The organism is Spiroplasma endosymbiont of Polydrusus pterygomalis, assembly GCF_964030825.1.
In the GTDB taxonomy this organism is placed as follows: domain Bacteria; phylum Bacillota_I; class Bacilli_A; order Mycoplasmatales; family VBWQ01; genus Spiroplasma_E.
Genome location: NZ_OZ034964.1, coordinates 749728 through 865070, shown reverse-complemented (window position 1 = coordinate 865070; position 115343 = coordinate 749728). Strand labels below are relative to the sequence as shown.

At 23.2% G+C, this 115343-nt stretch carries 116 protein-coding genes, 4 tRNA genes and 2 pseudogenes (2 of these 122 only partly in view); 65 read left to right on the top strand and 57 right to left on the bottom strand.

Going from position 1 to position 115343, the window contains the following annotated elements; translation table 4 throughout:
• On the bottom strand, window positions 1-1328 hold the 5' portion of the coding sequence (locus ACQH25_RS04335) for a hypothetical protein (protein WP_425380857.1). Its footprint begins 388 nt before the window's first position; the window shows 1328 of its 1716 coding nt (coding positions 1-1328); its start codon is at window positions 1326-1328; the stop codon falls past the left edge of the window.
• A 272-nt stretch (window positions 1329-1600) separates the two neighbouring features.
• On the opposite strand from ACQH25_RS04335, the gene ACQH25_RS04330 reads away from it, so the two are divergent.
• Window positions 1601-1825, top strand: coding sequence for a hypothetical protein (locus tag ACQH25_RS04330; protein WP_425380856.1), 225 nt, complete (start codon window positions 1601-1603; stop codon window positions 1823-1825).
• Window positions 1826-2332: 507 nt separating this feature from the next.
• A complete protein-coding gene (locus ACQH25_RS04325) occupies window positions 2333-3388 on the top strand; it encodes a restriction endonuclease subunit S (RefSeq protein WP_425380855.1) in 1056 nt (351 codons plus the stop codon).
• 625 nt (window positions 3389-4013) lie between these two features.
• On the opposite strand, the gene ACQH25_RS04320 is transcribed toward ACQH25_RS04325, so the two are convergent.
• A complete protein-coding gene (locus ACQH25_RS04320) occupies window positions 4014-4835 on the bottom strand; it encodes a Pr6Pr family membrane protein (protein WP_425380854.1) in 822 nt (273 codons plus the stop codon).
• 753 nt (window positions 4836-5588) lie between these two features.
• Between ACQH25_RS04320 and ACQH25_RS04315 the strand changes: the two genes are divergently transcribed.
• The gene (locus ACQH25_RS04315; RefSeq protein ID WP_425380853.1) at window positions 5589-6470 is read left to right on the top strand and encodes a hypothetical protein; all 882 of its coding nucleotides are present in this window, start codon (window positions 5589-5591) and stop codon (window positions 6468-6470) included.
• A 271-nt stretch (window positions 6471-6741) separates the two neighbouring features.
• The gene (locus tag ACQH25_RS04310) at window positions 6742-7710 is read left to right on the top strand and encodes a hypothetical protein (protein ID WP_425380852.1); all 969 of its coding nucleotides are present in this window, start codon (window positions 6742-6744) and stop codon (window positions 7708-7710) included.
• 201 nt (window positions 7711-7911) lie between these two features.
• Here ACQH25_RS04310 and ACQH25_RS04305 read toward each other — a convergent pair whose 3' ends face one another.
• Window positions 7912-8343, bottom strand: coding sequence for a hypothetical protein (locus tag ACQH25_RS04305; protein ID WP_425380851.1), 432 nt, complete (start codon window positions 8341-8343; stop codon window positions 7912-7914).
• Between the two features lie 400 nt (window positions 8344-8743).
• Here ACQH25_RS04305 and ACQH25_RS04300 point away from each other — a divergent pair, with 400 nt between their 5' ends.
• Window positions 8744-10561: a hypothetical protein gene (locus ACQH25_RS04300; RefSeq protein ID WP_425380850.1), complete on the top strand. Its 1818-nt coding sequence runs from the start codon at window positions 8744-8746 to the stop codon at window positions 10559-10561.
• A 14-nt stretch (window positions 10562-10575) separates the two neighbouring features.
• Complete coding sequence (locus ACQH25_RS04295; RefSeq protein WP_425380849.1) at window positions 10576-11694, top strand: hypothetical protein; 1119 nt, start codon at window positions 10576-10578, stop codon at window positions 11692-11694.
• A 27-nt stretch (window positions 11695-11721) separates the two neighbouring features.
• Here ACQH25_RS04295 and ACQH25_RS04290 read toward each other — a convergent pair.
• Window positions 11722-11973 (bottom strand): annotated as a pseudogene (locus tag ACQH25_RS04290) (transposase); the annotation flags it as partial.
• 117 nt (window positions 11974-12090) lie between these two features.
• Here ACQH25_RS04290 and ACQH25_RS04285 point away from each other — a divergent pair.
• From ACQH25_RS04285 to ACQH25_RS04235, 11 genes are all read left to right on the top strand, one after another.
• Complete coding sequence (locus tag ACQH25_RS04285) at window positions 12091-12234, top strand: hypothetical protein (protein ID WP_425380848.1); 144 nt, start codon at window positions 12091-12093, stop codon at window positions 12232-12234.
• A 266-nt stretch (window positions 12235-12500) separates the two neighbouring features.
• The gene (locus tag ACQH25_RS04280) at window positions 12501-13727 is read left to right on the top strand and encodes a hypothetical protein (protein WP_425380847.1); all 1227 of its coding nucleotides are present in this window, start codon (window positions 12501-12503) and stop codon (window positions 13725-13727) included.
• A 118-nt stretch (window positions 13728-13845) separates the two neighbouring features.
• Entirely contained in the window at window positions 13846-14022 is a 177-nt protein-coding gene (locus tag ACQH25_RS04275; protein WP_425380846.1) for a hypothetical protein, read from the top strand.
• A gap of 226 nt (window positions 14023-14248) precedes the next feature.
• Window positions 14249-14494: a MarR family transcriptional regulator gene (locus ACQH25_RS04270; RefSeq protein ID WP_425380845.1), complete on the top strand. Its 246-nt coding sequence runs from the start codon at window positions 14249-14251 to the stop codon at window positions 14492-14494.
• A gap of 230 nt (window positions 14495-14724) precedes the next feature.
• The gene (locus tag ACQH25_RS04265; protein ID WP_425380844.1) at window positions 14725-15444 is read left to right on the top strand and encodes a hypothetical protein; all 720 of its coding nucleotides are present in this window, start codon (window positions 14725-14727) and stop codon (window positions 15442-15444) included.
• A gap of 62 nt (window positions 15445-15506) precedes the next feature.
• Window positions 15507-15776, top strand: coding sequence for a hypothetical protein (locus ACQH25_RS04260; RefSeq protein WP_425380843.1), 270 nt, complete (start codon window positions 15507-15509; stop codon window positions 15774-15776).
• A gap of 307 nt (window positions 15777-16083) precedes the next feature.
• Entirely contained in the window at window positions 16084-19245 is a 3162-nt protein-coding gene (locus ACQH25_RS04255) for a hypothetical protein (protein ID WP_425380842.1), read from the top strand.
• Between the two features lie 134 nt (window positions 19246-19379).
• Window positions 19380-19535 (top strand): hypothetical protein, encoded by a 156-nt coding sequence (locus tag ACQH25_RS04250; protein ID WP_425380841.1) that lies wholly within the window; start codon window positions 19380-19382, stop codon window positions 19533-19535.
• Between the two features lie 21 nt (window positions 19536-19556).
• Entirely contained in the window at window positions 19557-19709 is a 153-nt protein-coding gene (locus ACQH25_RS04245) for a hypothetical protein (protein WP_425380840.1), read from the top strand.
• Between the two features lie 1115 nt (window positions 19710-20824).
• A complete protein-coding gene (locus tag ACQH25_RS04240) occupies window positions 20825-21763 on the top strand; it encodes a hypothetical protein (protein WP_425380839.1) in 939 nt (312 codons plus the stop codon).
• A gap of 89 nt (window positions 21764-21852) precedes the next feature.
• Entirely contained in the window at window positions 21853-22125 is a 273-nt protein-coding gene (locus ACQH25_RS04235; protein ID WP_425380838.1) for a hypothetical protein, read from the top strand.
• A gap of 29 nt (window positions 22126-22154) precedes the next feature.
• Here the strand turns inward: ACQH25_RS04235 and ACQH25_RS04230 are convergent, their stop codons facing one another.
• Window positions 22155-22475, bottom strand: coding sequence for a hypothetical protein (locus ACQH25_RS04230; protein WP_425380837.1), 321 nt, complete (start codon window positions 22473-22475; stop codon window positions 22155-22157).
• A 46-nt stretch (window positions 22476-22521) separates the two neighbouring features.
• Here ACQH25_RS04230 and ACQH25_RS04225 point away from each other — a divergent pair, with 46 nt between their 5' ends.
• Window positions 22522-22698, top strand: coding sequence for a hypothetical protein (locus tag ACQH25_RS04225; RefSeq protein WP_425380836.1), 177 nt, complete (start codon window positions 22522-22524; stop codon window positions 22696-22698).
• Between the two features lie 132 nt (window positions 22699-22830).
• On the opposite strand, the gene ACQH25_RS04220 is transcribed toward ACQH25_RS04225, so the two are convergent.
• From ACQH25_RS04220 to ptsP, 3 genes are all read right to left on the bottom strand, one after another.
• Window positions 22831-23793: an alpha/beta hydrolase gene (locus ACQH25_RS04220; protein ID WP_425380835.1), complete on the bottom strand. Its 963-nt coding sequence runs from the start codon at window positions 23791-23793 to the stop codon at window positions 22831-22833.
• Window positions 23794-23894: 101 nt separating this feature from the next.
• Window positions 23895-24410 carry a PTS sugar transporter subunit IIA gene (locus ACQH25_RS04215; protein ID WP_425380834.1) on the bottom strand — a complete coding sequence of 172 codons (516 nt, stop codon included), beginning with the start codon at window positions 24408-24410 and terminating at the stop codon, window positions 23895-23897.
• A gap of 82 nt (window positions 24411-24492) precedes the next feature.
• Window positions 24493-26214 (bottom strand): phosphoenolpyruvate--protein phosphotransferase, encoded by a 1722-nt coding sequence (gene ptsP, locus ACQH25_RS04210; protein WP_425380833.1) that lies wholly within the window; start codon window positions 26212-26214, stop codon window positions 24493-24495.
• A gap of 780 nt (window positions 26215-26994) precedes the next feature.
• Here ptsP and ACQH25_RS04205 point away from each other — a divergent pair.
• The 3 genes from ACQH25_RS04205 to ACQH25_RS04195 are packed head-to-tail and all read left to right on the top strand — an operon-like array spanning window position 26995 to window position 27846.
• Window positions 26995-27363: a hypothetical protein gene (locus ACQH25_RS04205; protein WP_425380832.1), complete on the top strand. Its 369-nt coding sequence runs from the start codon at window positions 26995-26997 to the stop codon at window positions 27361-27363.
• Window positions 27364-27388: 25 nt separating this feature from the next.
• Window positions 27389-27577, top strand: a complete 189-nt coding sequence (locus ACQH25_RS04200; RefSeq protein WP_425380831.1) for a hypothetical protein — start codon at window positions 27389-27391, stop codon at window positions 27575-27577.
• Window positions 27578-27603: 26 nt separating this feature from the next.
• Window positions 27604-27846 carry a hypothetical protein gene (locus ACQH25_RS04195; protein ID WP_425380830.1) on the top strand — a complete coding sequence of 81 codons (243 nt, stop codon included), beginning with the start codon at window positions 27604-27606 and terminating at the stop codon, window positions 27844-27846.
• 109 nt (window positions 27847-27955) lie between these two features.
• On the opposite strand, the gene ACQH25_RS04190 is transcribed toward ACQH25_RS04195, so the two are convergent.
• Window positions 27956-29668, bottom strand: a complete 1713-nt coding sequence (locus ACQH25_RS04190; RefSeq protein WP_425380829.1) for a hypothetical protein — start codon at window positions 29666-29668, stop codon at window positions 27956-27958.
• A gap of 537 nt (window positions 29669-30205) precedes the next feature.
• Between ACQH25_RS04190 and ACQH25_RS04185 the strand changes: the two genes are divergently transcribed.
• The 4 genes from ACQH25_RS04185 to ACQH25_RS04170 all read left to right on the top strand — a co-directional run bounded on the left by ACQH25_RS04185 (window position 30206) and on the right by ACQH25_RS04170 (window position 31263).
• Complete coding sequence (locus ACQH25_RS04185) at window positions 30206-30400, top strand: hypothetical protein (RefSeq protein ID WP_425380828.1); 195 nt, start codon at window positions 30206-30208, stop codon at window positions 30398-30400.
• A gap of 111 nt (window positions 30401-30511) precedes the next feature.
• On the top strand, window positions 30512-30664 hold the full coding sequence (locus ACQH25_RS04180) for a hypothetical protein (RefSeq protein ID WP_425380827.1): 153 nt from the start codon (window positions 30512-30514) through the stop codon (window positions 30662-30664).
• Window positions 30665-30712: 48 nt separating this feature from the next.
• Window positions 30713-31030 (top strand): integrase catalytic domain-containing protein, encoded by a 318-nt coding sequence (locus tag ACQH25_RS04175; protein WP_425380826.1) that lies wholly within the window; start codon window positions 30713-30715, stop codon window positions 31028-31030.
• Complete coding sequence (locus tag ACQH25_RS04170; protein ID WP_425381849.1) at window positions 31027-31263, top strand: integrase core domain-containing protein; 237 nt, start codon at window positions 31027-31029, stop codon at window positions 31261-31263. The genes ACQH25_RS04175 and ACQH25_RS04170 overlap by 4 nt, the downstream gene beginning before the upstream one ends.
• Before the next feature lie 84 nt (window positions 31264-31347).
• Here the strand turns inward: ACQH25_RS04170 and ACQH25_RS04165 are convergent, their stop codons facing one another.
• Entirely contained in the window at window positions 31348-32724 is a 1377-nt protein-coding gene (locus ACQH25_RS04165; RefSeq protein ID WP_425380825.1) for an MFS transporter, read from the bottom strand.
• A 496-nt stretch (window positions 32725-33220) separates the two neighbouring features.
• On the opposite strand from ACQH25_RS04165, the gene trxA reads away from it, so the two are divergent.
• The gene (trxA, locus tag ACQH25_RS04160; protein ID WP_425380824.1) at window positions 33221-33568 is read left to right on the top strand and encodes a thioredoxin; all 348 of its coding nucleotides are present in this window, start codon (window positions 33221-33223) and stop codon (window positions 33566-33568) included.
• A 10-nt stretch (window positions 33569-33578) separates the two neighbouring features.
• Window positions 33579-34403: an HAD family hydrolase gene (locus tag ACQH25_RS04155; RefSeq protein ID WP_425380823.1), complete on the top strand. Its 825-nt coding sequence runs from the start codon at window positions 33579-33581 to the stop codon at window positions 34401-34403.
• 612 nt (window positions 34404-35015) lie between these two features.
• On the opposite strand, the gene ACQH25_RS04150 is transcribed toward ACQH25_RS04155, so the two are convergent.
• Window positions 35016-35165 (bottom strand): hypothetical protein, encoded by a 150-nt coding sequence (locus ACQH25_RS04150; protein WP_425380822.1) that lies wholly within the window; start codon window positions 35163-35165, stop codon window positions 35016-35018.
• Between the two features lie 133 nt (window positions 35166-35298).
• On the opposite strand from ACQH25_RS04150, the gene ACQH25_RS04145 reads away from it, so the two are divergent.
• Genes ACQH25_RS04145 through glpK form a run of 4 tightly spaced genes read left to right on the top strand, consistent with a single transcriptional unit; the run spans window position 35299 to window position 38796 of the window.
• On the top strand, window positions 35299-35895 hold the full coding sequence (locus ACQH25_RS04145) for an FAD-dependent oxidoreductase (RefSeq protein WP_425380821.1): 597 nt from the start codon (window positions 35299-35301) through the stop codon (window positions 35893-35895).
• A gap of 17 nt (window positions 35896-35912) precedes the next feature.
• On the top strand, window positions 35913-36410 hold the full coding sequence (locus ACQH25_RS04140; RefSeq protein WP_425381848.1) for an FAD-dependent oxidoreductase: 498 nt from the start codon (window positions 35913-35915) through the stop codon (window positions 36408-36410).
• Between the two features lie 21 nt (window positions 36411-36431).
• Window positions 36432-37205: an MIP/aquaporin family protein gene (locus ACQH25_RS04135; RefSeq protein ID WP_425380820.1), complete on the top strand. Its 774-nt coding sequence runs from the start codon at window positions 36432-36434 to the stop codon at window positions 37203-37205.
• Window positions 37206-37227: 22 nt separating this feature from the next.
• Window positions 37228-38796, top strand: a complete 1569-nt coding sequence (glpK, locus tag ACQH25_RS04130; RefSeq protein ID WP_425380819.1) for a glycerol kinase GlpK — start codon at window positions 37228-37230, stop codon at window positions 38794-38796.
• Between the two features lie 86 nt (window positions 38797-38882).
• On the opposite strand, the gene ACQH25_RS04125 is transcribed toward glpK, so the two are convergent.
• The 6 genes from ACQH25_RS04125 to ACQH25_RS04100 all read right to left on the bottom strand — a co-directional run bounded on the left by ACQH25_RS04125 (window position 38883) and on the right by ACQH25_RS04100 (window position 44822).
• Window positions 38883-39287: a hypothetical protein gene (locus ACQH25_RS04125; protein WP_425380818.1), complete on the bottom strand. Its 405-nt coding sequence runs from the start codon at window positions 39285-39287 to the stop codon at window positions 38883-38885.
• A 276-nt stretch (window positions 39288-39563) separates the two neighbouring features.
• Entirely contained in the window at window positions 39564-40421 is an 858-nt protein-coding gene (locus ACQH25_RS04120; protein ID WP_425380817.1) for a hypothetical protein, read from the bottom strand.
• A gap of 21 nt (window positions 40422-40442) precedes the next feature.
• Window positions 40443-41519 (bottom strand): hypothetical protein, encoded by a 1077-nt coding sequence (locus tag ACQH25_RS04115; RefSeq protein WP_425380816.1) that lies wholly within the window; start codon window positions 41517-41519, stop codon window positions 40443-40445.
• 46 nt (window positions 41520-41565) lie between these two features.
• Window positions 41566-42606, bottom strand: coding sequence for a DUF3137 domain-containing protein (locus ACQH25_RS04110; protein WP_425380815.1), 1041 nt, complete (start codon window positions 42604-42606; stop codon window positions 41566-41568).
• A gap of 150 nt (window positions 42607-42756) precedes the next feature.
• Entirely contained in the window at window positions 42757-43911 is a 1155-nt protein-coding gene (locus ACQH25_RS04105) for a YitT family protein (RefSeq protein WP_425380814.1), read from the bottom strand.
• 14 nt (window positions 43912-43925) lie between these two features.
• A complete protein-coding gene (locus ACQH25_RS04100) occupies window positions 43926-44822 on the bottom strand; it encodes a hypothetical protein (protein ID WP_425380813.1) in 897 nt (298 codons plus the stop codon).
• A gap of 127 nt (window positions 44823-44949) precedes the next feature.
• On the opposite strand from ACQH25_RS04100, the gene ACQH25_RS04095 reads away from it, so the two are divergent.
• Together ACQH25_RS04095 and ACQH25_RS04090 are read left to right on the top strand one after the other, a co-directional pair.
• Entirely contained in the window at window positions 44950-45825 is an 876-nt protein-coding gene (locus tag ACQH25_RS04095) for a hypothetical protein (RefSeq protein ID WP_425380812.1), read from the top strand.
• A gap of 101 nt (window positions 45826-45926) precedes the next feature.
• A complete protein-coding gene (locus tag ACQH25_RS04090) occupies window positions 45927-47012 on the top strand; it encodes a hypothetical protein (RefSeq protein WP_425380811.1) in 1086 nt (361 codons plus the stop codon).
• A gap of 19 nt (window positions 47013-47031) precedes the next feature.
• Here ACQH25_RS04090 and ACQH25_RS04085 read toward each other — a convergent pair whose 3' ends face one another.
• Both ACQH25_RS04085 and ACQH25_RS04080 read right to left on the bottom strand, forming a co-directional pair.
• On the bottom strand, window positions 47032-47412 hold the full coding sequence (locus ACQH25_RS04085) for a hypothetical protein (protein ID WP_425380810.1): 381 nt from the start codon (window positions 47410-47412) through the stop codon (window positions 47032-47034).
• Window positions 47413-47676: 264 nt separating this feature from the next.
• Entirely contained in the window at window positions 47677-48825 is a 1149-nt protein-coding gene (locus ACQH25_RS04080) for an Mbov_0401 family ICE element transposase-like protein (RefSeq protein WP_425380809.1), read from the bottom strand.
• Between the two features lie 66 nt (window positions 48826-48891).
• Here ACQH25_RS04080 and ACQH25_RS04075 point away from each other — a divergent pair, with 66 nt between their 5' ends.
• Window positions 48892-50598, top strand: coding sequence for a hypothetical protein (locus ACQH25_RS04075; RefSeq protein WP_425380808.1), 1707 nt, complete (start codon window positions 48892-48894; stop codon window positions 50596-50598).
• 216 nt (window positions 50599-50814) lie between these two features.
• On the top strand, window positions 50815-51294 hold the full coding sequence (locus tag ACQH25_RS04070; protein WP_425380807.1) for a hypothetical protein: 480 nt from the start codon (window positions 50815-50817) through the stop codon (window positions 51292-51294).
• Window position 51295: 1 nt separating this feature from the next.
• Here ACQH25_RS04070 and ACQH25_RS04065 read toward each other — a convergent pair whose 3' ends face one another.
• From ACQH25_RS04065 to ACQH25_RS03965, 21 genes are all read right to left on the bottom strand, one after another.
• Complete coding sequence (locus ACQH25_RS04065; RefSeq protein WP_425380806.1) at window positions 51296-53326, bottom strand: hypothetical protein; 2031 nt, start codon at window positions 53324-53326, stop codon at window positions 51296-51298.
• Entirely contained in the window at window positions 53271-54518 is a 1248-nt protein-coding gene (locus tag ACQH25_RS04060; RefSeq protein WP_425380805.1) for a hypothetical protein, read from the bottom strand. Before ACQH25_RS04060 ends, ACQH25_RS04065 begins: the two co-directional genes overlap by 56 nt.
• Window positions 54519-54534: 16 nt before the next feature.
• Window positions 54535-54657: a hypothetical protein gene (locus ACQH25_RS04055; protein WP_425380804.1), complete on the bottom strand. Its 123-nt coding sequence runs from the start codon at window positions 54655-54657 to the stop codon at window positions 54535-54537.
• A gap of 4 nt (window positions 54658-54661) precedes the next feature.
• The gene (locus ACQH25_RS04050) at window positions 54662-57142 is read right to left on the bottom strand and encodes a hypothetical protein (protein ID WP_425380803.1); all 2481 of its coding nucleotides are present in this window, start codon (window positions 57140-57142) and stop codon (window positions 54662-54664) included.
• A 3-nt stretch (window positions 57143-57145) separates the two neighbouring features.
• Window positions 57146-58843, bottom strand: coding sequence for a hypothetical protein (locus ACQH25_RS04045; protein WP_425380802.1), 1698 nt, complete (start codon window positions 58841-58843; stop codon window positions 57146-57148).
• Between the two features lie 14 nt (window positions 58844-58857).
• Complete coding sequence (locus tag ACQH25_RS04040; protein ID WP_425380801.1) at window positions 58858-60039, bottom strand: hypothetical protein; 1182 nt, start codon at window positions 60037-60039, stop codon at window positions 58858-58860.
• Between the two features lie 18 nt (window positions 60040-60057).
• Window positions 60058-60435 carry a hypothetical protein gene (locus ACQH25_RS04035; protein ID WP_425380725.1) on the bottom strand — a complete coding sequence of 126 codons (378 nt, stop codon included), beginning with the start codon at window positions 60433-60435 and terminating at the stop codon, window positions 60058-60060.
• Window positions 60436-60448: 13 nt separating this feature from the next.
• Window positions 60449-60643, bottom strand: a complete 195-nt coding sequence (locus ACQH25_RS04030; protein WP_425380726.1) for a hypothetical protein — start codon at window positions 60641-60643, stop codon at window positions 60449-60451.
• A gap of 17 nt (window positions 60644-60660) precedes the next feature.
• On the bottom strand, window positions 60661-61476 hold the full coding sequence (locus ACQH25_RS04025; protein WP_425380800.1) for a hypothetical protein: 816 nt from the start codon (window positions 61474-61476) through the stop codon (window positions 60661-60663).
• 11 nt (window positions 61477-61487) lie between these two features.
• A complete protein-coding gene (locus ACQH25_RS04020) occupies window positions 61488-61724 on the bottom strand; it encodes a hypothetical protein (protein WP_425380728.1) in 237 nt (78 codons plus the stop codon).
• Window positions 61724-61978: a hypothetical protein gene (locus ACQH25_RS04015; RefSeq protein ID WP_425380729.1), complete on the bottom strand. Its 255-nt coding sequence runs from the start codon at window positions 61976-61978 to the stop codon at window positions 61724-61726. The genes ACQH25_RS04020 and ACQH25_RS04015 overlap by 1 nt, the downstream gene beginning before the upstream one ends.
• A gap of 229 nt (window positions 61979-62207) precedes the next feature.
• Entirely contained in the window at window positions 62208-62501 is a 294-nt protein-coding gene (locus ACQH25_RS04010; RefSeq protein ID WP_425380730.1) for a hypothetical protein, read from the bottom strand.
• Entirely contained in the window at window positions 62491-62928 is a 438-nt protein-coding gene (locus ACQH25_RS04005) for a hypothetical protein (protein WP_425380731.1), read from the bottom strand. Before ACQH25_RS04005 ends, ACQH25_RS04010 begins: the two co-directional genes overlap by 11 nt.
• 193 nt (window positions 62929-63121) lie before the next feature.
• On the bottom strand, window positions 63122-63283 hold the full coding sequence (locus ACQH25_RS04000) for a hypothetical protein (protein ID WP_425380799.1): 162 nt from the start codon (window positions 63281-63283) through the stop codon (window positions 63122-63124).
• A gap of 734 nt (window positions 63284-64017) precedes the next feature.
• On the bottom strand, window positions 64018-64707 hold the full coding sequence (locus ACQH25_RS03995) for a hypothetical protein (protein WP_425380798.1): 690 nt from the start codon (window positions 64705-64707) through the stop codon (window positions 64018-64020).
• Complete coding sequence (locus ACQH25_RS03990) at window positions 64664-65179, bottom strand: anthrax toxin-like adenylyl cyclase domain-containing protein (RefSeq protein ID WP_425380797.1); 516 nt, start codon at window positions 65177-65179, stop codon at window positions 64664-64666. The genes ACQH25_RS03995 and ACQH25_RS03990 overlap by 44 nt, the downstream gene beginning before the upstream one ends.
• A 344-nt stretch (window positions 65180-65523) precedes the next feature.
• On the bottom strand, window positions 65524-66027 hold the full coding sequence (locus tag ACQH25_RS03985) for a Pycsar system effector family protein (protein ID WP_425380796.1): 504 nt from the start codon (window positions 66025-66027) through the stop codon (window positions 65524-65526).
• A gap of 960 nt (window positions 66028-66987) precedes the next feature.
• On the bottom strand, window positions 66988-67725 hold the full coding sequence (locus tag ACQH25_RS03980; RefSeq protein WP_425380795.1) for an Abi family protein: 738 nt from the start codon (window positions 67723-67725) through the stop codon (window positions 66988-66990).
• A 17-nt stretch (window positions 67726-67742) separates the two neighbouring features.
• A complete protein-coding gene (locus ACQH25_RS03975) occupies window positions 67743-69656 on the bottom strand; it encodes a hypothetical protein (RefSeq protein ID WP_425380794.1) in 1914 nt (637 codons plus the stop codon).
• 150 nt (window positions 69657-69806) lie between these two features.
• A complete protein-coding gene (locus ACQH25_RS03970) occupies window positions 69807-70736 on the bottom strand; it encodes a pseudouridine synthase (RefSeq protein WP_425380793.1) in 930 nt (309 codons plus the stop codon).
• Window positions 70737-70747: 11 nt separating this feature from the next.
• A complete protein-coding gene (locus ACQH25_RS03965) occupies window positions 70748-71845 on the bottom strand; it encodes a CPBP family intramembrane glutamic endopeptidase (protein WP_425380792.1) in 1098 nt (365 codons plus the stop codon).
• A 169-nt stretch (window positions 71846-72014) separates the two neighbouring features.
• Here ACQH25_RS03965 and ACQH25_RS03960 point away from each other — a divergent pair, with 169 nt between their 5' ends.
• Window positions 72015-72710, top strand: a complete 696-nt coding sequence (locus ACQH25_RS03960; protein ID WP_425380791.1) for a superoxide dismutase — start codon at window positions 72015-72017, stop codon at window positions 72708-72710.
• Between the two features lie 59 nt (window positions 72711-72769).
• On the opposite strand, the gene ACQH25_RS03955 is transcribed toward ACQH25_RS03960, so the two are convergent.
• On the bottom strand, window positions 72770-72994 hold the full coding sequence (locus ACQH25_RS03955; protein ID WP_425380790.1) for a hypothetical protein: 225 nt from the start codon (window positions 72992-72994) through the stop codon (window positions 72770-72772).
• A gap of 358 nt (window positions 72995-73352) precedes the next feature.
• Between ACQH25_RS03955 and ligA the strand changes: the two genes are divergently transcribed.
• From ligA to gatB, 4 genes are read left to right on the top strand one after another with little or no spacing between them, the layout of a single operon-like run.
• Window positions 73353-75365, top strand: coding sequence for an NAD-dependent DNA ligase LigA (gene ligA / locus ACQH25_RS03950; RefSeq protein ID WP_425380789.1), 2013 nt, complete (start codon window positions 73353-73355; stop codon window positions 75363-75365).
• On the top strand, window positions 75358-75672 hold the full coding sequence (gatC, locus tag ACQH25_RS03945; RefSeq protein ID WP_425380788.1) for an Asp-tRNA(Asn)/Glu-tRNA(Gln) amidotransferase subunit GatC: 315 nt from the start codon (window positions 75358-75360) through the stop codon (window positions 75670-75672). The genes ligA and gatC overlap by 8 nt, the downstream gene beginning before the upstream one ends.
• Window positions 75662-77134, top strand: a complete 1473-nt coding sequence (locus ACQH25_RS03940; RefSeq protein WP_425380787.1) for an amidase family protein — start codon at window positions 75662-75664, stop codon at window positions 77132-77134. The genes gatC and ACQH25_RS03940 overlap by 11 nt, the downstream gene beginning before the upstream one ends.
• A complete protein-coding gene (gene gatB / locus ACQH25_RS03935) occupies window positions 77127-78566 on the top strand; it encodes an Asp-tRNA(Asn)/Glu-tRNA(Gln) amidotransferase subunit GatB (protein ID WP_425380786.1) in 1440 nt (479 codons plus the stop codon). Before ACQH25_RS03940 ends, gatB begins: the two co-directional genes overlap by 8 nt.
• A gap of 13 nt (window positions 78567-78579) precedes the next feature.
• Here the strand turns inward: gatB and ACQH25_RS03930 are convergent, their stop codons facing one another.
• Entirely contained in the window at window positions 78580-79488 is a 909-nt protein-coding gene (locus tag ACQH25_RS03930; RefSeq protein ID WP_425380785.1) for a hypothetical protein, read from the bottom strand.
• Between the two features lie 244 nt (window positions 79489-79732).
• Window positions 79733-80572 carry a potassium channel family protein gene (locus ACQH25_RS03925; protein ID WP_425380784.1) on the bottom strand — a complete coding sequence of 280 codons (840 nt, stop codon included), beginning with the start codon at window positions 80570-80572 and terminating at the stop codon, window positions 79733-79735.
• A 164-nt stretch (window positions 80573-80736) separates the two neighbouring features.
• Here ACQH25_RS03925 and ACQH25_RS03920 point away from each other — a divergent pair, with 164 nt between their 5' ends.
• Both ACQH25_RS03920 and ACQH25_RS03915 read left to right on the top strand, forming a co-directional pair.
• Window positions 80737-82224, top strand: a complete 1488-nt coding sequence (locus ACQH25_RS03920) for a TrkH family potassium uptake protein (protein WP_425380783.1) — start codon at window positions 80737-80739, stop codon at window positions 82222-82224.
• 23 nt (window positions 82225-82247) lie between these two features.
• On the top strand, window positions 82248-83111 hold the full coding sequence (locus tag ACQH25_RS03915) for a bifunctional 5,10-methylenetetrahydrofolate dehydrogenase/5,10-methenyltetrahydrofolate cyclohydrolase (protein ID WP_425380782.1): 864 nt from the start codon (window positions 82248-82250) through the stop codon (window positions 83109-83111).
• Window positions 83112-83391: 280 nt separating this feature from the next.
• Here the strand turns inward: ACQH25_RS03915 and ACQH25_RS03910 are convergent, their stop codons facing one another.
• Entirely contained in the window at window positions 83392-84564 is a 1173-nt protein-coding gene (locus ACQH25_RS03910; protein WP_425380781.1) for a hypothetical protein, read from the bottom strand.
• Window positions 84565-84874: 310 nt separating this feature from the next.
• On the opposite strand from ACQH25_RS03910, the gene ACQH25_RS03905 reads away from it, so the two are divergent.
• The 6 genes from ACQH25_RS03905 (at window position 84875) to ACQH25_RS03880 (ending at window position 86502) form a co-directional block, all read left to right on the top strand.
• Window positions 84875-84949, top strand: a tRNA-Asn gene (locus ACQH25_RS03905).
• A gap of 28 nt (window positions 84950-84977) precedes the next feature.
• Window positions 84978-85052: transfer RNA gene (locus tag ACQH25_RS03900), tRNA-Glu, on the top strand.
• Between the two features lie 54 nt (window positions 85053-85106).
• Window positions 85107-85182, top strand: a tRNA-Lys gene (locus ACQH25_RS03895).
• Between the two features lie 7 nt (window positions 85183-85189).
• Window positions 85190-85276 (top strand) — tRNA-Leu (locus tag ACQH25_RS03890).
• A 147-nt stretch (window positions 85277-85423) separates the two neighbouring features.
• Entirely contained in the window at window positions 85424-86260 is an 837-nt protein-coding gene (locus tag ACQH25_RS03885) for a Cof-type HAD-IIB family hydrolase (RefSeq protein ID WP_425380780.1), read from the top strand.
• Window positions 86261-86349: 89 nt separating this feature from the next.
• Window positions 86350-86502 (top strand): hypothetical protein, encoded by a 153-nt coding sequence (locus ACQH25_RS03880; protein ID WP_425380779.1) that lies wholly within the window; start codon window positions 86350-86352, stop codon window positions 86500-86502.
• 228 nt (window positions 86503-86730) lie between these two features.
• Here ACQH25_RS03880 and ACQH25_RS03875 read toward each other — a convergent pair whose 3' ends face one another.
• Together ACQH25_RS03875 and ACQH25_RS03870 are read right to left on the bottom strand one after the other, a co-directional pair.
• The gene (locus ACQH25_RS03875; protein ID WP_425380778.1) at window positions 86731-89064 is read right to left on the bottom strand and encodes a heavy metal translocating P-type ATPase; all 2334 of its coding nucleotides are present in this window, start codon (window positions 89062-89064) and stop codon (window positions 86731-86733) included.
• Between the two features lie 232 nt (window positions 89065-89296).
• Window positions 89297-89557: a cation transporter gene (locus ACQH25_RS03870; RefSeq protein ID WP_425380777.1), complete on the bottom strand. Its 261-nt coding sequence runs from the start codon at window positions 89555-89557 to the stop codon at window positions 89297-89299.
• A 553-nt stretch (window positions 89558-90110) separates the two neighbouring features.
• On the opposite strand from ACQH25_RS03870, the gene ACQH25_RS03865 reads away from it, so the two are divergent.
• Together ACQH25_RS03865 and ACQH25_RS03860 are read left to right on the top strand one after the other, a co-directional pair.
• Window positions 90111-91664 carry a type I restriction-modification system subunit M gene (locus ACQH25_RS03865; RefSeq protein WP_425380776.1) on the top strand — a complete coding sequence of 518 codons (1554 nt, stop codon included), beginning with the start codon at window positions 90111-90113 and terminating at the stop codon, window positions 91662-91664.
• The gene (locus ACQH25_RS03860) at window positions 91657-92790 is read left to right on the top strand and encodes a restriction endonuclease subunit S (protein WP_425380775.1); all 1134 of its coding nucleotides are present in this window, start codon (window positions 91657-91659) and stop codon (window positions 92788-92790) included. Before ACQH25_RS03865 ends, ACQH25_RS03860 begins: the two co-directional genes overlap by 8 nt.
• A gap of 346 nt (window positions 92791-93136) precedes the next feature.
• Here ACQH25_RS03860 and ACQH25_RS03855 read toward each other — a convergent pair whose 3' ends face one another.
• The 3 genes from ACQH25_RS03855 to ACQH25_RS03845 all read right to left on the bottom strand — a co-directional run bounded on the left by ACQH25_RS03855 (window position 93137) and on the right by ACQH25_RS03845 (window position 96262).
• Entirely contained in the window at window positions 93137-94057 is a 921-nt protein-coding gene (locus ACQH25_RS03855; protein WP_425380774.1) for a hypothetical protein, read from the bottom strand.
• Between the two features lie 148 nt (window positions 94058-94205).
• Window positions 94206-94823, bottom strand: a complete 618-nt coding sequence (gene yihA, locus ACQH25_RS03850; protein WP_425380773.1) for a ribosome biogenesis GTP-binding protein YihA/YsxC — start codon at window positions 94821-94823, stop codon at window positions 94206-94208.
• A gap of 302 nt (window positions 94824-95125) precedes the next feature.
• The gene (locus ACQH25_RS03845; protein WP_425380772.1) at window positions 95126-96262 is read right to left on the bottom strand and encodes an Mbov_0401 family ICE element transposase-like protein; all 1137 of its coding nucleotides are present in this window, start codon (window positions 96260-96262) and stop codon (window positions 95126-95128) included.
• Window positions 96263-96362: 100 nt separating this feature from the next.
• On the opposite strand from ACQH25_RS03845, the gene ACQH25_RS03840 reads away from it, so the two are divergent.
• The 5 genes from ACQH25_RS03840 (at window position 96363) to ACQH25_RS03820 (ending at window position 102725) form a co-directional block, all read left to right on the top strand.
• Window positions 96363-96737, top strand: coding sequence for a hypothetical protein (locus ACQH25_RS03840; protein WP_425380771.1), 375 nt, complete (start codon window positions 96363-96365; stop codon window positions 96735-96737).
• Entirely contained in the window at window positions 96721-98229 is a 1509-nt protein-coding gene (locus tag ACQH25_RS03835; RefSeq protein WP_425380770.1) for a hypothetical protein, read from the top strand. Before ACQH25_RS03840 ends, ACQH25_RS03835 begins: the two co-directional genes overlap by 17 nt.
• Window positions 98216-99580 carry a phage portal protein gene (locus ACQH25_RS03830; protein ID WP_425380769.1) on the top strand — a complete coding sequence of 455 codons (1365 nt, stop codon included), beginning with the start codon at window positions 98216-98218 and terminating at the stop codon, window positions 99578-99580. The genes ACQH25_RS03835 and ACQH25_RS03830 overlap by 14 nt, the downstream gene beginning before the upstream one ends.
• A complete protein-coding gene (locus tag ACQH25_RS03825; protein WP_425380768.1) occupies window positions 99498-102485 on the top strand; it encodes a hypothetical protein in 2988 nt (995 codons plus the stop codon). The genes ACQH25_RS03830 and ACQH25_RS03825 overlap by 83 nt, the downstream gene beginning before the upstream one ends.
• Before the next feature lie 78 nt (window positions 102486-102563).
• Complete coding sequence (locus tag ACQH25_RS03820; RefSeq protein ID WP_425380767.1) at window positions 102564-102725, top strand: hypothetical protein; 162 nt, start codon at window positions 102564-102566, stop codon at window positions 102723-102725.
• A gap of 134 nt (window positions 102726-102859) precedes the next feature.
• On the opposite strand, the gene ACQH25_RS03815 is transcribed toward ACQH25_RS03820, so the two are convergent.
• Entirely contained in the window at window positions 102860-103273 is a 414-nt protein-coding gene (locus tag ACQH25_RS03815; RefSeq protein WP_425380766.1) for a hypothetical protein, read from the bottom strand.
• A complete protein-coding gene (locus ACQH25_RS03810) occupies window positions 103260-103892 on the bottom strand; it encodes a type II toxin-antitoxin system antitoxin SocA domain-containing protein (RefSeq protein ID WP_425380765.1) in 633 nt (210 codons plus the stop codon). Before ACQH25_RS03810 ends, ACQH25_RS03815 begins: the two co-directional genes overlap by 14 nt.
• Window positions 103893-104184: 292 nt before the next feature.
• Here ACQH25_RS03810 and ACQH25_RS03805 point away from each other — a divergent pair, with 292 nt between their 5' ends.
• Genes ACQH25_RS03805 through ACQH25_RS03770 form a run of 8 tightly spaced genes read left to right on the top strand, consistent with a single transcriptional unit; the run spans window position 104185 to window position 110450 of the window.
• A complete protein-coding gene (locus tag ACQH25_RS03805; protein ID WP_425380764.1) occupies window positions 104185-104637 on the top strand; it encodes a hypothetical protein in 453 nt (150 codons plus the stop codon).
• Between the two features lie 12 nt (window positions 104638-104649).
• On the top strand, window positions 104650-105981 hold the full coding sequence (locus tag ACQH25_RS03800) for a hypothetical protein (protein ID WP_425380763.1): 1332 nt from the start codon (window positions 104650-104652) through the stop codon (window positions 105979-105981).
• A gap of 3 nt (window positions 105982-105984) precedes the next feature.
• Window positions 105985-106275, top strand: coding sequence for a hypothetical protein (locus tag ACQH25_RS03795; protein WP_425380762.1), 291 nt, complete (start codon window positions 105985-105987; stop codon window positions 106273-106275).
• A complete protein-coding gene (locus tag ACQH25_RS03790) occupies window positions 106241-107077 on the top strand; it encodes a hypothetical protein (protein ID WP_425380761.1) in 837 nt (278 codons plus the stop codon). The genes ACQH25_RS03795 and ACQH25_RS03790 overlap by 35 nt, the downstream gene beginning before the upstream one ends.
• 1 nt (window position 107078) lies before the next feature.
• The gene (locus tag ACQH25_RS03785; protein WP_425380760.1) at window positions 107079-107978 is read left to right on the top strand and encodes a hypothetical protein; all 900 of its coding nucleotides are present in this window, start codon (window positions 107079-107081) and stop codon (window positions 107976-107978) included.
• Window positions 107978-109552 carry a hypothetical protein gene (locus tag ACQH25_RS03780; protein ID WP_425380759.1) on the top strand — a complete coding sequence of 525 codons (1575 nt, stop codon included), beginning with the start codon at window positions 107978-107980 and terminating at the stop codon, window positions 109550-109552. Before ACQH25_RS03785 ends, ACQH25_RS03780 begins: the two co-directional genes overlap by 1 nt.
• A 31-nt stretch (window positions 109553-109583) precedes the next feature.
• Entirely contained in the window at window positions 109584-110102 is a 519-nt protein-coding gene (locus tag ACQH25_RS03775) for a hypothetical protein (protein ID WP_425380758.1), read from the top strand.
• Between the two features lie 3 nt (window positions 110103-110105).
• Window positions 110106-110450 (top strand): hypothetical protein, encoded by a 345-nt coding sequence (locus ACQH25_RS03770; RefSeq protein ID WP_425380757.1) that lies wholly within the window; start codon window positions 110106-110108, stop codon window positions 110448-110450.
• Between the two features lie 141 nt (window positions 110451-110591).
• Here the strand turns inward: ACQH25_RS03770 and ACQH25_RS03765 are convergent, their stop codons facing one another.
• From ACQH25_RS03765 to ACQH25_RS03740, 6 genes are all read right to left on the bottom strand, one after another.
• A complete protein-coding gene (locus ACQH25_RS03765; protein ID WP_425380756.1) occupies window positions 110592-110870 on the bottom strand; it encodes a hypothetical protein in 279 nt (92 codons plus the stop codon).
• Window positions 110860-111357: a hypothetical protein gene (locus tag ACQH25_RS03760; RefSeq protein WP_425380755.1), complete on the bottom strand. Its 498-nt coding sequence runs from the start codon at window positions 111355-111357 to the stop codon at window positions 110860-110862. Before ACQH25_RS03760 ends, ACQH25_RS03765 begins: the two co-directional genes overlap by 11 nt.
• 387 nt (window positions 111358-111744) lie before the next feature.
• Window positions 111745-112614, bottom strand: a complete 870-nt coding sequence (locus ACQH25_RS03755) for a recombinase RecT (RefSeq protein ID WP_425380754.1) — start codon at window positions 112612-112614, stop codon at window positions 111745-111747.
• Window positions 112615-112722: 108 nt separating this feature from the next.
• Window positions 112723-113358, bottom strand: coding sequence for a PD-(D/E)XK nuclease family protein (locus ACQH25_RS03750; RefSeq protein WP_425380753.1), 636 nt, complete (start codon window positions 113356-113358; stop codon window positions 112723-112725).
• On the bottom strand, window positions 113342-113515 hold the full coding sequence (locus tag ACQH25_RS03745; protein ID WP_425380752.1) for a hypothetical protein: 174 nt from the start codon (window positions 113513-113515) through the stop codon (window positions 113342-113344). Before ACQH25_RS03745 ends, ACQH25_RS03750 begins: the two co-directional genes overlap by 17 nt.
• Window positions 113515-114102, bottom strand: a complete 588-nt coding sequence (locus ACQH25_RS03740) for a hypothetical protein (protein ID WP_425380751.1) — start codon at window positions 114100-114102, stop codon at window positions 113515-113517. The genes ACQH25_RS03745 and ACQH25_RS03740 overlap by 1 nt, the downstream gene beginning before the upstream one ends.
• Window positions 114103-114607: 505 nt before the next feature.
• Here ACQH25_RS03740 and ACQH25_RS03735 point away from each other — a divergent pair.
• Both ACQH25_RS03735 and mgtA read left to right on the top strand, forming a co-directional pair.
• Window positions 114608-114739, top strand: coding sequence for a hypothetical protein (locus tag ACQH25_RS03735; protein WP_425380750.1), 132 nt, complete (start codon window positions 114608-114610; stop codon window positions 114737-114739).
• Between the two features lie 59 nt (window positions 114740-114798).
• Window positions 114799-115343: pseudogene (mgtA, locus tag ACQH25_RS03730) on the top strand (magnesium-translocating P-type ATPase); it runs 2167 nt beyond the window's last position.

Genomic DNA, 115343 nt, shown 5'->3' with positions numbered 1-115343 from the left:
CCAGAGACAGCAATTGCAATTTTTTCAATTAATAGTAATCCTGCTGCAACAGGTAAAATTGCAGGTACAGCAAAAGTAAGAATAGGAGGTAAAATAATAAGAGATAAAGAAATTATCATAATAGTTCATCATATTCTCTTTTCACTTTTATTTGGTTTTAATTTAAAATCATTTTGTTGTTGTATAAAATTTTTAAAGGGCATTTTAGAAAAAGATATATTTTTTTTATTACTTGAAATTTTCTCAATTAAAGAAAAATCATTTTTATATTCATGAATATTTTCATATTGTTTTATTTGTTGTCAAATTGTAATTTCATTATTTTCATCATTATTAAAATATATTATTTTTTCAGAAATTGATTGATTAGCATGTACAAAAGTTGTTATATAACAATAATTATTATCTATGGGTAAAATTTCTTCATAAATCTTTGTAACTTTTTTACTTTCTGTTATTCATTGTTGTTCAATTTCATTATCTAAAAAATTAATCTTTTCTAATATTTTTTCTTTAGTTTTTAGATTTAAATTTTCTTCTTCAAACTTTTGTTGTAAATCTAATCTTTTATTAATTTTATCTTTTAAAGATAATGACGGTATATTTAATTTATTAATATTTTCATCTTGTTTTTTTTTAAGTTTTAATATCTTTGTTTCTGTTTTTTTAATATTAAAATTAATAATTTTCTTTGTTTTTACAATTTTTTCTTTTATTTTTTCTTGTTGATTAATTTTTGTTTCTACTTTTTTTATATCTTTTTTAAGAGAATATAATTCTCTTAATTCAGAATTACTTCTTCACTTGTTTGTTTTACTGCTTATCATTATTTTTAACTTATTACTCAAAAAGTTAAGTTCATAATATTCATTTTCGGTAAGATTATTAACAATTTCAATTCAATTTGAGTTTAAATTATCATATTCTTCTTTGTGAGTTTTTAATTGTTTTTCTAAGTCAAAAATTTTTTTTCTTATGTTTGATATTTTTTTATCTTCTAAAATTGTTACAGCATTATATGATTTTATGAAATTATTAACAATTTTTTTATCAATAACATCGGTTTGTGTTGCCACTTCTTTAGTATTTGAATTGAAGTCAATAAAAATTCCATCTGTATCAGAATTATTTAATTCATCATTAATTACTACTTTTGAAGGTTCATCGTTTACATTAATATTATTATTAAATTTTCCTGTTAATCCACCATGTCTTTCTTTAAAAATTCCTTTATTATTTTTTAATGTAATATTTGGTTGTTCAAAAATATTTTCTAAGTTATTGTTTACTATGTTTTTATATGTTTGTGATTCTGTTTTGTCAGTCATGTTAATATCTCCTTTTAACATTAAAACCCATTTACTTTTAAATAAAGTAATGGGTTAAAACTTATATATTGAATAACAACTATATGTTATCAAATTTTGTGTATTTTACAATTAGTTAATTTTTAACCAAAATTGAATATTTGTGTTTTGAAGGTTGCTAGTTTTCAGTAGTAAATTTTTATATTCTAACAAACTTTTTCATGCTTTCATTTGGAACTAGAAATAAAACATCGTATCCATTTTTACAATAATGTCTTAGTCCATCAAATTTTTTGTCTCATTCGTTAAAGAGTGAATTAAGTAGTATTAAAGAGTATGAACAGTCACAAGATTTAGATTTTTCAGTAACTGATATTAGGGCAGTAGGATTAGATAAGTTAGATAATATATTGCAGACTGAAAAGCAAGAAATTGCAAATACTGAATGCCGTACTTGTTATTATAGAAATAAATATTCTAAAAAAAATAAGAAAGATGTTAAAAATAAAATAGAGTAAACCTATATTTATTGGTCGGTGCCAACCAGACCCTTGGGTGGTTGGCCGTGGGGTTTACCCCACTGGGGTGAGTTGCGAAGCAACGAGGGGCAAAGTCCCTATTTTAAATTAAATTGTTTTTTTTATAATAATTTGATGAAAATATAATTATTATTTGACATATCATGCTTCGCATGATATAAACTTGAATTAAATATTAAAGTATTAATATAAAAAATATTAGTTATTGTACCTTTTATAAGGTTAAAATACGATAATAATTTTTAGTTTATTTTGAATTTAATATTTTATAGAGTATAACTTCAGTAAAAAATAGTATTTTAAACAATAATTGATTTTTTTTGCTTAATTTATAAATTTTTTGATATATTTGTATTATTAATAATGATTAGTTCTTTTTTATTTATCATATCAAAAAATTTTCTTAAAGATTTTGGAATTTGAATGTTCTGCATTTTTTTTGATTAATTTTTTATTTTTTATAAAAAAGATTTAGGAGGATGATATATGAAAATAACAGAGTTAGTTAATATACATGATTATACTAGAAAACCTATATCTAAAAGAAAAAGAAGTAACTTAAAAGGAATTTATCCTTATTATGGTGCGCAAGGAATAATAGATTATATAAATAAATATATTTTTGATGGAGAATATATACTAATTGCAGAAGATGGTAATAATTTAATTTCATTAAATATGCCTATAGCAATATTAGTAAAAGGAAAATTTTGAGTAAATAATCATGCTCATGTAGTTTCTGTTAAAAAAGAAAGAATTAAACCAAAGTACCTATTATGATTAATAAATAAAATTAATTTGAGAGAATTTATTACAGGTTCAGCACAACCAAAATTAAATCTTACTAATCTAAGTAATATAACATTTAAAAATTTGCCAAATATTAAAAAACAACAGCGCATAATTGATATTATAGAACCTTTTGAAAAGTTAGCAGAAATATATGAAAAATTAATAAAATTAATAAATAACTTATTTTCTTTAATTACAAAACTCTATTCTTTACAGACAAAAGAAAAATTATTATCATATTTTAACTTTATAAAAGGTACAGAAATATCAAGTTCAAAACGAACTAAAAATATTGAAAATAAATTAGTAAAATATATTAGAGTAGGAGATTTAACTTTTAATAGTGAAAGACAATCTTTATATTGTACTAAAGATAATAATTTTTTTTGTGATTATCAAGACATTTTATTAGCTACCGATGGTGATCCTGGTAGAATTATGACTGGTTTGAATGGAGTTTTTTCAAGTTCAATTAGAAAAGTTATTCCTAAAACTACTAATCAACATTTATCAATAGCATTATTAAATTTACTTAATCCAATCAATAAAGAAATATTTAATGCATATACAACAGGAACTACTATTAAACATGGAGGTAATAATGCTATAAAAAAATTAAAATATTTTGAATATGATAAACATATTAAGATATTAGTTAAATCTTTATATGAAAATTTAACAACTTTGCAAAATAATTTAACAAAAGTCATTTTTATTAAAAAGCTTTTAATTAATAAATTAATAGAATAACTAATATTTTCTTTAATGTATTAGTTATTTTTTATATAATTATGTTATCTTTATACACTATAAGTATAGTAGGAGGATTTTAATGAAAAATCATTACAAATTTATTTTGGAAAACAATTAATAACATTATTAAATAAGATTGAAATAACAATTATGCAGACAAATACTTTAATAACAAATTTAATAAATAAACTAGTAAATTAGAAGTTAAAAGGAAATGTATTTTATTTAAACAATTTCTTCTTCTAATTTTTTAATTGCTGTTACTACTTTTTTTCAATTTCATTCTTTTCCTGAAATAATTTTAATAATTCTTGTGTTGCCGTTTTAATTTCTTGTTTTAATTCTGTTTGTGATTTTTCATCACTTTTATAACCGACATACATCCTAGGTACTAGTGAGTAATTTTTTATCTATTAAATTAAAACTCTATTTATTTTGTCAACAGTTCTAACTTTTTTATTTAAAAAGTGCTATTTGTTCTGTGTTTAGATATCCTCAACGGTTGATGTTTTCTAAAATTTTATTGTTCCATTATTTTCTTTCCTTTTCTTTATCCCCTTACGTTGGGAGTGATTGGTATTAATAATAATAAATTAAAAAATAGTACTATTCATAAATAGCATTAACTGATCTTTTTTTCAGAATATTTAGCAATTACTAAATATGCAAAATTATATAATCCTGTAAACAAAAAAATAATTCCACAGATTAAAATCGAAATAATTATCAATCATACTATTCCTGGTAAACCTAAAATATTTGGATTAGTAACTTGTAAAAAAAAGTATTGATAAGCAGTATTAACATCCATGCCACTATATTCACATAATAACCCTTTACCAACACCATAAATAAGATAAATAATAGGATAAATAAAAAATAATCCTATTTTTTTCTTATAAACTAATTTTGTTGAAATTAATTGTGCATGTTTAGCAAAAACAATAATATATACTACTGTTAAAATTGGTATAAAAGTATGCAAAAGTAGTTGTGCAATTCACTGTCACACATTTAAAACTATATTAGTGTTTAATAAACTCATTGGTAACAATAAAAAATTAAAGATTAAACAAGTAATTGTAATATAAACCGCTGTTGCTAATGAAAAATATGACTGTAATATGTTACTTTTTTCTTCTTGCAAATGGTTTTTAATTGCTATTAGAAATCAAATTAAAACTAAAATATTAGTTTGAGTTGTAAAAAATGAAAATCATGACATTGTATAACCTGCATAATTTCAATGACTAATGGTTCCCGTTTTATCATAAACTGCTCAAGGATAAATATTATTGTTTGTTTCATCACTACTAACCACTTTATCTAAATGGAAAATATTTCAAAAATAATCAGTTAATAACCCAAATATACTTAGAATAACAATAGTAACTTTATATCAAAATTTTCAATTTTGACAATAAAATTTAATAAATTTTTCCATTTAATTCTCCAATCCTCAAAAATTTTTACTAATTAAATTTTATATTATTTCATAAAATAAGTTGTTAATATGATTTATTCATTCAGTAATTAATTCAAGAACTTTTAAAATTAAAAATAATCTTTCTGATTTAAAAAATTATTTTTGACAATAAAGATATATACTTATAGCTAATAGTTTAATTTTAAAAACTTTTATTGAAATAAATAATGATCAAGTCAATTCAAAGCGAATAGTAATATATAATGTTGAATGAAGAAAAAAACCTTATTTTGAAGTGTCTTTAAATCCTAAATTTATGCCATATTTATAGGAATTTATTAATTATTATACAAAAATTGATTTAGATAATTTTGTTAGTTTTCGATCAAAGCATACTTTGACTTTTTTGTTCTTGAAATAATGAGAAAAAACTGTTCAAACTACTAAACAACTAAAAGAACTATTAACATTAAATGAAGAAGCTTATGTTCAAAATGGTAAGTTTAATCGAGCTGCATTTGAAAGAGATACAATTAATAAGGCCATAAATAAAATTAATAATGTATCAAAATTTACAAGTTAATTATAAAAAAATAGTTGATGATAATATTTTTTAGAAAAAATAAATGAAAATGAATTTAATAAAAATAATTTATCTTTTTGAATAAATTATCACAAAAATATTAATACTAATAAAGGTGCAAAATAAATTATTTTTATTTTTAAAAAACAAAAAAAGTAAAATAATTAAAAATTGGAGACATTAATAATATGCATAAGGTATTTTATTTAAATAATAATTTTACAACAATGGAAGAAATAAACTTAATGTTTGATGATGGTCTAAAAATTAAAGAATATTTAAATAAACATCATCTTCAATGTGGTTTTTCTTTAGAATGCAAAGCTATTCTTGAAGCAGTAATGTTTAAAGTAACTAAAGCAGTTTATTTGAGAACTCAAAAAGGAGAAAGACATGTATTAAATTGTTCTTATTATTATTTAGTAAAATTGAGAGAAAAGATTTTAAAATACGGATCATTAGAATTTTTGTTTAAAAAATTTTCTAAAAAAAGAAAAATTTCGAAGAAAATTACAAATTCTAACCATAATAATAGTAATGAATTAATTTCTGGCAATAATATTCCATTAGATGATAAAAGCTTATCAAAAATATATTATTTATTTAAAAATGATAAAGAAAATGAATTTGATAAAAATATTTTTATAGATAATGATAATTGTGAAGAATGATATAAAAACAATTCAGAAGTTAAAGATAATATTGTTCTTTTGACTGGATATTTAAATAAAAAACTTATTTCTTGTAATAATAAAGACTGTAAAAACAATGGTAAAAATTATGATTGTCGGGTTTCTCCACAGCATGATGTTGAAGATTATAAATTAGAAATAATTTTAAAAAAATATAAATTTCATATTTCCGTTTCAAAAGAAATATATGTTTCAATTGAGGATAATGAATATGGTGAATATTTTAATAATATAAATTGAAAACCTAAAAAGTATCATATATTAGCAAAAATTAATAAATCATCAAGAACTGAATTATTTTATACTAAGCACAAACGTAATAAATTAGAAAATCATGTACTTTATAATAAAAAATCTGTTGAAGAAATTATTGAATAATTTTTAAGAATTTTATTATTTATAATTCACTAATTAATATATTTATTGTACAATTATCTAGTTACTGGTGTGGTCTTTGAACAGGTGGCAGCAGTAATTTGTATTTAAAATAAAAGAGAAATTATTGAATTAGCTTTTTATTTCAAATTAATATTTTTAGCTAATGTTTTTAAATATTTAAAAAAATAAAAAATAAAAATTGTTTTTTATTAAATAATTAGATAAGGAGAAAATTATTATAAAAAAACAAAGAAAGATATTATCAGTCGTTATGATTTTAGGATTTACTACAGTAACAGCAGTTAATCTTGTTGCATGTAGTGATTATCAAGATGTTAAATTTAATTATGAAAATATAATACCAACTAAAAATCTACAAACGGAAACACAAGATAATAATGGTAATTTATATTATGCAACTTTTGATAATGCTACTGATATTGGTATCCCTGGAGAAAAAATTTGAAAATATAATGTAAATACAAAAATGAACGAAATTTATTGAGAAAATAAAAATTTTAAAGTTGGTTCTTTTAATATGGCAGTTGACAGTAAAGGAAATATTTATTTAGGTTCAGCGGGTGGTGTACAAATTCTTTTTGATAAAAATAAATTTATAACTATGCCCTTAGTTACTAATATGACAACTAATATTACTTATTTTAAAAATAATTTATATATAACAACTTTTGATGGATTTTATAAATATAATATTGACACTAAAAATACGAAAAAGATAGATTTGCCAAACAATTCAATAGTTAATTATATATTTATTGATAAAAATGAAAATATTTATCTTGGAGTTTATAAATCTATAAATTTTGGTGCATTAATTATAAAAAAAGATGAATTAGTAGCCAAACCAATAACTGGAGATGATTTTTTTAATGCTAATGGTGTAGATTTAATTGCAGAAATAAATAATAAAATATATTTTTATAGTTTGAATCGACAAAGTAAAAAGGCTAAATTATATTATAGTGATTTATCTAATACTAAATTAGAATATTTATTAGATTTGCCAGTTAATGTTGAAAAAATATTTAATGTAAATAATAAAATTGGCTTGATAATACAAGAAAATAAAAATTGCACAATTCAAGTTTTAAACATAACTGATAACAGTAGTTTAGAAAAAAAATTTGAAATAAAAAATAATTTTTATAATCAAATAATCCAAAATTTTAAAATTTTATATCTTTCTAATAAAACTAAAATTGACTGTTTAAGTTGATAAAACTTAAAAAAAGAAAAAAATATCTTGTAAAAATATTGCAAAATATAAATGAACTAGTAACCATGAAGTTGAAAATAAACAAAGATAGCAAAATAAAGGCCAGATCTGGCCTTTATTTAATGACAAACAATTAATGTTAGTAATCTGAACTATATTTTGTAAAATCAAGTTACACAAAAATGAAAAGATCAACAAAATATATTAAATATTAGGTACATTAATTGTTGTGGCATTTGGAGAATTTATTTCTTGATGATGAGAATTATTTATATCTTCTATATCACTTGTTAATAATGGAGTTATTTCAGTTATTTGTGAGGATGATGAAATATTTCTTCTTAATCCTTTAAATGCTTGATTTATTCTTCTTCTACCTAAAGTCGCTAAGTCTAAACCTATATTTAATTCACATGCTGCCATTAATGATATTGCTAAATTATTTACATTTAAAAATGTATTTAACTTATCATTAAATGATTTTGAATTATTTGTATTATCATAAAAACACAAAACACTTGAAATACTTAATCCAGTTAATAATATTCCCATACTACTGGTTATTCCACCATATATAATTTCTTTTACATAAAAGCTATTAGTACGAGTACTATTATCTGCATTTAAATTTGGCATAATTCAACACTTCCTTTGTATTTTAAAATGAACAATTTATTGTCTTACAATAGTTTATATTATAAATATTAAATTAATATTATGTATCTAATTTCAAATCAGATACAGAAATCAAATATAAATCATAATTTAAAAAAGTCATTTTATTTTTTTAATTTATAATGTAAAGTAGTTATCTAGTATTTGCTAACTATCAATACCATTAATAGTGTATCACTTTATCCAAAATTAAAACTTTAATTTGTTTTTCTTTGTATTGTATAATACAAAGAAAATGATATAATTAAAATCAAGAGAAAAAAAATTCCTACTTTTGGATTAATATTATTAGTTAAAATTATTGTTATTAATCTAAAATATCCTTTTGAATTTATGAGGTATATAAAGAAGGCATATTAAAATGAAAACATGATTATTACCGTTAGCACTAATAGTAATTTTACCTATTCCTACAACTCTAACATTGAATCATAAAATTGATACCCAACAAACAATGTTTACTAAAACATTAAATAATGATAACAATTTAATCCTTAGCAATGACAATAATAATAATAATAGTGGCTATGATTGAAATAGTGTTCAAAATTCTATTAATAATAAATTAAATAGTGCAATAATTAAAACAAAATTAACGTCAGAACAGTTAAATGCTGTAAAGTTAAAGTCTAATAATTTTACTAACCAATTCAATACTAACAATACTACTAAAAAGCAAGGTATGAATTTTTTTCTTGAAAAAAATTCACAATTTAAAAATGTATATAATAACAACGAAAATGGTTTTAGCACAATTAAAAATAAAATTAATGCTCAATATTTTGGATTACAAAAAATAGATTTAGATCTAACTGGTGAAAATACATATTCTGATGCAATAAATAATCTTAATATTGCAATAAATAGTAGTTATCCAGGCAATGATATTATTGTTAGTCTTGTTGATAAAACATTAGCTAATAAATATTTATTTGATGATAGTACTACTACATCATTGTCTGATTTTATTAATAATAATATTTCTATTAAAGTAAATGTTCAATTTAATAATCACTTAGAAACAAAAGTAATAAATTTAACTAACATTAAAATTGCACCAATAAAAGAGGATGCTTGATTATATGAATGTATAAAATTTTACTTTACTGCTGATAATAAACAAGACTTAGATTTAAATGCTAGCGATACTAAAATTGATGCTCTGAATAATGTAATTAAAAAAATTAATACAAGATTTAATATTAATATTGGCCAAGATATTAATAATAATTCTGGCATTCAAATATTAATGGTCAATGCTAATAGTGATAAGGATAATTTTTTAAAAAAAGAAAATGCCCTACTTGCTATGAATCAAAATATGAATTTTGCTGTTAATATTTATGACTATAATAGTCCTAATGTTAAGAAAGCAGAAGAAACTTTATATTTAATAAATATAAATTTTAATAGTAATGATATGAAACAAGTTATTAATACATTGTGATTAAATAATACTAGTCGAGATAATCCAATTGATTTACAAATAACAAGTGATAAAACCTATCAACAAGTTGTTACTAATTTTAATCAAAGACTTGAAAATCTTAATCAAAAAGATCACTTTGAAATTCAGTTAACAAATCAATCTTTTACAAATAGAAAATTAGACGATGATTATAATCCAGTTACTGGAATATTTAAAGCAAATATTCAATTTAGTTATATAGATGATAATGAACGTAAAATATTAAATAACAATAACATCAATACAACTGATTTATATTTATCTCATGTTACATTATCAAAATGAGCTCAAAATACAAAAATTAAATTTGATAGTGCAGTTAATAATATTTCCAAATTATCAACAGTAAGTGCTTATTTGAGTGGTGTTGCAATCACTAGCGCTGTTTTAGCCGGTGTTTGTTGATTAACTGGTAATCCATATGCAGGTGCTTTAACAATCCTTTCTGCTGCAACTGGTATTGCTGCAGCTATTATCTCACTTAAAGTAAGTTATCTACAAAATGTTATTGAACAATTATCATTGAATGCAACCTTAACTATATCTAATGTCTTAACGATAATTAACAGTGTTTTTACTTTTATTTATTATGCATTGATTACATTAGATAGTACTATTGAAACTGATTGAGAAGCAGCTGTTTGATTTTTCTCTATTACATCAATAATATCTGCTATAATTAATTCCATACATAATTGAATTAATAACTAAAAGGAGAAAATATTATGAAAAAATTATTAAAAATTTTAATTCTTTTATTACTCGTTGTTACTCCAACACCATTAACAATAGTTGCATGTAGTAATAATAAAATCGATGATGGTATTAACTTAAATTCAATAATTAAAAATACTAACCTATTTACTATTAAAACATATGGGGCCAGAGTACCAACAATTATAGAAATTATTGATACTGCGCAAAAGCTAAACACTAATCCAAATATTGATTGAAGCAAAATTACAATTGATGAAAATTCAATTACTAATACCGGGGCGCAATTAATTTCAACTGACACCAACGTTTATTATGGTAATGTCGCAATTAAATATACAATAGATGCCAGCATTGATTTAAATTCAATAATTAAAAATACTAACCTAAATTTAATTTCCATAAATGCTCATGATCAAAAAGAAAAATTTAGCACATTATTAAAAAACCAAATATTAAATAAAATTAAATTACTTAATCCAGATAAAAATATTGATTGAAGCAAAATTACAATTGATGAAAATGCAATTACTAATACCGGGGCGCAATTAATTTCAACTGACACCAACGTTTATTATGATGTTGTTAACATTACATTTACAGTAAATATTACTAATAATAATTTAAATTATAATGATGATAAAAGTTTTAATGGAACAGATTCTAATGAAAAGGGATTAAGTTCCGAAACATTATTATTTAAAAATTGAAACTATTATAGTAATAATTGAGAAAATTTTATTCAAAATTTTACAAAAATAACATTTGCTAATGATAGCTACTTAGAAGTGAGTTCGCAATACTATAAAAGTAAACTTTCTGCTTCACAATTAAATGTGAATATAAATCAAATATCTGCTACATTTAAAGATATAAATATTGGATGAGATCCAGATGATGATAGTCCAAATGGAGGTTTTGTCATCACCGATGCTGCATCGATTTGACATGTTATGACACCTGCTCATGACGGAGGAATATTTGGTGCTTTTGTGCAAATTGGTTGTTATTTTATGATTTATCATGATAATAAAAATATTTATTTAAAATATCATTGATTTGAAAGATCTTTAGATGCAACACAAGGTTCTCATCTTGATATTCACTTAACTACTTTTTTAATTAGTTAATATCTATCCGATTTTCTTTAATATTCAATTAGCACTACAAGCAATGAGAATATCATTTAACCACAATTTTTTCCATTTCTGTGAAATTAATTAATCAAAACTTAGCACCCTCATTTTTACGAATTTATAAGCCTAAAACATCTTTTTTTACTTTCCAAATTAATACCTAATGCTATATAAACAGATTGATTAATAAAGCGTTTATCTTGTCCTACTTTAACTAACTATACAATCACAATAAACAATTGGATAAACATTATTTAATGATCGATTTTGTCATGCTGACATCATCAGTAATAAATCTTGATATTAATACTAAAAAACAATTGGAAAAAATCAGATATTTTTTAAATAAATATGATTGAAGTATTTATTTTTTTTGAACTACAAAAATTAATGCATGAACAAATAATTAAATTATTAAATTGAAAAAATAAATCACGTAATTATAATTCTTCCATTGAGATTTTAAAGCAAAAATTAAGTTTTTATATTAATGATTTAAATATTGTAAAAAATTGTAATGAAACCATTAAATAAATAAATTTATACCGTAATCTTTTATCAAAAGCTACGTCAATAATTCTCAGTAATACAATTGAATGAAATTCTAGCAATGATTTAACTAAAAAACTAATAGCATGAAAATTATATTTTTCTTTAACAAAATTAATTAATTGTTTTAATTTGCTTTTAGATAAAAAAAATATATAATGTCAATATAAAATGTATATATAGTTTTTAACCCATTGCTTTATTTTTTAAAAGTAAATGGGTTTTTATGTTTTTAAAAAGGAGTGAACAATATGCCAAAAGAAGAAAAAACATATTTATTAAAAGAAGATGAAAAGCAAAATTATCGTTATGAAGAATTTATTAAGAACCAATTTTCAAGTAAAATTATAGAAATGCAAGAACCTATATATGAAGCATCTTTAATTGCTAACTCAAATTTTGAAGTACTTAAAAAACAAATTAACCATGATAATTTCAATCAACGTAAAGTTTTAGAGTTGCAAGAAAAATTATCTAAAATTAAAAATAATTTAAAGATAAATAAAAATAAAATTATTAAAAATTTAAAAAAACAAAAAAAGAACAAATTTATTAACTTTATTATTAAGATTTTTTCTATGGGAAAAATTAATAAGAATAAGGACATTGATAATAAAATATCTGATATACAAACAAAATGAACAGAAATCAAAAAAATTAGAAAAGAAACTAAATCTAACTTGAATAATTTGTTAAAATTTATTTTAAAAAATCAAGAAATTAATAGTAAAGAAATTTTAAATATAAATCAAAAAAATTTGAAATTGCAAGATGAAAATGCAAAATTACAACAAAAAAACTCAAAATTTAAAACAGATTTTGAACAATTAAATCAAAGTGAACAATTACTCAAAACAATAATTTTAGAAAATAAAGTAGATAAAGCACGTATGCAAACACAAATTGAACAACAAAAAACATTAATTATTGAATTAAAACAAAAAATCAAAATGATAAAAGAAGAACAAATTGAACAACAAAAAACATTGATTTTAGAAGTAGATGAACAAATGGTTGCAAACTATGAAACACAAATATTTAAATTAAATGAAGTAGTTTGTGACTTGGAAAGTAAATTTGAAAATAAGCAAGCATTTATTAATGAATTAAAACAAAAAGTTAAAGATAATAAAATGAAAATAAAAGAATTGCAAGAAAAGTTAGATAAAAATGAACAAGTAATTATTATATTACATGAAGAAAATGATGCATATAAAAAAGTTCAAAAACAACATAATGAAAAATATGTTAATAAATTTATAAGTTTGGAAAGTATGGTGCGAGAAAGAGACGAAAAAATAAGTTTTTTAACAAAAGAAAACGTATTGTTAGAACAAAAAAAATTAAGAGATTCTGGCATTGAAAGTGCTTCTGGAGTATTTGATTCAGATATAGATAATTGCAAAGATAAAATAAATGCACAAAAACAAGAGCAACAAACAGATAAAAAATTAACTAAATCACAAATTAGTCTCTAATAAAATTTGTAATTAATTGCAGATAATTATTTTTAAAAAAAGTTTTATACTATTTGTGGATATTTTACAATGTAGAAAAAATAATCTAAAATTTTTCTGTTAAAGGAGTACATTTATTATGGATAAAGAAACAAAAGAACGAGAAAAAAAAATATTACAAGAAACAAAACAACAGAGCAGAAAACTTGATTTATTACTTGCAAAAGCCGAAAGACAAGCTGAGAAATTAAAAAACTTACAAGATTCTCATAAACCATTAAGCAAACCTAAACCATCTAAATCACCCAAAATGTAATTATTATTTATTTTTACATTAGAAAGGTATATAATAAAAATAAGTTTTAAAATAAAAAAATGCAATAGCGATGCTACCAACATCCTACTGCCGACAGGTTCCCTGCTGAAGTCCAACCTGCACTTAAAATATATATTTTTTCATAATTTTTGCAAACGACATGCTAGATTAATCTAAATGTCGTTTTTCTTTTTTAAAGTCTATATAAAAAGAAAGGAAGTAAAAAATGGAACAAATAAAAATTCTAGAAATTATAAATCGATGGGGATATCTAAATATTTATCAAATAGCAATGCTGTTAAATCAAGATGTTGGAACAGTAGCAACATTAGTTCGAATTTTAGTAAACAAAAAATTATTACGAGTTGACCAATTAACTAGAAAAAATATTTATATGCTCTCAAATTTAGGAAACCGAAAACTTGATAATTTTAATTTAACAAAGTTTTTTTATTTTTTTTATCTACTTTAATTATATCAAAATATGAATTATCACCAAAATTTGACTTATACTGATAAAGATAATGATATTAATTTTATATAGTTAAATTCTGAAAATATAATTGAAACCCAAGAAATTGAACTTGAAACAGAGTAATTTTTTATTATCAATCTTTATCATATGTATAATTTACCTAATTATTTCAATTTTAATTATAATTAATACAATATCTAAGTGTTGATTACAAGGAGGGAATAAACTTGAAAATAATTATTCGTTTTTTAACAATAATTAGCTTATTAAGTCCCATGACATTAACATTATCTGCATGCGAACGTGATAATCATCTTGCTTCTGCGAAAAAAATAAGTGCTGCTATTAATGATAATGTTTATCATTTGACTATTAATGTTGGTATTACTAAGGAATATTTAATCCAACAAATTACTAATGATTTTATTAAGCAATCTTTATCTGAATCATTAAAAAATGAATTTAATAGCAAGTTTTTTGAAATTATTGATATTTTTGATAATGCTACAAACATACCAGTTGCCAATGCAGATTTATCAATTTCAAAAAAAACTATTAATACTACACTTCACTTTTCTTATTATAAAGTTTATGATCAAACAACTCATTTAATTATTACTATTGAAGGTACTTTTAAAGTTGTTGATATCTCTACTATTAGTGATATTACTATTAATATGCCTTTTAAATTTAAAGTAATAAGAAAAAGTGAAGTTACTAAGCAAATAATTGAAGAAAATATTTTTCCTGTTTTAAGTCAAAAATTTATAACAGCTGTTAATGAACAAAATCATATTTTTATTGAAGAAAATAAAGATTTTAGGTTAGATAGTGATGCTTTAGCAATAGATGATTACACTAATGTGAAAATTAAAAATATAATGTTCAGTATTAAAGCTATAGACACTAGTCAAAAGTTAAAAAAAGCATTGAACTTCCAATTTTAGTTGAACCGTTTGTTGAAAAAATAGATTTAAATAAATATGATGATATTTTACAAAATATTGAAGTGGAATTAAATAATGAAAGTTATTATGATGTAAAAACAAGAATTAGTCCATCTATTACGCAAACTATTAATAAATTAGACAATACTGCTCTTGAAAATAAAGACTATCAAATTCAATTTAAAAATCAAAATCAAAAAAATATTAATTTTAAAGATATTGTTAGAAAACAGGAATTAATATATGTTGTGATTAAGGCAATTAGGGGTGAAAATAAACCATTTATTAATGAAAAAGATATTAAATTAGAAATTGATGATAAATGATTATAACAGTAAATTATTAACTAAAAGTTATTATAAATTTAAAATGATAGTTTATTAACAAGGTTATTGCATAATTATTATTAGTAATTTATAATTACAATATAATTTTATATTTAATATAAAAATCGATACTATAAAAAAGAGTATCGATTTTTTAAATATTTTGTATAATTTTATATAATTTTTGCAAAAAATATGATATCAAAAAACACTAAATTAAAGTTAATTTTAATTTATTATTTAGAAATGAAATTCAAATTTGCAAAATGTTAATTTATTTAAAACAAAAATTAAAAAGGTAGCGTAAATAAAAATGAAAAATGAAAAATTTTATCATACTATTTTTGGTGAAGATGGACATTTAGATAAAAAAATAAGTAGTTCTTCAACAAAACAATTAATATTAATGTATTTTAAAGATATCAAAAAAATTAATAAAAAAGAAATTGAACCACAATTAGAGCAAACAGTTCTTAATCGATTAAATAGTTGAATTACAGAACTTGTAGGTACAGATTATCATCTTAAAGAGGAAGATGTTATCATTAATAATGATATTCCAGAAACTTCTGATTGTTCTACTACTAATATTGAAATTATAGTTACAGTGTCTTTAACTGAAAAACTGATGAATGAGACAGGATTAAATAGAAAAACTCCATGAATTTGAAATTATATCCTTATTGCTAAAGAAAGTAATAAGGAGATAACAGTAATTCCATTTAAAAATATTACTAAGGGAACAAAGTTGGAAGTTGCAAATATAATATTTCCAAAAATAAAACCAATCGTTAGAAAAGATATTGATAAAGAATTAAGAAAACATATTGAAGAAGAACATTTATTTTTGACAATAGTTGGTGAGGATCTAAGAGATTATAGTCAAGAACAAACTATTACTACGGTTATTAAAATTTCATCAGTTAAACATAGTGAGTTAAGGAACGAAGCTTACACTTATGATTTAATTATTAAAGGGCAACCACATGATATTAGTTTTAATAATGAGATTAAAACAATAGTTGAAAGTAAAACATACAATATTGCTTTTAAAAATATTACTAAGGGCACAAAATTAGAAGTTGAACAACATTTAGCAAAAGTATTTATTGAAAGTGTTAATAAAGTTTTTGGCTTTATGTTAACAAATGATGAATTTATTATTACCAGTGATGCTAGTGATAGTAATGATTATAGTATGGCACAGAAAATTAATTTTACTATTACTACTAACAGTACCAAAGTTACTAATGACCTGCAAGTAGCAATAACTATACTTGGTAATGCTCATAGTATTAAGGATCTTGATGATATTTTAATATCAATTACGAAACAAGTAGTACCTTTTCGACAAATTACTCATGGTAATAAAATTGAAATCGAGAATCATTTAATCCCTATCATTGAGAAATTAATAAGTGAACATTTTGGTTTTACTGTTCTTGTAAATCAAGATTTTACAATAACAATTGACTGTCCTGAAAGTAATGATTATAGCATTGTCCAAAATATGGATTTAACAATTAATGCTATTAGTAGCAAAATTTGTGATGAAATTATTATGTCAATAACAATTGTAGGACAACCTCATAACATTAATCAAATAAAAGATGAGTTAATATTGACTAATCCTCGTACTTTAGTAAGTAAAAAAGTTTATTATAAATGAGAATTAAAGCGATTAATTTTACCAGAAGTTAATGCTAATTTTCAACAAATTATTAACAAAGTTTTTAATTGTGCTATTAAAGCATATCAAGATTATAGTTTAGAAATTAATAGTATGCCAATCAAAAACTATGATGATAATCCAAAAAAAGTACAAGTAATTATTAATGGTTTTGGTAATAAAATTACTGGTAACTTTACTATTGATATTTTTCTAATTAGAGAGGAACTTATTAATATTGAATTATTATCTCCAATTTTTACTGAAAATGATTTAAATATTAGCGTTGCAAGAGAAAATACTGAATTAGAAATTAGAGATAAAATATTAATAACTACAATTCAAAACCTTATTAAGGTAATAAAAGAAGAACATAATATTGATGTTGTGTATGGGACAGATTTTTTAATTGATTTGATGATTCCTACCATTCAAAATTGTTATAAACATAATAAAATAATAACAAAAGCTATTATTAAGATTACTGGTAAAGGAAATAAAATTTATGGGCAATTAAAATATGAACAAGTAATAACTTATGATTTATGTTTAACTAATTTTACCTTATCCTTACCACCAATTAATATTACCTTGCCTAAAAAAATTAATAATCAATTTGTTTTTATTATTGCTAAAAATGAATTAGAAAATATCATTAATCCAGTAATACAAGCAAAAATAGAAACAGAAATTTATAAAATATTAAGAATAAAACCAATCCTTAATTATGACTACTTTCTTGAAAATGATATTGAATTTTCACATCAATATTTTACAATTAATAATTTTATTTTTAAAATTAAAATTAAGGGTTGTGAACAAATATTTCAACAAAGGGTAATAGTAAAAATTGAACCAGAAAATTTAAACGAATTAATATTGTCACCAATTACCCACCAATTATTATACTTAAATAATTACTTAAATGCTCCTAAATCCGAAATTGAACAATATCTCTTCTCTATTGTTAAAGATGAATTTTTTAAAGCAATTCAAAACAAATATAATAATTGTGCAATAACAGCAAATAGCATTTATTCATATGAAAATAAATATTATGAATTGAAAAGTAATATTAATGAAATTGATAACTATCAACAACCAAAAAATATTATCGTTACTATTGAATCATTACGACAAGATATGTTAATGGGAAAAATAGAAGTTCCTATTGTTGTGCAAGGAATAACAAAATCATTAACTAATAGTGAATATTTATTTTATATTGAAGATAAAATATTAACAGGTGATAAAAATCAAATGATAACAATAATTAGTAATCAATTTAAAAAATGAATGCAACAACAATATAATATATCATTAGTTGCTGAAGATTTTATCATAATAATTAATGATCTATCATTTCCCGAAAATGGTAAACCAAAAATGATAAATGTTACTATTCAAGCTAATGACAAAATACAAACTAAAATTAGTGGTCAATTTACTACTACTTTTGAAGTTTCAGCAACATTTTATGATATTAGTAACTTACAATTAAATATTAATAAGGAAGTACCTTTTCAATATCAACAAATTACTAAGTTACAATTATCTCAAATTTTATTACCTATTATTCAAAATAAAATTATTAGTTTCATAAAAAATGAAACAAAAATAGAAATTGAACAATATAAAGATTTTTGATTTGATATTAATATTCCTGAAATAGATGATTATCAAGTTGAAAAAATAATTAAAGTTGTCATTAATACTACAAATAATAAAATTACCGGTAGTTTAGTATTAAATTTAAGTATTAAAAAAGATAACACAACATCAATATTATTAATTACTAATCAATAATTAAAGTTTTTTATGACATCAAAGATAAAATTATTATTGTTGATGATATTATAAAAACTGAATCAAATAATTATCACTATTTTACGTGAGATTATTATATAATGATTTTTATTTAAAAGAAGTTACTTTAAATAATGAAAATACAATATCTTAATAACTGAGAAAAAATAATGATTCAAATTGCCGAAGGAAAAATTTCAAAAGATATTGAAGAAATTAAAGAAAAATTAAATTTAACAAAAATATTTGATCAATCAATTTATTTAAGTATAAAATGAATTAGAAGTTAAAAATTAAGGGAGAAATAAATAATGGCTAAACAAAAAAAATATGATAATAAAATTTCATTATCACAAAAAACAAGTAAGACTTTTGAACTAGATCAATTATTTGCAAATGGAACAGAAGTTAATAAAAATAATCATTTTATTCAAGAATTATCAAAAAGACTAGTTGATAAATAAATTTATTTTATTTAAAATATATTATTTTACATTTCAGATATTTGCTAATAAATATATATTTAATCCAACTAAATATATAATGAAATATATAAAATTAGTATTTTTATTATTAAATAAATTATTTAAAAAAGAATCTGCTCATGAATGTTCAAACTTGTCTCTATGAATTTTTAGAGTCACCCACATTTTATCATTTTCAACTTCCTTTAAAATTTTATTTTTTTAAAGTTTTAAATGAAATTATATTTTTTTTATTATCAAATTTTCTAAAATAACAATATTTCACTTATCATTTTTTTCTCTCAAATCAACATCTTAAAAAGTGATAATTTTTCATTTAATAAACAATCAATTATTAAAACAGAAAAATATCAAAAGTTAAAAGAAATAGTAAAATATTTTCAAAATAATAAATTAGGTATTACTAATCAAAGCTTAGAATGAAATATTGGTATTAGTACTGAAGCTGATATCTCACATATTGTTAAATAACTACTTGGATATGGTTCTAAAGCAGTTAACTATAAAACTTTCAATAACATGTTGCTACTAAGAACAGTTCAAATTAATAATTTAGATATTCTTACTTATTTAAAAAAATGATTATCAAAGCGAACTTGAACATGAAAAAAGATTTTACCGAAGCTATTATTGAATTAAAACCACCAATGATTTTTATGACTACCCTTTCAAGGTTTTCTACCAGGTGCTATTTTAGGAAAAAGTAAATCAAAGTGAATTAATGGATTATTAAATCAAAAATAAAGTAATCAAATGATTTTAATTTTCTCTACCTAAATAATAGTAATTTTAATTGTGGATTTTTTTAATTCACAAGCAAATTAGTGGATATAATTTTTAATTTACTATAAAATCATTAATAATTAAAAAGACGTTCATTCTAAATAAGTAATAGATTAAAAGAAATACTTATTTTAAACTCCCTAATTCATAAAAAAATAATATTCAATCTTTTAATATTTCATTGTAGAAATTATTTAAAAGTACTATAATATAAATAACGATATTACATTATCGTTATAATTTTAATGATGATATATTTTTTTATATCTTTATTAAAATTATAAATTACTTTTAAAGGTAGATTAAAAGATATGAAAAAAACATTAAATATTTTAACAGCAGGTATTTTTGCTTTAGCAACAGGTACCACTATTTTAACTAGTATTAATCACATTAATACTACAAAAAATCACAATTTACAAAAAGAAAATGCTAGTAATGAAACAGCATTATTTAATAACAATTATGGCTATTTAAATAATAGTGATTGAATTACTAATCAATCAACAACAGACCATAAATATTATAGTTATGATACTTCTGCATTAAAAAGTTATCATTTTGCCAATGCACGAAAAACATTTTTAGTTGATACAACAGGTAACTTAATAGCCAATCCTGATGTTACTATTCCTGATAATCAAAAAATAAATATTGCAAATACTAAACAAGAAATGATTAACTATCGAAAAGTAACAGCAATGAAAACTGATCCTAATCATTCTGATGCTTCTAATTTTAGTAATTATCAACAAAATAATTTTGTTGGCGACAATAATTGAACTTATTTACAACTTGGTGGTCTTGAACAAACAATTGATATTTCTAATATTCCAACTGCTGCCAAGATTGAAAATAATAGCCATCTTAGCGAAAGTTTGGGATTATATTACATTGTTGATGCTGTTATTAATAACAAAATTTCATTAGCTATTGCCAATAATATTGGTCAAGAATTTATTAACAGAAGTAGTTTACAAGGACAAATCGATAATTCATTAATTAAAACTATTATTAACTTAATTGCTGATAATAATATCTTTAAATTTATTAGTAGCTCACCACTTTTACAAAATATAAAAGACTATTCACTAAATTTTATTTTTGATAACGACAATAATTTAATAGCAATCTATTATCAAAAATGAAATGTCCAAGATATTACCCAAAATATGAATTATCATTATCAACAAGATTTTAACAATATTAATAACCATGATTGATCAGCAAATGATAAAAAAACATTTTAAATTGAACTAGATATGCAAAAACTTGAGAACAATTTGTTCAACTTTATCCTCAATTTAATTTTAATAACTCAAAACTAGCAATTAATAATATGGGAATAAATAAAGAAGATACTAAGCTTACAGGTGATACTAATAATATAACTACTAATAATAATATTAAATATGAATTACAAAATAATTATAGTGCTGTAGTGCTTAATGACTATATTATCCAAACATCAGTAATTGATCTTTATGTATTACACGATAATAACAATATTTATGTGCAATGAAATGCTAGAGTTACTTCAGAGCCAAACTTAATTGCTGGTATTAGTTTAGCAATTGATTTAGATAATATTAATTTTCATTTTAATAAATAATTAAATTTAATATAAAAATAATGCCTTAATTAAGGCATTATTTTATAAACAAATGGTAGCCTATTAACACTTTGTTGCTTTAAACTTGAACTATTACTTTCAACTAATTTATTAGCATTTTTAATTAAATATTCTGTTTTAGCTTTTGAAGATTCAGTTTTAAATTCTTCAAGCTTTTTTAAAAATTTAGGATTAATAGGCGTTTGATATTTTCTAGCATTATCACAATTATATTTTGGAACTGTGACATCAAGTTCTTTAATAACTTCATCAACTTCAACTTGCAATGCAATTATTTTTTTAATATTATTTTCTGTTTTTATCTCTTTAATCTTGGTTGATAAAAACATTGTAATCTAATATTTGCTTACCTATATGTAGGAGTACCTACCGAATTTGAAAAATAACACCTCATATTTCTTTGCTAGTTTTATTAATGATGTTTCTACTGCAATTTTATTTTCAATTGTTAAAAATGATGCTTCAATTGCAGCAATTAATTGCTCGTTAGCAAAAATTTCCATATCTTTTTATTTTGCTTTCCAAATATCATTGGAAGTTAAAAACCGATAATAGTAGAATTACAATACTAGGAATAGATATTTAATTAAATTATAAGTATTATTATGCTAGTAAAAAGCAATTATGCTATCGACAATTTGTTACATTTTTTAATTACTATTTTTTTGATGTAAATAAATAATGTTATATATGTTCTTTTTCAATTCAAGTTAGCACATCTTGTAAAATCATATTAATATTTGGTTCATTTAAAATAGCATGATTACCTTCTTCATAAAAATTATAAGTTATCCTTGGTCTTCACATCTTACTATTTTTTTCAATTTTAGCAAAATCGGCAAAAATATCTTTACCAGATTGAATAATTAACACTGGACATTTAGCATTATTAACATTTTTTGGTACTTGTTTACTTAATTTTTGTGCTTGCAAAGTAAACAATAATGTAATTTTCATATTCGTTTTTGCTCTAATGGTAGCTTTTTTAATATAATTAGGATTAGTAGAAATTGTTTTGAAATCAAAAGTAATAGGCAAGGGATAATGCTTATAGAATAAAAATCCTCAAATTGCTTGAAAAACTAATGATGGTTTCATTTTAAAAATTTGTTTCTTTGTCATAAAATTAGTTAAAATCGCACCATCAATCATTTTTGATAGTTTTTTAATTGCTAACGCTACCAGTGCTGAACCTAATGATTCGCCGATTAATAAGATTTTTTTATTAGGATAACGTTCATTTAACACTATGATAATATCTTTGATATCATTAATAGTAGTTCCTAAAGTATGATATTTTCATTTTTCATTTTCTCCGCAACCACGTTGATCAAAACTTAAAAATGAAATACCATGTTTAGTAAAAAAATTAGCAGTTAGTTTAAAATCTGTTAAAGAAGCACCCATATCATGAACACCAATAATAATATATTTACTACTATCAATAAACTTAAATTCAGTATGTAAAAAATAGTTATCTCTAGTAATTATTCCTTCATTACTTCATTGTGGAAAATGATGATTAAGTTCTCAACGATAATCAATATGGAAAATTTGATAAATTCTATATGTAATATAAACTATTATTAACACAACCAAAACTATAATAAGTATTACTCATCAAAAATGTTGCCAAAAATTATCCATAATAAATGATACCCTCCATATATAGACTTATTAATATTCTATCAAATTAATTTTATTTTTATTAAAACAAAACCATATACGGTTTTGTTTTAATAAAATATTTACTTCTTCGTAATTTCAGCAATTAATTGACCTATCGTTACTTGTTCATTATCTTTAACTAATCGTTTTACTTGATAACCTTCCATTGTTTCATTAGTGAAAACAATTGGTGTTGTTGTTGATTTGTTACCGTTTTCTTTAATTTCTTGTAAATTAGCAATAACCATGACATCTGATTTTTTTATTGGATGACCTTGTTTAACTTTAATATCAAAACCCTTACCAGCTAATTCAACAGTATCAATACCAATATGAATTAAACATTCAACACCGGTAGTTTTATCTTTAATACCATAAGCATGACCAGTATTAAACACTGTCGCTAATGTTCCTGTAAATGGTGATATAAATTCAACGCCATCTTTGCCTTTAAATTCAGGAATAATGGCAAAACCAGTTCCCAACATTTCTTGCGCAAATACTGGATCTTCAACTTTACTAAGTGAAATAACTTTACCAGCAACCGGCGCATAAACTAATAAAGGTAAGTTTTTATTTTTTTTAAAAAACAACATATATATATTCTCCTCAAAATTATGTAAGTTAGATGTTTATAATTTTAACATTAAAAAATTTAAGTTTGACAATAAATAATATTTATTTTTGTTTCAACATTTTTGCTACTAATAATTTAACTTCTTCATTAGTTTCACACTGTAATGCTTGTGTTGCTAATCTTTCCATTTCATTTTTATTTAAAGTACTAATAATTTTTCTGGTTTCTAGAATACTAGATGCTGACATTGAAAATTCATCTAATCCTAGACCAACTAGTAATGGGACTGCAATTTTATCGCCTGCCATTTCACCACACATCGCAACTGGACGATGATACTTATGGCCACCATCAATTGTCATTTTAATTAAACGCAAAATTGCAGGATGATATGGTTGATATAAATAAGATACTTTTTCTGACATGCGATCAGCTGCTAAACTATATTGAATTAAATCATTAGTGCCAATTGAAAAAAAGTCAGCATATTTAGCAAAAGTTTCAGCATTAACTGCTGTTGCTGGAATTTCAATCATCATTCCAACTTGAATATCATCGCTAATTTTTACTTTTTCTTTAATTAATTCTTTCTTACATATTTCATATATTGCTTTAGCTGCTTTAAATTCCTCAACAGTAGCAATCATTGGAAACATAATAGCTAATTTTCCAAAAACTGAAGCACGAAGTAAAGCACGTAACTGTGTCTTAAAAATATCTTTGCGATCTAAACATAAACGAATAGCACGATAACCAAGAAAAGGATTCATTTCCTTTGGTAAATCTAAGTATGATAATTCTTTGTCACCACCAATATCTAACGTTCTAATAACAACTTTATCTTTAGTAGCAGACAATACTTTTTTATATTCTTCAAATTGAATATCTTCACTTGGCAAATCATTACTTTCCATATAAAGAAATTCGCTTCTAAATAGTCCTACTCCTTGTGCATCATATTCAATTGCTTTAATCATATCTTTTGGTGAACCAATATTTGCTTCTAATTTTACTTCATGATTATCATTAGTTTTAGTTAGTTTACCTTTAAACACTAACAATGATTTTTGTTCTTCAACTCATGCTTTTTGTTTAGCAATTCACTTATTTTTTTCATTACTATTTAAATCAATTTCAATTTCACCAGTATTACCATCCAAAACGCAAAATTGATTATTTTTTACTTTGCTAGTAACATTTTTTAAACCAAGAACTGCAGGAATACCAAGACTACGAGCCATAATTGCAGCATGTGAAGTACGTCCACCAACATCACATAAAAATCCTTTAATAAATTCAGGATTTAACTGGCTTGTTTCGGAAGGTGTTAAATCATGACTGACAATAATTGTTGCTGCTTTAATTGCCGTTAAATCAATAGCTTTAATATTTAAAAGTTTACGTAAAATTCGATCACGAACGTCAATAACATCAGCAGCACGTTCACGAAAATACTTATCATCCATTGCTTGTAAGGTAGCTATTGATTTATTGGCAGCATTTTCTAAAGCATTGGCAGCATTACATTTTTCCTCTTTAATTAATTTTTCAGTATCTTCAATTAATACCGGATCAGTAGTTATTAAAAGATGAGCATCAAAAACAGCAGCTTTTTCTGGACCTAAAGTTTTTGTTGTATTTTTAATTAATTGTTTGATTTCATCACCTGCGGCATCTAAGGCAGCATATAATTTTTTAAGTTCTGCTGTTATCTCTTTTTCATTAATTTTTTTAGTATTCGTTTTAATAATCTCATGTTTTAAGATTAATGCTTTGGCTAGTGCAATACCATTACTAGCACCAATACCTTTCATTTTTAGCATTATACACATTTCACTCCTTATTAAGATATCTTTATTAATAGTCTACTAAATTATAATAAAAAAATTAAATATTATATAAAATATTTTTTTATAGCTTATTTTTTTGATAATATTTTTTGATTAACTAACACAATTAATCATGATATTTAATATATTTTTTGTTTTTTTAAATATTTAAGAGTCTGATAATTATAGTAGATAAAACATTATTTCCTAATTTTGGATTTATATTGTTCATTTTTATAAAATATTAGCTATTAATCCTAAAATATCCTTTCAAATTATAATGTACATAAAGAAGGTATTTAACATAAAAAGTTTAATTACTGCACTAAATGTTTTAACACTTGGTACAACTATCGGAAATTTAAGTAGTAACTTTTAGATACTCATCAAAAAAAGAAACTGTTAATGCTCTTTTAAACCAAGATATAAAAAAAGTAAGTAATATTGATTGATCTAACATTACTGCCGAAAGTTGTTATTTATTTGTTAGGTTTCATACCACAATGAACTGTTCATGTTGATTGACAATAAATATAAAATTAAAATAAAGTTACTTTTAAAAAGTAACTTTATTTTTTTATACTATGATTTTTCTTAATAATTTATATAGTAACTTATAAAATACAGTCATTGAGTTTTATATCTGTAACAAATTATCATTATTGAAAAAAATTAAAACTAAATATATGTGTTAAAATCAACACATAAAAGCTTAGTATAAGTTTTTAACTCATTACTTTATTTTAAAGTAAATATTTTAAAAGGGGGAAAAATATGGATAACTTTGTAAAAAATAAGAAAGTAAAACTAATAGCGGAGGTACTGAAACTAAGAAAAGAAAAAAATGAATTATTTCAACAAATAAATAATTTAAAACTAACATTGCCTAAAAAAATTAAAGCAATTGAGGAAGAATTTAAAACCCAACAAGCAAATTTAGCACAAGAATTGGCTAAAGAAAAAATAAGTGCAAAATTTTACCCACAAAAAATTAAAATAATTGAAAAGAAAATGAACAGCAAAACAAAAGAAATTAAAGAAATAAAAACAAAAAAAATTGAAGAAATTAAAAAAGATTTTAAAATTAAAATTGAAAATTTAGAAAAAAAGGAAAAAGGAAAAAGGAAAAAGTGAGCAAATTAATAAAATTAATTATGATATAAAGATAATGGATAGAGAAATTGAACAATTTAAGAAACAAAAAGAAATTGAAAAACAAGAATTAGAAAAACAATTAGCTGAATTAAAAATCAAAGAATTAGATATTAAAAATGATAGAATTAGTAAAGAAATCATTACATTTGAAACAAAAAAAATAACAAATATAAAAACATATACTTTCAAATCATTAGTTTAGGTTTTTATAATAGAAAAAAAATTATCATGAAACATATTGATAAATTATATTTAGAAATAGCAAAAAATGATTTATTAAAAATTAATTTAGAAGCAAAATATAAAATAATATTTGCCACAGATATTAATGGCACTATTCATAAGCAACTATGTAGTAACAAAAATCCTAGTTTTGAAAAAACTGTAAAAATAGATATTGATAATGAAAGATTGGATTTAGAAAATCAACCATCAACAAGTCACTATCAACAACATTTACAAAAGATTTAAATAACATTTATTACAAGTTATTTTAAACAAAATATTGATCAATCAACTACGAGACCATTACTAATGTAATCAACTTGCCAAGCAATAAAACCACTAGTACTTGTGATTGTTATATATACATATATATATTAAACATTGATAGCAATATTTTGTTGCGAATTATAGAAATAACATATTCTCCAACTGAATTATTTACTATTTCTTGTATACTGTTACTTTCTCAATTTGTTTGAAGATCACCATTTGCTCTTATAATACCAGCAGCATTTTCACCATTACTATCATTCATATTTTCGTGACTAATTATATTTGATAATTTTGATAACACTTCATCAATGATTTGTTGTTGTTCTTTTTCTTGATATCTTAATTTAAGAGCTGGTTTCATTTTATTTGTCAAATTATATAAATCAGAACTAGTTACACAAAGCGCTGATGCTATCATTCCTCATTTTGGAAACGTTTCTGTAAATTGAATTCAAGCTTTTTTTCAATCACCTTTATTTTGTGTGACATCTGCTGCATAAGTTTTAATAGCATTAGTTATGAAAGTAGTGAAAATAAAACTAATAATAAAAATTCCTGCTTGTTTTAGTTTCTTTTGATCTTTAACTCAATCTTTAAAGTATTTTAATAAACTATTATCATTATTATTAGGTCATAAATAATTTATTATTGGTTTAAAAAGTGTACTTAGTGAATTTTTAATGAAATACTCATTAACAAATTTCATTATTGTTCCACGAACAACAGTTGAAATAATATTATTAATTGATATAATTTTATCTTTATATGTTTCCCATGTTAATGTTTCAGCAGTATAAGCAGAAGCAGCAGTAATAACTAAATGATTGATGATAAGCGCTGTTAAAAAAAACTTAATATTACTTCAACTATTATTTATCACATTGTGGAAAGAATAATCTTCATTTTTTAAATCAGTTGCTGATAATTGAGTTAATTGAGGTAAAAGATCATTTCAATAATAGTTGTTTAATAAATTAATTGTGTCTTGATATTGTTCAAATGTAAATTCAGTATTAAAATCCAAAATATTTAATTCATTTTTAAGATGATTAAAGGCATCATGTTTTTTTATCGTTGTTTGTAATTTATTACATAAAATTTTTAACTGTAAATTATTTTCTTCTAATTTTCTATATTCTTTATTGATTAATTGTTTTTCTAATTTTTTAATAATAATTTCAAGCGGTAAATATTTATTTAATGCTTCTTTATCTTCTGATTCGTTTGGAGAGAATAAGCTTATAATATTTTTTAAACCAAATGGATAGTAAGATAATACACAAGTTAAAAGTGTGTCAATGCCTGCCATCGCATAATTTTCAGGAATTTGTAATGATTCTCACATTCCTAAAACTAATTTTGCTAATTGTTGAAAAAAAGGTTTACCTATTATATCTTGAACTGATACTACTGCTATTGAAAAATATCGCTGTGCTACTCTAATCACAATTCCTATTGATAACACCAATGGGGCAATGCTGTATTTAATACTTTTGCAACAACAATTACTCTCATTTTCTTCATTTTCATTTTTAACAAATTTTGGTAATATTTGATAAATTTCTTTTAAGTTATTTAAATATAATGTAACTTTATTTTTATATTTTTCTTCATTACTATTTGAGTTTTGATTAATGTAATCAATATAATAACGAATTCTTAGATTAATATTTGTAAGTTCTACAATATTTTTTTTAGTATTAATAATTATTGTTTCATTATTACCATCTTCAACTTCTTCTAGTATTAATGATATTAAATCTTGATTTCTTATACTACCATTTATTGGACACATTTGTCTCTTCTTCTTCCTTTTTAAAATTATATTAATAAAACTTTTCTTTTATTACATAAGTAATAAGAAAAATGTTCGGATTTTCTATATATTTTTAAAATTAATACAATATATTTTGCATTCTAATATCTAAATCTTTTAAAATCAAAAACTATTCACATATTAAAATTAATATCTCTTTGATAGTACATTTGATAACTAACAAATTATATAAAATGTTATTATGGTAATCATAAAGTATTAAAATAATTAAACTTCATTTTGTTATCAATTTGTAATATCAGAAAAAAAATCCATTAATATATTATATTTTTTCTTTTTTTGTAAAACACAACAAAAAGCATAAAAAAACTACTTAGCAAAATAAAAATGTTGCCAGTAGGCTATTAAGCAATAATTTTGTGTGTCTTAATTTTATTATAACATTGTAACTTTGAAAAGCAATAAAATTTTTATTAATATTTGTAGATTAGACACACTTTTTGGACTAATAAAAGTTTTTATAACTTTATATTATTAGTTGAGGTGTAGTTTAAAATGAAATATTTAATTAATAGTGCTGATTTTACTAAATTTGATTATAAATTTAACAAGTTTGTAGAAAAGTATAAAAATGATAAAAATATTAACAAAGTTAATATTTATTATCGTAAATTTAGAAAATTTTGTTTTATTTTTAAAAATAAAAATACTTGTAAAGAAATAATTTCTCAATTACATATACCAAAGTAAACTTTTTATTATTGAGCTAAACGTTTTTATGATATTTTCTACAAACATAAACCTTTTGAAGAATTATTATTTAAATCAACAAAACCTAAAAATATTAAATATTTCTATAATTTGGAATTATCAGAAAAATTTATAAATTATTTTGTTCAGTATCAAGAAGAGTTTGGTATAGGTGCTTTTCAATTTTGTTATTTAATAAGACATATTGATGATATTAGGTTTAATTTTTTGCCAAAACCCTCGATTAAAACTATATATCGTTAATTAAAACGTTTTGGTTTTTATTCACAAAAAACTATTAAGAAAAAACATTTGAGATATGAAGTAAAAGAAACTGGATTATTGCAAACTGATATTAAAGTAGTATCAGATTATATAACAGGAAGTAAAAGATGATATATTATTGATTTTATTGATGAAAAAACTCGAATTACTTATTGTTATCCATCTGAACAAGCACAAACCAGAGATATTGTAAATGCTACTAAAAATGCTTTAAATTTTTATGAAAAATTAGGAATTAAAATTAAAAGAATTAGAACTGATAATGGTAGTCAATATACTAATACATCTTGTGGAAAACCACAAAGGAATCGTTGATTTACAAATTTTTGTAATAAAAAGGTATAGTTCATGAAACTACACCGTTTAGATCACCACAGAGTAATGGTAAGATTGAAAGATTTCACAGAAATTGAAGTAATTTATTTGAAATAAAACCATATTTAAATAGTGATTTTAGTTTATTTCAAAAATTAGTGAATTCTTTTCAAGAATATTATAACAATTCTAAACCACATAAATCATTACGATTAATGACTCCTATGGATTATTTTGATAAACTTTTATTAGATGGAAAATAGTCCAAAATGCCTGTACTACCTTACAATTTTTATTAATATTTATTAAACTAGCGCAATAAATATTGCGCTAGTTTAATAAATATTTTATAGTATCTTGTTATCTTGATTTTTTGTTCATAGTAATGCTAATGCCACGGCAGCTGCCACAATACAACCATAAAAGTAATAAAATACATAATCTCAATTTTTATTACCAATACCAGCAATAACTACTTTTGAAAAAACAGCATCACCAAGAAAATAACCAGATAGTCCTGTAAATCCTGAAGCAGTAGCAGCAGCTTTTTTATTTGTTAATTCAATAGCAGTAGCACCAATCATTGCTTGGGGCATATAAATACCAAAACCAGCAATCATTAATGCAACAATAAGGATAGCAATATTACCACGAGGAGCAAGTTGTAATAACACTAATCCACAAAGAGCAATTAATAAACCAAATATCATTAATGGTGCTTTACGATTATTAAAAAATCACTTAGCAAAATATGCTGCAGAAATACCACCAATTAAACCAGATAATTCAAAACAAGCAGCAAATCATTTACTATCTGTTAAATCTAAGCCATGAACTTCCTTCATTAAAATTAGTGTTCAACCTGCTAATCCTTGTCGTATAACATATACTCAAATATTAGCAAATGCTAAAATTCATAAAAATTTATTTTTTAAGATATATTTTACAAAAATTTCTTTTCAATTAAGTTCTGCTTTTTCTTCTTTATGTTCTGGAATTCCTTTTCATTTTTCAACAGTAGGTAATCCTTCTGCCTCAGGACGATCACGTAATCCTCATAAGCATAACGGAATCATAACCAAAGCAAAAATACTAGGAACTCAGAAATATAAACCATATATTTGTGGAGCAATTGCCGTTACTAAAGAAATAACAACAATTGGTAATAAAGCAGCACCAATATTTTGTCCTGAATTTCAAATCCCAATACGTCCTGAACGCTCTTTATCAGTAAATCAATGAGAAAATAACCTAGCAGTAGCTGGTCAACCCATACCTTGAAAAACAGCTAACATTGCAATCATAGTTAACATCATTACAAAGGGACCAGTACTAATTTTAGTACCAGCAAACATAACAATGCCACCCATCATAATATTTAAAATAGCAGAAACAAATAATCCAATAATCATAATTACTCGTCCTGAACTACGATCAGCAATATTTCCAACAATAAATTTAGCACCACCATAAACAAGGGCAAAAACTGTACCCATTAAAGCATATTGCATTTTATTCATACTACCATCAGTTACTAAAGCAGCACCTGCTACTGTATATGCTTGACGAGTAAAATAATAAAGGATATATGATAAAATACTAAAACCAAAAACTTGATTACGTAAAATAATAAATTTTTTATTAACTTGTTTTAAATCTTCACTAAAAATCTCTTTTTTTGCTGGTGGTTTAAAAACGGATGAAAGTCTATTACAAACAGACATTTTTTTTACTCTCCTTCTAATTTAAAAGGATGCATAAATTATAGTAACCCAAATAACTTTACTCTTAACCTCAATATTAAACATACTTTTTTTATACATAGGTTTTTACAATTTTTTATTTTTAGAAATAAATAATATAATATTAAGATTACACAATAACAGTCTACTAAACTATTTTTAAAACAATAAAAATAAATATTAACTCTACACTTTTTAAAATTTATTTATATTTATTTAAATAGTTTTACAAAATGTATTAATAATTTATTTATCCCTTCTCAAATTGTCTAATCCTAACCTATATATTCCAGATTATAACAGATATATTCTAAAAATGAAAAAATTTTCTTTAATTTTTTAAGAAAAAATCACAGATATCTTTTAATACTAATAATTAATAAAATTAAAAAAAGTTTTATCGTTTACTGTTTTAAAAATTAAAACTAATGATAAAATTAAATCATAAAAATAACTTAAAAGAAAAGGTAGTGAACATATGTATAATAGTAAAGTCCAACATATTAATTCAATAACAGACATTGATCAACTTTTACATTCTGGAAAAATCACAATAATTGATTTTTCAGCAGATTGATGTGGTCCTTGTCAGATATTAGCTCCAAGGTTCGAAAATGTTGCTAAGGATACAAAACATAATAACATTAATTTTATTAAAGTTGATATTGATAAGGCTAAAGAATTAGCAACAAAATATGAAATTCAATCAATTCCAACATTAATTTATTTTGATAAAGCAGGAAAAGTATACAAACAAACTGCTGGATTAGTTAGTGAAAAAGATATAACTAATATTATTCAACAAATAATAGAAAAAGAAAAATAAGGTGTTGATAATGGCTATTAAACTAATTGTTCTTGATCTTGATGGAACATTATTAAAGAGTCGGTGAAAAATCCATCCGAAAAACTTAATCGCAATTAAAAAAGCATATGAAAAAGATGTAAAAATTATTATTGCAACAGGAAGAGCACCAAGTTCAACTATTGATATTGCTAAATCTTGTTTAATGCACGAAAAAACAGGTTATATTATTTGTTATAATGGTGGTAACATCCTTGACATTACTAATGATAATAGATTAGATATATTATATGAAAAATCATTATCAAAAGAACAAACTCAAAAAATAATTAAATTTGCTAATAAGAATAATTTAGCAATCTGAGGATATAGTACTGATAATAAAACAGCATTAATTAACCACCGTTCACTAAAAGTTAAAATTATGGAAAACTTTAATAATTTACCAACTAAAAAAATTGATGAAAATACTAATGAAGATATGTATAAAATATTATTATTTTGTAAAAAGAAAAAACAAGTTAATTCAATTTTAGAACAATTAAATACTATTAAAGGTTTAGAACTTGCTACTTCTTCACATAATGTGATTGAAATTAATCCAATTGGTGTTAATAAAGCGGCTGCTGTTCAGTTTTTATGTGAAAAATGAAATATTACTTCTGATCAAGTATTAGCTTGTGGTGATGGCATGAACGATTATAAATTAATAAAATGAGTTAAATATGGTATTGCTATGAAAAATGGTCATCCTAATTTAAAAGAAATAGCATATGACATTACTAGTAAAAATACCTGTGGGGGTGTTGCTAAAGCTATTGATAAGTATCTATTTCCTAAATCAGAATTTAAATAAATAATTTAATTTTTTGATCACTATATTAATAATAAAATTGATTTAAATAATTTTTAAATTAAAATAATAAATATCACAACTAATAAAATTTAAGCGATTAATATGCTAACTAGCATATTAATGCTACACTCTTTTACTTTATTAAATAACTCTTATAAAGTGAAATAAAATTCATTTATTTTTTTAAAAGTTTATTATTGTTTTTTTAAATAAAAAAGTAATTAAAAAGCAAATTTTAAGTGATCATTAGCGATGTTTAAGTTTTCTATTCATATCCTCTTAAATTGAACGCTTTTAACTGTTCAAACGCTAATATTATTATATGTTGTTTATAAATTATGATCCAATAAATTGAAACATATCCGAATTTCAAGATTTTACTAAATGTCAAATAATTATGATAGTTATTGGTGTTTCCAGAATTTGATATAAAATCTAATAATAAATAAATCTCTTAGGTATGTGTTATCAACATTTGTTGAATATTGTATGTCTTTTTGTTGATTGATGTTTTATGTTACTTCCCAGTGTTTTGTATGGCACCAGCAAAACGCTTGCAAGTATTTTAGTTTTTAAAACTAATTCCATGATTATTTTTATATAACTTACTAACTAACGACCGATCTTAGCAGTTGAAGTTACAATATAGATATCACCATTGTCAGTAATAATAGCACAGTAACTGTTTACAAAACAAGTTCTATCTTTTTCGCTTTTAATATTAATAGCTTTGTTATTTATAAGATAAAAAATTTTTCTCATTTTAAAAATATCATTTACATATTGTTTTTAAAAATTGCTTAATGCTTGCAACGAAATTAATAATAAAAATATATTATAATTAATACATACAGATAGAGTTCTGGTTCTTAATGTTAAGAAAGAGGCGAAAGTAATGAGATTTGATTTTGATGTTATTACAATTGGTGGTGGCATTATTGGTGCCGCTATTAGTGATGCATTAGCAAAAAGAAAACTAAATGTAGTTATTTTAGAAAAAAATTTAAGAATTGCTCAAGAAACATCAGAAGGTAATTCTGGTGTCATTCATGGTGGATTTGATCCAATACCAGGAAAACTAAATGCTAAATTGAACTTAGAAGGTAGAAAACTCTATGAAAATGATTGATTTAAAAATTTAGACTTTCCATGAAAAAAAGTTGATTCTTTAATACTTGCTTTTGGTAAAGAAGAAGATCCAGAAATCGAAAAATTATACAAACGTGGTATTGCTAATGGTCTTAATACTACAGAATTATCAATCTTGACAACAAAAGAAATAATGGCGTTAGAACCTAATGTTAATCCAAAAGTTACTAGTGCCCTACTTTGCACTGCTTCATATGCAGTTGACCCAGTATTATTAACACAAAGTTTAGTTAATAGAATGTTAAAAAATAATGGAAAACTAAAAGTTGATCACAAAGTAATAAACATTGAAACATTAAATTCTGGTTTTCGAGTTACTTGTTTAAATAATGAAAAAAAGTAAGTTTTACTGCCAAATATATTATTAATGCTGCTGGTCATTATGCTGATGATATCGCAAAATTAATAAATTGTAAAGATTTTACTTTAAAAACAAGAAGAGGTCAATATTGTATTCTTGAAAAAACTGAAAGAAATATGATTAATAATCATATCTTATTCATGATACCAACGATTCATGGTAAAGGAGTAATTGTTGCCCCAATGCTTGATGGTCATATCCTAGTAGGACCTACTTCTCATGAAAATATACCAAAAAGTGATACTAGATTAATTACCATTGAAGATATTAATCTTATTAGTAAAATTGGTTTGAAAATTATTCCAACTTTAAATATGCATAAAATTTGCAAAGTAATTAGTGGATCACGAGCAATTTGTGTTGAAAATGATGATTTTTTTATAAAATTTGCTAGTAATAATTCTAACTTTATTAATGTTGCTGGTATTAAATCACCCGGTTTAAGCGCAGCGCCAGCAATTGCTTTACTAGTTGCTAATATGATTAAAAATAATTAACTTAAAAAGGAGGAAAATATTATGGCAGAAGTCTCAAGAGTAATTGTTGGTGAATTATTTGGCACATTTATCTTAATTTTATTAGGAAATTGTGTTGTTGCCAATGTTTTATTAAAAAAAACAAAGGGAGAAAACAGTGGCTGACTTGTTATTTGTACTGGTTGAGGTTTTGCTGTTGCTATTGCTGGCATGTTAAGTGGTATTTCAGGAGCGCATCTAAACCCTGCTGTTACCATTGGTTTATGAATTGCTAATAAAAAAGAAGCATTTGTTGCTGGAAATTTTTTTTATATTCCCCTTTATATTTTATTTCAGTTTTTAGGAGCAATGTTGGGACAATTAATTGTTTATTTAGCATATTTTAAACAATATAATATTACTGAAGATAGTAATAAAATTTTAGCAACTTTTGCTACAGGACCAACTACACGTAGTTATATTTGAAATATTGTCACCGAAACTATTGCTACTTTTATACTAGTGATGATTGTTTGTGCAACTATTGGCATTAAAAATCTAGTTGTTAATTCACCAATTCTTAATACTGGTTCTGCCTTTATTACCAAAAACGCTACCGTCGGGATTGGTGTGATGTTGATTGGTCTTGCCATTGGTGGACCAACAGGTTTTGCCATTAATCCAGCAAGAGACTTAGGACCAAGAATTATTCATGCTATTTTACCAATAGCAAATAAAGAAAGTTCGGACTGAAAATATGCTCCTGTTCCAGTTATTGGGCCACTTTTAGGTGCCATACTTGCTGGTGGTTTAGTGCAACTAATTCAAATACTTTAAGAGTATAGAAAGGAATCATAATATGGCAGAAGAGAAAAAATATATTATGGCATTAGATGAGGGTACCTCTAGTTGTCGTACTTTAATCATTAATAAAAAAGGAAAAATTGTTGGAAGTCATCAAATTGATATTCCACAACATTACCCTCCACAATCAGGTTGAGTTGAACATGATGCACTTGGTATTTGAAATAATCAATTAACAACAATGCAGCAAGCATTAAATAAAAGTCATATTAAATCTGGCCAAATTGAAGCAATTGGTATTAGTAATCAACGAGAAACAACAATAGTATGAAACCGTGACACTGGCTTACCAATTTATAATGCTATTGTTTGACAAGATCGTAGAACAGCCGAATATTGCGCAAAATTAATAAAAAAAGGCTGAAAAGAAAAAATTCATAAAAAAACTGGCTTACTAATTGATGCTTATTTTTCTGCTACTAAAATTAAATGAATTTTAGATAATGTCAAAAATGCCCGAGAATTAGCAAAAAATGGAAAACTAGCTTTTGGTACTATTGATAGTTGACTAATTTATAAAATGACAAATGGTATTGAAAATAATAATGGAAAAGCTAAACACGTTATTGATATTACTAACGCTTCACGAACAATGTTATTTAACATTAACACTAAGCAATGAGATGATGAATTATTACAATTATTTGATATTCCCAAAATAATGCTACCAAAAGTAGTTCCCAGCTCAGGTGAAATTGGTACTACTTATAAAGGAATGCTATTCCAAAATGATAATCAAGAAATTCCAATTACTGCTGCGATTGGTGATCAACAAGCGGCACTATTTGGCCAATTATGCTTAACAGCAGGTGAAATCAAAAATACTTATGGTACTGGTTGCTTTATTTTAATGAATATTGGTCATACTCCAATATTATCAAAACAAGGATTACTAACTACTATTGCTTATCAATTAAAAAATGAAGAACCTATTTTTGCTTTAGAAGGTTCAGTTTTTATTGCTGGAGCTGCTATCCAGTTTTTACGTGATCAACTACGAATGTTATACCGTTCTGATGAAAGTTTATGATATTCACAAATTGTTGATCCCAAAGAAGAGCAACGAATTTATGTAGTACCTGCCTTTGTTGGCTTGGGGGCTCCTTACTGAGATTCAACAGCACGTGGTGCTATCTTTGGTTTAGAACGTGGCACAAAACGTGAACATATTGTGAAAGGTACTATTGAATCATTAGCTTATCAATCACAAGATGTTATTTTAGCAATGCAAGCAGATATTAAATCAAATAAAGATTTAAAAAATGTAAAAATTAAAATTAAAGTTGATGGTGGTGCCAGTAATAATTCATATATTATGCAATTCCAAAGTGATATTAGTCGTACTAATTTAATTAAACCTAAAAATACTGAAACTACAGCAATGGGTGTTGCTTATTTAACAGGACTTGCAATTGGATTTTGAAATATTAATGATATTAAAAAAAATAATAAAATTGAAAAAGAATATAAACCAATGATGAAAGAAAAAAAAGCACAAACTTGCTATAAAGGTTGACAAGAGGCTGTTAAAAGAACACGTGGTTGAACTACTGCCATTAAATAATAAAATAGGTTAATACTACTAGATTAATTAATTTTGTAGAAACATAAAATAAAAAAAGTATTTTATTAAAATACTTTTTTTATTTATTAAATTGTAAGTTTTAGTACTAATTTTAATGATTTAGCAACTATTCAATTTTTAATTTTAGCCAATGCACTAAAAATATGTGGTTCACTAAGAGTATCTAAAGCAATAAGTCCACCACTAAATAGTAAACTATGAATGATATTTTCCTTACTTCATGGTGTGTTAGCAACAGTAGTACTGATTATCATTTGTGCAGTAATATTACCAGCAGTAGCAATAAGATAACTAAAATTTTTACCTAATACTGTAATTAGTTTTGATGAATAAGAAGTTTCAGCAGTAGTAGTTTCTTCAAAAAGCGAAATGATACTACTAGTTAAGCTATTATTTATTAGATTAACGGTACTATCCGTAGACATTCTACGGTAATTAGCATTTTCAATATTTGCAAATAAAGGAGACATTGTTAACACTTCTTTCTTATTATAATAATTTTCTTAAGTGCTACTTTTTAAAAATAAAAAGTAGCATCCAGTAATGTAACAATTACGTGAAACTACTTTTAGTTGCATATATTATTTTTTGTACCTAAAAGGTATGAGAAAATAATAGCACGTGTTTGCTACATTGTCTATCACTTTTTGAAAATTTTAATGATAACCTATTATAAATATACTAAAAAACTTATAACAACAGTTTTTATTATTGTTTTGTAAAAAAAAATTAAAGATAATTAACTATTAGGTAAAAATAAAAGTTAAATTATTATATTTATTTCCTAAAGCTGCAGTATCTGAATCTTTCCCCACTAGTCCAATCTTGATATAATCATAATTTTTATCACCAAATTTGCTATTACCAGTAATAGCAATAATATTATTCTCACCATTAATACTTAATAAATATGGTTTAAAATTATTAAAAGTTAAGCCAGTACGTGGGCTATTACCAATATAATCTAATAATGGTGCTAAAACATTACCAAGTAATGGGTTTTTCTCTTTTCTCGGATCTCATTCTTGAAAATTTTTTCAAAAATCATTAGCTTTTCCTGAAGAATTTTTAAAGTAATGTTCCTTTTCTCCTTTAAAATCAGCACCAACAGTAACCAATTGTTGATAAAAACCACCAATATCATTTTTACTAATTGATAAATATTTTGTGCCATTAACTAATGGTTTTAATCTTTTATCAATATAATCTTGCAATGCAGTAAAATTAGCTGTAAAACTACAATCTTTTACTATCGGATTAACATAAACTGCTAACTTAATTTTAATAGTATTGCTATCATTTACTTGATCACTACCATTAGTAATGGTATAAGTAAGATTACTAAAGTCTTCTTTAGCCGTGGCAAATAATTTTCCAATATTTTCTTCAATTAATTTAATAAAATCAGAGATATAAGTTTTATTTTTATCTTTTAAGAAAATAGCAAAATTAGGATCTTCATTATTAGCAATTAATTTGGCAGCATCTTCTAATAATTGATTGTAATCAATAGGTGAATTTTGTCAAATATCACAGGCAACAACATTAATTGTAGCAATACTAGTAAGTACAAAAACACTCATAATTTTTAATAAACTTTTCATAATAGCCTCTTTTGGTAATTTTTATTTTTTTATGATTATCTTCATATTTGTCTTTTTTGTTTTAATAATTGTCATTTTAATTTGGGCAATTTCATTACGATTAGTAATCTCATAAAATAAATGATAATAAATATATTTTAATTCATTAATTTTAATATTTTGCTTTTCAAGAAATATGATAAATTGATAAATTTCATGTAAAAGTTCAAATATTTTAGTTTTTTCTTCACTGGTTAATACTTTTTCTTTTAATTGGTTTCGAATAATTAGTGGTGCTTCTTTAATAAATAAGAAATCATTAATTACATGATGATAATCTCAATTATAAAATATCTTAAAATCATCAACTTTAGTTTTAACATTTTTAATATTATTTAAAATAGTTTTCACATCATTCTTAACTAAACTTTGAATAAATACTGCTAATATTAATGCTAAAGAACTAGCAGGAATAAAATATTTTAAAACTTGATCAATATTAATAGCACCCTTGGTAAGGTTTAAAATTGAATTTTTTACAATTAAATATAAAACTTCAAAACCTAAAACAATAAATAATGATCGCTTTTCGCTATCTTTTCATCAAACATTAGCAAGAACTTGATTTTTTGCTATTAATAATCGATTTAAAATTAAATAAATAATAAAGTAACAAAATCAGTAAATTAAAACAAATATGGCAGTGAAAACATTAGTAAAACAAAAAATATAAGTAATATTTCTTGCAACATTTAATACTACTAATGCTTTAAAAATAAAGAAATTATTTTCAAAATTTGAAACTACTTGATATTTATTTTCAATATATTTTTTAATTCAACATTTAATTTGAATAAATATTAAAGCATTAGTAGCAATACAACTACTAAAAATAGCAATGTATAAATATGTTTTTAAAGTAATAATAGTATCATCAGTAATATTAGCATTATTAAAAAAATCAAATGTTAAAATTTTATTAAATATGTTATTTTTAAGTTCTCATAATACTGCACATACTATCAAGCCAATTGTAAATAAAATTCATAAAATTGTTTGTATTAAATACTTATTGTTAAATCATCTTCAACTTGATTTTAGTAATTGATAGTTAGTCATAATTTATCTACCTTATTTTTAATTTTTATAAAATAATTACATATGATTATGATAATAAATCTAAATTATTAACTCACATTTGTGCTTGTGTTAAATTGAAAATATCTTTGCTAAGCATTATTAATAATTTATTAACAAATTTTTCGAAATTAGTAGTAGTTGGTAGTACCATTACTTTACCTTGACCATCACGATAAGGATTTTTTCCTAATTCATATTTTCAACTTAATGTTAATTGTTGATTTTCAATATGAATAATTGGTAACTCTTTATTTTCTAAACTAGCAGCAAATTCATTAATTAATTTCATTACTTTTGGCTCTAAAATTAATCTTAGTTTAATTTGATTATTACATTTGACATCAAATAAATCTTCAAATAAATTTGATTCTAGTTGTACTTTCTTTTTATTACGAATTTTTTTTAAAAATATATTACGTGGTGTTAGTGTCATTGTCAAGTTATTATTTTTAATAATAGTTGTGTAATAAACAAAACGTGTATAATAACAAGTAGTTTTTTCTGTTTCAATACTTTGCGCAGCACTATTATATCCAGAACTTAATTCATACATAATTTTTTGATTAATAATACTTCCATAATTAAAAGCTTGATCATTAATATTACCAATCATTACTTGTTCACAATAATTATAATAATTAGGTTCTTCATCTAATGGTAAATTACCTTGTGGTTTAATTGTTCAATAATCACTAATAGTTGCTAAATTCATTTGTGGATTATTATCATTAATTACCCATTGATAATAACTAATAATTGGTAATTCTGCTATTAATTTTTGATGAATTTTAGTTTTTAATACTAAACTTTGTACCAATAAAAAACAACCAATAATAAAAACAACAATACTAATAACGGTAAATGGTTTTTTAATAAATGAAGATTTGTTAATATCAATACTAACAAAAATTGCAATTGCCCCAATAATCGTAATCATCATTCATAAACTAATTCATAAGCGATTATTTATTAATTTAATTCATCAATGATTATTACTATTATTATAGTTAGTATGAATATTAGTTATAATTTCATTTACAACCTTTGCTGATAAATTGTGTTTCATACTTAGTCCAATCTAATTAATTTTTAATATAATTTTATAATTAATTTTGTTTTATAAAACATAAAAAGACTAATTATTATAGATATAATAATCTATCAAGAAGTCTACGCTTATAATTATAAAACTAACTATATTATAACATATATATTGTTAGTTTTTTTCTAAAAAATCATTAATTTCGACAATATTAACAGGTGCATTTTGTGGCGGTTTACCGGCATTACCCCCATACATATATTTGGCAGGAACTGCCACCATAAAAACTTTAGGATCAATGCGTGTTATTTTTGTTTTGAAAAAGTTATACTCTAATAATGACATTGTTGTCATCATCATTTTATATTCATTACCTGAATATAACCCTTTCACACTTCAAACATTACCACCACGTAAATAATTGTTGCGATAAATATCATTACGTATTTGTTCCAATTCATTAGAAATAATAAAGACACTCATCAACATGTATTTTGGATAAACTCTATTCATAATAAATGCAGCAACATAAATATAAACAAGTGTTGAAATAAAATAAGGTCTAACCAAAAAATTATCAACAAGACTAGTTTTTTGTAAAAAAGTTCCATCAAGAATTAAAACAATAACAACAATAATAATATTAGTATTTTTGATAATAGTAGCAATTGAGTATTTACGTTTCATAGAAATATAAGTGCTAATAAAATCCATACCAGCACTAGAACCACCAGTTTTAAATAAAATTCCAATTCCCGCACCATAAATTAAGCCACCTAATGCTGCAAAAATAAAAGTACGTGGTAAAACTAAATGCCAATAATTACCATCTGTTGGCAATGGACCTTCACCTAAAACTTGAAAGGTACGAAGTGTATCAATTGATGTTAATAAAAAGTTAATACCATTTTGAAACAACATATAAATAATGGTATAAAGAGTAAAACGAAACCCAACTTTCAACAATCCTCAAATAATGATAGGGACATTAATAAAAAAATATACTGGATAAAATCAAAATGCTTGCACTGTTTGTTGTTCAATATTATTATCTTTATAAGGTAAAGCAATAAATTTCGATATTAATTGAGCAAACGCTGATAAACCATTAGTATATAAACGAGCACGATTAATAAAATAAAAAAATGAAACAGTCGTTAAAAAAGCACCAAAAAAAATTAATACTAAATTTTTAACAGTTACTTTTCAATTAAAGTTTTTTCATGAAGAGCGAATTTCTTTCTTAACACCAATATTTTTGAAATTAAAAGCATCAATAATTAACGGTGGTTCTTTATCTTTATTTTTTGTTTCTGAATCATTACTCATATTATAAACTCCTTTTAATTATTAATATTAAATTGAAGTATTATTGGGTTATATTTACTATTATCAAAAGGTGAAGGTAATGACATATCAATTTCTGAATCCTGAAAACTAATAATAAAGTTAACTTTAAGTTGTAATTGATTAGGACCTGAATTTGTAACTTTTTCATCATCAATACCTTTAATATTAATAGTAACAGAATTAATAAAAGGATTTTGGATTGTTGCATTTATTCCTTCTTGAATTGCAGTTTTAGTTTCTTGCGAGAAATCAGTATATATTTTATCAATAGCGGGTTTACTGTTTTTATCAACAGCAATTGGCACTATTTGATTTGATAATTTAGTAATATCATCAACAATACTATAAACTATATAATCACTTTGTGTATAAAAACACTTAACATTAAAATTTTTTTTAATATATTGTTCAACTTTAAAAGTTTTATCATTAGTTACAACCCCGACTTGATACGTAATGTCAATACTAATTCTACCAGTAACAGCATTAACTTCTCAAGTTCTGGCTCCTGTTTTTTCATCAAAACTACCATTATCAATGGTAAAATAATAACATTTAGTGCCTACTTCTAACTTATCATTAAATCAAATTGGCGTTTTAATGCTTGCTTTATCTAAAATTAATTTAGCAAGTAATTGCGACAGACTATTGTGTAATGCATCTTTACTAATAGTTTGTTTTGCTTCAGGTTTTTGATTATTAGTTGGGACACCTGTTGGTTTATTAATACCAACAGGTAATAATGTTGCTTCTCAACCATTATACTTATCGTCACCATTACTAATTGCTTTTAAAATAGTATCTTGTTGTTGATCTGAACAAGCTAAAACTGGTGTTACTATAACACTAGCAAAAGTAAAAGTAGTCATTAATGTTAAAATTTTTTTCATCGCTAAAATCATTCCTTAATTTACAAATTATTAATATATAAATTGTATCTTATTTTCATTATTTTGCTATACTCTATCATGAAAATCTTTATAATAATATTAGTTAACATTAAAGGGATTGATAATTATGTTTAAAATTTTATCGCTAATAATTACTGGCTCACTAACTATCGTTTCTAGTTTAAATGAAGTTAAAACCAATAATGATCAAAACAAAATCATTGCCGAAAATACTACTATTTTAAAAGAACAAAGTTTAACTTTAGCTTTTGAATCTGGAAATTTTTATAATTGAAATGAAAATGATGAAACTAATCCAATTGCTGGTATTTTTACCAACTCACAATCACAATCTTATTTATTAAACAAAGATGGTACCTACAATAACTTAGATTTACAAATTAGTAATTTTATTAGATTCAATGATAGTTTAGGAATTGCTACCTTAAATAATTTCCATAAAAGTGATGATAGCAATCTTATTAATCATTCATTTTTAATGACTAAAAATGGTATTAATAATAATGCTAGTGCTATTGCAACTAGAAATCATACTTTTAGTAATTTTGGTAAAAATATTGTTAGTACCGATATTGGAGCCGATTTAATTGAACCATCTGGTAAAGTAACTACCTTAGTTCTGCCCTATCACTTTGGAACAGGAAAAACTAGTTTTACTGCTATTAATGATACTTTTGGTGTTCTTGTTGCTGGCAATCAAAATTATTATATTTTAAAAGCTGATGGTAATATCAAACAAATTATTACTAACAGTGGAAAACCATTAGTCGCTCCTAATCCAATATTATTAAATGGTTTTGTTAGCATCAATGATAATGGTGGTATTATTCGTGATAATAATGGTCAATTATTTTATTTAACAATAGATAGTAACCCTAATCCAACAATAACACCCTTATTAGCGCGTGATCAAACAACACCATTATTTTTAGTACTACTACTAATTTTTTTACTAAAACTAGTGATAATAAAGGCATTTTAAACATAAGTATTAACAATGGTTCTAAATTTTTTGGCGAACCATATTATTTAGATATTAGTGATACTAATGACATTAAATTAACTAAAATTAATGAACACTATATGAATAATTTTATTTTACTGCATGATGGATTAGGTATTTTTATTGATGAACAACAAATTGGATACTTTGTTGATGAACACTTTACTTTTACTAAAGTTGGCTGATGCATTAATTTCCAAAAAATAAATGATAATCTTGGTATTATTGATAATAACACAAATAAATTATTATTAAGTGACAATAAAAATGATAATTGAAGTCGAATCAATACTATTAATTTTACTAAAACTAAAGATCAACAATTAATTAATTTTATTAATTCATATATTGATAAAGATAAAACTACTGCTGTTAATCGCACTAAAAACTTAATTAGTAATAATAACGTAAATTTAAGTGTCACTAATAATGAACTAGCAAGTATTACTATTGATCAGCAACAACCACTATTGCCCAATATCGAACACAACATTACAACAATTATTAATAATAGTTCTGAAATTAATATTAAATTTAAAAATAATGAAACATTAACTTATCATGCCTTAATATATAAGCAAAATATACTACCAACATTAGATAATCAAACTAATACTAATTTTAAATATGTTGGAATCGTAAATAATAATTTATATGACATTAATAGCACTAATACTAAAGGTGGTTTTACCATTAATTTTAATTATACTAATACTATCCAATTTGTTAATATTATTACTATTGACAATACTACTATGAATAAAATAAATTTATGAACATTAAAACCAAAAACTACTTTTACATTACACGATAAAAATAATGAAACATTTTTACTACAAAATGTTAATTGAAATAATATTAGTAACTGACAATATTTTACCATTTATAATGGTACCTTACCAATCATTGAATTTTGAACTACTACTGCTGGTATTAAACTATGAAATGATGCTCTAAAACTTAACTATACTGCTAACCAATTAAAAAATATGAATGCCGATCAAATTAATAATTTAAGAAATTTATCTATTAATTGAAAAATTAATGAAACTCGTGGCAATATTTTGGGTTATATCATTTGTGGTTTTCTTGCTCTTAGTTTTATATTAGCCATTATCACAATTATTTATAATTGATATTTAAAGCAACAACGCAACAAAATCTAATCTAAAAAAATATTACAACTTAAATAATTAATTTTGTTTCTTTTTTTGTTGCTAATTTTTCTTTTAATTTATTTTTATGATTTAATTTATAACCAGAATCAGTTCTATTAAGTCATTTTTTTTCATCTTTAGCTTGTTTATTAAGTTGAGTTGTTTTATTTTCAGCTCTTATTTTTTTAACTCAGGGATTAAAAGAATTAGCAAAACCTAACAAGTTACTTTCTTCTACAAAACAATTATTTGGAACATAATATCCTTTTCCTTGTAAATAAATTAAGAAAGGTTCTAAAAAATTCTTTCATAAATTACTTTCACAATTTGATGAATTATGAATTGCAAAATAAGAAATATTTTCTGCTGTTATTTTTGGGAGCATAACGATGTTGTCTATAATATTCATTATTTGTCTTTAAATTATAAAGTTAGACGAGAATAATTTAGACTTTATATGCAATTGTATATTAATCTTAACACTTGTAAAACATAAGTCAACAATAATGCTTAGTTTTATAATTCAAAAATTCTTATTAAAATAATTTTTAATAAGTTTTTAAGTATGTTATAATAAATTAAAGTCCTTTAAGATAAACCGTATACCCTTTGATTACTAAGCGTATGTTAAGTACGTGGTCTCTTAGGTAAATCCCTTTAATTAGGGATTTTTTTATAATAACTGTATTTCTGTATTTATTTGATAGCATTTAAAATTAACCATTTTTGAATACATATCAATATTATAGGTTCTATTTCCAATCATATGTTTTAAAATTTGTTTAATATTCGTTTCAGTAAAACAACCAATATTTTCAACTAATGCTTGATTGAGTATTCCATTTTTAGCATTAATAAAATAACCAATTTTTAATTTTTGATATTTTAATGAGTTTAAAAAATCAATTAATTCATAATATTGACCTTTTGAAAATAAATTTTGTGCATATTTATAATGTAATTGTGCAATTTTATTTTTTCTTCTTCCTGCCATAATTCCAAGAAATAAAACATGAAAAGCATGGAATTTATCTAAAATAAATTTAGCATTTAAAATTTCAGCAGTTTTTCTAATTCATTTTGCACTATCACCACAAATTATTAAATTTGCTTGTTCAAAATTTTCATAGTATAATTTACCATATTTTTGAATCAATTGTGCAGTTTTATATGCACCAATTTTTGTTTTTGATAATCTTATTTTACATGCAACTCTTTTATTAATTAATTTGCCATTTTTCTTTTTACCAGTACAAAATATTAATAATCTCATAGAACATTTTTTACAATTTTTACTATTATGGTTATCATTAAACTTAAATTTTCTATGTCCATCATCAATATTTATATATAAAGTTTGGTTTGGCTCTAATTTAATTTTAGAAATATTAGTTTTTGGTATTTTAAATTTTTGGAATGTTCTACAAACAGTACTAATACTTATTAAATTTTCTATAAAAGTATCACAAATATCTTGATATCTTTTTCCATCAGTAAAATATTTTAAAATTTTTTTAATAACATCTGGTGCTAATTTACTATACTTTTTAACACCAAGATATACATCTAATAATGATATATGCTCAATTTTTTGTGTTTTTTTGTTATAATATGTATAAATACGTCGCTTATAAATTAATAGGCCTTTTTTTGTTTTTAATTTTCTTTTTCTAAATTTACATGGTTTATATATAGATTTATCACATTCATTTCATAATTTATCATCTATTTGTTTAAAAAATTCTTGTGTTTGTTTTAAATTTAATTCATCTTGATTAAAATAATGTTGTTCTCATTTAAAATGATTTTGAAATAATAACATTCTTTGTTTCCTTTCTAAATTTATTAATAATTAAATTTTAACTTATATATTAACTAAGGAGTAAATATGCCATTCATTAGTAGTTATGCACAATTAAATAAAAAATATGACCTTAATTTTAGTGATACTAATTATGGTTTTAGCTGAGATATTTTTAAAAATTTTGCTGGTGATGAATGAGCAGAATATTTTACTACTAATTGTTTTTATCGTTTTATACCAACAGCACGTGGAACAAGAAAAACTTGAAATTGTTTAGCCTTTGATTTATTTATATGTTGTAATTTTAGTGATAGTAGTGTCCAAGAAGTAAGGCGATATGAAAATACCCATAGTGAAACAACTATTGGAGCTTTAATGAATGTTTGTCAAGTTTTACTAGATAAATATGATATTAATTTATTACCTAATAATCTCCATGGTATTAAATGAAAAATTACTAAGGATGGTGGTTGTATTATTTTTCCTAATAATCAACAAATTGACTTTATTGGTTATGCAAATGGTAATAAAATTTTTGGAAAAGAAGCAGGTGGGTCAAGTTTTTTAGGTTCACGTACTGATGAAATTATTATGGCAGAAGAAAAAGAAACATTAACAGAAAAACAATTAACATATAGATATGAACGCTTACAAAATTCTATGTTTAGAAGTAATCGTATTAAAGTATCAAATGAACCAATTAAAGAATGAAGTTGAACATTTATTGATAAAAATATATATAGTGCTACTTTTGGAAAATCAATTACTCGCTATTTTTATAAAAGTTTTTTCATCACTTTTACATGTAATCCTTATGATAAATACCACCCATTTTATTTAAAATATTGTACACCATTTTTACCATTAAATGATAAAACTATGGATAATCTTAAAAAAATTGGTAAAATTTATTATGAAAATAAAGAAATGTTTAGTGGTTTAGGTTTATTTATTTTAAGATTTACTATTCAACCTTTTTGAAGTAAATTACCAGAAATTCAAAAAAGAACATTATTAGAAATGAAAAAAAGTAATCCTGATGAATTTAATACTGTTTTTTATGGTTTTGAATTTTTAGATAGTGATGCAACAATTTTTCCATTTCAAAAAACATTAAAATATTGACAAACATATGATTTAAAACAATTTTATAATGAAGAAAAAGGTCTGTATAAATTTGATTTTTATAGTGCTGGTATTGATTGAGCAACTGGTCATAAAGACCATACTGTATTTATAATAGTTGGATTTAAAGAATATCATAATACTGGTTATTATGATGCTCATATTATTTGTGAATTAGTAGTTACACCAAATGATTTTATTAATGAAAATGAAAAAATTAATGCTTATGCCAATGAAATTTTAGGGTTAATTGATAATTTTGAAAATTTTGAACAAACAGTTTATTTTTATGATGATAAAGCAAGAACAGCTATTGATTGATTAAATCAAAAATTAATAGATGAACATAATACTATTCTTATCACCCAAAGTGCAATTAAGCATGCTTCAAATCTTAATCAAGAAGCAGGATTAACTAATAGAGTAGTTTGAATGCGTAATATTATGAGTTACGGCAATTTTTATGCTAATAAAGATGATTTACCAAAAACTACTCAATGTTTAGAAGAGTTAAGATATGACCAAACAAAAACTAACATTCCTGATAAAACTATGTATCAAGACCCTTATGATGCTCTGTTTTATGCACTATATCCATATAAAAATGTAATTAGGGGTAAAAATAATGCTACTGTGAAAAAAAGCATCTTCACATTTGCCATATAATAAATAAGTGCAATATAATTAATAGTATAGGTCTCACAAAATAAACGCCTTTAATTTAGGCGTTATTTTGCGTTTAAAAGTATACTTGTAAAAATAATAAAAAATAAGTACAATTAAACAATAAGATGTTAAGAAATAAGGAGTAAATTATGATGAATAAAGAAAAAGAATTAAAAGTTATGAATAAATTAAAATCTTTAAAAGAGATTTTACAAAATGAACGTTATTTGCCAAAATAAAAATTGTAATAAAAAATGAACAAATATTATATTATTAGAATTAAAATCAACAACAATTAGTCTTTTTCTTTGTGAAAATCATGCAATTAATTTAGAGCATGAATTATTACCAAAATGATTAAAAACTTGTGAAAAATTAAGAAAAAATAAAAAGGAGAAATTTATTATGAAAACATGAATAAAAACAAATTTAAGTAAAATAACATTAGCATTAGCACTAATTGGTGCTACAACTGGAACAATAGGTTTAATCATGGGGGGGGTGCTTACCCATAATGTTGGTAGGGCCAAATATTTTTTAAAACCAAACGGTGAAAGAGTATATGGTGATACGACTATTTGATTAAATAAGTTTACTAGTAGTGATAAATTTATATTATATTTTGGTAATAAGCCAATACATACAGGTGATATTGTCTGAGATGGTAAATATCCTAATTGATATTTTAATCAATAAACTAAATTTCTAAATTTATATATGAAGTGTTCTCATTATATTTATCAAATAAATTAATGTTTTTTAAATTTATTTCTTGTTTATTAGTTACTAAAATTAAATCATAATGACCAGCACCAAATACTCCGCTAATTTCAATCCGATTTAAATTATTAATCGGATTTTCAATTTGTAATTCAAATTCGCTATTATTATCAATTTGTAAAATTTCTTTATAAAATTCTAATTTAGAAAACAATTGAGATTTATTTGAACCATATAAATTTAATGCATTTTCAATCTTAGTTTTGTTAATAACTGCTCTTGTAAAGTATTTTCCATATTCACCATTATCAAGTGTTCAATCAGCAGGAATTAATGAAGGTATATTATTACTTTCTAATTCGTTTGTAATAGATAATCAGTTAAATTGATTATCATCAAGTTTAAATAATTCGTTTTGACTAATATCATCATTTTTTAATTTAATATTATTTATATCTGCAAAATCAAAATATTCAGATTTTAATATTACTTTTACATCTTTAAATTCTCAAACTTTATCTGGTGTAGAATGTATAGGATTTGATTTTAATTCGAAATAATATGGTAATAATAATTTATAATCATCATTTAAACCTTTATTAATTGACATTGTGGAATAAATATTTTTTGATAACATGATAACTATTTGTTTTAATATTTGAACTTGTGGTAAATTAATATAATTTGGATAATCTAGTTCTCATTGTTTAAATAAATTAGTAATTACATCATCTGGTTTTTGTCCTTCGAATTTTTGACGTAATTTGGCTATTTCATTTGATGGATTACCATTATTATATTCTGCACCATCAAAGTTTCTATTATAACTATATGTATAAGTTAACATATCTAATAATACTTTTTGTAAACTATCAACTAGTGGCTTATCATTTATTTCAAGTTCAACATCATCAAATTTATTTGTTGTAGCAATATTTAAAACTCAATCAGCTGTTGTTCAAGGCAAATGCCATACTTCATTATCTTTTAATTCTTTTTCTTCATTTAATGGTCATAATTGTGGACTCTTAGTAACTTTATAACCTAATTTAGTATATGTAACTCTTGCATTATTAATAATTTCTTTTCTTGTTTCAGTTCCACCACCAATAGCAATTAAATCTAAAACTGATTTTTCTTGTCCTATAAATTGCTTTGCTAAATTTCAAGGTAATATTTGTTCACTAAATCATTGTTGTAATATTCTAACTTTTGGTTGCGTTTCAATAGGCATTGATAATAATGGAAATGCTATCTTATCTTTAACAAATAATTTAGGGTATACTTGCATATTATCAACTTCACCAAGTACCTTTATATTGCCAAAAATCATGCTTCTAGGGGCTTTAATTTTTAAACCCTTAACTTTTATATCTTTATCTAATGGTTTTTGTAATTTAATAATAATTGGATAACCATCACGAGTTTTAAAATCTTTAATTTTAATAATAGTAATACTTTTAGTACTTCTTGTTTTTGGATTTTGATAAGGTTGTGAATAATTATTAATAATATATAAATTATTAATATTATTTTCGGTTAAAGGTTCATTAATAGATACAGCATATAACTTAAATTGATTTAATAATTCTATTTCTTGAAAAATTAAATTCTTAATATCAGTCATACTATATTCAATTGTATTATCATTAATATTAGTACTTGCTCTTTGATTTAATTGCATAGTAAAATCAGATGTTTCAACAGCAGTAGTTTTTAACACTTTTTCAATATCAATAAAACCAATTTTAATAGTATTTGCTGAAAATTTTAAACTATTATTTTCATTATTTTTAAATAAACGTTCAATTTCATAAATATAAATTGTTCTTTTTTTAAATTCATCATATGCTCTATTAATATCTAGGTCACTAGTAGCACGCATCATATTAGTAAAATCATAAGGAATATTATCAATTAAATAATCATTTTCTACATCTGCTTGATTAAGTTTAGTTTGCTTTTGTTTCTGTGGAAACTTCGTTTGTGGTTTGTTGTTGTTTTCCATTGTTATCTCCTATTAATTGGTTATTTTCGGGATTAAATAATTTTAATTTAACTGTTAAATTATTAATATCTTGTTCATCATCAATATTAAATGTTTTACTAGTTAATAAATCTTTATCTATACTTACTAATAATTGGATAAATTTAAGAATATCAATATTAAATTGTCATAATTTTTGCTCAATATAATTAATAGTTGAAATATTAACTGCTGTACTTTCGGGTACTGATTGTTGTGCAGATTTCTTTTGACTTGGTATATGAATACCGCAACGTTTAGATATTTCATTAACTAATCAATCATATATATCAGTTAAATTTTTACCTTTAAAATTACTACTAGTCATATTGACACTTTCGTTTTGTTCATTATTATCACCAGCACTTTTAAATATATAGTTTTTAGTAACTAATGTTCTTACTGCTTCTTCCATTAAAGATTGAACATTACCATAAGTTTGACTAAAAATAAATTTTGGTGAGTTTAAAATAGTATCTAATACAATTTGTTCAAAAATAACATCTAATGCTTTAATTTTATCCATTACTTTATTACAATCTGCTAACTCATTTGCTTTATTTCGCATAATTGCTATTGGTATATAATTAATATTTAATGTTTGCTCTTGTGATAAATTAGGATTATTAATGTATGATTTAAAATCTAATGGAAATTGTTTTTTATTATCACTAATACTATAAATTGTACGATTAATAGTTACTTGTTCATTATTTAATGTATAAACTTCAAATAATCTTACCATTTGTGTATTTTGTTCATAATTATCATAAAAAATAGTACATTGAATTAATTTACCAGTAATATCATAAACTCTTTGTTGTATATCAACGACTTGAAAATATAAGTCATCATTAGCAATAAAAATTAAATAACCACTAATTCCTAATTTACTTAATTTAAAAATAGAATTTCAATTTTTTCTATAAAATTCTTGTTGAATTAAATATTTTTTAATAGTTTCATTATTAATATCTAGTGGAGCATTATATAAATTCGCATTATTTTCTGCTACAAAATCAGTAAAATAAGTTTCATGGTTAAAATTATTAAAACCAAAATAATTTAAAATTGAAGCATGAGTACTTTTATTTTTATTAGTTAAAAATTTTAATTTTTCATTTTGATTATCATTAATATTACTTTTATCTTTTCTTTTAAATAAACTTATCATAATATTCACCACCTTTCTAAAATATTTGATTAATTTTTAACATAATTTTGACAATAATAAATATAACTAAAATTGCTGTTGCTGATGATAATAATAAACCAATTAAACCTAAAATAATTTTTAAAATTTTAAAAAACATAATCTTATTCCTGTAATTCTTGTAATTTTCATAAATAACCTTGATCAGTTATTAATTTTATTAATTTATTATTTACAATATTAATATATGAAATTCTTTTTAAACTTGGAAGAAAACATACTCAATTTGATGATGTTTGTGGTTGTCAAAATATTTCTATTGTTTGTGTTGGAGTTTTGCCAAATGTACTCGTACTAAAAGGATTCAAATCATAAAATATTTTATAAAATGTATTTGATTTTAATTGATAAGAAGAAATAGAATTACCACTTAATGATATTGCTACATCTTTTCATTTTGGATAAGGTATTGGTGTTGGACTTTCTTTTAAATTTATTTCTCATTCATTTTCTCTAATTTCTTTTGTTAATAAGGTTTTTGAATCAATTTTTATAGGTTTTTCTATATCTACTATTTCTGGTACTTTTATATCTAATGTATTACTTTTTATTTCATATAAATCTTCTGCTTTTAATTCTTCTAATCTATATATTGCTCCCCCAGTATCTCCACCATCTAATTTTAATGTTCATTTTGTATTATCATAAATCATATTTAATGTAGCATCACTATTACTAATTTTTCTTGTAGTAATTCTTCTTGTACCAGTTCCAATTGCTTGTGCTGATGTAAAAAAGATAACTTCTTTATAACCATTTTGTAATGGTACACTTGTTTCAGTAATTAAAAATACACGATAAAGAGCATTTAAACTAGGTGAAAAATTACTTCAAGTTCTATCATCAACTCTTTCACCTATTGTTTTTCATACAACAAGTTTTTTAATTAAATCTTTTATTTTTATAATTTCATCATCAACATATTTTTTATCTGGAATATCTTTATCATCTGTTACATTAGGATTATTTCTATAAATTAAAGTTTTACCACCAACATTTGTTTTAATAATTTCATTAACTAATCTTGTAGTACTATCTTTATCATCTTTATTATTGAAGATTCTATTTTCATCAATATTACCACCATTTGTTTTAATTTCATTAATAGCACCAACAATAGTTTTATCAGTAGTTTCTAAATTAGGATTTTCAGTACCAAGAGCATTTACAGCAAAAGCATATGGAAATTGTTCTACATCCATTTTTTTATCTATATTTACTTTATTTTCATTAATTGCAGGAACAATTTGTTTAGCAACTGTTTGTAAATTATCGTCATTTATATTTTGTTTTTTATCTAATAATTCATTAGTTTCTTGTTTTGTATAATAATCATGTTCTGTACTATCTTCTGCTATAAATTCAGTTGGTGTCCCTTTTCCTATATATTGGTATAATTCAACAGAAATAGGTTGATAATTAGCATCATTAGAAGTTACAGTAATATCATTTCATTCCTGAGTAAATAATAATTGTATTTTAACATTATCATTTACAATTAATTCATCTAATTTAATACTTTTTTGTGTTGTTCTTTGAACTTCTCCACCTAAACTAAATATAGTTTTTTTATTACTATATATATAATTATCAGTTGGATTAGTAGTGGATTGGTAACTATAACCCCATATTGCTAAATATATTTTTCCAAATTCATTACTAGGAATAATAGAAGACATTTTTTTTCATAAAGGACTAGTTGCAATATTAAATCAATTATTTTTAATATCATCAATATTTTGTTTATTAATATCAACTTTATTTTCTAATAATTTAATATTATTTTCATTGGTAGTAATTCTTTTTTGTTGTTTAGCAGAAAAGTCAGCAGTTGCAGCATGAGTAAAATCACCAACTTGTGGATTATTTTGTAATGCTTCTGGTGGTAATGTACCAATTTCATCAGGTCAATCTAAAATCATTGTTTCAGTTTCTTTATCATATTCAGTTGCTACATAACCTTTATTAACAAACTTACTAACAGGACCCCTATATATTTCATTTTCATTATCATCAACTAAATCATCATATAATTTCATTTGCTTTGATAATGTAAATGCTTTTTGTTCTTTAATTAATTCATCAACTTGATTTCTAGTATAGAATGCTTTTAAATCAATTTTTTCAATATCTATTTCATCATTATTATAACTTGAAAATATTTGTTTTAATTCTGTTAATCTTGCTCATATTTTCATTCTACTAGGTGCTAAATCTCAAACATTAATACTAGGAATACTATTTGCACTAAATGATGTACCATTATTAAATTGAATAGTAGCATCAACATTAAACTCAATTGGTGTACGATTAAATACTCAATGTTCAACACAAACATAAACCATATCTCTTAATGTTTCTTTAATTAATTCATCTTTAAAACTATCAAAAGGAAATTTAGATAAAATAAAATTAAGATAAGCATTAATATCATTTTGAGCACGAATAGCAAAAGTTGTAAATCAATCCTTAACATTAGGTCATGTATTTATATATTGTTGTGGTGTTTCTATAATTTTTCCAGTTAATGGATATCAGTTATTATAGTTTTCTAAACTGACATCAGTTCAAAGTTTATTAATCATAATTTATCATTCCTTAAAAAATGCTTTTTTATAATGCTTAGTTTTTGTTTTAGTTTTCCTATGCACTATATGAATAACTTCTTTTTGTAATTTCTTTTTACCTTTTGCTACAACTTGACTATATACAAATTTTTCTAAATGATGTAATAATCCTGTACCAAATAATGTATTAACTGAAAATTTTAAACCAACACTTTTAAATGATTTATTAATATTTTCAATAGGATTATTAATAACATTAACTACTTTATGGTAAGTTCTTACTATTCTAAATATTTCTCTATAAACTTTAAAACTATCTCTAATTACTTGTTGAACAACTGGTGGAGCAAATGCAATTGCTTTTAATCATTTATTACGACTAACTCCATAACCAATGTATCAACCACTATATCAGCGATATCAATGGAATGGATGTATTTGAGTGATAAAAGTTTCTGCTTTAAGAATACTATCAATAACTATAATTGGTTTATATTTAGGATTACGATGATAAATAGTAATTGCACATTTACTTAATGATAAAGGTTGAATTTTGCAACCCATAAATACAGGTGAATTTAATGGGATTAATTGTGCATGTTTAATTGCTTTCTTTTCTGCACTAGTAAATAAATCTGTTGCTTTTTCTTTTAATTTATTAATTTTTTCAAATACTTGTTTTTCTAACTTTTCAAATTTTTCTTGTAATTTATATATACTTTCTCGTAATTTTTCAAAATATGGAGTATCTTTTCAAAATTTATTTAAACCTTTTTTTAAATAAAATCTAATATCAAAATACTTAAAAATTTTATTTGCTTTTAAAACAACCTTATGAATTGAACTCTTTTTAAAATTAAATTTAATAGCATTAGCACGAATTTTTTGTAAATCTAAAATTAAAGATTTACCATATCTATTATCTGTATGTATTGTATGAACTAAATTTAATCAATCATGTTGATTCATTTTTAATACTTCTTTTAAATCAGTATTATATTTTTTAAAAAAATTATTTGCTTTTTCAATATCTTTAATTTTAAACTTTGGAGTTAATTGTGGACTTAATTTTATTAATGTATTTTGTAATAATAAATAATCTTTTAACTCTTGTACTTCTAATTTTTGAAAATTATTTTTATATTGTCTTTCAGCAACATAACCTAAATTTTGGATTATTGTCTCACGATTAGGAGCAAAACTATAATTAAATAAATAACGTTTATTACCAATAATTTTATCTGTTAAAATTTCTTTACCACTTACTTGACTAATAATTTCTTGTAAGTTTTTTGCTTCTTTAATACCAATTTGTTCTAATGTTTTAGTTTTTTGTGCTAATTTAATAAATTTAGTTGTACGATAACCACGACTAATTTTATTAAGTCCAGCAAATGCAGGTAAGATATTAAAAAAAGTATTTAATGGTGTTACATTTCCTTTTAAATAATCATAAACTTGATTAATAGTAAAATCAGTTAAAAACTCTACACCAACAGCACTAATACTAGCAAGTAAATCACTTGCACCTAATCCAAGTGCTATACTTTCACTTAATCCACCAGTAAAAGGAGCAAGTGCTACTGCTATTACTTGTACACCAATCATTTCTAAAATTTCTCATCAAAAACTTTTATTTTCTTGTTGTTTACTTATTCTAGTATGTTTTGGTTTATTGATATTTAAAAGTATTGCTGTACTAGTTGTACCAATTGGCATGATATTAATTTCCTTTATTTAAGAGTTATTTTAATTGGATTTGTTGACCCTTTATAATTTATATCATTAACATTGGCAGTAATAGTTATATACAAGTCACCTACTTTTTGTTTTTGATTACTTACATTAGTTTTTCCTTGGACATCACTAAAATATTTAATATTTGGATTTATTAAATTTGGATTTAATGATTTAAGTTCATTAGTACTTTTTATTTCTGTATCTAATTCATTATTATTTTTATTAACATTTGCAGTAATATTTGTTGTTAAACTTGTAATTTTAGTTTTTAAATCAATTTTATCAGTATTAATAATTCCACATAACATTCAACGTGAAGTTTTTTCTTCATCTGTTATATAAGGTATTGCTTCACCAGTTAATTCTCCACCAACTAAATATCTTCTTCCAACTTTACCATCATTTATGTCTTGTACATATACAACTGTATTTTGTAACATATATCTTTTCATTGCTCTTGGTGTTGCTAAGACAAAAGACATAATTTTAGTTTCATTATTATCAGTAAAAGTCATATAGTCATCCATTACAATTTGACATAATACACCTTTGATATATAAATTTGTTCCATTTAATCTTAATTGTTGTGCTATTTGATTATCAGTAATTAAACCTTTATTATCAGCTAAATAAACTAAACTATCATATAAATTATTAGTAATAAAAAATTGACAATTATTACTATTTCTTAATTGAAATAAAGTATTTCAAGCAGATAACATTGATTTTAAATAGCCTACTGGTATTGTATCAGTAATATCTAATCTAGTTGCATATTTTGCAATTACAGTTGTATCATTATTTGCTAAATAATCTGCTAAATCATTTGCTACTTCATATTGCATTGTATTTAATAAATTTTGTCCATTTTCAGCGTTTAAATCAACATTAGCAATTATTTCACCTGCAACTGCTTCTTGTTTAATTTCTTTTAAAATTTTAATAGTTTCAGCATAACTAACATCTAATCCTTTACTTTTATCATTTCATTTTAATACTTTAATTTCTGAATTTTTTGGTTTTTTAACTATAAATTCAATTTTTGTAGAATTAACCATTTCAATAGGAAAAAAACTTGCTCATGGTGAATTTGATTGTTTATAAAATTCTATAAACTCTGGTGCTTCTACTAATTTTTCGGTATTATCTAAATTTTGATTGAATGGTACTGACATTTTTTCATTTCCTTTCTGTTATAAATTATTTTTCTTTTTATAATCCAATAAAGTACTTTTTATTGAACTTGGTTGATTTGTTATTATTGTTTGTTGTTTACCACCTGTATTTATTATTTCTTTAAATACTGGTTGTTCTTTAATCATTTTTTTAATAGCTTCTTCTATTTTTGAATTTTCTATATTATTAGTTTTAAATTTTAAATAATCATAAAATTCACTTTTAACTTGATATTTTTTAAATATATTAATTATTTCTTTTTCCTTAATTTCGTTATTTAATTTATTTAACTTATTTTCTGCTTCATTAACTTTATTTTCTATTTCTTGTGAAGAATCATTATTTTTAATTAAAGGTTCAGTTGCTTGTTGAACATTATTTTCATTTTCTAACATTTACAGTACCCCATTATTTAATTTCTTTATTAATTTTTTCATTAAGTTTTGCTAATTTTTTTTGATGTTTTATAATTTTATTATTTGCTCTAACATGTTTTGGAGTTGTAATAAATCTTTTTAATAAAACAATAATTTCTCGACAAATTAATATACCTGTACTTATTCCAATTGTTTCAAGTGCTTTTAAAAATTCTTGCATTTCCATATTTTCCTTTCATTTTTTTATAAAGTAAGATTACTATTACTACGTTGTAAAGCATTATTAGCTGTATCATCTCAATCTAATGAAACATTAGAATTATGACTGCCATATTGACTACTTGTTTCACTATTAATAGTAAATCTATCATCATTAATTAATCTTGTTGTTTCATTTGTAAAGGAAGTTTCTTGCATTTCTATACTATGATTTGTTTCCATAGGTAATAAATTATGAATAATTTCACTTATTCCTGCAATAATAGTAGGTATTGCATAAGCATTATTAAAATCATTATTAATCCCCATCGCAACACCACTACTAATTAAACAACCACCAGTTGCCATATTTGCTATTTTTTGTATCATTGCAAATTTATTAGGTATTAACTCAGTTAAACCATTAATAACATTGGCGATACCATAAGCATTTAATGAAATATAAGTATCTCAATCAATTAATGACTGATTTTCTTGTTTATCTAATAATAATCATGGCGGTCCTTCCGTAGTAGTTGGAATTGGTGTTGTTGGAATAATAGGATTAATATTATTTTCAGTTCATTTACTATAATTTGCTAAACCCATTGTTCCTAATCCTAATAATATTTTTTTACTACTATTAATTAATTTAGTTTTAGTAGTTGGTTTTTGGTTCAAGTTTCAGATATCTAAACCTAATTTTTTACCAAATAATAAAGAATTAATACTTCCTAATATTGGATTTGCTATTACTTGCCCATAATATGCACTTGTACCAATCATTGCACAAATAGGACTAATTCACGTTCTTATTAATTTAGTTAAAGTATAATTTGAATGATTTTCTATATTTGGCATTTTAATCTCCTTTAATTTTCTAATTTTTTAATTGTTACTTTAATTCAACCTTGATAAACATCATTATCACCAACTATTAATGCAACATCACTTTCAGGGTCAGAAACAATGATGTGTTTTGATTTAACATTAGGATATTGTCTTAAAATAATTGCTCTAATATCATTACTTGTATGAATTGCTTTGGGAAATGGTGATAATATTTCAATTTCATCTTTATCACCAAATAAAGTAGGTAATATAATCATTAATGAAATTCTCCATTTTCTATAAACTCAATTACTTTATAATAAGCAGTAAGTTTACCTGCTTCTTTTAATGAATCACATAAACAAATACTAATTTGTTTATTTAACCAAATAATTAATTTTTCATTATATTTATTGATTACTTTTTGTTTAAACTCTTCTCTTATTTTTTTTATATTATTCAAATGTTCTTCTGTTATCTCTTTATTACGTTTTTTATTATATTCATTAATAATTTTTTGGTCTTTATTCATTATCAAACTCACCACTTCTTATTTTTTGAACTAAAATATCTAATAATAAGTCTATTTATGTATTCTCATATTCTTTTTGTGATTTTTTAATATAGTTAATTAATTTTTCTTTATTCATTATTATTCTCCTTATTTTTAGTTAAATTATTAACTATTTTTTCTAAACATTTCAAACATCAATTTTTACTTAATCAAATTCTTTTATTACAATATTTACATTTCTTCATTTTTACTCTTTTCATTTTTTAAATCATTTAACATTAATTGAACAAAATGCACGATTTTTAGGAATATTTAAAGTATTAAAGATTTGACCACTTACTATAATTTCATCATTTTTGTTTAATAAAATACATCGTTTATAAAATTTTGGGTTATTAAAAATTAAAGTAACATAGTTTAATCCATTTCATTGTCCACGAACACTATAATATAATTCTTTATTACCTTTTTCATAATGTTTTGCTTCAATAGTGTTACTCAGTTTTACTGTTAATTTCACATAATTTGATTTATCTTTCATTTTTAAAATTCCTTAAACAATATTGAATATGTTTATATGCATCTTCTTCATGTTTTGTTAATTTTATATTTCCTTTATAATTTTCTATTTTGTTTTTATTTTTTGGATGGTTTTCTAAATAATCTCAATTCATAACATCTTGTACTAACACCATTAATGCACCAATAATTTTAGGAGTTGCTAATGGATTAGTTAATAATTGTTTTGCACTTAAAAAGAAATTTTCTACAATAACTAATATTTTTTTATTATTAAACTCTTGTTTAATCGTTAAAAAGTATTCTTTAAACAAATTTTTACTTTCTAAAACAGTTTCTGCTTTAAATGTTTCATTAAAAATAATATTATTAGTTTCATTTGAATATATAATAATTCCATTACTACCTATTCCTGCTGGGTCAATACCAATAATTAATTCATATTGCATTATTTTTTATATCCCCTACTTAATCTAATATTTAAAATACAGTCATAACAAATTGCTTTACCGTTTTTATCTCTTAAAAAATATTTTCTTGTTTTAATATCATTAGTATTAAAAAATAGATAATCTAATTTATATTGTTTACATGTTCAACAAAAATATTTTTTCATTATGAATTAAAATATTCTTAGTAATATTATTTTCATACAGTAAATGCAGTAATTAAAAAAGCAACAGTTATCATTAAAACTATTGTAGATATTATAACAATAGTAGTTAAAGCAAATTTATTATTATAAATTTTATCAATAAATTTTTCTTTCTTTATTTCATGAGTTTTAATATTTTTTGTTTTCATAATTAATTTTATCCTTTAAATATGCCCTGTTTGCTTTTAGCATAAATGGCATATATTTTTGTTTTTTTTATTTATTAATACTATTAATATTATTTTTCTTAGAAAAATGGGCTCAAAAATAAATTGTAAAATTTTAAAAAACATTAAGGCATTCGATTCAATATTTATTTAATTTGCGTTTAACAAATTAATATTTTAATTGAACCGGCACCGCTTAATTTTTTTTACAAGTTTTAAATTTATTTTCTCGCCCAAAAAATTTTAAAAAAAATAAAAAATAAAACCAACACTCGCTCACTAGGGGAGTGGCAAGGTTGGTTAAATAAAAAATAGAATTAATATAATAGGTCCCTACAACAGGTCTATATATACTAATTACTAATTCGCTCCCACCCCAAGAATTACCATTTAATGGTTAGTATAATTTATTAGGTATCACTCCACTTTTTATTTATCCATGCAAGTCCACATGTTTTAGCTACTATTTTTAACAACTGTGGTGTAGTTCACTGTTTTAGTTCCCTAACACGTGTTGATAATAGTGTTAAAGAAGGTTATTAATTATTAACTTTCTCCTACTTGGTCACTGCATGTAGTAGATATTTAAAGCGTGTTAATAATAAAAATTTTAAAATTTTACAATTACAAAAAAAGACAAGATTTTTATTCTCGTCTTTTGTCATTTATTTTAATTTAAGGATTTAAAAAGGAAAGGAGATATTTACACAAAAATATTAGTTATAGACATCTTCGCTAAGCTCCCTTATTTTTTTAGGAAAACCAAAATCGGCTATTAATTCTGAATTAGGTAAAAAAATTGTATAAAAATTTTCATTAAAACTTTTACAATAAGGATTAACAAGTTCAAAACTATGATGAATTGGCCGTAATTCATCATTTATTCCGTTTTCATAACCCAAATTTTTATTTAATTGATCAAGAAAGATTTTAGTTTCAAATAAAGCATTTCCTGCTTCTGGATCTTGATTAAATTCCAAACCTTCGGCCACACTATGTGGTTTTTTAAAAATTTTTTTAAAATCAATTTGTTGATCAAAAAGTATCCCATTACGCCGTTTCATTCTTGCAAATGAATTGGTAGGTATTCGAGGTTGATGATATTTTATTGAATAATCTATTGTTCAACAAATCGCAAAAAGATCATAATCAGGAATAAGGGGTCTTTTTTCTTGACCAACCTTTTTACAAAAAATAGGAATTGGAAAATATATTAAATTATTTTTTTCAGTTGTTATTATTTCTTTTAAAGTTTTATTTTTTAAACTTTTAGCCTTACCTTCATTATTTAAAGCAAAAATATAATAAACTTTATAATAATTATCATTTTCTTTTTCTAAATATAGAATGATATCATTTTTTTTATTCTTTGGTTGCGAGCAATGAACAAAAATATTTTCTTCCAAAAAAAATGAGATTCAATAATTCCAAATTTTTTTTTTTATTATTTAGAAAATTTCAATGTTTTTTATTGATTTTTAAAACAGTTTCGTCTTCTTTCATTTTTAGAAAACTTGAATTTAATTTATTATTATTTTGATTATTTTTATCTAATTTTATTGAAAATTTTTTGCAAATAAGGTTTATTTTTTCAATTTCGGTTTCATTTTCTGCTAATCCTTTTTTACTTAAAAATGTTAATTCTGCTAAGGAAATTACAAAACCAGCTTGGATACCCCAATCAGAACTTTTGTTTTTAATATTTGAAGGTTTTGTTGGAAATTTTTGTGGTAATAAAAATTTGGTCATTGGATTAACTTCCCTAATAATAATAACTACATTTGCTTGTTGTGCAGTCTTAACAAAGCCGGCAAAATGTCCTTCAAAAATTCCATTATTTTGATTATTTTCAACTTCATTATTAAAATAAATTTTCATATTTATATCACTTTCCTCTCTTCTTTATCTATTTTTTATATATTGGAACTATTCTTTTGAAAATTAATAATTGATAATGATTTAAATCTTGATTTTTTTACTTTTTTTATTTCAAATACTTTTGTTAATTCTTATTTTTTCCACCCTTTTATTCTAAAATCTAATAATTATGGATGTAACTATTCTATCAAATTACTATAATATGTGGGATTAAAACAGTAACTTAAAAAAGGAATTTTAAAAATAATTACCATATAAATAATTTATTAATACTAATCATTTCCAAAATAAAATATCCTATTTAAAATTTATTTTAAATAGGATATTACTAATTCTTTATAAAATTAAATAAACATATAAAGTACAATCGAAATAACTATTGATAGTACCGAAAAAATTAAAAAGACAATACCAGAAACTAACATTTTATGTTTTTTAGTAGCAATCCTAGAATTAATTTTAATTTGTTCAGATAAATAATTTTCTTGATTTTGTAACATTTCTTCTTTAATATTATTTACTTCCATTTTTTGTAAATCTTTATAATATAAAACAGAATTCTTTGTTTTTATTTTATCAATTTTCTTCGGTTTACTTCTGGGAAAAATTGAACAAATAAAAATCAGGATTGATACACATAAAAATAATATATACAATGTTATAAAAACATATATAAAATATTTAGTAACTTTCATTGATAAATCTAAAGTATCTTTAAATATCGGCATTCAGCCAAAAGACATTCCTAAAAGAACACCAGCAATAGCTGATAGGATACTAGCTTTGCCATCAAGTCTCTCTATTTGTTTTTTAATTTCACTTAGCAAATTAAATTCATTATCATTCATTAGTTAAGTTATTCCTTTGTTTAGATATTAAAATTGGTAAAAAATTAATTAAAATTAAATATTAAAACAAATCTTTTTTATTTTTAATTTTATTTTTTAATGGCAATTTTTAATTTTTTAAATATAAAAAATGTTTTCAATAACAATTTTTATCTTTAAAATTAATCTATTATTTTGTTTTTTATTTAGTAAAGAATTTTTTTTATTAGTTTTTATGCTAAAAAAAATATAATCATATTTTTTGCAAAATTTGATGATATCAATTATCAATTTATTAATAAAAACTATCTAAAAAATAAATCTTTAAATAAACAAAAATTATATTTTTTCCAAAATTAAAATTAGTAAAAATAACTTGTGCATTTTTTCAATAATTAGTCGTCTTTTTTATTATGTTTTTAAATAACTTATTTCTTACTTTTTTTCACTTAGCATTATTTAAAAAATATTAATAATTTTCTTAAATATTTTTCTACTAATTTTTGTTAACAACTTAAAACCATTATTAATTAATTAATAAATTTAAATATATTTAACACTAAGCCTATTGATTATTTAACTCCATATATAGTATAGCTTTTTTAAAGCTAACTATCAACATTAATTACTTATATACTTTTATTTTTAATTAATTTAATATTATTTTTATATTCTTTTAGTTAAAATTAGTAACAATTTAATCCCTTTTTAAATTAAAATATTTTTTTAAAATGATCTTAAATAAAAGATTACCATTTTTAACAAATTCAAAAAAGCTTTCATTTTTTAATCATTTTTTTAATAAGAGTTTACGTTATTCTAATTGTAGATTATTAAATTATATTTTTTCATTGTTGTTTAAATTACTATTTTGCCTACTTGCTTAGTATACTCAAAATTAATTTCTAAATAAATAAACGATTATCACCTAAAAATGACAGCGGTTTATTACACTATGAATTAATTTATCAATAAAATATACTAGGTATGAATTATACTATTAGCTTCTTGCTTAATACAATCATGAATTTTAACATCATAACTATTAAATAATTTTTGATACTCAATATTAAATGGTGATAATAATTGATTTTTACTAGAAAAACGAGTAATTAATAAATGTAAATAATGATGATCATTATTAGCATTTAAAGTTTGTTCATAATAAACAAATCGTTCCTTATACTTAAATTGAATTGCTAATACTTTAAAATTATGTGATAAATAATTACGAACATCTTTAATATATTCTAACTGCTCTAATAAAATTTTACTATCATTAAATTCTTTTATACCAAAATAATGAGCAATTTTTGCAATACTTTTATCATTTAAGGTTTGTAATAAATTCATTGTTCATTCGAATGACATAACCTCAATTAAACTACGTATTGTTCGTGATTTTAAAACTCCACTTCGATTATATTTATTGTAACCAGCACGAATTAAGCGCAACGCTGTTTTCATTTGTGCTAAGTGTTCAGGATTAAGAAAAGTGGTATTATCCAGATTTTGAACATTATCATTAAAAAGTTGATGTAATAAAGCAGTTTTTAAAGAATTTTCAATCATTAAAATATGTTTTAAATATAACAAGCGTAAATCAATATTTAATAATAATAAATTTTTAAGATCATGTTGTGGATAATTACGCTTTAATAATTCTAAATATTTATCTTCCACAATATGTTCTGCAAACCATTCTTCATTTAATAACATGTTACTCACTCCTTAAACTATCCTCTAATTTTATAAATACCAACACGAATTGGATCATTTTCAGAATCTTTGCCTTCTTCTTTAATGTTTGCCTCTTCTTTTTTTCTTCGTAATAACTCTTGTTCAATAAAATTATCAACATTCATATTAGTACTTTGATAAGTAGCAGTTCAGTCAAATGTTTTATTAGTAAAAGTATTTTTTGGTTTATTACTATCTTTAAAAAATTCTTGAATTTCTTGACTCATAAATGCTTTTTGTTTACATTTATGTGAAAATAAATTACTAAACACTTTTTTAAAGTTGAATATTGATCAAAATTGACGAAAATTAATAGTCATTGCTAAACCAAAAATTAATAGTGATGAATACAATAAAGAATAACCAATAACTTGTAACACAAAAGTATAGTTGACAAAATTATATGCTGGTGGATATTGATTAAAGAAATAAAGACAACCAAATAATGTCACTGCTAAAATTGGAATAATTAATACTAAAGTATTTTGAATAATAAAGCGTAAATCACTATTATATGTTAAATGTTTTCAAACATAAACTCAGATTGAAATTAAACGATAAATTCAACCAAGACAACTAGATAACAGAATCATATATAAACTTAATGATAAATATTGATAACTTTGGTATTTTCAACCTAAATTTGATAATACTCAGCCTAAAATAACACCTAAAACCACATTAATCATTGACTGGATATATGATCCTCAAATTGTTTCTTTATGTTTGACAGTAGCATTAACAATTACTTTTCCTGGCTCAGTTGCCACTTGAATTGTATTTTTTAAAGAAAAAAGTAAAATAAATCATGGCTGTGTTAAAAATAAATTAATATAAAGATTTTTTGAAGAGTCAAAACCAGCAGCATTATTAATATTAGTAATACTTAAAGCAGACACTAAATATTGCGTAATAATAAATTGATTAATAAATAAAAAGCCAGAAATCATATAAGCATATAATTCAAATTTAGTATAGACAGTTCATCTAATTCGTCCACTTTTGGCAATTCAGTATCCAAAAACTTCCCGGAAAGAACTAATTAAAATTAAAGCAATCGAGCGCATTGTTGTAGCAATAATAATATAAATTGTATAAATAGATGTTGTTGTTAATGATAAAAATAAAGTAATTAAAATAATATCAATATTAGAAATAATCATATCAGGTAAACGATTTAAAGCTACTCATCTTGATTGTTTTAGCATTCTTTTTTGTTGTGTTCATTTTTTATGTTGCAATCATGGATATTCAATTTTAATAACAAGAAAAGTAACAAATGATTTTAAAATACCACAAACAGAATAAGCAAAAAAAGGAATATACATATCAATTGGTTTACCATCAGATTTTCTAATAACTAATAATGTCATTAATAAAATATACATAATAATTTCTGAAAAAATAAAAATTAACCGATTCAAATAACCTTTTTGATCAGCTTGAATTAAATTTTGATAAGCACCACTACAATAAAAAAAGATTAATTCACGTGATCCTAAAGAAATAATAATTAATGCTACTTGTCAAAACGGAATTGCCATATCTAAACCAATTCCTGGTAAATGTTCACTTGCTAATCCTAAAAGAAAACCAGCACTAACCAGAATAATTAAATATATTTTTCCCGAATGATGATAATTTTTTCTTGTGGTATTAATAATATCATTAACAGTTTCATAGTCATCATTTTGTAAAGGACGATATAAAGAAAAAATGGTAATTAAACCAAGTCCTCCTTCAGTCAGACTAAGATAAGTTAGAAAAGAAATAATAACTCGAATTAAACCATTAATCTTTTCACCGTATGCTAAACCAGTAACATAAAGAAAAGTCAATTGTAAAATAGAGATAACAATTGTCATAATAACACCAACAATTGTATTAAAAATACCTTTTTTAGTTGTCATTACTTCACCCAATCTATAATAAAATAGTTTTATTTTTTTACTTAAACATGCCAACAACCTAAAATTAAAAGTTTATCATTTTTAATTACTATTAATATAATAATGACAAAAGAGTTTATCACATAACCCATAAATTAATATAAAATAATTTTATCATTTTTCTTTTTTAATCTGTTTAATTAAATTAGTTTTTAAATTTTTTATCATAAAATTTTGATCATTTAAATAAGTAAGTGGTTCTTGTAACTCACGAAATGCTAAATAATAAGCAAATAATGAAATTTTATTTGGAGTAATTATCATTGAACCATATTTAGTATCACCAACAACTGGTAAATTTAAAAATTGTAGGGTACTACGAATTTGATGTTTACGACCAGTAATTAATTGACATTCAACTAAAGTAAATTTTTTTGTAGAAAATATTGGCGTAAAAATAGTGCTACAACGCTTGCTTTGTTCATGAGGTTCAAGCGAAAATTTCATCTTCTTTGCTGCTTCATCATGACTAATATAACCAGAAATATTTAAATTTTTAGTTAACTGTCCTGCACAAACAGCAAAATACTTTTTAATAATTTGACCTTTTTTAGCAGCATTGTGAAACGTATTTTGGGTAATTTTATTTTTTGGATAAATTATTAAACCTTTAGTTAACTTATCTAAGCGATATTGGTGACTAATATTAAATGTTTGTTCACGTTTCTGTTTTGGATATTTTTCTTGCAAATAATATTTTACCATGTTATCTAAACAAGGACCATATGGTTGATGAACAACAATATTATGATCCTTATTAACAATTAAAAAATTATCATCTTCATATAATAACTCAATTGCTGGTTGTTTAGCAATTTTTTCTGGTTGATAGTTAATAACTAAATTACTTTCATAAATAACTATTAAATCATTTTCTTGCAAACGATATTTAAAATCAGTAATAGTTTTATTATTAACTCTAATTTTCTTAGTTCTAAATAAGTGATAAATTTTTGAAAGTGGTAATGTTTTAAATACCTTTTTTAAATAATTAATTAAAGTTTGATCGGCATCATTAGTAGTAACAATTAAGGTAGTCATTATCTCTCCTTTTAATTTTTATTAATGAAACCAGAAATAGTTGCAATTACATTAGAAAAAGCATGCAAACCAATAGTATATGTCGTATTACCACGTGTCATAACAAATAATAGCGGTAATATAATACTAAAACCTAGATAACCAATAATATTATTTCAATCACCATTATCGACAATGTGCATTGCTGGAAAATAAATCATTGAAGCAAGATAACCCAATCAACGATAACGAACAATAGTAAAGGTACCATGACGGTATGATATTTCTTCATTAATTGGGGCAATAAAAATAGTTCCCACTATTAATACAAAAATACCATAAGGACTATTCATTAGTAAATTTAAAACATCTTGATTTTTTGAAGTATTATTATTACCTGCTAACATATTAACTTCACTAAACTTTGGAATTAGATTAAAAGCAATATTTAAAATGCTACCAAGGATAGCAAAAATAGTAATCCAAGTTAATAAATCTAATTTTGCTTCTTTTAATGTCGTAATAATTCTTTCACGTAATGATCGACAAAACATTAATACTAAAATCGAACCTACTAGTTGAAATAATTGTTGAACTAAAAACGCAGTAGCAAGCGAAGTAACATCATTATTTTTACCACTAATAACTTTTGTGGCAACAAAAAATAAATAAACAAATATCACACTGAAAAAACCAAAAATACTATGGCTATAAGCAGCCCAACCACCTTTCTTGACCATAGTTTCATAATCAAGACCAAGTGAAACAACTAAAGCAAAAATTGGTAATAAACTAAAAATAAAAATACTAAGAAATGAGCCTTCACTAGTATCTTTAATAGCATAAGTTTTTATAATACTATAAAAAATTGGAATTATAATAAAAGAAACAAGATAAATTATTGTTAAAGTTCAACTTGCTGTTTTAAAATTAAAATTATTATTGTCATCTCAACTAAGAGGTTTTGCAGTAATTTTATCAATCAATCGTTGCTTTTTTGGACTTTTTTCTAAATTATTACTATTAATGTTATCAGTTTGGTTTACATTAATTCTACGTATGATATCATTGTTGTGAGAAACATTAATTTGATTAGATTTTTTATTAAACATATTTAAATATTGTGGCAAGATGATCATTCCTTATTACTAAAATTTAGTATTTATTATTAATTTCAAGTATAACACATAGTGAACTATCTTGTAATACAAAAAATTTGTAATTTTATACTGAAATAGTATAATGTAATGCAATATTTATATATAAAGAGTTTAAAACAGAAAAGGAGGATAGAAAAGAATGCCTAAATACAAGATTAATATTATCGATTTACCATATGCTTATGATGCTTTAGAACCTCATATTTCAGCTGAAACAATGAAACATCATTATGAAGAACTGCATAACAAATATTTAACTTCATTGAAATTAGTAATGGATAAACATCAAAAAGTTTTTTCTGAATATGATCTTGAAACTAAAGGGGAACTAAATCGTTTATTAAGCAATTATTGTAAATTAGAAGATATATGTGAGGATAAGGAAACTTGTAATGTAAAAAAATTACAAAGTAGCATTCGACAATTTGGCGGGGGAGTAATTAATCATAATCTTTTCTTTTCACTATTAGGGAAAAATAAAGGTTTTAATGATAAATCAGCTATTGGTAAAGCAATTATTAATCGTTTTGAATCTTATGAAAAATTTGAAACTGCCTTGACAAAAACTGCCATGGATATTTTTGGAAGTGGTTGAGCGTGATTAGTAATTGACAATAATGGTACATTAAGACTATACAAAACATTTAATCAAGATAATCCATGGTTCTTGAACATGTATCCATTAATTGCCATTGATGTATGAGAACATGCACATTATTTGCAATATAAAAATGATCAAGTGAAATATTTACAAGCATTATTAAAAGTTATCAATTGAGAACAAGTAGATAACAATTATCAAGAATATTTAATTGAAAAAATAAAAAATAAATAAAGAGAACTCAATTGAGTTCTCTTTATTTATTAACATTATCAATATTAAACAAAAGTAAGTTATTTTTTGGAAGAAATAGCAGCAATTCTGGTTTTTTTAATTTCTGCTTTTTTTTCTATTTTAATTTTTTCAACATGTTTTTTAAAGCCACATCGATTACAATTTAACTGAATATTTTTTGCTTCTAAAAACTCGGCAACTAAAATAACTCGACCACAACGATGACAAGCAAAAGCGTTTTCTGGCTTTTGTGCTAAACGAACAGATGCATATGTATCTTTCATAATTTACTCCTAACTGCACTATAAAATCAAAGTAAATATTGATTTTAAATAGTATATTTAAAACTTATTAGGGCTTAATATTAAAAAATGTGTCTATTCATATATAAAAAACCTTTTAAATTAAGCAAACTTAATAGGATTTAAAAAAATAAATATTTAATTAGCCATTATTTTTTAATAATAATTTTATTATAATCTTTTTTTGAAAAAAATGTATATTATTATCTTATTTATTTTATTAAGTTTTCCACATTACGTAACTTTATTATTTTTTTTATAAAACAATATTACCATTAAGATGGTAATTCATTTATAATTAATTATATGTTATTAACAAAGTAATCAGGGGAGCAGTAATATGAGCAACAAAAATAATATTAAAACTGAAATTACGCAACTAAGAAATCAAATTAAGCAATGAAATTATGAATACCATGTCTTAGATGTTCCTACTGTTAGTGATGAGATTTATGATAGTGCTTATCAACAATTAATAAAGTTAGAAACCCAATATCCACAATTTAATAGCAATGATTCGCCAACAAAAACAATTGGTAGTAAGCCAAATAATACTTTAGCAAAAATCTTTCATCAACAACCAATGTTAAGCTTAGGTAATGCCTTTAATTATCAAGACTTACTGAAATTTGATCAACAAATTAAAAAAACATTAGGTGAAAATAATATTGAATATGTTTGTGAATTAAAAATTGATGGTTTATCAATTTCTATAATTTATGAAAAAGGAAAATTAAAAACAGCTGCTACTAGAGGTGATGGCATTGCTGGTGAAGATATCACCAATAATATTTTAACAATTAAAACAATACCAAAAATAATAGCTTTGACATCTAACTTCGAAGTAAGAGGAGAAATATATTTAAGTAAAGATGAATTTAACCATATTAACGAAAAGCAAAAACAACAAAACTTACCACTTTTTGCCAATCCACGCAATGCTGCTGCTGGTACTATTCGCCAACTTGATATTAATATTGTCAAGTCGCGAAAACTAGATGCTTTTCTTTATTATTATATTAATGCTACCAATGATAATATTAAAACTCATGACCAAGCATTACTTACTTTACAAAAATATGGTTTCAAAATCAATGAACAGTGACAATTGTGCAAAAATATTGAAGAAGTATGAACTTATATTGCAAAATATGAAAAATTAAGAAATAACTTACCATATGAAATTGATGGTATTGTCATTAAAATCAACGATTTAACTAGTTATGAGCTGTTAGGACGAACTAACAAAGCACCAAAATGAGCAATAGCTTATAAATTCCCAGCTATTACTAGTGTTACTAAACTGTTAGACATTTTTCCAACTGTTGGTAGAACAGGAAAAATTACTTATAATGCCCGATTACAACCAGTAATAATTGCTGGTACTACCATTACTTTTGCTACCCTTCATAATGGTGATTATATTATTAATCGTGATTTACGGATTAATGATTTAGTAAGTGTTAAAAAAGCAGGTGATATTATTCCTGAAGTAATCGCACCAATTATTACTAGTCGCCAAACTAATAATATTGTCTTTAAAAAAGCTAGCCATTGCCCAATTTGTAAAACAAAATTAGAACAAGTGCCACCAGAAGTTGATCAATATTGTATTAATATTGACTGTCCATCACGAATTCTTAAATCATTAATGCATTTTTGTTCACGAAATGCCATGGATATTACTGGTCTAAATGAAAAAATATTATTACGTTTTTTAGATTTAAAATGAATTAAAACTATTAGCGATATTTACAATTTAGTTAATTTACGAAAAGAAATATTATCATTACCTGGTTTTGGTGAAAAATCTTTTACTAATCTTATTAATTCAATTATCCGATCAAAACAAAATTCCTTAGAACGAGTTTTATTTGGTTTAGGGATTCGTCACGTTGGTCAAAAAACAGCAATTATTCTTGCTAAAAAATATTTAACTTTAACTAATTTAATGCAAGCAACATTTGATGATTTAGCTAATACTAATGAAATTGGGCCAACAATCGCCACTAGTATTATTGATTATTTTCTTAATAATACTAACCAACAATTAATTACTAATCTCCAAAATCTTAAACTTAATTTTAACTATTTACATACAAATCAATCACAAGCATTAAATGGCAAAACTTTTGTTTTAACAGGTACTTTAACTAAAAGCCGTAATGAAATCAGTGAATTATTAAGTAACTATGGCGCAAAAATTACTAATATCATTAGTAATAAAACTAATTATTTAATCGTTGGTGAAAACCCAGGAAATAAATTATTACAAGCACGCAAACTTAATGTTAAAATTATTAATGAAGAACAATTACAAAGTTTATTGAAAGAGGTAGCAAAAAATGGATAATGTTGAAAAAAAAATGACAACAAAAATGTTACATGAATTTGCTGAAGAACTAATGTTTAATTTAAGTGAAGAACAATGTGAAAATTTATTGTTAGAATTTAAAGCAATCGCAAAACAAATGGAAATTGTAACAAATATCAATACTCATAGTATTGAACCCTTAAACTACCCATTATCTATTAATAATACTTTTTTAAGAAGTGATAACATTGGTCAACCTTTAACATGTAAAAGTATTTTAAGTATTGCCCCAGAAACTGAAAATAACTATATTAGTATTAACCAGGTGATTAATTATGAAAATTAATTATTATCAACTTTCAATTCGTCAACTTAATGAATTATTAAAAACAAAGGCAATAACCCCCGATCAACTAACTAAATTGGTATATAAACGATTAACACAATTTAAAAAATTAAATGCTATTGTTACTTCATTAGAACAATATGCCATCAAGCAAACAAAATTAATTACCGAAGAGGAAATTAATAATAATTTACTAGCTGCCATTCCATTTGTAACAAAAGACAATATTGCTACTATTAATATTTTAACAACAGGTTCATCTAAAATTCTTGCTAATTTTATTCCTAATTATGATAGCACTGTTAATAAACTATTAACAAATAAGCAAGCAATTAATATTGCTAAAACGGCACTTGATGAATTAGGAATGGGTGGTGATGGTCTACAGGCTGCTACTGGTCATGTTCTAAATCCTTGAAACTTAAAACATATTACTGGTGGTAGTTCTAGTGGTAGTGCTGCTTTAGTTGCCGCAGGAATTGTCCCCTTTGCTTTAGGAACAGATACTGGTGATTCAATCCGTAAACCAGCAGCCTATTGTGGTATTGTTGGATTTAAACCAACATATGGTTTGATTTCACGAAATGGTGTTTTTCCCTATGCCCCTAGTTTAGACACTGTTGGTATTTTTACTAATCACGTTGAAGACATTGCTATTGTTTTAGACACTATTGCTTTACCTGATCAACAAGACTTTACTAGTGTTGAAAGTAAAGAAAAAGACTATACTAAAAACTTAGATGAAAACATAAAAGCTAAAAATATTGCTATTTTAAATTATAATGATTATCAATGAAACGATACCGTTAAATCTAGTTTTGATGAAGCAATAAAACATTTAACTGATGGTGGAGCAAAAATTTATCAAATCGATTTTGATAAACAATTATTACAATCACTATTACCAGTTTATATGATTATTTCTTTTGCTGAAGCAACTAGTTGTCATGCCAATCTAACTGGTATTAATTTTGGGATTCGCAAAAATGGTAAAACTTATCAAGAAGTAATGACCAATTCACGAACAGCAGGTTTTGGTGATATGGTAAAACGCCGATATATTATTGGTGCTTATGCCTTATCTGAAAGTCATCAAGAAGAATTATTTAATAAAGCTAAAAAAGTACGACAACTAATTGTAGAAAAATTAAACGCTATTTTTAAAAAATATGATGCTTTTATTGTAATGCCAACTATTAATCCAGCACCAACAATCAAAGATGTACTAGAACAAAAAAAAGTCATTAAAAGTGAACATGATTATTTAGAAGACTTACTATTACTTGCTAACTTAAATGGTGGACCAAGTATTACTATTCCACTAACTACCTTTAATGGTTTACCGATTGGTTTTTCTATTAATGGTGCTCCCTGCAATGATCAAGTTGTATTAAATATTGCTTGATTCTTAAGTAAAAGAATTAATTTTACTAATAAATTATTAGGTGATGAACATGAATAATAAATATAATGTGGTAATGGGCATTGAAATCCATTGTGAATTGAAAACTAAAACTAAGTGCTTTTCTAATGCTGCTAATACTTTTGGTCAAAAACCAAATAGTCAAGTTAATGCTATTGATTGTGGTTATCCTGGAACTTTACCAACTGTTAATCAAGCTGTCATTGTTATGGCAATTCAAACGTGTACTGCTTTAAAAATGAATATTGATTCATTATTACGTTTTGATCGTAAAAGTTATTTTTATCCTGATTTACCTAAAGGTTATCAAATTACTCAATTTTTTCATCCAATTGGTACGAATGGTGAATTACCAATCATAGTTAATGAGCAACCATTTATTGTTAGTTTTGAACGTTTGCATATTGAAGAAGACACAGCAAAACAAATTCATAGTAATAAAAAAACTTTATTGGATTATAACCGTGCTGGAATTCCGTTATTAGAAATAGTTACTAAACCAATTTTTAGTACTAGTGAACAAGTAGTAACCTATGTTAATACTTTACGACAATTATTAATTCATTTACAAGTTAGTGATGCCAAAATGAATGAAGGTTCATTACGTTGTGATATTAATATCTCACTAAAACGACATGATAGTAATACCTTAGGTACTAAAGTTGAAATTAAAAATTTAAATTCTACACATAATATTATTTTAGCAATCAATGATGAAATTATTCGGCAAACTAATATTTTAAACAACAAACAAAAAGTTAATGCTGAAACTAGAAGATTTGATGAAAAAACTAATAAAACAGTTACCATGCGTAATAAAGAAAATAAAATTGATTATAAATATTTTCCTGAACCAAACATTTTTCCCATTCAACTAGATGATAAATGAATTAAAATGATTGCCAAAAATCTTCCTGAATTACCTAAACAATTAAGGGAAAGATTAGAAAAACAATATAATTTACCACAAAAAGATATTAATTTACTAATTGATAAATTAGAAATGTTAACTATTTTTGAACAAACAGTTAGTATTAATCAATTACCATTACCAACTTTTAATTACCTAGTTGGACCAGTACAAGCTTATTGTAATGCTAATAATATTACGATTAACAACAGTCAACTTACTGCTAATAATTTAGCACAATTAGTTAATTTAGTTTATCACCAAAAAATTAATGATAAACAAAGTAAACAATTATTAAATGCCATTATGGTTAATAATGAAAAAAGTCCGACTGAACTTATTAAAACATTAGGTATCATGTTGGTAAATGATAGTAATGATTTAGAACAAATTTTAATCACAATTTTAAAGGCAAATGAAAATATGATTACTGTTTATCAAAATAATCCAGAAAAAGCAACGAAATTCTTTATGGGTCAATTGATGAAAGTAACAAAAGGACAAGCAAACCCACAACTTGCTACCGAAATATTAAAAAAATTGATTGGCAATTATCGTTAATGCTAATTAATTTTTAATTAAAGTTACGTGTTGCTATATAAGTTCTTAATGACATTGTTAAATTATTAACTAATGTTTTATTTGATAATTCTTGTTTGTATTCAATATTTATTGTTTGATTATTAATATTTTTTTGATTGAAAGTTAATTCATTATTTTTTTGTTGTAATGTTTGGATTTGCTGATAAATTTTAGATTGCTTAATCTCCAAATTAGCAATTTGTTTTGCAAAAGCAATTATTTTTAAGTTTGCTTTTCTTGGAATTTCTAAAAAAAAATTAAAATTAGTAAGCTTATTATTTTTATAATCAAGATTTAATTGTTGTTCTAATTTAATGTTAATGCTTTTAATGCTATTTTTTAATTTTATTTTTTGTTGCTCGATTGAATTATTTTTTTGTTGTAACTGCAGTTGTTGCTTTTGTAAAAATTTTATCTGTCTAGCAAAAATTTCTTTATTTAAAACTTTTATTTTACTATTTATAATTAATAAATTATTTTCTATTACTAGCAATTTATTATTAAAATAACTTCTAAATTTTAATACTTTTGTTAAAATTTTCTCTAAATGCTTTTTAGAAAAATTTTTTTTCTCAATTTTATTATTAATATACAATTTTAACATTTCTATTTTTTTCAGATACTTTTTATTTAATATTGAATAAAAAGTATCTTTTTTCATTTTTAAAGCAATAAAATCTTCGATTATTTTTGGGAAAAAAATATCTGTTAATGCAGTTAATTGCAAATAATATGAATAATTATTAATTTCATCATTTAAGTCCAAAATTAAGGTATTTGTTCAATTTTCAATTATTTTTAGTGCTTCAAATTCTGCTGTTAAAGTCGGCATTTTTTTATTTAAACACTTAATTTTATACTGTGTTCACTTATTATTAATAATATAAATATAATTATTCATTGCTGGTAACTCCTTTTATTTAAATTATTACTATTTAATTGTTACAGAATAAACATTTTGTTTAGATAATGTTTGTTAAAACTTTTGATTTTATTGATAAAATGTTGTTTTCAAAACAAAAATCAATTTACTTTATTAAACTAAAATAATTAATTACAAACTTATATTTAATTTAAAATATGTATAATCTTATGACAATAATAAAATATTAATATTTTAAAAAATTAAAACTATGCTTATAAATTTAACTTTTTTCTATATTAGTGCTTTTCTTCTTTTGGTGTTCTTTTTTACTGCCTTTCTTATTTTTTTTCTTTTTTCTAAATAAATTTCAAAATAAACGTTTTTTCTTGACTATTTTGAGAATTGGATATTCAATTTTTCAATTATTATCACTAATTGAAAAATCATTATAAACAGCATTAATATTTTCATTAGAACTAATAAACAATAATTCATCATTTAACATTAATATTTCATTTCTGTTAGGAATAATAACTTTACCATGACGTTTAATAGCCACCAAGTTAATTTTATAATTACTAGGAATTTTTAAAGTTTCTAATTTTTTATTAGTAAATCTAGTATTTTTAACAATTACATTAGCAATTGAGTAATCTTCATCAACAGTAGTTAAATCAACTCCTAATTTTCAAATCGCACGGTATGCAGCTTTTTTACCAGCTTCAGTTTCAGATAAAATAATATTTGTAATTCCAATTGCTTCTAAAATCAATTGGTGAGTACTATCAACAGCTTTTGCAATAAGATTAAGCGATGATAAGGTATTGTGTTCACGATGAATTGCCAAAATATGAACGGCAGTAACAATTGAAGCTGCTAAATCAGAACCAATGGCAATAATAATATTTTGTACTTTATGGATTCCAGCATCATCTAATGCCTCACGATTAGTTGCATCTAAAATTAAAGTCTCAGAAGCAATTGATGAAACTAATTGGCAACGTTCTTCTCTTCTATCAATTGCTAATGTAACTTTACCTAATTCTTCTAATGTTTTAACAACTGAAATTCCAAATTTACCTAAACCAATGACACAAAAATCATTTTCTGATGAAGACATCTTATCCTACTTCCTTAAATAATATTTATTAAATATGTATCTATTATACTAAATTATAAACTAATTCCTAAAATATTAGTATTTTAAATTTAAAACTAATATTTAATAGAAATAATCATAGTATAGTATAATATTAAAAGAAAATATTATTTTAGGAGTTTTTGATGCTATCTAAGGTTAATTATCGTAGCGTAAAAAATATTTTTAAAATTATTTTTGTTGGTAAAACTCGACCACGACAAATGTTTAATTTATATTTTTTTACTTTATTAATAGGGACAATACTGTTAATGACGCCGATTGCCACAACCAAAGGACAATGAAATTTTTTACCTGCGCTTTTTACTGCCAGTAGTGCTTTTTCTGATACTGGTTTAACAGTTAAAAGTACTGCTAATGATTTCACTTTTTTTGGTCAATTTATTATTTTAATTTTAATTAAATTTGGTGGTATTGGTTTAATAACTGTTAAATTAGCAGTACTATCTTTATTTGTTTTTAATCGTCATACTAGTTTAAGAGAAAGATTACTAATGCAAGGTGAACGTGGTTCTAATAAACTTGGAACGACAATTGATGTATTGAAAATTGGCATTATTGTGATGACAATTACTGAATTCTTAGGAGCAATAGTTTTATTCTTATATTTTTACTTTGTTCCCATTTCAGGAATAGAATATGGTTTACACAATAATACCAGCTATGATAATAATTTATTATTATCATTATGAGCAGGAATTTTTCACTCAATTTCTGCTGTTAACAATGCTGGATTTGATATCGTTGGTACAGCTTCGCTAAAACCCTTTCAAAGTGATTATTTTGTACAATGAATTTTTATTATTGAGTTTGTAATTGGTGGTATTGGGTTTCCTGTTTATTATGATTTATACTATTGAATTAAAAATAAAACCCATGGTAAAAAATTTAGATTTAGTTTGTTTAGTAAACTAACATTAATTACATATTTTTTAGTTGCCATTTTAGGTGTTGCTAGTGTCATGTTTATCGAATACTTTTCCCGTGATGTCATAACTCCATCACGACAAAAACCTATCTTTAACAATTTATCAACAGGTGATGCCATTATGGCTGTCTTTTTTAATACGATGTCAACAAGAAATGCTGGATATTATACAGTTGACTTAAATAAATTTCATCTTGCCTCGCAAATGATCCAATCACTAATGATGTGAATCGGTTCTTCACCAGCAAGTACTGCTGGGGGAATTAGAACAACAACTTTAGCAATTATTTTGTTAACAATTTTTAATATTGCTCGTGGTCGCAATCATGTTTTTGTCTTTAAGCGTAAAATTCCTAATCAAACTGTCCGGATGTCATTTATTGTTGGTGCCCTTGGTTTTATCTTAGTTTTCATATCAGTAATGATTATTACTATTGAAAATGTTTTTATTATTAATAATGCTGATATAACCTTTGCGCAAGTAATTTTTGATGTTGCAAGTGCTTTTGGAACAACAGGACTTTCATTATTTGACAATGCTAAATTAGGTATTTTTAGTCAACTTAGTTTAATTTTAATTATGTTTGTGGGACAATTAGGAGTATCAACTACTGTTCTTGCTTGAAGTGATCGTAAATCAAAACCAACAATAAGTAGAGTTGAAGAAAATGTATTAATTGGATAAAGCAAAAAGCGGTGAAGATAGATATGATAAAAATTTTAGATGGTAAAACAATTGCCCAAAAGATTAACGCTAAAATTAAAGCGCAAGTAGCAATCATTACCAATCGTAAACCAAAACTAGCAGTAATTATTGTTGGTGAAGATTTAGCATCACAAACTTATGTCCGTAATAAAATTAAAGCATGTCAAGAATGTGATATTGATGGCCAAGTATTTTCATTAGCAGCAACAATAACAGAAAAAGAAGTAATTAACAAAATCGAACAATTAAATAATGATAATAGCATTGATGGTATTTTAGTACAATTACCACTGCCAAAACATCTCAATAGTCTAGCTGTCATTAATAGTATTGTTATTAATAAAGATGTTGATGGACTAACGAATATTAATGCTGGACGATTATTACAAGGTGATAAGCAAGCAATGCTACCTTGTACTGTCAAAGGTATTTTAGCATTATTAAATTATTATCAAATTCCAATCGTTAGCCAAAATATTACTATCATTAATGATAGTAATATTGTTGGTAAACCTTTAGGTTTACTATTAACTAATATGGGAGCAACTGTTAGTGTTGTTCATAAACTAACTAAAAACTTAGCATTTTATACTAAAGAAGCTGATATTATTTGTAGTGCTACTGGTGTTTATAATATTATTAATAATAAACAAGTTAAACCTGGTGTTATCATTATTGATGTTGCAATTAATTATCAAGGTAAGGAGAAAAAAGTTGTTGGTGATATTGATTTTGCAACAATGAAAAACACAGCAGCGGCAATTACACCAGTGCCAGGTGGTGTCGGACCAATGACAATTGCCATGCTATTAGAAAATTTAATGGCTTGCTATCAATTAAATATCAAAAAAAATATTAAAAAGTAAGTGACAAAAATATGTTTCGATTTACGATATTCATGATCGTTCTAATAACTATCATTTTTGTTATCATTATTAGCAGCAAAATAGTAATTATAAATAAAAAGGTAATAACGACAAAGACAATTTCACAGCATGAAGAAACTTACAAAATCCTACTTTAAGAAAATATTAGTTGATATGCAATGCAACATGTCAATAAAATAAAAGATTATAATTTACATCTTTTATTAAAAAACATTTAAATAATAATTTATATTTTTACTTACATTTTTAATAAAAAAAATTATTTTATATCATTATTTGCTAATACTTCAGGCAAATCAATTCTAAAAAATTTATCTAATTTTTCTCAAGCAACATTACGTTGATCTGCTTCAGTTTCAATTCACTGATCAAAAGCTTCAGCAAATAAATCAAAATGTGATTGACGACCATAATCACTTCTAACAATACCATAAGCGAAAAGTTTTTGATAAATTGGATCATTAATTTTTGTCCCCTTCGCTAACGATGAAATCATATAATTAGTCTCATCGTTTATTTTTTCTTTTTTTTGATTAGTTTTTAATAAATAAGATGACATAAAATAATTATTTCATCATTGATGAGGGTCATTATCAGCAAGTGAATTTATGTTTTTTCTTTGTAGTAGATTTAAACGAATAAAAGAACCTAACGCGTGACCATATTCATGAACAATTGTTCTAATAATACTTTTTGAAGCTTTATAGCCAGCATAATACTCCCTACTTTGTGTTATTGTACTAAGTGAATCTGGATTAATTGCCATTACTTGCACTAACGAATAATTAAATTTTGAATCATAAACAAAATCAGATCTAATAAAACCAAGTAAATCTTTTTTATAAGTTTTAGCCATTTGGTATAAAAGTTTAAGTACATTTTCTTTACCATAAATTTGAACAAAGATATTATAAAAACGAACTAATTTATTTTTAATTTCATTTTTTTCATAATTAGTTATTGATAATGAATTAATTAATCCACTTCAATCAACTTTTGCATAAACTTTACCAAGATATGTTTTATTAAGCTGATTTTGTAAATCAAAAAAATTTACAAAATTATGATAATTATTTGCTAATAAATTAAAGTCATTAATTGATTCTTTTTTTGCTTGATATTGAATTTTTGCTTCTAGGTTAGTAACAAATTTTAATTTTTTACTAGTTTTAGTAAATCATTTTTGCGAACTTTTTACATATCAATCTTTTAAATTTGTGATATCTTCACCAAAAATATTTAAGCGATCACTTGTTATTTTATTTGTTCTTTTACTTAAGTCAGGAACAATAAAATCAGCAGAAATATCTTCTTGATTCTTATCAGCTAGATCATAATTATTATTAGTACATCCTCACTTACAACCAATAACATGCATAATTGTTGCACTAACTAAAACATAATTTAAAAAAATTAGAATTTTTTTCTTCATAATTCTATCTCCTAACAATTATTATTTACATAATTAAAAATTGCCTTTATTATAAATTATTTTTTAATATCTAATTTTTCACTAAATAATAAATTCCTCCTTATATTACATTTTAATTTTATCTGATTTTCGAAATTATATCTTTAATCTTTTATTTTCCCATTAATAATGTTTATCATCACCAAAAATGTCAGAATTATGATTATATTTATTTTAAAAAAAATAATTAATAAAAAAAATATATTAAAAAACTATATTACTTATTGCAAATTACAGTTTTCTTGCATATAATAATTAAGGTTTAGTAAATGCCCGGTTAGCTCAGCGGCAGAGCATTCGACTGTTAATCGAAGTGTCATAGGTTCAAATCCTATACTGGGCGCCATTTTCTAAACTAAACTCTTGTTTTCTACGGCTCGTTGGTGAATTGGTAAACACATAGGATTTTCATTCCTACATTACGGGTTCGATCCCCGTACGAGTCACCATTATTAATATTTAGGCAGCAAGTATTATCATTACTTGTTTTTTATTCCCTAACTGTCTCGTTAGCTCAATTGGCAGAGCATCAGACTCTTAATCTGAGGGTTGTAGGTTCGAGGCCTATACGGGACACCAAAATAATGCGGAATTGGCGAAATCGGCAGACGCACCAGATTTAGGCTCTGGCGCCCACAAAGGCATGAGGGTTCAAGTCCCTTGTTCCGCACCATAATTTTCTTTGATTAACCTTTATCTATTCATTAAAGGTTTTTTATTTTAATTTAATAACTTTTAAACTATAGTAATATATAGTTTTTTTTTATTTTATATTTATAATATTAATAAATAAAATAAAAAAGAAAGCAGGAAATAATTAATGATAAAAATAATTTTTACTGATGTAGATGGAACTTTATTTGATAGTGCTAGCGCTTTAAGTGAAATTAATCTTAATGCTTGTTTAAAAGCACAACAAAGTAATATTAAAGTTGTTATTAATACTGGACGATATGGTGAAAATGCAATTCGTGTTGGCAAAATGATTAATGCTCATCACTATGATGGTTATATCATTGGTAATGATGGGGCTGAAATTTGATCATATAGTAAACAAGAATGAATTTATTTACAACAATTAACGACAACAACAACAATGAAACTTTATCATTGGCTAACAAAATATAACAAAGAAATGATTCTACATTTTAATAGCATTGATAGTTTATATGTTAACCATGCTGCTAATAGTTGAAGCACATGAATTGAGAGTTTACAAATCAAAATTATTAAATTAACTAATAGTCATGATATTAAAATGCCAATCTCAAAAGTTATGGTTATCTTAGAAAAATACTGACATGCAAATGAAATTACAAAATTTATTAATGATTTTGAAACTAATTTTCCAGAATTAACGATTGTTCAATATCATACTAATGTTTTTTCCATTGGTAATAAAAATATTAATAAAGGAACAGCAGTACAATGATTATGTAATTATTTAAATATTAACACCCAAGATGCAGTAACAATTGGTGATGGTTTTAATGATTTATCAATGTTTGAAGTATCTGGTCATCCAATAATAATGGAAAACGCTAATATTGGTTTAAAACCATATGGTAAAATTATTGCACCAAATAATGATGAGCATGGTGTTGCATATATTATTAATAATTATATTTTTAAAAAAACAAAAAACTCAATATTCTAAAATATACTCTTATAGTTTATTAACACATTAATAATTAAAATATATTATAATATATAGTAGTAAAAGAAAAGTGAAAGGAGAAAGGAAATATGAAAGCGAAAAAAACTACTGCTTTTAATGACTTTATGAAGGCTCATATAATAAAAATTAAAACAGAAAATCCGAATATAAAGCATACTGAAGCTTTTGGTAAAGCAGCAGCATTATGAGCTACTGCTAAAGAAAACCCAAAAAATAAATAGATTAAAGATAATTTATGTAAAGAGTTGGCAATTAAGTCTAACTCTTTTTATTAGAAACAAATAACTAAATTTAAAAGGAAAAAATAATGATAAAATATCTATACAAATCATTAATGATAAAGTATAATCAAACTACTTACCTAATAGGGTTATAGAGAAAGGTAAGTTGCAATTTAATAAATAAAAAAAGTTATCTTTTATTAGTAACTTTTTTGTTTTATATTTAAATTAATATTTATATTTTTTTCATTTAAAAATTAATGAATTACCAACAACGGTTATATCAGAAAGTGCCATCGCAATCGCAGCTAACGGTGGAATAATAAAGCCAGCTGCTGCTAATGGAATAATAATAATGTTATAACCAAATGCCCACATAAAATTCAATCAAATATTATTTTTAGTTTTTTTAGTTAAAACAATTGCCTTATAAACAATACTAATATCATTTTCAATAATAGTAATGTCACCAATTTTTTTAGCAATATCACTACCAGTTCCCATGACAATTGCTAAGTCAGATTGTTCTAATGCAATAACATCATTAATACCATCACCAACAAAGGTAACTTTTTTCCCCTTTGCTTGTAAATCAGCAACAATTTGTGACTTACCTTGTGGGGTGACATTGGCAAAATATGTTTCAATAGCAACACGATTGGCAACAGCAAGCGTTTGTCCCTCATTATCACCACTAATTAAAACAACTTCAATTCCTTGTTTCTTAATCTTTTCAATCGTTATTAATGCATTTGCTTGTAATTGATCTTCTAAAATAAAAATATTAGTAATAACTTGATTAATTGCTAATGCTAATACTTTTTGACTAGCAGTAACCGTTTCAAAATCAAATGTTTTTAAAAAAGGACTAAATGGCATTTTTGCCTTTTGTAAATTTTCAAGTGAGGAAATGTGCAAGTTTTCATGTTGATATTTTCCTTTAATACCAAAACCAATTTGTTCTTTAACATCAGTAACTATTAATGGTTTACCAACATCATTAGTTTTAGCATATAAAGTAAATGCTAAAGCCAAAGGATGTGTTGAATATTTTTCAATAGCAATTGCTTTATTAATATGTTTATCTTGACCATAAATCTTAGTAATAGCTAAATTACCTGTCGTTAACGTTCCTGTTTTATCAAAACAAATAGTATCAATTTTAGTAATTTTTTCAAAAGCACTAGCTTTATTATAAATAATTCCTATTTTTGCTGCTTTGTTAATACCAACAGCAACTGCTAATGGTGTGGCAATTCCCAAGGCACAAGGACAAGCAATTATTAACGTGGCAATGGCAATTTCTAACGACTCTTGAACATCATTACCTACTGCCAAAAAACGAATAACAAAGACTAAAATAGCAATTAAAATAACAGTTGGTGTAAATCATCCAGAAATTTTATCAGCTAATTTTTGTAATTTTGGTTTTTGTGACTGGGCATCTTCCACTGCTTTAATAATATTTGCTAATATGGTATCTTTGCCAATTTTAGTTGCTTTCATGCGAAAACTGTCACCAACATTATTAGTGCCACCAATTACAGCATCATTAATTTTTTTGCTAATAACTTGTAATTCACCAGTTAACATTGCTTCATTAATAAACGCTGCTTCACTAATTAATTGACCATCAGTAGGAACATTTTCACCTTTACGAACAACTAAAATATCATTGCATTGCACATCTTCAATGTTAATAAAAATTTCTGTGTTAGTATGATAATCATATTTTAAGATTGATTTTGGTTTTAATGACATTAAACTTTCTAAGCCATTAGTAGCTTTTTTTTGAGCAAGAGCACTAATAAAATCACCAAGTAACACAATCATAATAATAGAAGCACTAACTTCAAAATATAAATGTTCAGTTTTATTAATTATCATTAAGTAAATCGAAAAAATAAAAGCTGTTGTTGTTCCTAACGCTACTAGCGTATGCATACCAGGTCACTTTTGTTTAACTAATTCTCGATAAATACCGCCATAAAACTTACGACCAAAATAAAATTGAATTGGAATCGCCAAAGCAAGTTGCCCATAAGGATTACGTAACATATCAAAAAATGGAGTATTAGGAATCATAATTAATAATAATGGTAGTAATAATATTCAACCAATAATCAGTTCAATTAAATCACGTAACTTGATATTATGCTGATGATGATGTTGTTCAGACATATGAACTTGATGATGTTCGCTATTATGATCATGACTACGATGATGGCTATGACTACGATGATCAACGATAGCATCTTTACTATTAGCTTCATGATTTTTAACACTGTCATTGCCATCATCTTGCTCTTGATCGTTAGTTTCAATTTCAAACTGACAAATATCATATCCTAAACTATGCATTGCTTTTTTAATTTTATTCTCATTTCAACGTTTTGGATCATAACTAAATTGTGCTTTTTTAGTAGCAAAATTAATACTAATAGTAATACCATCTTCTTTAGTAAAATGTCGTTCAATAATACTAGCACAGGAAGTACATGCCACATCTGATAGTACTGCTCTACTAATAACAAGATTATCGCTATTATTTTTATCATTCATAACTAATTTCAACTCCTTATCTTTTAATATTTTATATTTTTTATTAACTATTAACATAAAAATAAATATCTATCAAGCAATACTCATTTTAAAGAATATAAAAACATCAAATCCTCAAACATGATGTTGAGGATTTATTACTTTTATTAAGTAATTTACTTATGATTATATCATAGATTATCTTAAATTTAAAAATTAACCTTAATTAAAACGTGTTCGATAATTAATAATCTTAACTATTTACTTCAGTTGCAAAATTAGTAATATTATAACTCAAACAACGCATTACTTTTTTAATTTTGGTTTCATCTCACAGCTTAGCATCATAGCTAAATTTTACTTTTTTTGTAACAAAATTAACGTTAGCAGCAATACCAGTTTCTTTAGTAAAACGTCGTTCAATAACACTAACACACGAAGCACATGTTACATTAGTTAGTACTGCTGTGCTAATAACAAAATTATTTACACTATTGGTATCATTCATTTTCATTTCATCTCCTTAATTTTACATATTATATATTTTTTATTACTTGCTAATATAAAAATATATGCCTAAGAATATATATATATATATATATTAAAAATATAAAAAATAAATCCCTAATCATATGATTAGGGATTTATTACTTGTATTAAGTAATATATTTATATTATACCACAAATTATCATAAAATTTAAAAAGAGTTATAAAATATTCGGTTGGTATAAATTTTCCAAAAACTAAGAAAAAGATAGATATAAAATTCTATCTTTTTTAATTAGGTTAAAATTATTGTTAACTTTGCTTAGTTTAAGAAAATAACAGTAAAAACAACCAATTAAATTAATACTACATGGGATTTCTCAATTTTTCGCTAACAATTTTAAGATATTAAGGTTTTATTAAAATATTATTGCCTTACTAAAAATTTAGTTTTTTATTATATAATTATATCGTAAAAATAATTAAATATTTATCAGCAAAATTACTAACAAGGTAAAATTAGTTAGCATTAAATATTAATTACTTTAATTAATAAGTTTGAAAGTTAGGAAAAGATATTATGACAACACATGAAAAACAAAATGTCCAACAACAACAACTATTTTCTAAATTATGAGATATTTCTAATACGCTACGTGGGACAATGGAACCATCCGAATATAAAGAGTATATCTTAGGATTAATATTTTATCGTTATTTATCAGATAATGTCCAATCAATAATAGCAAAAGATTTAACAATGGAAGGGATTGATTATTGCACTGCTTTAACTAATGAAAAATATCGCAATGATTTTTTAGAAGTTTTATATGATAATGATAGTGCTGGATATTATATTGAACCAGAATATTTATGACAAGCAATAATTAAAAAAATTAATAGTGGAAAATTTGATATCTTCATCTTAAGAAAAGCATTTAACAAATTAATTGAATCAACAGTTGGTCATGCATCAGCAAAAGAATTCGAAAATTTATTTGATTCTGTTGATTTAGATTCTAGTAAATTGGGAAAAACAGAAACCGAGAAAAGTAACATCATTGCTAAAGTAATGTTAAAAATTAATGAAATTAATTTTGAAATTAACGATGCAGAAATTGATATTTTAGGTGATGCCTATGAATATTTAATTAGTAAATTTGCTTCTGAATCAGTAAAAGCAGCAGGTGAATTTTATACACCACAACCTGTTTCTAAATTATTAGCTAAATTAGTTAGTCAAGGAAAAACAGAAATTAAAACGGTTTATGATCCAACATGTGGTTCTGGTTCATTACTATTAAGAGTATATAAAGAATTAAAAATTGGTCATTTATATGGTCAAGAATTAAAAACCAATTCATATAATATCGCAAGAATGAATATGATGTTACATGGTTTAAAGTATAATAAATTTGATATTTATCATGGTGACACACTAGAAGATGATGGTTTTAAAGGACAAGAATTTGAAATAATTGTTGCCAATCCGCCATATAGTTCTCATTGATCGGCAAATCAAAAATTTTTAAGCGATGAAAGATTTAGTGCTTATGGTAAATTAGCACCAAAAACAAAAGCTGATTTTGCTTTTATTCAAAATATGATTTATAAATTAGCAGCTAATGGTGTCATGGCCGTTGTTATCCCACATGGAATTTTGTTTAGAGGTAATGCTGAATTAATTATTAGAAAATATATGATTGCTAAAAATTGAATTGATACTATTATTAGTTTACCAGCTAATATGTTTTATGGGACATCAATTCCAACTTGTATTATTGTAATGAAAAAATGGAAAAGTGATAATGCCATTTTGTTGATTGATGCTTCGAAAGAATTTGCCAAGCAAGGAAATAAAAATACTTTAACTGATGAAAATATTATTAAAATTATTAATGTTTTTAATAACAGAAAAACTATTGCTAAATTTTCTAATTTAGTTGCGATCGAAATAATTAAAGCAAATAATTATAACTTAAATATTGCTCGTTATATTGATAATACAGTAGAAAAAGAAATAATTAATATTAAAGAATTGCAAGATAAATTAATTACTAATGAACAAGCAATGCAAAAATTAAATGAAGAATTTAAGTTAATGTTAAAAGATTTGGTGATTAATAATGAATAAATCTCTGCTTCCCAAAATTAGATTTAAAGGATTTAATGGTGAATGAGTTTTAAAACAAATAAAAGCATTAGGAAATATTAAAACTGGTAAAACACCTTCTACAAAAAATGAAAAAAATTGATTAAATGATGTTCTTTGGATTACTATTCCCGATATGACAAAAAAATATTTAACAAATTCCAAAAAGAAAATTTCTTTAATGGCAAGTAAAAAAAACCCTGTAGTAAAAGAAAAATCAATTTTATTTTCATGCATAGGTACAATTGGAAATATTGGTATTACAACAACTATAACATCATTCAATCAACAAATTAATTCCATTTCTTCAATAAAAGATGTTGTTGAATATGTATATTATTTATTTCAATATAATACTGAAAAAATAAAATCTTATTCTTTGACACAAACACTTCCTATGATTAATAAAAATTATTTTGAAAATATTGAGATTTTTGTTTCACTTAATTACAAAGAACAAAATAAAATTGCTGATTTTTTTACTATTATTGATAAAAAAATAGAATTAGTTAAAGAACAGTTAAGTTTATTAGCAAAACAAAAACAATATTACTTAAATAATATGTTTGCAAATGAAAAAAGTTATCCCAAAATTAGATTTAAAGGATTTAATGATGAATGAGAAAATAAAAAAATAGGAGAAATATTAAATTATCAGCAACCTACAAAATTTATAATTAAAGATAAAATTGAAAATCAAGGAAAAATACCAGTATTAACAGCTAATAAATCATTTGTATTGGGTTATGTAAATGAAAAAAACATTTATGAAAACATACCAGTTATAATTTTTGATGATTTTACAATGGATATGAAATATGTTAATTTTAAATTTATGATTAAATCATCAGCAATTAAGATTTTAAAATCTAAAAATAATAATATTAATTTATTTTATGTTTTCAATTTATTAAAAAATTTAAAATTATTTTCTAGTGATCACAAAAGGTATTATATTTCATATGTAAGTGAAATTAATGTTTTATTTCCAAATATATATGAACAAACAAAAGTGGCACATTTTTTTACTATTATTGATAGGAAAATTAAATTAGTTAAAGAACAGTTAAGTTTATTAGCAAAACAAAAACAATATTACTTAAATTAGTTATTCAAATCAAGATGGCAAAAACGGTTATATTTTGTCTGGAAAAAAGAATAAAACAATAAAACCACCTTTTGATGATATTACAATTAAAGCATCCAGTTTGTGTTTTTAAAATATTCTAATCTCTTATCAATTATTCTTCATAATAAAATCTTGCTTCATTATTTTTTTAATGTAACTTCTGATATTTACACCATATTTTGTGTTAACTGATTCCTTGGTTTTTTACTTTTTCAAGTTCTAATAATTCTTTTTTACCTTCTTTTGCATTTTAGCAAAATGTATAATAATTTAAAATGAACATAACAGTAATCTAAAATAGTTAATTTTGTTTTTAACATTATGATTAAACAATATTAAAAATATCTTTAATAAAAGTATCAGTAATTTCTTTGATATTATTAATGTTATATTGTAATAATATCAAAGAACGCTTATTAACATTAACACAATCAACTTTAATACATAATAAATAGACATATTCTCTTTTAATATAAGTTGAAAGCAATATATAGTATTCTTTATCATTAAAATTTTTGCTATATGAATCATAATGTGCACATATGTCTCTAATAAATTTAATTGTTTTGTAAATATTGTCTATTTTATTATTTATTTTAAATTTATTTTGTTCAATTTTTGGAATTATTTTTATTTCTCAATCTAATAAATATGTTTCAGTTTCATTTCAGTCAGTGGTTATAGTTCATTTTTTTACTGTTAATTTGGGTAACTTTTTATTAAATACTTTTTCTAAAGAAAATAATAAATTACTTCAAATATGAATTGTATTTTCATCAAATGGCTTTTTTTCTGATATATCTAATGTAAATAAATTACTGTTAGCTTGAATTTTTAAATAGTCAATATCTGAAAAATTTTTACTTTTTTTAATTATTTTTAAAATATCATCAATATTTAAACCTGTTAATTTTTCAATATATCCTTCTTGATAATTCTTTTTAAAAAAATGCATTCCCAAATCAATATCTTGTTGATAAATAATTCAAATATCATTTTGACCATACTTGCTTTTATGTATTATTGAATCTGAAGGATAATATTGTTGATTTGGTGTACCATATAATTTTCCTGGAGCGTATCTTTTTTGTTTTAATTCTTTGCAATTAACATATCAATAGTTATTTTTTTTATCTCAATTTGCTTCATACATAAAATTTTTTATTTTATTTTTTCAATTATTATTAACAGTAATTTTTGTAACATTCTTATTTGTTGTAAATTTCATAATTTTTTTAGTTTTCAATTTTGTTCTCCTAAACACTTTTTTTCAAATAATTAATAATATAAAACTTTTATTATATATTATTAATATTAAAGTTTAGTATATAATGTATTTTTATCAAAATAACACCTATATATAAAAAGTATTTTTTATAATCAATATTTTTAACTTATCTTGTCATTGCTATTTCATCATTAGTAATAACATCTGTTGCTAATTTACTAATTACTAAATCAATGCCTTGTTTACTAATACTAGAAAATAAAATGATTGGCGTATTAGCACTAAGCTTTAAAGTTGATAATATTAGTTTTTTATTTTTCACTAGTTGACTATTTTTAACTTTATCAGTTTTAGTAGCAATTAAATGAATTTTTAAATGATAATGTTGTAAATACGTTAACATGGTAATATCATCTTTACTTGGTGGATGTCTTAAATCTAATAATAAAAATACTGCTTTTAAATTTTTTCGTGATTGAAAGTATTCAGCCATCATCGTTGCAAAGTCAATTTTTTTTTGATTTGATACTTTGGCAAAGCCATAACCTGGAACATCAACAAAGCGACAAATGTTATTATTAATTGTAAAAAAATTTAGCATTTGGGTTTTACCAGGTACTTGTGAAACTCTAGCTAACTTGCTATTATTACAAATTGTATTTAAAAATGTTGATTTGCCAACATTACTACGACCAACAAAACAAAACTCAGGAATATTATCCTGTGGTCATTGTTCTACTTTAACAGCACTTGTTAAAAACTGTGCTTGCTTAATTCGTTCCATTTTTCACCTCTTACTGCAAATATATTATATTATTTGATAAAAAACAATAAAACTAGCGAAATCTATAATAGCTAATCATCATTTGCCAAAAGTTATAATTTGGACGCATAAATTTTACGGATAGATTTTAAAATAAGTAAACAAAGAGACTACTAAAATCTATATTTGTATTATAATTGTAGCACTGATTAACTATAATTACAAGTGTTAAAATTAAAGTTTATAATATTATTAATAATTTAATTATAACAAAAATTCCTAAAGATAAATCTTTAAGTTTTTATTTTTTTAAAATTAAAAAATTAAATTCTATTATTTAAATAATTAATTTTTGCTATTAACATATTATTTAATGTTTTATAATTATAAGTTTTTGCACCTTTAGTTTGAGATTTAACTAAATGAAATATATCACTTTCAGCACTACAACCTATATTTCAACTAGCAGATTGATTAATAATACCTTGTTTATTATTTTTAAAAATTTTTAATATTTCTTTATTAACTTTTGTTTTAGTTAAAAACTCTATTAATTCATTATATTGACCATTACAAAAATAATTTAAAGAAATTTTATAATTATTTATTTTCTCAATATTACTAATTATTGTTCTTCATTTACTTTCTAAATTATATGCTTTTTTTAAATATGAAATTGCATGATATTTATCAAAAACATAATAAGCACCTAAATATTTTGCTAAATTTTTAATTCATCCAGCACCATCACCTGCTACCACTAATTTTGGATTATAAAAATCATAATATTTTATTAATCCTTTTCAAGTGCTTTCTACAGTAGGATTATTTTGATAAAAATCATGAGTAAATTTATAATTAAACATAAAATTATATTTTTTATTTAATAATTTATTACGATTTTTACTTATTTGTTTTTTACCAGTATTATATGAAATACTTCTAATTTTTTGTAATTCTCTTTTTTTATTTTTATTTCAAACTGGAACAAAACAATCATCAACATTAATATAAATATATTCATTATCTTTTACCTTAATTTTTTCTTGTGGTAATATTTCTTTAACTTTTATATTTTTAAAAATATTTGAAATAGTAGTTTTTGAAATATATATATTAAATTCATCTTGTATATTTTTATAAGATTTTTTTTGACCAATTTTATTAATAATTATATTTTTTATTTCATTAATAATACGTGAATAAGGTTTAATACCAACATAGATATCAGTAGGTACAAAAATATTACCATTATATTTATTTTTATATATTCTTCTAGAGTATGTTAATACACCATATTCAGTTAATACAGTTCTCTTTCTAATTTTAGAAACTTTAAAGTATTTTTTATTATGATAATTTTTAAAATAATTATTATCATAATTAATATATTTAATTTTTAATTTATTTAATAAATATTTATTACTCAATTCTTTAAAATTTACATAATTAAAAGTCAAAATCTCACTCCATTTCTTTTTTAAATCTATGTTAGCATTTATAATGCTAACATAAAATGATATAATTTATTTATAATATTTATAAATAAGGAGTAATATCATGCCAGCAAAACGTAAAGAATTAGGAGATTACGATACAAAAATAAGTAATTATTTAAGAACTCAAAAAAAAATCTTAACTCCACAAGGTTTAAATAATGCACTTGATATCGATAGAAAATTTGTATATGATTGCCGACGCAGAAGTAGTCCATGACAACGTAAATTTTTAAAAAGTTATGATAAAGCACGTGCCGAAATTTCTACTCATATGTTAGAAAAAGCACTTGTTAAACCAGAGATAATTTATCAACATTGACGACTATCTCATCCTAATGATTTTGATTTACCAAATATTGAAACCCAAGAAGCAAATAGTAATATTATTATTAATTTACCCAGTATAAGGAAAATTGACAATGACAGTAATGAATAACGAATTTACTTATTTATATGAAATAGTTTATTGATTATTAGATGAAGTTGATTTTACACATGATGAATATAATTTAAGTGGAAGTAGATACTCAGGTAAGACATTTAGTGTCGCAATGATATTACCTATATTATTTGCCATTGCTCTTAAAAAAAATAAAAAAGTTGCGATATATGGTTTTCAAAAATTAAATAAAGATATTAATGATTTAGTTAAAGAAGTATATGAATCATTTATTTCTGCTGGATTTCAAGATTATACAGATTTTAATTTAAAATATCCAAATAAACAAGCAGATTTTAGATTTAAAGGGACAAAGTCATTTATTAGAGTTATGGGTGTTTATTCTAATTCTAATGATAGAATACCACTTAAAGGTCTTTCTAGAAGTGAAATAAAAGGATTTGATTTAATAATAGAATGAGAAGAAGAAGCAAATGAATTAACACAACAAGAATTTCAAGCAATTACTTTTGCTATTGGTAATGCTAAAAAAAGAATTAAAATAACAACTTGTAATCCAGATAATATATATCAATATCATATTGAATATATGAATAATCGTGTACCTTATAATTTAGAAATTATGAAAAAAAATAATGAACAAATAAAATCAATAATTGAAAATAATATATTAAAATTATTTCATTATTCAAATTGAAAATTAAATAAACAATATTTATCAGAAAATATAATTAATAATTTAGCAGAATTAAAAGTATTAGATCCAATAAAAGCACAATCTTGATATGATGGTGTCCCTAGTGTATTAACTGGTGCTATCTTTGCCAGAATATTAAATTTAGTTAAAACACAATTAGATTTTCAACCCTATTATTTTCGTGCTGGTTTAGATATTGGTATGGCAACTAGTATAACTGGTCATCCAACAAGTGCTCATATTGGTTTTTTAAATCAAACAAAAACAAAAGCACATGTCTATAAAGAATATTTTCATTCCAATGCAAGCTTTGCAGGTCAACATGCCATGCAATATAAAGATACTTTTCAATTAGCTCATGAAATAATTAATTTTTATCTTAATGTAGCTTATGAATTCCCAAGAATGAAGCAAACAAGATTAATAGTTACTACTGATTATGGTAATGGTGGACAAGCATTTATTGATGTAGCAAATAAAATACTTAAAGATAAATATATTACTTGATTATCATTTAATGCTGTTATTAAAGAAAATTATTATATAAGAGACCGTATTGATTGATTAACTGCTGTTTTAATTAAAGGAATAGTAAGTATTGATTGAAATAATTGTCCTAATACAAAAAGACAATTAGGTTTAATCCAATGATTAGCAAAACCAAAACTTGAAAATAATAATAATCAACCACAAATGTTAGATTTACATGATGATACTTTTGATAGTATTTGTTATATGTTTATGTCTGAGATGAGAGCGTTACAAAGTAGTATAGGAAATGATTTATTAATAGCAAAGAAAAGGAGTGAATTAGAAAATGGATTTATATAATACTAATTTTTATTTAGCAGATAAAAGAAATTGATATTTAGATATACCAAGAATTATTGCACAAAAAAGTACACGTTTAGTTCTTGGTAAAGGATTATTATTACAAAGTGAAGATGAAAAATTATTAAATGATTGAAATAATTTTTATTATAAAGATAAATGATTTGAAAAATTAGCAAAATTTCTTATTAAAAATAGTTTATTAGGGAGATGTGTTTTATTTTGAATGTTAAATAAAGATGGTTCAATATCATTAACAGTACCAAGTCCTAGTTTTATAAATCGCGTAGCAAAAATTAATGAACAAGAACAATCAGCAGAATTATTTTTTACAAATGTCCAAGCAGATAATCAAACTTTGACATGAATTACTATTACGCCACAAATAGTAAATGTAAAAATATTTAATGCAATTGATAAAGAAATTATCTTAGGTACAACTCATTCGAAAGTTATGCCAGAAAATGAACCAGATTTAGAATATAATTTAAAAAATCCATTTGGTTTTTTACCAATAGTAGAAATAACAAATTTACCAAATCCTTTATTATTTGGTCAATCAACTACATTTAATGGTTATCCAGATTGTATGCCAGTAGCAGATTTAATTAATGATGTCAATCATATTATTAAACAAAAAAGAAAAGAACGAGTATTAAATCAAACTCGTATTTATGGTAAAGTTTCAAATGAAAAATTATTAGATTTATTAATGGGTAAAAGTGATATATCAGAATTTATAGCAGATGCTTTTATTGAAGTTAGTAGTATGGATTATGATACTGTTGGTAAAGGTGGTGTCCAAGTAGTACAAGGTGCTCCTAAATTTAGTGAATACTTTATAGATTATAATGGCACAATGAAAAGTATATATAATGGTGCTGGTTATGATTATGAAGAATTTAGTGGTGTTAATTATGAAAATAAAACTAAATCATTAATGAATAATAAATTAGATATGGAAACAACAGAATTTAAAATTGCTCATTATAAACCTTATATCCAAAGATTAATTGATATCTGAATGATACATAATAAATATTGAGATGGCAAGAAAGAAAGACCTTATTCTTTTGATTTTTTACCGATTGCCATGACTGACCAATTACAACAAAAAGAATTATTACAATTTCAATTAGATTATGGATTAATTGCCAGACATGAAGCTATTGGTCAAATTAGACATGTTAATAATTTACAAGCAAAAAGTATCGTTAAAGAAATTGATAAAGAACAAGAAAAAGATATGAAAAGGTTAGGTGATAATAATGGCAATGATGAACAACGCAATTTGAAAGATAACAGCAAGACAAGCACATCTGGCGTTAAAATTACAACAAGCAAAAATTAAAACTTGTTCACAATGAAAAATATTTCCATTTACCATTAATAATGGTGTAATTCCTGTAACTGAAACTGGATATAAATCTATTAATAGTAAAATTACTGATTTTGGACAATATGAATTAATATTAACTGGTAATACTCCAGTAGTAGTTATTTGAAAAAATAGTACGAAAATATATCAAAAAAATAAAGGTATAATCGACCCAAATACTAATAAAATTACTGGACAAGATGAATTTTATACAAAACAATATAACATTGGTGATTATTGAAATGCTTATCTTATCGAAGATAATAGTGGCGTTGATTTTAATAATTTAACTGGTCAAACTATATTTAAAACTATTAGTACTAAAAGACAATATACATTAGTAATGTTTGAAGAACAAATTACAGTTGATGATTATTTACAATTTTTTACTGTTTTTAATAATAAAAATGAAAATATAGGTGGTAAAGATAAAAATCAAGATCGACAATTATTATATATTTCAAATGTAACAAATTATTATAGTCCATATAATCAAGCATTTAGTATGCAAGTTATCACATTTAGTAGTATTAATGATAACTTACAAGCTAGTGGACAAACTACATTAGGATTTATTAATTATGGTAGTCCTGGTAGTGGTTATGCTTTTCCTACTATTGAAAATGGTATAGTTACTTTAAATCGTACTTTAATGCGTGATATCGGAGTAAGATATAGTCACCGACAAAGTTATGGCTTAGAATTATTAGCAAGTTGTTATTATTATGGTAGACCAATCATACAAGGACAAGAACCTATACAACAAGGAACAAAAGAAATATTTGAAAGTAAAGTATTTGCTTCAAGAAGATTATTTATTGCTGGTAATAATGACCATTCGACAACTAATATTAAAAATAATGGTGGTTTATTTGCTGGTATTAATGATCAAATAACTACTAGTAGTCATCCCGAAACAACATTTTATAATATCATGGATGCAAGACCTACTGGATATACTAATTTTAAAGATTGAACAAAATGACTAACTACTAAATTAAATATCCAAACAAATTTATTTGTCACAAAAGATTTTAAAGGTATGTTAGCATTTGATAAAGATAAAGCAATTAAAAGTAATGGTACAGCAATTGGTGAAGCAAAAATGTTTTGAGATAGTGAATGAAATATCAATAATTTAAAAGGTGAATATAATGTAGATATGTCTAGTAATTTTAAATATAAAGATCCAGATACTAATTTAATTATTGGTTCACCAACAGTTGATTATAGTAAAATAAGTCAAAAATATATGTCTGCTATTTTAAATTTTAATAGTGTAGTATTTAGTCCCTTAGTACAAATGCCCTATGATAGTAATCAATGATTACCATTTGCTTTATCAAGTATTCCATTAGTAGGTAAATTATTAAATTCTTTAACTTTAGGGATACCAGTAGGATTTATTATTACTCAAAATTCACAACAATATAAAAAAATGTTATATTTTAATGGTTTTATGTCTGCTTTTTTTGCTTCTAATTTAGAAAGTATTATTGGTAATGGTGGTTTAATTCCATTAAATACCTTTACTAATGATAGTGATTTTGCTATTGGTAAAATGTTAGGTGCTAATGTTTCTACCACGGCGATGTTAATGAAATTAACTGATAGAATTAGTGTCTATCCATGAAATGCCAAAACTGGTGAAAAATTAACTACAAAAGAACAAATTAGTACTGTTGATTTATCACAAAAGAAAAATGATAAAGTTTATATCTTAGCAGAAGATACAGAATTTTTAGATATCGCTTCACCATTAACTAATGAAGATAAAGCAACACAATGAAATCCTACAAGTAATGGTGTTATAGATGGTGCTAATTATGCTTATATTATTGATACAATAATAACGCAATCACTTCATCAAGGTGAAGAAATACATACATTTTATAGTGATAATCCATATACTTATCAAGGTGATTATAATGAAATATCAATTGCACAATATCGATATAAAAATACTGGTTCATTAACTAGTAATGCTTTTAATTGATTAACTCAATATAAAACTAATCATGATGAATATAGTGAAACAGAAAAAACAACATTTAATTATCCAGCATGTATATTACCACCAAGTCCACAAAATATAGCAAAAAAAATTATTATTAATCCAGATTTAAAAATAGAAATGATAGCAAATAATATCGATTTAACCATTGATACTAGTTCTAAAACAGTAAATAATACTGATGAATGATTAAAAAATAATTCAAATAAATTAGTTAATTATGAAGTTGATTTAAAATCATTATTAGACCCTACATTATTAATTAATACTTTTAATGATTTACAACGTTATTATAAAAGTATAACAATTTATTATGATTATGATATTGAAACAAAAGAAGAAATTCATAATAATTCTATTGCAGGTTTATTTGGAGACTGATATACTAATTTTTCTGTAAATGAAAATTTTTTTAATCCAAAAAAACAAAATGGATTTAAAGAAATATTGTTAAAAGATTTAATTTTTACAGAATATAAACCAATAAATGGCTTATTTATTGCTGGTTGAAGTCCTAATATTTATGGAAAACAATTAATACATTTAGAAAGTGAAAGTGGGATATCATCGGCTTATGGTTATACAAGTAATAATTATATTTTAAATAGTTATAAATTTGCTATAAATGATAATGGTAATATTGGTGGTTGAAATATTAAATATGAAAATAATAAAGCACTAGGTTTTTGTATAGTAGATAATAAAAATTTTAAATGAGATTTTTATTTACAAGCAACATTAGGAAAAATTGAAAATGTATGATATGTTAGAGAAAAAATGAGCGAAGATAATAAAGCATACGCTAAAATTTATATTAATAGTATTAAAGCAAATATATATAAAATAACACTAAATATAAGATAATTGTTATTATTAATATAACTTAGTTAAATTAAGTTTTAATTAAGTTTTAGTATAATTAATATAAAGGGGGGTTAAATTATGGATACAGAAAATGTTAACATTCATGAAATAAAAAAAGAAAAATTTATTGATAAAATTTATAATAATAAATTTGCTTTAACTACTATTGTTATAATATCGACAATAGTTTTAATGATAACTGTTGCTTTTTTAATTACTGCATTTACTGTATGAAAATAATATTACCATATAATCTTAAATATTAATGTATATAAAATACTTACCTAATGGGTTAAATAGGGTAAGTTATAGATGTTTTATTATTTATTAGTTATAAATTTATAATTAGGTGTTAACCTAATTAAAAAGTTACCTTATGGTAACTTTTTTAATTCTTCATTTATTATTTTTAAATACATTGGAGAAATATATTTACAATTCAAAGCACTTTTTAGTATTAATGGTATGTATTTAATTTCAAATATTTCATTATAAGTGACTCCTTGATAATCTTTTCATATATCTGCAATATTAACAATATGTATATCACTATATTTTCTATCAAATCTTATATATGAAACTTTATCTAATTCTTTTATATCTAATTCTTTTGTATCAATTTCTACATAATATTTTTCATATTTTTCTGGTATTTTAGTAGTTATTCTAATAAAAATAATATTATTTTCATCAATTTTAATTAATGGACATAAATAAGATTTTTTATTTTTTAATATTTTTTTATTATCATAAAAAAGATAAAAATTTGTACCATTAATATTTATCATTTTTATAACAACTTTCTTCATAAAAATTAATTATTTCTTTTTTTTCTTCTTCATCTTCATTATCAAACTTTATATCTAAATAAAAATTCATTTTATTTTGTTTTTTAGTTTTTCTTTTATCTCAAAAAAATTGTCAAGACCTACTTTTTTCATGAATAATATTACTAAGTTCTTTAACTGTTTTATTATCTTCCAAAATAAAATCTGTTATTTCAATTAATATTTTTTTATCAATTTCAGAAAAATAATCTCAATTAAAATATTTTTTATAATCATTATTATTTTTTAAAGAAAATATAATTTTATTATCAAGTGTTTTTTTATAATCAAAATATAAAAATGTATTATTATATTCATCAACATATTTCATAAAACTATATGGAACTGAACCTCATTCTCAAGCAACAAAATCCATCATAAAAAAATGATTAGCATATTTTTGCGTTGCTCTTAACTCTAAAAAAGAAATAAATTTATAAATAATTGTTTTATAAATTTTTTTACTTTTTTCGTTTGCTTCTCCTAATAAATATAATATTGCCATTTCTATTTTAGTAGCTTCAATTAATGGAATACTTAAAAATTCTGCTAAGTTTTTTTTATTTATTTTATTTTCCATTTTTATCACCTATTTTTTGTTTTAATAATTACTTTATTATTAATAATACTATAATTATAAACTAAACTAAAAAAAAGATAAGTATTCGTTCCATTATACTTATCTTTTTTATTTTACACAAAAATGTCAGTGGACTAAAACTTATATAATAATTTATTTTTTTATAAATAAAGTATATAATGATTTATTTTTTTATGCAATAGTTATTTATAAAAATTATAAATAATGTTATAATATATATGAAAACAGCATGACTATTTGCTTAATAATAGATTATTAAAAGGAGTTTAAAATGGAAAATTTTAATTATAATAAAAAAGATAATTATACTCAAGAAGAATTTGATACTTTATTAGAACAACACCGAAATTTTGTTTTTAAAGAAGTTAAAAAAGAATTTGAGCCAAAAATAAGAGAGTATGAAGAAAAATCATTATTTAATGGTTTAAATGAAAAACAAGTAACTCTTGCTAAATCATTATTGCCAAATTATAAAGATTTATCAAAATCAGAGGCATTAAATAAAATTAAAAATGAATATGTAGAGATTTTTAAAAATTCTGATAATTCTAATAATCAAGAAGATAAAACACAATATTTTAATTTTGCTGATTTATTAAAATTAGATGAAGTTAATAAATTACAACAAGAAAAAAGTTTAAGTGAAAAGGCTAAAACTACTGGTATTACTAATCCAGAAGAATTAAAGGAATTTGCAAAACAATTATTCTCTACTATAAAGTAAGGAGAATAAAATATGGCAACAACATATATTGACCCAGTAAGAGCATTAACTATTGGTGGTAATAGTAAAACTGAAAATGCTATTTTAAGTATTGCTGAAGCACAAGTTAGAGGAGTACTTAATAATGATGCTAATACTATGTTTTTTAGAACATCAGCAATTGCTGATCAAATAGCAACATTAAATGGTATAGGTACTGCTATTTTTCGGATTGCTGAACGTATTACTTGAGGTAGTGATTATGACCCGATTACTGGTGCAGTTAATCAATGAACACAAGCAAAATCAACAACAGTATATATGGATCAAAAATTAACTTTAAAATGAAGAGTTGAAGAGTTTGATATGGAAAGATTTTTAGCAAGTGATCCAAATATTAGAGCAACATTAATTGCTGAATGAAGTTCTTCAATGATTAAATCTTATTTATTTGTTATGGAAGCAATTTTTTTAACTGGTATTAAAGATTATTGTATTGCTAAATCACAAGTATTACCTATTAATTTACTTAATTTAACACCAGATAGTGCATTAGAAGCATTTTATATAATTGGTAATAAAAATAATAATTTAATTAAAAAAGTAACTAAAGCAGAAGTTGGAGTTAATTTAACAGATATTAAAGGTGCAGTTGGTTTTACAAGTTATTTACAATTTACAAAAATATTTCAAAAATTAAATTATGCTGCAATTGCTGCTGATACTGTAGTAACTGGACAATTATATAAAGATAGTATTTTTGGTACTGATTTAATGAAATCATTTTATTTAGAACAAATATTTCAACATGGTACAGAAACAGGTTTACATTTACAAAAAACATTTGATTTACGAAAAATGTTTAGTGCCTTTATTCATAAAAATGCTGTTGCTATGCCGACAAGTTTTCAATCTATTCGACAAGTAATTGATAACGAAACTGGTAATTTAAAATGAATTTGTAAAGCATTATATAGTGTTCCAACAATGATTAGAGGACATTTACAATATATTATTCAAGCAATTATGCCTACAATAGCAGAAATAACACAAGCACAAAATTTAGAATATTCAAAAGTTCAAGATAAATCTACTGCAACTTATAAAATTGCTGATTTTGATAATTTTATAATTGATTTAGAAAATTTAATTTATATTACTGATTTAGGAAAAATTACTATTACTGGAGATAAAATTACTTTACAAGAATTAGAAAATGCTATTAAGTCTAAAAATTTATCATATACAACTGGTCATGTCGATATTACTGAAATTACAAATACAAGTGCAACTATTACTGCAAAAGATAAAGATACTTTATATAAAGGTTTTGTAGTCATTAATTATGAAGCAGTAAAGGCTTAATTTATGCAATATATTTATAATTTTATAAATAAAAAAACAAAAATTATTATTAATTCTCCAAAGCCAGAAGAATTAAATACTAGTGAAGATATAAGAGCAATATTACTTTATGAATTTCCAGAATTAAGAAATGATTATTTTATAGTAAGTAATGTTCATGATAATTTTGCAGTATTAGTTGGAGATAATATTATTTGTAAAGGAAAAGTTATAATTCAAATTAAAAAAAATAATCAATTATTAAAAGGAGAAAATAAACATGCCACAACATGCTGAGATTATACCATTGAATAATAATTATACTTTAACTAAATTAATAAGAACGGGAATTAGTCCTATTTGTGCAATGATTGGTACAAGTGCATATTATGGGCAAGTAATTGCTAATCCCATATTAGGTTCAATTAATTCTTTATTATTTGGTAAAAAATTAGGTTTAGATATTTGAAACTTGAATCAAAAACCAACCACTAAAACTAAATTAATTAATAGTAGTAAAAAAATATTATTAGGATTAGGAACAATTGGTTTAACAAATTATAGTAAATTTACTAATAATTCAATTAATCCTAATCCAACAGAAAGTCCAATAATTACAACCACAGTAAATCCTTTTCCACCAGATTTATTATTTAGTAATGATAATACTACTAATAATCATTTAATGGATTGAGATACTTACATTTCATTAAATGCTTATGGTATCACCAATGTTATTAATGGTTTAACTGAATTAATACCTAATAAATTTGCAACGATACGAAAAATAGCAAATATGGCAACTGGTGGTTGTTTAATTAGTAGTGGTGTTGCGATGGGGATTAATAACGATTTTAATAATGCTTATGCAATACCTACTATTATTGCAGGAATAAGTGAAATTATTCATAATTTATTACCTATGGAAACAGTACATAATAATACTGAAATGCAAGAAACACCATTTACAAATGAAACAACAAGATTAATTAATGATGATAGATTTACTATTAATAGTGAAACAAGTAGTCAATATGGTAGTGATAATATGAGTGAAGTACCAGTAAATAATGATAATACTTCATTAAATTGAGATTATAATCATATGAGTTTATAACATGATTCCACAAATAATAGAATTAATTTATTATATGTTAGCAAGTAATGATATTAGAATTTTAATATTTGATTTATTAAAAGATTATTTTAAAAATAAAGATTTTCAAGAAACTTTAAAAAATGAAAATGTGAGTAAAGAAGAATTAGATCAACCATATAGTATTTTTAATCCAAATATATTAAAAAAATTACTTAATATTATTACTCCAGATGAAATTAAATATTTACGTTCAATTATTAATAAATTAAGTAAATTTTCTGAAAAAGGTGTTACAAAAGAAAATAAAGAAAAATTAAATAAAGCAGAATTAAATAAAGATAGTCAAGATTGAGTAATATTGTCTAGTTCTTGATTTAAAAAAGGTACATTTTATAAATCAAATATACAATTAAAATCTGGATTATTAACTGGTTTATTTCAAAGTGATACAAGTAAAAATAAACGTTGATATGGTCCTTATACTTATCCATCATTTCCCGAAGAAATATGAGTATTAATGACACAACAACGGGGTAAAAATGGTTCTGGTGCTGGTAGTATCTTTTGAAAATATTGATTAAGAAGTTGATTACCAAGTCAATTACGAGCATATGTAAAGAAAAATCTTAAAGATACTTTAGATATTACTAAAGGAAGAAAAAGTTATTATGTTTTACAAGCAAAAAATATTAATATTTTAAAAACTTCTGCCTTTATTAATCGATTAGAACGTGGTTTTTTTAGACTTAAAACATATAAAACATTATCTAGTTCTGAAATTGGAAGTAAAGCATATCGAGATGTAAGAAGAACAATATTTACTACTAATAAAAATAGTACTTTTAAAAATATTGGTTATTCAATTTATAAAAATAAAAATACTTATAAAAAATATAGTATTAATAGGAGAAATAAATAATGGCTATTAAAAATCCCTTAATGTTTATCACAGTAGAAGAATTTAAAGAAAGTAATTATTTTAATAATACTTTATTTGATGATATTACTACACCAGATAATGATATATGATTAGCAATTACTCAAGCTAGTGATTGTGTTAATTATGCTAGTGGTAATAATATTAGTACTAAATGACCAGAATTAGAACCTACAGAATTTACTGATATTGTACAAACGGCAACTGCTCATCAAGTAAGATTTATTCTTGGTAAAGGTGTAGATTATATGAGAGCACAAGCAAGTATTGCCCAAGGTGGTATTACTTATCAACAAACTAACCCTAATGATCCTTATTATATTGTGCCAGAAGTATATATTAATTTATCTAAAATTAAAGAAAGATTAACTTTTCAAGGTTTTGCTATTAATGTTAAACCATATCAAAGTAATAGTTTTATTAGTGCAAAAAATGATAATAATTTTTTTGAATCATATTTAAGAATTACAAATTTACAAAGTAATGATGTTAGAACTAAAATTATTAAAACTAATCCTATTGGTATTATAGGTACTACTATTACTATTGATACTAATAATATTAAAAGTATTGATAATTTAACTACTGAAGAATTATTTACCCAATATTTTAGTAATGATAGTATGCAACTTGTCGATGGTAAAATGGGTCAAAAAGAAAAAGTTATTAGTCTAAATAATAATGTTTCTAATATTTTAATTAATCAAGCAGAATATGATACTTTACAGACAAATAATAAAACTGTCAGTGGTGCTATTAATGAAATAAAAAATAATAGTAGAGATAGTATATGAAATAGCACAAGTACTGATGCTAATTTAAAATGAGCAAGAGATATTAATTTACAAGGTTGAAATTTAACACGAGTTGGTGATCCAAAATTAGAAGATGATGCTGCTAATAAAAGATATATTGATAAAAAATTAGAAAATAAAGTAGATATCGATAAATTTAAATATGCTTTTGCTGTAAATGCTCTTGGTACTGATAATCCTGCTTTACAAACAACAGATAAAACTATTGTTGGTGCTATTAATGAATTAAAAGCAAAAATAAAAGATAAAAAATTTGCAAATAAATATTTTAAATATAATACTGAAACAAATGAAATTACATTACATGATGAAGAAAATTCATTACTTTGTAAAGATTTATTTGAAAATAATGAATATAAATTATTAAAAACAAAAAATAAAAAATTATTACAAGCAATTAATGAAATATTAGAAAAGCAACCAAATAGTTCAAAATGAAAAGAAGTTGGAACAAAATTAAATATAAATCATATTCAATATGATTTTAAACCAAATAATAAATATAAAATTTATTATAATTTTGAAAATCAAATAAGTAGTAAAAAATATATTTTTATTTGTAAAGAATTTTTATATGGTGAATTAAATACAGATATTCAATCTTTGGATTGAGATAATGTTAATAATAGAATAATGGTTTCTTTACAACTACAAAATAATACAATTTATACCATTAGTAACTCAGGAAAATTTCAATATGGTCAACTTTTAAAATTAGAAGAATTACAAGGAGGTGATTAAATGTTAATAAAATTTAAATGAAAAAAAGTAGGTGATAATTATTATTGATTTAGAAAAACCAATTAAACCAATCGGCATATGAAATACTATTAATCCTTGGTCATATAGTAATAAAGAATTTAAAAGACAACAAAAAATATGATTATCTAAAAATAGTTCTCATATTGATAAAATTAAAATTTTAATATCAAATATTTTAAAAATAACTAGTCATATTATAGGGATGTTAATAACATTATTTTTTACAATAACACCATGATTAATACCTAAAATACCAATAGAAATGGGAATAGGAAATTATACTAATGAATATAATTTTACGTGGCCAGACCATTTAATATTAACTTTATTTCCTATGTTTGGTCATATTGGCTTAAATCTTATTACCAAATTAGGGAATTATGGAAAATTAATTAAATATGCATTAATAACAATACCAATTATTATTACAAGTCCTTATTTAATATATCAATATCAACAAATTAAAACGCATAAAAAAGAATGTCATTTATGTAAACAACATTCAAATAAAATAGAAAAGGTGGAATAAAAAATGAATTTTTCAATAGAATTAATATCAGCAGTATTAAGTGGAGCAGTTGCCAGTGGAATAATTATTACATTAGGATTTTTATTATTTGGTAAATCAATTAAAAAATCAAAACAATCTAATTTAGCAAAAGAATTAAAAAATAATAAAGAATTAGAATTTATTAAAGCAAATATTAAACAATTAAATTCTCATTTACAATTAGATTCTACTCAAACAGCAAAATTATTAGATAGTTTTAATGTAGAACAAGAACAAATAGATAATTTTGTAATAGCACAAAAATCTAAAAAGAAAGAGTTGAGTGAAAAAGATAAGAAAAAAGCAACAAAATTTAAAATCGTTTAAATTAAAAACACCAATTAAGGTGTTTTTTTTTGTTATATTTTACACAAAAATGTCAGAGGACTAAAATATTTTATCATTTTTTTATTAAAAGTAAAGAAAAAATCTATATTATATATAAATTTTTAATCATTAATATCATTGTTAATTTTCCTTATATTTATTTAATTCTTTATTTACTTGATTATTAATTTCTTCTTTTAATTGTTTATTAATAATATCTTTATGAATTTTAATTTTCATTTCTGCCAAAGCATTTTTAAATTCTTCTGTATGAAAATTACAAAAAGATAATAAATTATCTCTAATATAAGTATAGACTCTTTTATTATTTTCTAAATATCAAGTACGTTTTAATTTAATTTCAATTTTAATATCACAATTTTTAGCCATACATTTAATTTTAACAAATTTAGTTTTCATTATTTATTTTCCTATAAAAATATCAGCCAATTAATAAACTATCTGCTTCATCATGATTATTAACTTTTATATTTCAATTATTTTCAGTAATAATTATTTGTACAATTTCTAATGAATGTTTTTTTGTTCATTTTTTATCATTTTCAAAAAAGACAAGAAATTCTTTAATATATCAATTTTGTCATGAACTAGGACTTATTAACATATCCTTAGTTAATAATTTGTTAAATTGCCCGGCAATAAAACCCCTAAGATGATCTAATGTTTCTTTACCTTTACCAAATTTTGGATTAAAAGTCCCGCGTTCTATAATTAAATTTGTTTCTCAAAAATGGTCTCTATATATTGCATGTTTAAATTCTTTTCATTCATCATTATTAAATTTTTTAAAACTAAAACTACTTACCCATATTGGTTTTTTATTTTCTCATAAAGTTATTCCAGTATTTTTAATGCTGGGATCAATTGAAAGTAAATAATTAGTCATTATTTATTTTCCTTTTTATGATTTTTAGAATGCTTTATATTTTCTTCATCACCTATTAATTTTTCTCCACAATATGTACATTGATATCATGTTCAATAACCCATTATTATTTCTCCTTATTTTTTAAATTTCTATATTATTTTCATTCATTAGGTGTTAAATTTTTAGTCAGCATTAATTTTTGATGAAGTAAAGTATATCTTAACTCACTTTCTTTACACATTATTTATTCTCCTTTACTATTTCTTTTATATTATTTTTATCTTTTTTCATACCCAATAATATAATTACTGTTCCTATTAGAATTGTGGTACATATTATTAATAATGGTATTACTAAAATTAATTTTTCTCACCAGAACATATTATTTTTTCCTTATATTATTTTTTAATCTAAATATAAACTATCAATAATATCTTGTTGTTCTTCAAAATTAAAATTATTAGTAGGAGGTTCAAAATTAGTTGTAACTGTTTCATCTTTTGATTTTATTGTTGATTTTTTATCACTTTCTGGGACAAACTCATTATTTTTATCATTATTTGGATTATCAATATATATTTTTTCATCATTAATAAGTACTGCTTGATCTGATTCATAAGCAGTTTGTAATTCAGTAGTCATTATTCCCCATCTTCTTAATAATTGAGTTAGTACAGTCTTTTTAGACATATCTTCAAAACTAGCAACAGCAAACTTTTTAGATTTAGCATAAGTTTTTGAATATTTTAAAAAATGTTCTTCTACTTGTTCATTAGTTCAATATAAAGTTTTTTCAAAACCATTTTTTAATTTAAAATAAGCACAATAACCTACTATTTTTGCATTTAATCTTTCTAATGGATTTGAGATAAATTTAAATTTTATTTCATCTTTTAAATAATCTATTTTTTTAATTTCATTTTGTCTTACATCAATAACATTAATTCTTTTATACTGCTGACTACGTAATGCTAATTGAATATAACCTTTATATCCCATTTGAAATTGAGCATTATTTACTTTAGTATTACTATCTCAATATGGAACAACATAACAATATCCAAAGTTTTTTTCTAATGGTAAATTAAGTAATACTGATTGATAACAACTTGCTACTATTGTTTCTGGATTTGCTTTTTCTAATCCAAATTGATTAGCAATTGCTAAAACATTTGACTTAAATTTTTGTATTTCATTATTATTAGTAATACCTTTATTTTTAATAAATTTTTCTACATTTCCATTTTGAATATTTTTAATAACTAATTGATTCATATTTATTCTCCTTTTGCTTTATTAATTCTTATAATTTCTTTTAAGATATAATTTATTTGTTCTTGGTTTTTACAAAGTACTTTTCAAATTTCATTTAATTCTTTATTTTTATTCATGTCACTTTTCCTTTCATAAAGCAAGTGCCATTTCTCACTCATGTAATTTTTCTTTTGTTATTTCTACTTTTATTAATTCAATTTGTTTTTCTTTTACCCAACAAATAAAATTAATATTTGATAAATCAAAACCATTATTTTTTAAAAGTCAATAATATGCTGTTAATTGTAATTCTGCTTTAATTTTTAATACTTTACTCATAACTTTATAAGTTTTAAAATCAATAATAGTATATAAATCTAATTTATTTTTAAAAATTAAATCTGGTGTACCAGCAACAACATCTGCATTAAACATTTGTTCACTAATTGTCTCTAAATTTCCAGTAAATTTTTTTTCTAAAAAATTTAATAATGTCAAACAATAACTTAATATATTTTCATTAAATTTATTATTAACTAATTTATCTTTTATTTTTTTTACTAAATTATCATTATTAATATTTTTAAAATATAATTCTGCTACTTTATGTACAATATTACCTTTAATAATTGCTGGTTCTAAAATTTCTTTAGGAATTTTGTCATAACTAGATCCAAGATAATTATCAAGTATTTTAGAAACTGAAAATAATTCTTTATCTTTTAAAAAATACTGATGTGTTTTTTTATTAAAAATCAATGACATTATTAATTAATTTTCTAACTAAAGCAGATATTTTTATATTTTTACTTTGACAAAATTCTTTTACTTTTTGAAACTCATTTTCATTAAGATATACATTAAATCTATGTTTTAATATTTTATTATTATTTTTAGGAGTTCTATATCTTTTTGCTTTCATTATTTATACTCCTTTATTACTTCAAAAGTTACACCTTTAACTTCAATACCACTTTTTAAAGCAATTAATATTGCTGATTCATTAATTATTCAATATTCTTTATCAAGAATATCTGCATCAATACTTAATATTTTATAAGTAGTATATTGTCTAAGACCTAATATAGTTTTAGTTTTACTTTGTTCTTTTAATGTTTTAGTTTCTTTAATTTGATTATCATAAGCAATTTGTTTTTGTTTAACTGGTAATAATAATTCTTCTTTTTTATTTTTAATTAAAGTATCTAAACCATTTTGTCCAGCAAATACTGATTTTCAATTATTTAATTGTTTTTTAATAATTACATTATAATTTTCAATATTTTTAAATTCTAAACTAATAGTATCTAATATTTTTTTATTATCTTTTAAATCAATTTCATTAATAATATCTTTATTAGATTGTTTTATATAACTTTCTAAATAAGGAATTTTATCATTAAGATTAATTACTTCTACTATTAATTGTTTTAAATTTTTATAAAAAGATTCAATTTCTGTTTTATATTCTTTAATATTATAATTTTCAATATTAATTAATTGATTCATTTTTAATTAATTCCTTTCATTTACAAAAAATAATGTTATGATATATTTAGTAGAGTGTGTATATATATAAAAACCCCCTTTTTCTTAATTAATAATAATGTAACAATCAACATGTTAATAGGGTTATTTACTGAGCCAATATGGCTATTCAATTATTAACAACAATTACATTAAGCGATATACTGTTACTTTCTAACTTGCTTAACATTAGAAGCCTTTTATCCTGATATAAGAATAGGACTAAATCCAACAGTGTTTTATTTTTCTTACGACAGTTTATTAAGTTTTAATCTTTAACAAATATATATTTCTTAATTATTAACTTTCTCCTACTTGGTCACTGCGTGTAGTAGATATTTAAAGCGTGTTAATAATAAAAAAGAACAATATTTCTATTGTTCAGTGTTATTTTATTTCTATCCATCAACTTTATACGCTCTTTAAAAGAGTTATCTTTTTTTAAAAAAAATGTTAAAATGTTAAAGGATAAAGGAGAGTGATATTCATGACTGATGATGGTTCCATTCATAATAAAAATGATACTAATATTAATATTAGTAGTTTTAAAAATATGCTTTTAAATAAAGATTCAGTTAAATATTCTCCTAGTATTTTTTTCAATAAAATATTTTTTTAGTGTGTTAATAATTTTCTTAATCCTTATTTAAAAGTCTTAAAGAAGGAGATAAAGAAATCATGAAGTTTTTTTTAAACAAAATACATTTTAAGTTACAATTTAGTTTTAAAAAGCCGTTAGTCTACACAAATGGTGATAATATTAAACAAATTGCACAACTTAACCAAAAACAATTATTAAAAAAATTAGCATTACCTAATTTTGGTCTACAAGATGATGAAATTGAAATTAGAAGAAAAAAATATGGCATTAATAGTTTTAAAAATACAAAATTTAATTGAATTTTAGAATTTTTAAAAGCATATTTTGGTCCATTTAATATCATTTTATCAATCATTACTAGCTATAATTTAGTTTCTTATTTCACAACAAATGATGCTTCAATTTATTCATTAGTTGCGGCAATTATCGTTGGCACGATGATTTTATTAAGTGGTACTTTAATTTATATCCAAGCAATCCGTGCTTTTTTCATCACTAAACATCTAACAGTCCTCGTAACAAATACCACTACTGTCATTCGTAATATTAACGTTAAGCAAATCAATAAAGAAAACGCAATTAACATCATTAAACAAGCACAAGAAATAACTGTTAATAACTT